100 protein-coding genes and 1 pseudogene (1 of these 101 running past the window's edge) are annotated in these 115,343 nt (G+C 54.8%); 47 read left to right on the top strand and 54 right to left on the bottom strand.

The annotated features are described in order from the left end of the window. Together M2418_RS24240 and M2418_RS24235 are read left to right on the top strand one after the other, a co-directional pair. Nucleotides 1-191: the end of a DUF1839 family protein gene (locus tag M2418_RS24240; protein ID WP_259149595.1), read on the top strand. Its footprint begins 796 nt before the window's first position; the window shows 191 of its 987 coding nt (coding positions 797-987); its start codon lies beyond the left edge, outside the window; it ends in the stop codon at nt 189-191. A 23-nt stretch (nt 192-214) separates the two neighbouring features. Further along, complete coding sequence (locus M2418_RS24235) at nt 215-2,659, top strand: glycosyl hydrolase 2 galactose-binding domain-containing protein (protein WP_259149593.1); 2,445 nt, start codon at nt 215-217, stop codon at nt 2,657-2,659. On the opposite strand, the gene M2418_RS24230 is transcribed toward M2418_RS24235, so the two are convergent. Continuing rightward, complete coding sequence (locus M2418_RS24230; protein WP_259149591.1) at nt 2,656-4,455, bottom strand: alpha/beta fold hydrolase; 1,800 nt, start codon at nt 4,453-4,455, stop codon at nt 2,656-2,658. The two genes, M2418_RS24235 and M2418_RS24230, sit on opposite strands and share 4 nt — an antisense overlap. A 345-nt stretch (nt 4,456-4,800) precedes the next feature. Between M2418_RS24230 and M2418_RS24225 the strand changes: the two genes are divergently transcribed. The 6 genes from M2418_RS24225 (at nt 4,801) to M2418_RS24200 (ending at nt 12,966) form a co-directional block, all read left to right on the top strand. After that, on the top strand, nt 4,801-7,527 hold the full coding sequence (locus M2418_RS24225) for an ABC transporter ATP-binding protein (protein WP_259149590.1): 2,727 nt from the start codon (nt 4,801-4,803) through the stop codon (nt 7,525-7,527). Nucleotides 7,528-7,573: 46 nt separating this feature from the next. Next, a complete protein-coding gene (locus M2418_RS24220; RefSeq protein ID WP_192490361.1) occupies nt 7,574-8,029 on the top strand; it encodes a cyclic nucleotide-binding domain-containing protein in 456 nt (151 codons plus the stop codon). Between the two features lie 237 nt (nt 8,030-8,266). Further along, nucleotides 8,267-9,130, top strand: coding sequence for an MBL fold metallo-hydrolase (locus M2418_RS24215; protein WP_405049477.1), 864 nt, complete (start codon nt 8,267-8,269; stop codon nt 9,128-9,130). 269 nt (nt 9,131-9,399) lie between these two features. Further along, nucleotides 9,400-11,115: an adenylate/guanylate cyclase domain-containing protein gene (locus M2418_RS24210; protein WP_259149588.1), complete on the top strand. Its 1,716-nt coding sequence runs from the start codon at nt 9,400-9,402 to the stop codon at nt 11,113-11,115. A gap of 14 nt (nt 11,116-11,129) precedes the next feature. Further along, entirely contained in the window at nt 11,130-12,245 is a 1,116-nt protein-coding gene (locus M2418_RS24205) for a glycosyltransferase family 4 protein (RefSeq protein WP_250984321.1), read from the top strand. After that, on the top strand, nt 12,223-12,966 hold the full coding sequence (locus tag M2418_RS24200) for a polysaccharide deacetylase family protein (RefSeq protein ID WP_259149586.1): 744 nt from the start codon (nt 12,223-12,225) through the stop codon (nt 12,964-12,966). Before M2418_RS24205 ends, M2418_RS24200 begins: the two co-directional genes overlap by 23 nt. On the opposite strand, the gene M2418_RS24195 is transcribed toward M2418_RS24200, so the two are convergent. Next, complete coding sequence (locus M2418_RS24195; protein WP_259149585.1) at nt 12,958-13,920, bottom strand: glycosyltransferase family 32 protein; 963 nt, start codon at nt 13,918-13,920, stop codon at nt 12,958-12,960. The two genes, M2418_RS24200 and M2418_RS24195, sit on opposite strands and share 9 nt — an antisense overlap. Nucleotides 13,921-14,082: 162 nt before the next feature. On the opposite strand from M2418_RS24195, the gene M2418_RS24190 reads away from it, so the two are divergent. From M2418_RS24190 to M2418_RS24160, 7 genes are read left to right on the top strand one after another with little or no spacing between them, the layout of a single operon-like run. Beyond that, nucleotides 14,083-15,972: an ABC transporter ATP-binding protein gene (locus M2418_RS24190; protein ID WP_259149584.1), complete on the top strand. Its 1,890-nt coding sequence runs from the start codon at nt 14,083-14,085 to the stop codon at nt 15,970-15,972. Next, entirely contained in the window at nt 15,969-17,870 is a 1,902-nt protein-coding gene (locus M2418_RS24185) for an ABC transporter substrate-binding protein (protein WP_250984317.1), read from the top strand. Before M2418_RS24190 ends, M2418_RS24185 begins: the two co-directional genes overlap by 4 nt. Before the next feature lies 1 nt (nt 17,871). Further along, entirely contained in the window at nt 17,872-18,870 is a 999-nt protein-coding gene (locus M2418_RS24180) for an ABC transporter permease (RefSeq protein ID WP_192490368.1), read from the top strand. Next, the gene (locus M2418_RS24175) at nt 18,867-20,042 is read left to right on the top strand and encodes an ABC transporter permease (protein ID WP_192490369.1); all 1,176 of its coding nucleotides are present in this window, start codon (nt 18,867-18,869) and stop codon (nt 20,040-20,042) included. The genes M2418_RS24180 and M2418_RS24175 overlap by 4 nt, the downstream gene beginning before the upstream one ends. A 60-nt stretch (nt 20,043-20,102) precedes the next feature. Beyond that, the gene (locus M2418_RS24170; protein ID WP_259149583.1) at nt 20,103-21,311 is read left to right on the top strand and encodes a glycosyltransferase family protein; all 1,209 of its coding nucleotides are present in this window, start codon (nt 20,103-20,105) and stop codon (nt 21,309-21,311) included. Between the two features lie 60 nt (nt 21,312-21,371). Continuing rightward, entirely contained in the window at nt 21,372-22,619 is a 1,248-nt protein-coding gene (locus M2418_RS24165) for a glycosyltransferase (protein WP_259149582.1), read from the top strand. Then, nucleotides 22,616-23,773: a glycosyltransferase family protein gene (locus M2418_RS24160; protein WP_259149580.1), complete on the top strand. Its 1,158-nt coding sequence runs from the start codon at nt 22,616-22,618 to the stop codon at nt 23,771-23,773. Before M2418_RS24165 ends, M2418_RS24160 begins: the two co-directional genes overlap by 4 nt. A 10-nt stretch (nt 23,774-23,783) precedes the next feature. Here the strand turns inward: M2418_RS24160 and M2418_RS24155 are convergent, their stop codons facing one another. Both M2418_RS24155 and M2418_RS24150 read right to left on the bottom strand, forming a co-directional pair. Further along, nucleotides 23,784-25,028: an FAD-dependent oxidoreductase gene (locus M2418_RS24155; RefSeq protein ID WP_259149579.1), complete on the bottom strand. Its 1,245-nt coding sequence runs from the start codon at nt 25,026-25,028 to the stop codon at nt 23,784-23,786. Nucleotides 25,029-25,052: 24 nt separating this feature from the next. Beyond that, the gene (locus M2418_RS24150; protein WP_250984311.1) at nt 25,053-25,760 is read right to left on the bottom strand and encodes a phosphatase PAP2 family protein; all 708 of its coding nucleotides are present in this window, start codon (nt 25,758-25,760) and stop codon (nt 25,053-25,055) included. Nucleotides 25,761-25,901: 141 nt separating this feature from the next. Between M2418_RS24150 and dxr the strand changes: the two genes are divergently transcribed. Next, nucleotides 25,902-27,095, top strand: coding sequence for a 1-deoxy-D-xylulose-5-phosphate reductoisomerase (gene dxr, locus M2418_RS24145; RefSeq protein WP_259149578.1), 1,194 nt, complete (start codon nt 25,902-25,904; stop codon nt 27,093-27,095). A 47-nt stretch (nt 27,096-27,142) separates the two neighbouring features. On the opposite strand, the gene hemA is transcribed toward dxr, so the two are convergent. Further along, nucleotides 27,143-28,360 carry a 5-aminolevulinate synthase gene (gene hemA, locus M2418_RS24140; protein ID WP_259149577.1) on the bottom strand — a complete coding sequence of 406 codons (1,218 nt, stop codon included), beginning with the start codon at nt 28,358-28,360 and terminating at the stop codon, nt 27,143-27,145. Nucleotides 28,361-28,728: 368 nt separating this feature from the next. On the opposite strand from hemA, the gene M2418_RS24135 reads away from it, so the two are divergent. The 6 genes from M2418_RS24135 (at nt 28,729) to M2418_RS24110 (ending at nt 39,876) form a co-directional block, all read left to right on the top strand. Then, complete coding sequence (locus M2418_RS24135; protein ID WP_192490377.1) at nt 28,729-28,977, top strand: YMGG-like glycine zipper-containing protein; 249 nt, start codon at nt 28,729-28,731, stop codon at nt 28,975-28,977. Nucleotides 28,978-29,150: 173 nt separating this feature from the next. After that, nucleotides 29,151-31,076: an autotransporter assembly complex family protein gene (locus M2418_RS24130; protein ID WP_250984309.1), complete on the top strand. Its 1,926-nt coding sequence runs from the start codon at nt 29,151-29,153 to the stop codon at nt 31,074-31,076. Nucleotides 31,077-31,115: 39 nt separating this feature from the next. After that, entirely contained in the window at nt 31,116-35,273 is a 4,158-nt protein-coding gene (locus M2418_RS24125; protein WP_259149574.1) for a translocation/assembly module TamB domain-containing protein, read from the top strand. A 242-nt stretch (nt 35,274-35,515) separates the two neighbouring features. Next, complete coding sequence (locus M2418_RS24120; RefSeq protein WP_259149573.1) at nt 35,516-37,303, top strand: PAS domain-containing methyl-accepting chemotaxis protein; 1,788 nt, start codon at nt 35,516-35,518, stop codon at nt 37,301-37,303. After that, nucleotides 37,303-37,779, top strand: coding sequence for a chemotaxis protein CheW (locus M2418_RS24115; RefSeq protein WP_192490381.1), 477 nt, complete (start codon nt 37,303-37,305; stop codon nt 37,777-37,779). Before M2418_RS24120 ends, M2418_RS24115 begins: the two co-directional genes overlap by 1 nt. Nucleotides 37,780-38,082: 303 nt before the next feature. Then, a complete protein-coding gene (locus tag M2418_RS24110) occupies nt 38,083-39,876 on the top strand; it encodes a PAS domain-containing methyl-accepting chemotaxis protein (protein ID WP_259149572.1) in 1,794 nt (597 codons plus the stop codon). Between the two features lie 57 nt (nt 39,877-39,933). Here the strand turns inward: M2418_RS24110 and M2418_RS24105 are convergent, their stop codons facing one another. The 11 genes from M2418_RS24105 to M2418_RS24055 all read right to left on the bottom strand — a co-directional run bounded on the left by M2418_RS24105 (nt 39,934) and on the right by M2418_RS24055 (nt 54,429). Then, entirely contained in the window at nt 39,934-41,589 is a 1,656-nt protein-coding gene (locus M2418_RS24105; RefSeq protein ID WP_259149571.1) for an OFA family MFS transporter, read from the bottom strand. A 352-nt stretch (nt 41,590-41,941) separates the two neighbouring features. Beyond that, nucleotides 41,942-43,963: a HAMP domain-containing sensor histidine kinase gene (locus M2418_RS24100; protein WP_259149569.1), complete on the bottom strand. Its 2,022-nt coding sequence runs from the start codon at nt 43,961-43,963 to the stop codon at nt 41,942-41,944. Further along, the gene (locus M2418_RS24095; RefSeq protein ID WP_405049476.1) at nt 43,956-45,341 is read right to left on the bottom strand and encodes a sigma-54-dependent transcriptional regulator; all 1,386 of its coding nucleotides are present in this window, start codon (nt 45,339-45,341) and stop codon (nt 43,956-43,958) included. Before M2418_RS24095 ends, M2418_RS24100 begins: the two co-directional genes overlap by 8 nt. A gap of 69 nt (nt 45,342-45,410) precedes the next feature. Continuing rightward, on the bottom strand, nt 45,411-46,235 hold the full coding sequence (gene fdhD, locus M2418_RS24090) for a formate dehydrogenase accessory sulfurtransferase FdhD (protein WP_259149567.1): 825 nt from the start codon (nt 46,233-46,235) through the stop codon (nt 45,411-45,413). Between the two features lie 254 nt (nt 46,236-46,489). Then, nucleotides 46,490-46,900 (bottom strand): F0F1 ATP synthase subunit epsilon, encoded by a 411-nt coding sequence (locus tag M2418_RS24085; RefSeq protein WP_250984301.1) that lies wholly within the window; start codon nt 46,898-46,900, stop codon nt 46,490-46,492. Nucleotides 46,901-46,975: 75 nt separating this feature from the next. After that, complete coding sequence (atpD, locus tag M2418_RS24080; RefSeq protein ID WP_192490388.1) at nt 46,976-48,433, bottom strand: F0F1 ATP synthase subunit beta; 1,458 nt, start codon at nt 48,431-48,433, stop codon at nt 46,976-46,978. A 24-nt stretch (nt 48,434-48,457) separates the two neighbouring features. Next, nucleotides 48,458-49,336, bottom strand: a complete 879-nt coding sequence (locus tag M2418_RS24075; protein ID WP_192490389.1) for a F0F1 ATP synthase subunit gamma — start codon at nt 49,334-49,336, stop codon at nt 48,458-48,460. A 28-nt stretch (nt 49,337-49,364) separates the two neighbouring features. Beyond that, nucleotides 49,365-50,894, bottom strand: a complete 1,530-nt coding sequence (atpA, locus tag M2418_RS24070) for a F0F1 ATP synthase subunit alpha (protein WP_192490390.1) — start codon at nt 50,892-50,894, stop codon at nt 49,365-49,367. Next, nucleotides 50,894-51,460 carry a F0F1 ATP synthase subunit delta gene (locus M2418_RS24065; protein WP_259149566.1) on the bottom strand — a complete coding sequence of 189 codons (567 nt, stop codon included), beginning with the start codon at nt 51,458-51,460 and terminating at the stop codon, nt 50,894-50,896. The genes atpA and M2418_RS24065 overlap by 1 nt, the downstream gene beginning before the upstream one ends. A 261-nt stretch (nt 51,461-51,721) precedes the next feature. Beyond that, complete coding sequence (locus M2418_RS24060; RefSeq protein ID WP_259149565.1) at nt 51,722-52,108, bottom strand: DUF4345 domain-containing protein; 387 nt, start codon at nt 52,106-52,108, stop codon at nt 51,722-51,724. A 92-nt stretch (nt 52,109-52,200) separates the two neighbouring features. Continuing rightward, nucleotides 52,201-54,429 carry a primosomal protein N' gene (locus M2418_RS24055; protein WP_259149564.1) on the bottom strand — a complete coding sequence of 743 codons (2,229 nt, stop codon included), beginning with the start codon at nt 54,427-54,429 and terminating at the stop codon, nt 52,201-52,203. Nucleotides 54,430-54,571: 142 nt separating this feature from the next. On the opposite strand from M2418_RS24055, the gene M2418_RS24050 reads away from it, so the two are divergent. Together M2418_RS24050 and M2418_RS24045 are read left to right on the top strand one after the other, a co-directional pair. After that, complete coding sequence (locus tag M2418_RS24050; protein WP_250984297.1) at nt 54,572-55,507, top strand: tyrosine recombinase XerC; 936 nt, start codon at nt 54,572-54,574, stop codon at nt 55,505-55,507. 95 nt (nt 55,508-55,602) lie between these two features. Next, nucleotides 55,603-56,700: a TraB/GumN family protein gene (locus M2418_RS24045; RefSeq protein WP_259149563.1), complete on the top strand. Its 1,098-nt coding sequence runs from the start codon at nt 55,603-55,605 to the stop codon at nt 56,698-56,700. An 18-nt stretch (nt 56,701-56,718) separates the two neighbouring features. Here M2418_RS24045 and M2418_RS24040 read toward each other — a convergent pair whose 3' ends face one another. The 15 genes from M2418_RS24040 to sdhC form a co-directional block, all read right to left on the bottom strand. Further along, the gene (locus M2418_RS24040) at nt 56,719-57,189 is read right to left on the bottom strand and encodes a DUF2867 domain-containing protein (RefSeq protein ID WP_259149562.1); all 471 of its coding nucleotides are present in this window, start codon (nt 57,187-57,189) and stop codon (nt 56,719-56,721) included. Nucleotides 57,190-57,292: 103 nt separating this feature from the next. Beyond that, nucleotides 57,293-58,699 carry a dihydrolipoyl dehydrogenase gene (gene lpdA / locus M2418_RS24035; protein WP_250984294.1) on the bottom strand — a complete coding sequence of 469 codons (1,407 nt, stop codon included), beginning with the start codon at nt 58,697-58,699 and terminating at the stop codon, nt 57,293-57,295. A 58-nt stretch (nt 58,700-58,757) separates the two neighbouring features. Then, complete coding sequence (locus tag M2418_RS24030; protein ID WP_259149560.1) at nt 58,758-59,402, bottom strand: LysE family translocator; 645 nt, start codon at nt 59,400-59,402, stop codon at nt 58,758-58,760. A 12-nt stretch (nt 59,403-59,414) separates the two neighbouring features. Further along, nucleotides 59,415-59,825 (bottom strand): MAPEG family protein, encoded by a 411-nt coding sequence (locus tag M2418_RS24025; RefSeq protein ID WP_259149559.1) that lies wholly within the window; start codon nt 59,823-59,825, stop codon nt 59,415-59,417. 18 nt (nt 59,826-59,843) lie between these two features. Then, nucleotides 59,844-61,073 (bottom strand): 2-oxoglutarate dehydrogenase complex dihydrolipoyllysine-residue succinyltransferase, encoded by a 1,230-nt coding sequence (gene odhB, locus M2418_RS24020; RefSeq protein ID WP_259149557.1) that lies wholly within the window; start codon nt 61,071-61,073, stop codon nt 59,844-59,846. A 54-nt stretch (nt 61,074-61,127) separates the two neighbouring features. Continuing rightward, nucleotides 61,128-64,124 carry a 2-oxoglutarate dehydrogenase E1 component gene (locus M2418_RS24015; protein ID WP_259149556.1) on the bottom strand — a complete coding sequence of 999 codons (2,997 nt, stop codon included), beginning with the start codon at nt 64,122-64,124 and terminating at the stop codon, nt 61,128-61,130. Nucleotides 64,125-64,295: 171 nt separating this feature from the next. Further along, nucleotides 64,296-65,198, bottom strand: coding sequence for a succinate--CoA ligase subunit alpha (gene sucD / locus M2418_RS24010; protein ID WP_192490402.1), 903 nt, complete (start codon nt 65,196-65,198; stop codon nt 64,296-64,298). Nucleotides 65,199-65,216: 18 nt separating this feature from the next. Further along, on the bottom strand, nt 65,217-66,410 hold the full coding sequence (sucC, locus tag M2418_RS24005; protein WP_250984289.1) for an ADP-forming succinate--CoA ligase subunit beta: 1,194 nt from the start codon (nt 66,408-66,410) through the stop codon (nt 65,217-65,219). Nucleotides 66,411-66,541: 131 nt separating this feature from the next. Continuing rightward, complete coding sequence (mdh, locus tag M2418_RS24000; protein WP_192490404.1) at nt 66,542-67,504, bottom strand: malate dehydrogenase; 963 nt, start codon at nt 67,502-67,504, stop codon at nt 66,542-66,544. A 174-nt stretch (nt 67,505-67,678) separates the two neighbouring features. Next, the gene (gene zapE / locus M2418_RS23995; RefSeq protein ID WP_250984288.1) at nt 67,679-68,842 is read right to left on the bottom strand and encodes a cell division protein ZapE; all 1,164 of its coding nucleotides are present in this window, start codon (nt 68,840-68,842) and stop codon (nt 67,679-67,681) included. 66 nt (nt 68,843-68,908) lie between these two features. Further along, nucleotides 68,909-69,442 carry a protease inhibitor Inh/omp19 family protein gene (locus tag M2418_RS23990; protein WP_192490406.1) on the bottom strand — a complete coding sequence of 178 codons (534 nt, stop codon included), beginning with the start codon at nt 69,440-69,442 and terminating at the stop codon, nt 68,909-68,911. A gap of 248 nt (nt 69,443-69,690) precedes the next feature. Continuing rightward, the gene (locus tag M2418_RS23985; protein WP_192490407.1) at nt 69,691-70,470 is read right to left on the bottom strand and encodes a succinate dehydrogenase iron-sulfur subunit; all 780 of its coding nucleotides are present in this window, start codon (nt 70,468-70,470) and stop codon (nt 69,691-69,693) included. Between the two features lie 15 nt (nt 70,471-70,485). Continuing rightward, nucleotides 70,486-72,330, bottom strand: coding sequence for a succinate dehydrogenase flavoprotein subunit (gene sdhA / locus M2418_RS23980; protein ID WP_192490408.1), 1,845 nt, complete (start codon nt 72,328-72,330; stop codon nt 70,486-70,488). 7 nt (nt 72,331-72,337) lie between these two features. Further along, on the bottom strand, nt 72,338-72,718 hold the full coding sequence (gene sdhD, locus M2418_RS23975; protein WP_250984286.1) for a succinate dehydrogenase, hydrophobic membrane anchor protein: 381 nt from the start codon (nt 72,716-72,718) through the stop codon (nt 72,338-72,340). A 12-nt stretch (nt 72,719-72,730) separates the two neighbouring features. After that, nucleotides 72,731-73,123 carry a succinate dehydrogenase, cytochrome b556 subunit gene (gene sdhC, locus M2418_RS23970; protein WP_192490410.1) on the bottom strand — a complete coding sequence of 131 codons (393 nt, stop codon included), beginning with the start codon at nt 73,121-73,123 and terminating at the stop codon, nt 72,731-72,733. 305 nt (nt 73,124-73,428) lie between these two features. Between sdhC and M2418_RS23965 the strand changes: the two genes are divergently transcribed. Beyond that, complete coding sequence (locus M2418_RS23965; RefSeq protein ID WP_250984284.1) at nt 73,429-73,803, top strand: hypothetical protein; 375 nt, start codon at nt 73,429-73,431, stop codon at nt 73,801-73,803. 15 nt (nt 73,804-73,818) lie between these two features. On the opposite strand, the gene M2418_RS23960 is transcribed toward M2418_RS23965, so the two are convergent. The 5 genes from M2418_RS23960 to tsaD are packed head-to-tail and all read right to left on the bottom strand — an operon-like array spanning nt 73,819 to nt 77,323. Continuing rightward, nucleotides 73,819-74,463: a methyltransferase gene (locus tag M2418_RS23960; protein WP_259149555.1), complete on the bottom strand. Its 645-nt coding sequence runs from the start codon at nt 74,461-74,463 to the stop codon at nt 73,819-73,821. Nucleotides 74,464-74,471: 8 nt separating this feature from the next. Continuing rightward, a complete protein-coding gene (locus M2418_RS23955; protein ID WP_192490413.1) occupies nt 74,472-74,915 on the bottom strand; it encodes an EVE domain-containing protein in 444 nt (147 codons plus the stop codon). Nucleotides 74,916-74,921: 6 nt separating this feature from the next. Continuing rightward, entirely contained in the window at nt 74,922-75,215 is a 294-nt protein-coding gene (locus tag M2418_RS23950) for a YciI-like protein (protein WP_259149553.1), read from the bottom strand. A 24-nt stretch (nt 75,216-75,239) separates the two neighbouring features. After that, the gene (locus M2418_RS23945) at nt 75,240-76,229 is read right to left on the bottom strand and encodes an NAD(P)H-dependent glycerol-3-phosphate dehydrogenase (protein WP_259149552.1); all 990 of its coding nucleotides are present in this window, start codon (nt 76,227-76,229) and stop codon (nt 75,240-75,242) included. Further along, on the bottom strand, nt 76,226-77,323 hold the full coding sequence (gene tsaD / locus M2418_RS23940) for a tRNA (adenosine(37)-N6)-threonylcarbamoyltransferase complex transferase subunit TsaD (protein WP_259149551.1): 1,098 nt from the start codon (nt 77,321-77,323) through the stop codon (nt 76,226-76,228). The genes M2418_RS23945 and tsaD overlap by 4 nt, the downstream gene beginning before the upstream one ends. Nucleotides 77,324-77,395: 72 nt before the next feature. On the opposite strand from tsaD, the gene hemC reads away from it, so the two are divergent. The 6 genes from hemC to M2418_RS23910 all read left to right on the top strand — a co-directional run bounded on the left by hemC (nt 77,396) and on the right by M2418_RS23910 (nt 83,404). Beyond that, complete coding sequence (gene hemC / locus M2418_RS23935; protein WP_259149550.1) at nt 77,396-78,325, top strand: hydroxymethylbilane synthase; 930 nt, start codon at nt 77,396-77,398, stop codon at nt 78,323-78,325. A 2-nt stretch (nt 78,326-78,327) separates the two neighbouring features. Then, nucleotides 78,328-79,062: a uroporphyrinogen-III synthase gene (locus M2418_RS23930; RefSeq protein ID WP_259149549.1), complete on the top strand. Its 735-nt coding sequence runs from the start codon at nt 78,328-78,330 to the stop codon at nt 79,060-79,062. 81 nt (nt 79,063-79,143) lie between these two features. After that, nucleotides 79,144-80,484, top strand: a complete 1,341-nt coding sequence (locus M2418_RS23925; RefSeq protein WP_259149548.1) for a COG4223 family protein — start codon at nt 79,144-79,146, stop codon at nt 80,482-80,484. A gap of 5 nt (nt 80,485-80,489) precedes the next feature. Continuing rightward, nucleotides 80,490-82,139: a heme biosynthesis protein HemY gene (locus M2418_RS23920; RefSeq protein ID WP_259149547.1), complete on the top strand. Its 1,650-nt coding sequence runs from the start codon at nt 80,490-80,492 to the stop codon at nt 82,137-82,139. Between the two features lie 40 nt (nt 82,140-82,179). Then, nucleotides 82,180-82,671 (top strand): TerB family tellurite resistance protein, encoded by a 492-nt coding sequence (locus tag M2418_RS23915; RefSeq protein WP_250984276.1) that lies wholly within the window; start codon nt 82,180-82,182, stop codon nt 82,669-82,671. Continuing rightward, a complete protein-coding gene (locus M2418_RS23910; protein WP_259149619.1) occupies nt 82,661-83,404 on the top strand; it encodes a glutamine amidotransferase in 744 nt (247 codons plus the stop codon). The genes M2418_RS23915 and M2418_RS23910 overlap by 11 nt, the downstream gene beginning before the upstream one ends. Before the next feature lie 43 nt (nt 83,405-83,447). Here M2418_RS23910 and M2418_RS23905 read toward each other — a convergent pair whose 3' ends face one another. Continuing rightward, nucleotides 83,448-84,686, bottom strand: coding sequence for an MFS transporter (locus M2418_RS23905; RefSeq protein ID WP_259149545.1), 1,239 nt, complete (start codon nt 84,684-84,686; stop codon nt 83,448-83,450). A gap of 185 nt (nt 84,687-84,871) precedes the next feature. Here M2418_RS23905 and M2418_RS23900 point away from each other — a divergent pair, with 185 nt between their 5' ends. Together M2418_RS23900 and M2418_RS23895 are read left to right on the top strand one after the other, a co-directional pair. After that, nucleotides 84,872-85,186, top strand: a complete 315-nt coding sequence (locus M2418_RS23900; RefSeq protein ID WP_259149544.1) for a YggT family protein — start codon at nt 84,872-84,874, stop codon at nt 85,184-85,186. 78 nt (nt 85,187-85,264) lie between these two features. Beyond that, entirely contained in the window at nt 85,265-85,585 is a 321-nt protein-coding gene (locus tag M2418_RS23895; RefSeq protein WP_259149543.1) for a DUF167 domain-containing protein, read from the top strand. On the opposite strand, the gene ppa is transcribed toward M2418_RS23895, so the two are convergent. The 4 genes from ppa to M2418_RS23875 form a co-directional block, all read right to left on the bottom strand. Continuing rightward, complete coding sequence (gene ppa, locus M2418_RS23890; RefSeq protein WP_192490425.1) at nt 85,576-86,109, bottom strand: inorganic diphosphatase; 534 nt, start codon at nt 86,107-86,109, stop codon at nt 85,576-85,578. The two genes, M2418_RS23895 and ppa, sit on opposite strands and share 10 nt — an antisense overlap. A gap of 166 nt (nt 86,110-86,275) precedes the next feature. Next, nucleotides 86,276-86,782 (bottom strand): GNAT family N-acetyltransferase, encoded by a 507-nt coding sequence (locus tag M2418_RS23885; protein ID WP_192490426.1) that lies wholly within the window; start codon nt 86,780-86,782, stop codon nt 86,276-86,278. Nucleotides 86,783-86,982: 200 nt separating this feature from the next. Beyond that, nucleotides 86,983-88,803, bottom strand: a complete 1,821-nt coding sequence (gene typA / locus M2418_RS23880; protein ID WP_192490427.1) for a translational GTPase TypA — start codon at nt 88,801-88,803, stop codon at nt 86,983-86,985. Between the two features lie 244 nt (nt 88,804-89,047). Beyond that, nucleotides 89,048-91,108, bottom strand: a complete 2,061-nt coding sequence (locus M2418_RS23875; protein ID WP_259149542.1) for a M3 family metallopeptidase — start codon at nt 91,106-91,108, stop codon at nt 89,048-89,050. A gap of 309 nt (nt 91,109-91,417) precedes the next feature. Between M2418_RS23875 and M2418_RS23870 the strand changes: the two genes are divergently transcribed. The 3 genes from M2418_RS23870 to M2418_RS23860 all read left to right on the top strand — a co-directional run bounded on the left by M2418_RS23870 (nt 91,418) and on the right by M2418_RS23860 (nt 93,642). Continuing rightward, nucleotides 91,418-91,849 carry a hypothetical protein gene (locus M2418_RS23870; RefSeq protein ID WP_259149541.1) on the top strand — a complete coding sequence of 144 codons (432 nt, stop codon included), beginning with the start codon at nt 91,418-91,420 and terminating at the stop codon, nt 91,847-91,849. Between the two features lie 101 nt (nt 91,850-91,950). Then, entirely contained in the window at nt 91,951-92,403 is a 453-nt protein-coding gene (locus M2418_RS23865; RefSeq protein ID WP_250984271.1) for a MarR family winged helix-turn-helix transcriptional regulator, read from the top strand. A 60-nt stretch (nt 92,404-92,463) separates the two neighbouring features. Further along, nucleotides 92,464-93,642 (top strand): multidrug effflux MFS transporter, encoded by a 1,179-nt coding sequence (locus tag M2418_RS23860; RefSeq protein WP_250984358.1) that lies wholly within the window; start codon nt 92,464-92,466, stop codon nt 93,640-93,642. Between the two features lie 51 nt (nt 93,643-93,693). On the opposite strand, the gene M2418_RS23855 is transcribed toward M2418_RS23860, so the two are convergent. After that, entirely contained in the window at nt 93,694-94,917 is a 1,224-nt protein-coding gene (locus M2418_RS23855; RefSeq protein WP_192490431.1) for an argininosuccinate synthase, read from the bottom strand. A 208-nt stretch (nt 94,918-95,125) separates the two neighbouring features. Between M2418_RS23855 and M2418_RS23850 the strand changes: the two genes are divergently transcribed. From M2418_RS23850 to M2418_RS23825, 6 genes are all read left to right on the top strand, one after another. Further along, nucleotides 95,126-95,986: an SDR family NAD(P)-dependent oxidoreductase gene (locus M2418_RS23850; RefSeq protein WP_192490432.1), complete on the top strand. Its 861-nt coding sequence runs from the start codon at nt 95,126-95,128 to the stop codon at nt 95,984-95,986. Between the two features lie 398 nt (nt 95,987-96,384). Beyond that, nucleotides 96,385-97,461: a LacI family DNA-binding transcriptional regulator gene (locus M2418_RS23845; protein WP_259149537.1), complete on the top strand. Its 1,077-nt coding sequence runs from the start codon at nt 96,385-96,387 to the stop codon at nt 97,459-97,461. A 71-nt stretch (nt 97,462-97,532) separates the two neighbouring features. After that, a complete protein-coding gene (locus tag M2418_RS23840) occupies nt 97,533-98,180 on the top strand; it encodes a LysE family translocator (protein ID WP_259149536.1) in 648 nt (215 codons plus the stop codon). Between the two features lie 122 nt (nt 98,181-98,302). Further along, nucleotides 98,303-98,842: a sigma-70 family RNA polymerase sigma factor gene (locus M2418_RS23835; protein ID WP_259149535.1), complete on the top strand. Its 540-nt coding sequence runs from the start codon at nt 98,303-98,305 to the stop codon at nt 98,840-98,842. Further along, nucleotides 98,839-99,561, top strand: a complete 723-nt coding sequence (locus tag M2418_RS23830) for an anti-sigma factor domain-containing protein (protein ID WP_259149534.1) — start codon at nt 98,839-98,841, stop codon at nt 99,559-99,561. The genes M2418_RS23835 and M2418_RS23830 overlap by 4 nt, the downstream gene beginning before the upstream one ends. Nucleotides 99,562-99,698: 137 nt before the next feature. Then, nucleotides 99,699-100,256: a fasciclin domain-containing protein gene (locus M2418_RS23825; RefSeq protein WP_259149533.1), complete on the top strand. Its 558-nt coding sequence runs from the start codon at nt 99,699-99,701 to the stop codon at nt 100,254-100,256. A gap of 139 nt (nt 100,257-100,395) precedes the next feature. Here the strand turns inward: M2418_RS23825 and M2418_RS23820 are convergent, their stop codons facing one another. The 7 genes from M2418_RS23820 to M2418_RS23790 form a co-directional block, all read right to left on the bottom strand. Beyond that, complete coding sequence (locus M2418_RS23820) at nt 100,396-101,190, bottom strand: ABC transporter ATP-binding protein (RefSeq protein WP_250984264.1); 795 nt, start codon at nt 101,188-101,190, stop codon at nt 100,396-100,398. Then, nucleotides 101,187-102,068 carry an ABC transporter permease gene (locus M2418_RS23815; protein WP_192490439.1) on the bottom strand — a complete coding sequence of 294 codons (882 nt, stop codon included), beginning with the start codon at nt 102,066-102,068 and terminating at the stop codon, nt 101,187-101,189. The genes M2418_RS23820 and M2418_RS23815 overlap by 4 nt, the downstream gene beginning before the upstream one ends. 224 nt (nt 102,069-102,292) lie before the next feature. Beyond that, complete coding sequence (locus M2418_RS23810) at nt 102,293-103,246, bottom strand: ABC transporter substrate-binding protein (RefSeq protein WP_250984263.1); 954 nt, start codon at nt 103,244-103,246, stop codon at nt 102,293-102,295. A gap of 172 nt (nt 103,247-103,418) precedes the next feature. Next, entirely contained in the window at nt 103,419-104,654 is a 1,236-nt protein-coding gene (rlmN, locus tag M2418_RS23805) for a 23S rRNA (adenine(2503)-C(2))-methyltransferase RlmN (protein WP_192490441.1), read from the bottom strand. Nucleotides 104,655-104,855: 201 nt separating this feature from the next. Further along, the gene (locus M2418_RS23800; RefSeq protein WP_192490442.1) at nt 104,856-105,359 is read right to left on the bottom strand and encodes an invasion associated locus B family protein; all 504 of its coding nucleotides are present in this window, start codon (nt 105,357-105,359) and stop codon (nt 104,856-104,858) included. Between the two features lie 377 nt (nt 105,360-105,736). Further along, nucleotides 105,737-106,114, bottom strand: coding sequence for a YkvA family protein (locus M2418_RS23795; RefSeq protein ID WP_259149526.1), 378 nt, complete (start codon nt 106,112-106,114; stop codon nt 105,737-105,739). A gap of 51 nt (nt 106,115-106,165) precedes the next feature. Further along, nucleotides 106,166-106,474, bottom strand: coding sequence for a 4a-hydroxytetrahydrobiopterin dehydratase (locus M2418_RS23790; protein WP_250984261.1), 309 nt, complete (start codon nt 106,472-106,474; stop codon nt 106,166-106,168). 46 nt (nt 106,475-106,520) lie between these two features. On the opposite strand from M2418_RS23790, the gene M2418_RS23785 reads away from it, so the two are divergent. Continuing rightward, entirely contained in the window at nt 106,521-107,003 is a 483-nt protein-coding gene (locus tag M2418_RS23785) for a low molecular weight protein-tyrosine-phosphatase (protein ID WP_259149522.1), read from the top strand. Here the strand turns inward: M2418_RS23785 and thpR are convergent. Next, entirely contained in the window at nt 106,934-107,530 is a 597-nt protein-coding gene (gene thpR, locus M2418_RS23780) for an RNA 2',3'-cyclic phosphodiesterase (RefSeq protein ID WP_250984259.1), read from the bottom strand. The two genes, M2418_RS23785 and thpR, sit on opposite strands and share 70 nt — an antisense overlap. Nucleotides 107,531-107,602: 72 nt before the next feature. Then, nucleotides 107,603-108,247, bottom strand: a complete 645-nt coding sequence (locus M2418_RS23775) for an arylesterase (RefSeq protein WP_259149617.1) — start codon at nt 108,245-108,247, stop codon at nt 107,603-107,605. 72 nt (nt 108,248-108,319) lie between these two features. Between M2418_RS23775 and M2418_RS23770 the strand changes: the two genes are divergently transcribed. The 4 genes from M2418_RS23770 to M2418_RS23755 all read left to right on the top strand — a co-directional run bounded on the left by M2418_RS23770 (nt 108,320) and on the right by M2418_RS23755 (nt 112,843). After that, nucleotides 108,320-109,033 carry an ABC transporter ATP-binding protein gene (locus M2418_RS23770; RefSeq protein ID WP_192490448.1) on the top strand — a complete coding sequence of 238 codons (714 nt, stop codon included), beginning with the start codon at nt 108,320-108,322 and terminating at the stop codon, nt 109,031-109,033. Beyond that, on the top strand, nt 109,030-111,579 hold the full coding sequence (locus M2418_RS23765; protein WP_259149521.1) for an ABC transporter permease: 2,550 nt from the start codon (nt 109,030-109,032) through the stop codon (nt 111,577-111,579). The genes M2418_RS23770 and M2418_RS23765 overlap by 4 nt, the downstream gene beginning before the upstream one ends. A gap of 296 nt (nt 111,580-111,875) precedes the next feature. Further along, nucleotides 111,876-112,658 (top strand): Bax inhibitor-1/YccA family protein, encoded by a 783-nt coding sequence (locus M2418_RS23760; RefSeq protein ID WP_250984256.1) that lies wholly within the window; start codon nt 111,876-111,878, stop codon nt 112,656-112,658. Nucleotides 112,659-112,675: 17 nt separating this feature from the next. After that, on the top strand, nt 112,676-112,843 hold the full coding sequence (locus M2418_RS23755; protein ID WP_259149520.1) for a hypothetical protein: 168 nt from the start codon (nt 112,676-112,678) through the stop codon (nt 112,841-112,843). Between the two features lie 24 nt (nt 112,844-112,867). Here the strand turns inward: M2418_RS23755 and M2418_RS23750 are convergent, their stop codons facing one another. The 3 genes and pseudogenes from M2418_RS23750 to M2418_RS23740 form a co-directional block, all read right to left on the bottom strand. Beyond that, nucleotides 112,868-113,260, bottom strand: a complete 393-nt coding sequence (locus M2418_RS23750) for a DUF2794 domain-containing protein (RefSeq protein WP_192490451.1) — start codon at nt 113,258-113,260, stop codon at nt 112,868-112,870. Between the two features lie 250 nt (nt 113,261-113,510). Beyond that, nucleotides 113,511-114,257 carry a thioredoxin family protein gene (locus M2418_RS23745; protein ID WP_250984255.1) on the bottom strand — a complete coding sequence of 249 codons (747 nt, stop codon included), beginning with the start codon at nt 114,255-114,257 and terminating at the stop codon, nt 113,511-113,513. Between the two features lie 237 nt (nt 114,258-114,494). Continuing rightward, nucleotides 114,495-115,343, bottom strand: a pseudogene (locus M2418_RS23740) (aconitate hydratase); the annotation flags it as partial.

Raw genomic sequence — 115,343 nt, 5'->3', positions numbered from 1 at the left:
TTGGCGAAGCACAACAACATGCGCTGCGCATCGCAGAAATCTCCAAGACTGTGCAATTCCAGCTTGCTCGCGCCATCACCCGCCGTAAATTTGATGCTCTCACCACCGTCCTTGATCCTGCAGTCGATGCCTGGGATTTGCTGATGCAGGATCTGACAAGATCCGTCGGTGCGGCAAGCGAGGCAGCGTGACACCCCCAATCCTGACTGAAAGCATGATTCATACCCTCCTTTCAGATGGATGGATGCTGACGACCACACCTGCCAACGCTTTCGAGAAACCATCGGACATTTCCGCAGAGAAACAGCAGATCACGGCATGTGTTCCCGGCACCGTTGCCGAAGCGCTGGAAAATGCCGGCATGTTCGACCGAAACAACCCGCATCCACTTGATACGCAGGATGCGTGGTACAGGCTTGCCCTGAAAACGGATGAGCCGGCTGATGTCATGCTGCACTTTGCCGGCCTTGCCACCGTGGCAGAGGTGTTTCTGAACGACACGCTGATCCTGTCATCCGAAAGCATGTTTGAAAGTCACGACGTTCCCGTCCATTTGAGCGGTAACGACAATTTGGCGATATGTTTTCGCGCCCTCGCGCCACATCTTGCCCGCAACGGACCACGGGCGCGTTGGCGTCCGCAAATGATGAACACACAAGGGTTACGGCTAATCAGAACCACGGCGCTCGGTTATATGCCCGGCTGGTGCCCAGAGATCCACGCCGTAGGTCCTTGGCGGCCAATCAGCTATTCGCGCCCCGCCAAGCAGGCAATCAAAGATCTGGTGCTCAGATCCGACCTTTCAGACAAAGGTGATGGCCTCCTCTCGATCGCCTTCAAACTGCAAAACCGCACCGATACGATTTCAGTTCATTGTGCCGATCATTCCATGGAGCTGCAGCAGAACGATAACGGGGGAATCGCTGGCCAGTTGACCATTCCCGGCGTTGCGCAATGGTGGCCACACACGCATGGCACACCGCAACTGCATGACGTTACCCTGAAGATCGGTGGCGAAACGTACCCGTTAGGTCAGACGGGGTTTCGGCGCATTGAGGTCGATCGTGGTTCTGACGGCAATGACTTTACCGTCAAGATAAATGGTGAGCGCATCTTCTGCCGTGGCGCCGTATGGACCAATGCCGATATTGTCCGGCTTCCCGGAGCGCGCGCTGATTACGACCTATGGCTTAAACTGGCCGCAGATGCCGGCATGAACATGATCCGCATCGGCGGAACCATGACCTATGAAACGCCTGAGTTCTTCAAACTCTGCGACGAATTGGGCCTCATGGTCTGGCAGGATCTGATGTTTGCGAATTTTGATTATCCGGCAAAGGATGAAACATTTTGCGAGCACGTCAAAACTGAAGTGTCGCAATTTCTTGCGGGAACGGCCTTGTCTCCCTCGCTGACCATCCTGTCCGGCGGCAGTGAAATGCACCAGCAAGGCGCCATGCTTGGCCTGCCGGAAACAATCTGGAATGGCCCACTAACACAGGAAATCCTGCCGGAACTGGCAACCCGCCAACGTCCTGATGTGCCATTTGTTGCCAATTCACCGAGCGGCGGTGCACTACCGTTTTACCCGAATGCTGGAATAGCCCATTATTACGGTGTCGGCGCGTACTGCCGTCCTTTGGACGATGCCCGGCGCGCCAATGTACGTTTTGCAGCCGAATGTCTGGCATTTGCCAATGTGCCGCAACAACAGACGCTCGATCGGCATCTATCGGTGCCAGCGGTGATTGACCCCATATGGAAAAAGCAGGTCCCCCGTGACCGCAGCGCATCCTGGGATTTCGACGATATCCGTGAGCACTACCTGACAGAGCTTTATGACGTCGTTCCAAGCCGATTGCGCAGTGAAAATCCCAGCCGTTATCTCGACTACTCCCGCGCCGTCACCGCTGAAGTGATGGAAGCGACATTTGCCGAGTGGCGCCGGTCCGCTTCATCCTGCAACGGTGCCCTGGTCTGGACATTGCAAGACCTGATGCCGGGTGCAGGCTGGGGCGTGATTGACGCAACCGGCGAACCAAAACCGGCATGGTATGGTCTGAAAAGGGCATTCCGCCCGATACAGTTGCTGCTGAGCGATGAAGGCACCAATGGCCTGGACGTACACGTCATCAACGAGACGTCTGCTGCGCAGGATTTCATTGTTGAACTGACCTGCCTGAGAGATGGCAGCCAGCCGGTCGTAAGCGCACGGCGAGAATTGCAACTCGCGGCCAGACGCACGGCAACCATCGCAGCGAGCGATCTGTTCGGGGCATTTTTTGATACGACCTATGCCTATCGCTTCGGTCCACCGTCTCATGATGTCACTGTAGCGCGGCTCAAAAATGCTGCTGATGAGGAGGTCATCTCAGAAGCGTTTCATTTCCCGCTTGGCCGGTCACGGGCGATGCACGATTCGGATATCGAGGTCCATCTGCTGAGAAACGACAAGGGAAACTGGTGTCTGAAACTGACAACCAATCGGCTTGCACAGTCCGTTCATGTTCAGGTTGATAATTTCCGCGCCTCGGACGACTGGTTCCATCTCGCACCGGGTGCCGCCAAGACGATTGAACTGGTCGCCAGAAGCGGTGACGAAATGCTGCCATCGGGTGAAATCACCACACTGTCCTCAAAACAGGTGCTGCGGTTTTAATCCGCCAGCGCCAGCTCCCTGACCTTGTCGAGATAAATCTTGCGCGCATGTTCCGGCGAAAGATTGTGATCTGCATTTGGCATGATTGCGAAGGACACATTGGGGTAGGCCTTCAGCCCCCGCCCACTCACGTCAAAATAATAATTGAAGTGATCAAGTCCGGCATCATTTTCGCTGTAGAGAAGCGCCACCTTGGTTTTCTGGGCCTTCAAAGTATCAAACGCCGCATAGACCGAACGACCAAACTCATTATGTGAGCGGAACAGTCGTGCTGTCCTGACGCCAATCTGTTTCCCGACCGCCTTGGCAATGTTAATGGCAGCACTCGGCAAATCCACTTCACCCTTCAGGATCCGGGTAAAGGTGCCCCGGTTCAACATGCGTTCGCGATATTCGCCAAATGACCGCGGTTTATGATCAAGGCTGTCCTCGACAGACCGCCCTTTCTCCCAGCGGAAACAATCCGCATTCACCACGATGGCACCCCTGATGCGCGCATCGGCCAGTGCACTGCTAAAGGCCACAAACGCACCACTGCACCGTCCTGCAGCAATCACGGGTCCCTTGCCGCGGCTTTGCATGAAATCGACCGCTTCGATCACGTCGATATTTTGCGCTTCTTCATAGAGAACCTGTTGCGGAACGCCCGGCAGCGGTGGACTGTCGGCAATATTCGCGCCGTCAAATCGCAAGGAGGTTATGCCCTCTTTCGCCAAATCGCGCGCCATGCGCGCAGTCAGCCGTCCCCAGCCGGAATGGCGGTCATAGGCTGAGTTGAGGAAGACGACATTGGCGCCTCGCGGCTGGCCAAGCGGTTCACACACCACACCAAACAGACGGCCCCTTTCACCGAATTGAACCGGCGTCTCGGTAAATCCGGCACCATCAAGCACCGCGTTCTGAGGTTGCCCTAAATGGTGAGGTCCATCAGCGCAAGGGTCTGACCGCTCCTTCACCCAAGAGACAATATTCTCGACGAGACCATCGGGAATGATGGATTGGGTTGGAGAGGACACCAGCGCATCATATCCGGCAAACGCAATGGCGTCGGCTTTGGCATCCAAAGCCTTGAAATGTTTGAGAAGGTCATCCTCGGCAATACGCTCGGGCCGCGTCACAAAAAGACAATCGGAGGACGGGATGGTTTCAAGCTTGAGCAGATTGATTTTTTTGATCGCATCCGCAACGCCAGCCGGCATTAGAAGACCAGCAATGGAACCGGGATCTTTCAACCGCTGATCTGCAGGCAAACCAAGCCCGTCATCGATCATTGAAGACCACATGGCTGTTTCACGCAGATAATTGCGACCGGAAACAACCGGCGCCATCATGACCAACGCATCGATTTTACCCGCTTTGGTCAAGGCTTCGCAGGCCATGATGCAACCAAGGCCCTGCGCGATCACCACCAGTTTCCGGCAGCCGGATGAAGCTCGAAGGGTTTGGGCAGCATCCACAACACTTTGGATCCAGACCTCAGCGCCCGCATCGCTGCCATCAGGATCAAGGGAATCACCCGTGCCCGGATAATCAAAACGCAGACTTGCGATGCCGACGTCCGACAGGCGCTCCGCCATGATACGCTGCAGTTTGCGCGTGCACAGTTCTTCCATTCCCCAAGGACTGAGGAAAAGCACAGCCGTATCCGTGAGATTGTTTTCATCGGGAAAATGAAAAATGCCTGCGCACTGCGAAAAAACCACCGGCCTCGCGGCATAGGAAACAAGCAGCCTGCTTTTCGCTTGAATATCAACATTCTGAGGAAGATCAGTCTTGATCTGCGAGGTGTCTACCATATCCAAACCGTACCGCTCTGATTTCCACATACCCTGCCGCAAATAGCTTAAATATTAGCACATTGCATAGTGTGTTTTTTCACAGCATAAAACCCTGACGCGAATCTGTGGGCAAACGCACGCGATTCATCACACCGGTCGCTTACATAAATTTGAACCGCGTCACGCTTGCAGTTAATCAGCATCGCAGTTAGTTCACCGAGAATAGTATCTTGCTCTGGCAATCTCACCGGTCAGAACCTATTTCCTCAACCAATAAAGCTCACATGTTTGCGAGGATGGCTTTGACGCCACCCAAGGCATAAATTATAGTCACCTTCACTCCGACAGGGCATTTAAGCATACATGGAAAAAAGCCTCGCCCGCTATATCTGGACCCACACCAGGCGGCAGCAACTCTGGATTTTGTTCATCGTCGCCCTGTCGATGATTCCATACTTCCTGTCTTTTGATCTGCCAAAGCAGATTGTCAACGGTCCGATTCAGGGCGGCGGGTTTGAAGGCGTAAACGCCACCCAGCTGTTCATGCATCTGGAAGTCGAGCTTCCATTCTGGGGTACCGTGACGCTTTTTCCCGGCGTCGAACTCAACCGAATGATGACCCTTATGGGGTTGAGTTTTACCTTCCTCGTCCTCGTCATCATCAACGGCCTGTTCAAATATTACATCAACACCTTCAAGGGCCGGCTTGGCGAGCGTCTGCTTCGCCGCATTCGTTTCGACTTGATCGACCGTATCCTGCGTTTTCCACCTTCTCACTTCAAGCGAGTGAAGGGGTCGGAAATATCCAGTATGGTGAAAGACGAAGTGGAGCCGCTGGGTGGTTTTACCGGCGACGCCTTCGTGCAGCCCGCCCTTCTTGGCGGGCAGGCATTTTCGGCGCTGTTCTTCATCCTTGTACAGAACCTCTGGCTCGGGCTGATTGCTGCTTTTATGGCCGCGATACAGGTCGGCATCATTCCAAAGATGCGTCGTCGCCTGATCGATTTGGGTCGTCAGCGCCAGTTGAGCGCCCGTCTTCTGGCCGGCCGCATCGGTGAAATCGTTGATGGTATTGGCACAATCCATGCCTACGACACATCGAATTATGAACGCGCCGACGCTGCCCATCGGCTTGGTGAGATTTTCAGGATTCGTTATGACCTCTACCAGTGGAAGTTTCTGGTCAAGTTCATCAACAACTTCCTAGCCCAGCTGACACCGTTCTTTTTCTACGCGATCGGTGGTTATCTGACCCTCAAGGGTAGCCTTGACGTCGGTCAGCTGGTTGCCGTCATCAACGCCTATAAGGAACTGCCGGGACCGCTCAAGGAGCTGATCGACTGGGATCAGGCACGCCAGGATGTGCAGGTCAAATACGAGCAGGTCATCGAACAATTCGATTCGTCGAACATGATCCCGCCGGAAATCCAGACCGTTTCACTCGCGGCGGCCGGCACGCTGACAGCTGCCATCACCATCGACAAGCTGGTGCTTGATGACGACAGCGGTGCGCGCATTCTCGAGCCCACCTCTCTTAGTATCGAGCGCGGCGAAAAAATCGCCATTGTCGGCGGGGCGGCGGCTGAAGCACTTGCCGAAGCAATTGGACGCACCATTCGTCCCGCCAGCGGCAAGATCTGTATCGCTTCGGACGACATACTCGAAATACCCGAATCAACGACTGGGCGGCGCATTTCCTATGTCTCTTCCGACACCTATTTCTTCCACGGCAGCCTGAAGGACAACCTGCTTTACGGTCTCAAACATGCGCCGCTGAAGTCGAAGTCCTATGTTGGCAAGGAAGCGGACACCCGCAAATGGGAAATTCTGGAAGCCAAGCTTGCCGGTAACACCGACATGGATCTGCGCGGAGACTGGATCGATTACGAATCCACACCTAGCGGCAGTGATAAGCCGGGCAGCCTGGCGCATGACATGTTCACGGTTCTCGAGAAAGTTCAGCTTTCGTCCGATATTCTCGAGTTTGCGCTTCGCTCATCCATCGACCCGCTGTCTGACCTGCATCTTGCTGCCCGGATTGTTGAAATGCGTCAGGCCTTGCGTGGCGAATTGCAGCGGGAAAATCTCAGCAACATCATCGTGCCGTTTGAGCTGGAAAGCTACAACACGGAAGCAACGGTTGGTGAAAACCTGCTGTTCGGCACTATGCGTGATACCACCCTGACAGGCCGCACGATTGTCGAGAGTGAGTATTTCCGCAACTTGATGATCGAAACCGGCCTGTCACGCACGCTGTTCGACATGGGCTACACGATTGCTGAAAACCTGATCGAAATCTTCGGCGATCTGCCGGCAGACCACCCGTTCTTCCAGCAGGTGACCTTCCTGACGGCGGAAGAAATTCCGGCTTATCAGCAGATACTGCAGCGTCTGCAAAACGTTGGGGAAGACAAATACAACGGCGCAACTGACGCTGAAAAACGCGCCATGCTGCGTTTGAGCTTTTTCTACATCGAACCACGCCATCGTTTCGGTTTGCTGACACCTGATCTGATGAAGCAGATCGTTGAGGTACGTCACCAGTTCCATGATGGCCTGCCGGACGACTTGCGCAGTCTCATTGAACTTTATGACCCGGATCGCTATCTAAGCTCTACAAGCCTGCTGGATAACATTCTATTTGGCAAGATAAGCCACCGCCATACAGATGCATCGCGACGCATTCGCAGCATCGTCGCGAATGTGCTGCATGATCAAGGTCTTTATGAACGTGTTCTGGCAGTTGGTTTGAACTTTAATGTCGGTGCGGGCGGAAAACGTCTGTCGCCACTGCAAAGACAGAAACTCAATCTGGCACGCGCGCTGATACGACGTTCCGATTATTATATCTTCAATCGCCCGCTGCCAGGTCTCGACCACCGCCTGCAAGAAGCAATCGTTGAGAGCGTCATGACCTTCCTGCACCGCGAAGATGACAAGCCAGCGATTATATGGGTTTTGTCGAATGTTTCACTAACGCGTATGTTTGACCGCGTGGTTGTCTTCAATCAAGGCGCTCTGGCGGCAGATGGAACATACGAGACTCTTAACGAAGAAAACGCTATATTCCAAAAGATGGTAGCGACTTAAGCGCATGACAGCCGAAAGCTGACAAAGAACCGGATAGGACAAGGCAATGCTTTTCAAAGATGAAATACAGATGCTGCGGCGTGTTCCGTTTTTTTCAGAAATGGAGCCATCCAAGCTGAAGCTTCTCGCTTTTTCATCCGACCGTGTGAGCTATATGGCTGGCGAAGATCTGTTTCGTCAGGGCGATATGGGTGATGCCGCTTACGTACTTCTGACCGGCAAGGTTGATGTTCTCGTGGATTCGCCGTCCGGCCAGATCAAGCTGACCGAAATGAGCGGCAATGCCATCGTCGGTGAAATTGCCATTCTGTGTGACGGTGTCAGAACAGCAACGGTTCGCGCATCAACCTCGGTTGAAGCTCTTCGCATCGGCAAGGAACAATTCTTCAAGCTGATGTCAGACTTCCCGGATGTAACCATCAAGGTCATGCGCGTTCTCGCAGAACGTCTTACCAGCACCACAACGGAGCTGGGCAAGGCAAGAGCACGGCTCGAACATTAAGTTTATTGCGTGACACGCACCCTATCCTGACCGGATATTTTCGTTCACATGCGCTTTGAGGCAGAAATTAACCGGAACAATTAAAAAGGAAGAATATTTTCTGTTGTAATAAAACTGAAATGCTGACTGAATTAAAGAGACAGCATTTCAACCGCAGGGCATCATCAGGATGGAGCTTGCGGCACGGCACCATGAAACACAGAGTATCATGGGAACCGTGGTGAGTAGAGGTGGATCATGGTAGCGAGTTCCGGCGAAACAAGTCGGGAAGAGAGTGCAGACTTATTCCGCGTGAAAATATGGGGTGCACGAGGCACCTTGCCCGTATCAGGCGAAAATTTCTCCAAATATGGCGGCAATACCATCTGCATCGAAGTTCGCTGCGGAGAGCACGTTCTCATTTTTGATGCCGGATCGGGCATCATGCCAGCCGGCATGTCGCTGAAGGCTGAGGGCGTCTCCGACATAAATTTGTTTTTCACCCACTGTCACTACGACCATATTGTCGGCTTCCCCTATTTCAAGCCGTTCTTCAATCAGGCCAATAAGGTTGCCATCTGGTCGGGCCATATGGCCGGCGTCAAGACCACGCGCCAGATGCTCAACGAATTCATGTCCCCACCGTGGTTTCCGGCACCGCTCGACATATGCTGCGCCAAGATCGACCCACAGGATTTCAAGGCTGGCGACACGCTTGATGTTCGACCGGGGCTGGTCATCAAGACCGGCATGCTCAACCATCCCGGTAACGCCATCGGCTATCGTATCGAATGGGCAGGCCGGACAATGGCCATCATCACCGACACCGAACACACGCCAGGCATCAATGATCCCAATGTTCTGGAACTGATCAAGGATGTTGATCTGTTCCTCTACGACTGTTCTTTCACAGATGATGAAATGCAACAGTTCAAGGGCTATGGGCACTCGTCCTGGCAGCAGGCCATTCGTCTGGCAAAACTTGCCAATGCTTCCCGTGTCGGTTTCATCCATCACTCTCCGTGGCGCAGTGACGAAGATCTCGACAAGATCGATGCGCAAGCTAGACTGGAATTTAATGGCGCATTTGCTGCCCTTGATGGCCAGACCATTGAACTCTAAGTATTTTTAATGCCAATCATGTGATGGTCCGTGATGCAGATTTGGCAGGTATGAAACGTGCCTGCTGTTTTTTCGCCACCATAACCTCACTATGCTGTTCACTGCGGTTCATATTCGAGGCGCACAGCAATGCTGTTTGCTATTCAACACCATCAGTCATACTGTCTTTAGGAAGTCGGCATCTTTGGGCAACAAACGGCAACCGAAACACCAGGAATATTCTGTTCCCGTCATGACCCAAAAGACCGTTTATCATCGGGCAACAGCAGATGAACTCCGATAATCTTCCTGCATCGCTACAACTGCAAAAACTGCGTCTGCTCAGCGGACTGATTATGTTCTCGTTTTTGAGCATGCATTTGCTCAATCACGCGCTTGGCCTGATCTCCATTGAAGCGGCCGAGCACGGAAAACGCTGGTTCTCTGCTGTCTGGATGAACCCAGTCAGTCTCAGCGTCTTTTATGGCGCAGTTCTGACCCATGTTCTGCTCGTGCTGCATGCGCTTTATAAACGCAGAACCCTGAACATGCCGATGCGTGAGGCCCTGCAGCTGATATTCGGGCTTCTCATTCCACTATTGATTATCGAGCATGCCGCAAGTCTCAGATTTTCAAGCATGCTCTATAGCATTCCCATTACCTATGAGAATGTCATCCGCCGTCTGTGGATCAATGCGCCTGTGGCGGGCGTACGGCAAAGCGTGGCTGTTGTTGTCATCTGGAGCCATGGCTGTATCGGCCTGTTTTTCTGGCTGCGATACCGCTCCTGGTATCCGCGTGTCGCGCCCTATTTCCTGACAATCGCCGTTCTGGTACCGGTTATGGCACTGCTCGGCTTCAGCAGTGCCGGACGTGAGCTTGAAAGCGCCCAGAGCTACAGGGCCTTGCCCAACCCCATCATTGCTGCTCCTAATGAATTGCACCGTCCAGACCCTCGGCAGGCAAGCATTGATGACAACATCAACAACATCGTCAAATCCATCCAGCTGACATTCGTCGGCATGGTCGGGACAGTGTTCCTGTTGCGTGGCGCACGCACTTTGCGGCAGAACTCGACATCGATCGATATTCATTACGAGCATGGCGCAACGGTTCGCGCTCCAAAGGACATGACACTGCTGGAGGCGAGCCGACTGAATGGCATTTCTCATTATTCGGTTTGCGGTGGACGGGGTCGCTGTTCCACCTGCCGAGTGAGAATTCTCGAAAGTGACGCCCCCCTCCCGCCACCCGGTGATATTGAGAGAGCCACTCTGCAACGTATCCATGCAGATCAGAATATTCGACTTGGCTGTCAGTTGCGACCACAGTCCAACCTTCGTGTTGCACTGCTTCTTTCACAAAACCACCAGCAGGTCGCCCCAGCCGAAAGTGAGCCAATCCGTCCAGGTCGCGAAGAGGAAATTGCTGTCCTGTTCTGTGATCTGCGGAACTTTACGACGTTGACGGAAGCCCGCCTTCCCTATGACATCGTGTTCCTGCTCAACCGCTATTTTGCGATTGTTGGCCAGGCCATCGAGCAATCCGGTGGCAGGCTGGACAAATTTATCGGCGATGGCGCAATGGCGCTGTTCGGCCTCGATGGTAATTCGGCAAACGCCTGCCGGGATGCCATGCGGGCAGCAGCAACGATCGTGCAGGACATAGAGCGTCTGAATGAGGAACTGGAGAAAGATTTCTCGGTACATCTTCGTATTGCCATTGGCGTCCATACCGGCCCATCCATCGTCGGCGTGATGGGATATGGCGAGGCGAAGTCGCTGACGGCGATCGGCGACACAGTCAATGTCGCGAGCCGTCTGGAAAGTGTGGCAAAAGAATTGAATGCCACAATCGTTGTCTCGGAACCGGCTATCGTCCAGTCAGGTGTGCCGATTGGCACTCTGCAAAAACACGATATCACAGTGCGCGGACGGTCGTCGCAAATGCGCGTTTATGTTATCTCGGAACAGGAAAGTGCTCGCTTTCTGCCAACTCCGGCGTAAATCCAGTCTCCGTCATGAAAATTGCTTTCTACGCTCCGCTCAAATCGCCCAATCATCCCGTCCCCTCCGGCGACCGGCTGATGGCGCAATTACTCATGCAAGCCATGTCGATGGCTGGCCATGATGTATCTGTGGTCTCGGAGCTGCGCAGCTTTCTGCGAAATGCCGACGACCCCGATTACGAGACTTTGCTGCAAAGTGCGAAGGAGGAAAGTGGCCAGATCAGGCAGAAATGGCAAACAAGTGGCAAACCGGACGTCTGGTTCTGCTACCATCCCTACTACAAGGCGCCGGACCTGCTTGGTCCTTTGCTGTGTGATGAATTTGGCATTGCCTACATCACATCGGAAGCGTCCTATTCAAACCGGCGCAATATCGGCCACTGGGCTGAAAACCAGCGCCGTCTGCTGGATGGTATAAAGCGTGCGACCGTCAATCTTTGCTTTACGAAACGCGATCATGACGGCCTGCTGACGGCCGCACCTGACGCCCGGTTGGCGATGCTGCCGCCATTTATCGATCCCGCCATTTTCCTTGCACAAAAACCGGCACCTCACCCTTTCCGGCTGGTAACGGTGGCGATGATGCGCGCTGGCGACAAGCTGGAAAGCTATGCTGCGCTGGCAAGCGCACTGGCACAACTACCGCCCAACCTGCCCTGGACACTGGATATCATTGGAGATGGTCCGGAGCGTAAAAACGTCGAGCTTTTGTTGGATGAGTTTGATCCGTCACGTCTTCATTGGCATGGCGAAAAAAAGCCAGAAGACATCGCGGTCATCTTGGCCAATGCCGCCATCTATGTTTGGCCGGGTCATGGCGAAGCCTATGGCCTGGCCTATCTGGAGGCGCAGGCGGCGGGGCTTCCTGTTGTCGCAGAACACACAGCCGGTGTCCCGGAGGTGGTCCAGAATGGCAAGACTGGCCTTTTGACGCCGGCAAATGATGTAAATGCCTATGCTGCGGCAATAGAACATCTGCTGCGTCATGATGACGACAGACAAACGCTGGCAAGTAATGCACGTTTATTCGCAACGATGGAACGTTCGCTTGATCGTGCAAGCCAGAACCTCAACACCATTCTCACGAACGATATTGGAACCACCGATGACAGCCATCTCCCTTCGTGAAACACTGGATGAATTCGCAAGTCAGGGAAAATCGGTTGATCTGTGGTTACGGGATGACGACGCGATTGAACCAACTGCCGCTCTGGAAAAACTGGTTCGTCTGACGCAGCAGTATGCTGTTCCCCTGACGCTGGCGGTGATTCCCGAACATACCGGCGAGAGACTGGCAACCTATCTGCGGGATTACCGACATATTGATGTGGCAGTGCATGGCTGGTCGCACCTCAATTACGCGGCAGAAACTGAGAAAAAACGCGAACTCGGTCTGCACAGGCCGAAACAAATCGTTCTCTCCGAACTGACCCATGGCTTTGAAAAGCTGCACGACCTCTATCCAGGCCAGTTCATTTCCATGTTGGTGCCACCGTGGAACCGGATCGATGACGGTATCGTCGATGGATTGCCGGATATCGGCTATCAGACACTGTCGGTGTTTGGACGAAACAAGCCGGCAAGTCTGCCGCTTCTGAACACCCATATCGATCTGATGGATTGGCACGGCACCGGCGGCGGACGACCACACGACGCGCTGTTTGAGGAAATCGCCACGCGGCTGCGATCAGAACCGCAAGGTGGCAGTATCACCGGAATTCTTACCCATCACCTTGTGCATGACGACGTTGCCTGGGCGTTTCTGGAAAAGCTGTTTGAGCTTACCGCCAACCATCCGGCCATCAGCTGGCGCGCTTCACGACAGCTGATGGCGACACTGTCACCATGATTTCCAGGCAATAAGCAGACCGGACGAGTTTTCATCAATTGCAGCGCGCACTGCCAGCACGTCATCAAGTGGCGCCTTGTCCGGTATTGAGCCAGCAACAAAATCGGCACCGGCGAGGCAGATCGATGCCGCGCGGGCAACAACGGTAAACAGCAACGGACCCGTTGCCCACCAGGCTGGTGCCCGTGGCATATCGTGTAACGCCGCCGGAATGGCTGTCAGCATACGGGTGAACACCGGATGCTGTGGCGGTGCGGCAATAAAAGAGTTGGCCAGAAGCACACTTCCTCGTCCCGTATCGCGTGGCACCTCTTCGGCAAAAGCGGTCAGGCCCTGCAGCGGCAACAGGTCATGAAAGCTGATATCATCGCGCGCCGGGTACCAGTCACAATCAAGATAAATACCACCAAAGCGTTCAAGGATGACATAACGAGCCACGTCAACCGCCCCGGGATAATCTCCGCGTCTCAGCATGTCGGAAAAGACCGGATTATCCGTAATACCTTCACGGTCAATGTCGGCTTCGCGCCACAACCTGAATTCGTAGCCATGATCTTCGGCGTGCTTACGCCACGCCTCGATGCTGACCGGAAGCTCTTTTGGCCCAATCCAGATCTGGTGAGTGATCTTCGGGACCGGCTTTCGGTTTGCCTCTGCAAGCGCGCGATGTCCGCTAACATCAAAGATACCGTAAGGGGCCAGGACCTCAGGTGGTGGAACGAGAGTGTATTGATAACCAATGCGTTTGAGTGTGTCTTTTTCCACTTTGGCCTGCCGCAGCAAGGCCGCATGCAGCCTGCGCGGCAAACCAAACACGGTTTTTGGACCCATCAGGCTGTTGTCTGATTCTTTTTGCAAGTCTCGCAGCAGGGACCGCGCCTCATCGTGGCGATTTTCCTTTTGAAATTTTCTGACATCGGCGAGCAGAGCGTCATAATAGGTCTTGTCCGCCATGTTTCCTTCGGTCCCGTTCAAATGCGGATGTAACGTCATTCCGCTTTTGCCCATACGCAAGCATAGACAGACCAATGGCCCTGCGATAACGTGACTGTAACATCCTGATTACCCATTCGTATTACAGGTAAACAAAAGGATCGAGACAGGGAACCCATTGGCATGAAAACAGGCGTCGATTTGCTGCGCGTTGAAAATGTGCGCGTCTCGTTTTCTTTGATGGGTGGAACCATAGATGCCGTTCGCGATGTCAGCCTGCGCATCCTGCCGGGTAAGGTCACCGCACTGGTCGGAGAATCCGGTTCCGGAAAATCCGTTCTCGGCCAGACCATCATGGGTTTGCACCCAAGAACAGCACATACCAGCGGCCGTATCCTGTTTAATGACACTGAGAAATCGGCAGGCCCGGTCGATCTGTTATCGCTTCCCCAAGATGGGCGAGAAATGCGCTCCATCCGCGGCAACCGTATCGGCCTGGTCTTTCAAGAGCCGATGACATCCTTCTCGCCCCTGCACACAATCAGCAATCAGATAGATGAGGCCTTGAGAATTCACACGACGCTCTCGCCAAAAGAGCGTTACGAAACATTGCTCGATACACTTGATCTGGTGGGTTTCTCTAACCCGGCCAAAGTCTGCAACATGTACCCGTTCGAGCTATCGGGTGGTATGCGGCAAAGAGCGATGATTGCGATGGCACTGATCTGCCGCCCGGCTTTGCTGATCGCCGATGAACCCACGACGGCTCTCGACGTGACGATCCAAGCACAAATCCTCAAATTGCTACGGGACCTTCAGGAACGTCTCAACATGAGCATGTTGCTCATCACCCATGATCTCGGCGTCGTTGCCAATATCGCCGACGAAGTCGCCGTCATCTATCAGGGTGAGATCATGGAGGCTGGCCCGGTCAACGAAATATTCCGCTCACCGTCCCATCCCTACCTCAAGGGACTGATGGCGGCCGTTCCGCATTTCGATATGAAGCCGGGCGAAAGGCTGAAAGCGCTGCGTGAAGTCACGGTCGACAAACACAGCCTGATCGGGCGCAGCACCACAAAGCAACACAAGAAGGACGGTGTTCTGCTTTCGGTTGATAACATCGAAAAGTCGTTCACCATTCGCAAAGCCGGCTGGTTTGAAAAAGCCGCTGCAACCAAGACCCTCGCCGTCGAAAATGTCAGTTTTGATATTCGTCGCGGAGAATGCCTCGGTCTGGTGGGGGAAAGCGGAAGTGGCAAAACCACCGTCAGCAAGATTTTGATGCGTGCCGTAAAGCCCGATGCCGGCAGCGTCACCTTCCATGATGATACCGGCGATATCGATGTGCTGAATGCCTCCGGCGATGACCTCAAGACATTGCGTACCAAAATCCAGATGGTGTTTCAGGATCCGGTGTCCTCGCTGTCACCACGCATGACTGTCGGCAATATCTTGAGTGAACCGCTGGAAATCCACAATCGCGGCAATGCCAGCACTCGGAAAGAAGCTGTGCGTGCGCTGCTGAAAGCCATCGGACTTGGTGACAGTGCCCTTAATCGTTACCCGCACAGTTTTTCCGGTGGCCAAAGACAGAGAATTGGCATCGCCCGTGCTCTGGCACTGGGGCCTGAACTGCTGATCTGCGACGAGCCTGTGTCAGCGCTTGACGTTTCCGTACAGGCGCAGATCCTCAATCTACTGAAGGATTTGCAGCGGGATCTGGGGCTGACATATCTGTTTATCTCCCACAATCTGGCCGTGGTCGACTACATGGCTGACCGCGTTGCCGTAATGTGCGACGGCCGCATCGTGGAAATCGCCCCGCGTGAAATCCTGATGCAGAACCCGGTTCACCCTTACACCAAGGCACTTTTGACAGCAGTCCCCTTCCCTGATCTGGATCGTCCGCTGGACTATGCCAAACTCGGAAAATCGGGCTTTACCAACCGTGCCAGCTGGGGCCGCCAGTTCCAGTCGGAAGGCAGCCACGGTCTCGCGCCCGCTGACCTGGGCAATGGACATGTCGTGCTTGCCAACCGCAATGTCGACGTAACGGAGTTGCGCTCATGATAACCCGGCGCACCACCTTGATGCTGCTTGCTTCGGCTCTTGTCCCGGCGACCGCCCGTGCCGCGCTGGTGGAACCGGAAAGCCTCAAGCAGAAAGTACAGGCCGGCGAACTGCCTGACATTGCCAATCGTCTGCCAAAAAATCCCCGCGTCCTCGACTTAAAATCACTTGGACGCATGCCCGGAAAACACGGCGGTTCGGTGCGAATGCTGATTGGTGGGCAACGCGATACCCGCCTGATGCCGATCAATGCCTATGCCCGTCTGGTTGGTTACGACGAAAAGTTCAGTTTCCAGCCTGATATTCTCGAAAGCTACGACATATCCGAAGGCCGCATTTTTACGCTGCATCTGCGCGAAGGCCATAAATGGTCCGATGGCAGTGACTTCACGACAGAGGATTTCCGCTATTTCTGGGAAGATGTGGCGCTGAACAAGGAAATCCATAAGGGCGGCCCGCCCATCGACCTAAAGGTGCATGACCAGCCACCAACCGTCGAAATTATCGACAAACTGACCGTTCGTTATACCTGGCAGGGGGTAAATCCGGACTTTCTTGCCAAGCTGGCGGCACCATCACCGGCCCGCCTGTATCTGCCTTCCGCCTACATGAAGCAGTTCCACAGCAAGTACCAGACACCTGAAAAACTTGCGGCCCTTATCAAGAAAAACAAGGTTGATGACTGGAGCGGCCTCCACATCAAGATGTCGCGCCAGAACCGGCCGGAAAACCCTGATCTGCCGACGCTGGATGCTTGGCGTCCGCTGACTGCACCGCCAGCCGAACAGTTCGTTTTTGAGCGCAATCCCTATTATCATCGCATCGATGAAAACGGCCTGCAGCTGCCCTACCTCGACCGTTTTGTCCTCAACGTTTCCTCGTCGGAAATCATCGCAGCCAAAACCGCATCCGGTGACAGTGACCTGCAGCTGCTCGGCCTGGACTTCTCCGACTACACATTCCTGAAGGATGCGGAAAACCGTTACCCTCTCAAGGTCAATCTGTGGAAGCGTACCCAAGGATCGCGAATTGCCCTGTTGCCAAACCTGACCTGCGGTGACAGCCAATGGCGCACACTGTTTCAGGATGTTCGGGTGCGGCGCGCATTGTCGATTGCCATCAATCGCCACGAAATCAATATGGCCTGTTTTTATGGTCTGGGCACGGAAAGCTCTGATACGGTGCTGCCGGAAAGCCCGCTTTACAAGCCGGAATTTGCGCAAGCCTGGGCGCAGTTTGATCCAGAGGCGGCAAATGCGCTGCTCGACGAAGCCGGTCTTCAGGCCAGAAATTCATCCGGCATACGCCTGCTGCCCGATGGTCGTCCTGCCCATATCGTTGTCGAATCCTCAGGTGAAAGCACGCTCGAAACCGACGTGATGGAACTGGTGACCGATCACTGGAAAGACGTCGGCATCTCACTTTCTGTTCGCGTTACACAGCGCGACGTATTCCGCAGCCGCGCAATGGGTGGCGAAGTGACGATGGCTGTGTGGATGGGCATGGACAATGGCATTCCGACAGCGGAAATGCTGCCATCAGGTCTTGCTCCCACCGACACAGATCAATTGCAATGGCCACTATGGGGCGTGCACTACCTGTCTGGCGGCCGCGAGGGCAAAGCGCCGGATCTACCCGAGGTCAACCAGTTGCTGCAACTTCTCAAGCAGTGGAGAACCAGCACTACGCTCGAAGACCGCACCGCAATCTGGCAGCAGATGTTGTCACTTTATTCGCAGCAGGTCTTTTCGATCGGCACCGTGAATGGCGCGCTGCAACCGCTGGTGCATTCATCGCGGTTAAACAACATTCCGTCGAAGGGATTGTTCGGTTACGACCCGACATCCTACCTTGGTGTCTATATGCCCGATACATTCTGGTACGGGGAAGGGGCATAATATGCTGCGCTATATTCTCGGCCGCATCCTATTCATGATCCCGACGCTGATCCTGATTTCCATGCTGGTTTTCACGATCATCGAGCTTCCACCCGGCGATTATTTCGAAAGTTATGTCGCAGAAGTCCGCGCCATGGGCGAGACCGCCGACATGGCGGAAATCGAAGACCTTCGCATCCGCTACGGTTTTGACCAGCCCGCCCCGATCCGCTATCTGCGCTGGGTATCGGGCATGCTGGTTGGTGATTTCGGTTATTCGTTCGAATACCAGTTGCCGGTCAGTGACGTGGTTGGTGACCGTCTTTGGTTGACGGTTCTCGTCTCATTCGTCACCATTATCGTCACATGGATTCTCGCATTCCCTATCGGCATCTACTCGGCAACCCACAAATACAGCTGGGGTGACTACGGCCTGACATTCCTCGGTCTGCTTGGCATTGCCATTCCCAACTTCATGCTCGCGTTGATTCTGATGTATTTCGCCAATATCTGGTTCGGCACATCGATCGGCCATTTGATGGACCGCGAATATCTCGGTCAGGCGATGAGCTGGGCCAAGTTCAAATCCATTCTTGAACATCTGTGGATCCCGGTTCTAATCATTGGCACCGCCGGAACGGCTGGCATGATCCGCAGACTGCGCGCCAACCTGTTGGATGAGTTGCAGAAACAATATGTCGTCACCGCCCGCGCCAAGGGCCTGCACCCGTTTCGCGTTCTCACCAAATATCCGCTGCGCATGGCCCTCAACTTCTTCATTTCCGACATCGGCTCCATCCTGCCATCGATCATATCAGGCGCGGAAATCACCGCCGTCGTGCTATCTCTGGAAACCACCGGACCGATGCTCATCAAAGCGCTGCAAAGTCAGGACATGTATCTGGCCGGGTCATTCCTGATGTTCCTGGCATTCCTGACGGTCATCGGTGTTCTGGTGTCGGATATTGCACTCGCCATCCTTGATCCGCGTATTCGCCTGGGCGGAGGGAGCCATAAATGAGCGCGCCTATTCCCGGTCCCGGTGAACCGTTGCAGCATTATGTATCAACCGCGCCATTCGATCCCTATCTGGTCGAACCGAACACCAGCGGCATGGCAGGAATTGCACGGGCCTCACAGCTAAAGCTGATGTGGTGGCAGTTCAAACAGCACAAGCTGGCGCTGTTTTCCGGCATCTTTCTGATACTGGCCTACTTCGCCATCATCATTGCGGAGTTTCTGGCACCCTATAATCTACACACCAGAAATGTTGAGCAGATTTATGCGCCACCCCAAAGCGTGCATCTGTTCCATGACGGCAAATTTATTGGTCCCTTCGTCTACGGACGGACCATGTCGCTGGAAATGGAAGATTTAAAACGCGTCTATACTGACAACCCCAACGACATTCAGCAGCTACGGTTCTTCTGCCGTGGCGACAGCTATCGGTTCTGGGGGCTTTTCGAGTCCAATACGCATCTGGTCTGCCCTGCCAAAGACGGCGAGTTCTTTTTCCTGGGAACAGATCGGCTGGGGCGTGACGTGCTGTCGCGCATCATCTACGGCGCACGCATCTCGCTCACAATCGGCCTGTTTGGCGTGACCATGAGCTTCATTCTCGGAATTGTGATTGGCGGTCTTGCCGGTTATCGCGGTGGCGTATTCGACCTGATCGTTCAGCGCATCATTGAGGTTCTGCAGTCCATTCCAAGCATTCCGCTGTGGTTGGCGCTTGCCGCAATCATGCCGGTCACCTGGAGCCCAATCCTTGTTTATCTCGGCATCACCGTCATTCTCGGCATGCTGGACTGGACGGGACTTGCACGAGCGGTGCGCTCCAAACTGCTGGCATTGCGCGAGGAAGACTATGTTCTTGCTGCGCAATTGATGGGTGCAAGCACCCGCCGCATTATTGGCCTGCACCTTATTCCGGGCTTCATGTCGCATCTTATCGCTTCGGCAACACTGACCATCCCCGGCATGATCCTGGGCGAAACTGCCCTCAGCTTCCTCGGCCTTGGTTTGCGCCCTCCGATCACAAGTTGGGGAATTCTGCTCACTGAGGCGCGCAGTGTCAGCGTTATTGCGTTATATCCTTGGCTATTGCTACCAACGCTACCGGTTGTCCTTGTGATACTGGCTTTCAATTTTCTGGGTGACGGTCTACGAGATGCTGCAGATCCTTTCAAATAAGCAAAAACCGGTAGTCCGGCACCTCGCCATCATCTGTCCAAACACCATGAGGCATTCTCAGTGACATCCCGTCTGAACGATGCACGCATCCTGATGTACAGTCATGATACGTTCGGCCTTGGCCATTTGCGCCGCTGCCGCACGATTGCCCATGCGCTGGTAGAAGACTACCGTGGCCTGAACGTGCTGATCATTTCCGGCGCCACGATAGCCGGGGCTTTCGATTATCGCGCCCGCGTCGATTTCGTCAAAATTCCCAGTATCATCAAGCTGCGCAATGGCGAATACACGTCGCTGGATCGTCATATCGACCTTCAGGACACGCTGAAAATGCGCCGGTCGATCATTCGCCACACCGCAGAAAGCTTCCAGCCGGATGTCTTCATCGTTGACAAGGAGCCGATGGGCCTGCGCGGCGAAGTTGAGGAAACACTTGAATATCTGAAATCGCAAGGCACGAAGCTGGTCATTGGCCTACGCGACGTCATGGATGCGCCACAGCTTCTTGATGCCGAATGGAAACGCAATGATGTGATGAACAAGATTGCGAAATTCTACGACAATGTCTGGGTCTACGGGCCGCCCGATTTCCACGATCCGCTCAATGGCCTCGATGTGCCGCAAGCTGTACGCGATCGCATGGAGTTCGTTGGCTTCCTGCAACGATCACAAACGCAAAGTGAAATCGACAACCCTCGCCCCAAGGATGACTACATCCTCGTTACCACCGGCGGTGGCGGTGACGGCAGCGAACTGATTGATGATGTTCTGAACGCCTATGACTATGACAAGACACTGACCCACAAAGCTCTTGTTGTTCTCGGTCCCTACATGCCGACCGAGCAACGCGACAGGCTGTTGAGCAAGGCTGCCCACATTCCGCATCTGGAAATCATCCAGTTCGACAACCGTATGGAAGATCTGGTTGCCGGCGCGAAGGCCGTTGTTTCCATGGGTGGCTATAACACCGTTTGCGAAATCTTTTCGTTCGACAAACCGGCTCTCATCGTGCCGCGCGTCGTGCCCCGCGAAGAACAGCTGATCCGCGCCAGCCGCGCCAAGGAGCTGGGCCTGTTGGACATGCTGTTGCCGGAAGAAGCAGAAAATCCTCAGCTGATGGCAGAGGCGCTGAAGGCCCTGCCACACCGACAGCCGCCCTCTGCAAACTCCCAGAACTTACAGCTCGATGGTTTGCAGAACATTTCGCGCAGAATAGCAGAATGGCTGCATGCCAGCGAAGACATCAACGCCGCCAAGGCGACAGGCTAAGCGCTTTTGAACACAACAAAGCAACCGATAGCCTTCCGAGAAAAAAGAGATTGTAAGAGCTTGAGCGACAAGAAAAAAATCGTCGTCCTTTTGAAGGGATATCCGCGGCTTTCTGAGACGTTCATTGCACAGGAATTGCTTGGGCTGGAGAAAGCCGGGCTGGAGCTGGAACTGGTCGCCATGCGCCGTCCTACCGACAAGAAACGCCATCCCGTCCATGATGAAATCAAGGCTCCGGTTTCTTACCTGCCGGAATATCTGCATGAAGAACCGATAAGGGTTTTGCGGGCGCTTTGGGCCTGCCGCAAACGCCCCGGATTTGGCAAAGCCTTTAAACGCTTTCTGTGCGATTTTCGCCATGACGTGAACCGCAACCGTATTCGCCGCTTTGGTCAGGCAGCCGTTCTTGCTGCCGAGTGGCCAAACAATGGCGGATGGCTGCATGTGCATTTCATTCATACGCCCGCCTCCGTCGCCGCCTATACTCACCTTCTGACGGATATTCCCTGGACGATCTCTGCCCATGCCAAGGATATCTGGACGTCCAACGACCGCGATCTCTCGGGCAAGCTCAACAGCGCGCGCTGGGCGGTTACCTGCACCGCCAGCGGTTATGAGCATTTGCGTAATCTGGCCCGGCAGAAGGACACAGTGCACTTAAGCTATCACGGGCTGGATCTGACACGTTTTCCGCATTTTGATGCCGACCGTCCAGCCAATGACGGCTCCGATGCTGCCCAGCCGATCACCATTTTGAGCGTAGGTCGCGCCGTCGAGAAAAAGGGCATCGATATTCTGCTGAAAGCCCTGGCCTCATTGCCCTCTTCTCTGCACTGGCAACTCGTTCACATCGGCGGAGGCGAGAAGCTGGAAAGCCTCAAGGCTTTGTCAAACTCGCTTGGCCTTGCTGACCGCGTGACCTGGAAAGGCGCGATGGATCAGAAGGAGGTTCTGGACCATTACCGCAAAGCCGATCTGTTCGCACTTGCCTGCCGCATCACGCAGGATGGTGACCGTGACGGCCTGCCAAACGTGTTGGTCGAGGCTGCTAGCCAGAAGCTCGCCTGTCTGTCTACCAACATTTCAGGCATCCCGGAGTTTTTCATTTCAGGCGAAAACGGCCTTTTGACCAATCCGGAAGATGTCGCCGCTTTCACCACAGCACTACATACCTTGATCACGGATCCCGCCCTGCGCGCACGACTTGGTGCTGCCGCCGAGCAGAAAGTGCGCACCGCATTCGATAACAATACCAGCATTACCCATCTCAAATCCCTGTTCGAACAAGAGTGGGAAAAAGGCGTATGACCAAAGAAACCGCCACGCCGGGACCACGCGTTTTATTTTACGTCCAGCATTTGCTCGGCATCGGTCACATTGCGCGGGCAAGTCGCGTCGCCAACGCCATGCAGAGAGACGGTTTTGATGTGACGCTGCTCACCGGCGGTCTGCCAGTACCCGGTTTTCCGGCTGACGGTTTGAAGCATGTGGCATTGCCGCCGATTGCCGTTGGCGATAGCGGTTTTTCCGGTCTGGTCGATATCAACGGTAAGGCGGTCGATGACAGCTTCAAGCAGCTGCGCACCACCCTGCTTTTAAACACCTTCGAAGAGGTGAAACCAGATATCGTCATTATCGAGGCCTTCCCGTTTGGTCGGCGGCAGGTGCGGTTTGAGCTTTTGCCCTTGCTGCAAGCCATCGAACAATCACGCCCGCGCCCACTGCTCATGACGTCGCTGCGCGATATCTTACAGGAACGCAACAAACCGGGCCGTGACGAAGAAACAATCGAACTCGTCAAAAAACACTTCGACACCATTCTTGTTCATGGCGACCCGAATTTCGTTAAGCTTGAGGAAACGTTCCCGCTCGCGCACGAGATTTCCGCACGCGTGGTTTACACTGGCCTCGTTGCCCCTGAACCGCCGCCAGAACCAACAGAGCAGTATGACGTGGTCGTTTCCGCAGGCGGTGGCGCCGTCGGTGCGCAGCTCATCAAAAGTGCATTGGAAGCGTCAAACATCGTTGACGATGTAAACAGCTGGTGCCTGATAACAGGCCCTAACATGCCGCAGGCAGACTTCGACGCGATTTCCGCTCAGGCCAGTGACAAGGTTTCCGTTTTCCGTTTCCGCAAAGATTTTCCAAGCCTGCTGTCAGCGGCAAAACTATCGGTCTCTCAGGCGGGCTATAATACGGTCTGCGATATTTTGCGGGCAAAATGCCGCTCGCTTCTTATTCCCTTCGCTGTCGGCGGTGAAACCGAACAGGGCGCCCGTGCCGAGCGGCTGGCGAAGTTACAGCTAGCCCATGTCCTGCAGGAAGACCAAATCTCCGGCCCGGCCATGGCAGATGCCATCAGACAGGCACTGGCGCTTCCATCACCTGATAGTCAGAACCTTGATCTCAACGGTGCGCAAGGCACCGCTGCAATTCTGCACAAGCTCTATCAATCGCGCTGACAGGTATAGCCTATTTCAGCTTTTCCCGCCGGAAACCAAGGCCGATCAAGCGGCCGGCCAAATGGGCAAGAAGCGGGAATTTGATGATCGCCTTTACAAAACCTGGCGGTCCCGATGGTTTGCCCGCGTTCGCTTTCGGTGCCTTTCGTCGGTTGCGCATCATCAATTGCAATTTTTGCGTAGCTTTGGTCGGGAAAGAGCGTCGTGCTTCAACAGCTGCAAGGTCATTATCTGAGACGGTACCTCTGGTACTCAGTGCAGGTGTCAGGATATTGGCGGCAGCAACCGCATCCTGAATGGCAAGGTTGACCCCGACACCGCCAATCGGCGACATGGCATGGGCGGCATCACCAATACAAAGCAGACCTTGTCGCCACCAGCGTTTCAGACGATCGATCCGCACGGTCAGTAGATGCACATCATCCCATGACGCAATTTCCCGCATCCTGTCCTTCGGCAGAGGACTGACAGACGCAACTGCATCCCAAAATGCTTCGATGCCCCTATGTTGCAGTTCGGCAAATGTACCCTTGCGCACCACAAAACCGCATTGCCAATAGTCACCGCGATCAATCAACACCAGACCTTGCTGGGGGCCAGCATGTCCCATCGTCTCGTTGGGATCACCCGGCTGTTTGGAAAGTCGCATCCACAAGAGTTCGGTTGGCACACCAAACCGTTCAACCTGAAGGCCGGCCTTGTCTCGCACGACGGAGTTTCGACCATCGGCGCCAATGACAAGCGCACTCTTGATGACAACATCGCCTTCCGGTGTTGAGACCTCCAGCCCGCAAACGCGACCGTCTTTTATCGACAGGCCAGTCACAGGCGCATTCATCAACAAACGGAAGTTTTCGTATTGCCCTGCTTTGCCTGCCAGAAAGTTCAGGAAATCCCACTGCGGCATGAAAGCAATGAAGCGGTTCTTGACCGGCAACCATGAGAAATCGGCAATGGTGATGGTGTCATCCCCGATCTGTGCATGCAGCTTTTCAGCTCGCGTATGCGGTAGCTGCAGAAATTCCTTGATGAAACCAAGCTGCTCGATCACCTCAAGCGTTGATGGATGGATGGTATCGCCACGAAAATCGCGCAGGAAATCGCCGTGTTTTTCAACCACAGTGACGTCAATACCAGCGCGCGCAAGCAGCAAACCCAGCATCATTCCCGCAGGTCCACCACCGGCAATCGCAACAGTGGTTTCCAAATGCCGCACGGCTGGAGGATTATCGGAAAGGCTCTGCTGAACGTTCATTCCACTCCCCAGACGTCTTGCAAGTCACTGCGCCCTATCGGCCGTTTTCGCAGCAAAAACGGATTTGGGCTGTGGCCAGCCCTTCTCATCAAACCGGAACAACCAGTTGTAACGCGCAAAGATAAAGGCAAAGGCCATGGCCGTCCACACACCAAGCAACAAACCGGCAGCGACATCACTCGGATAATGCGCCCCAACGATGACGCGTGAAATTCCGATGATGAGGGCAAGCAGGAGAAAGACCGGCCGCAGACGCGGGGTCAGCATGGCAAGCGCGCCACACAGCGCTCCGATAGCCGTCGAATGGCCGGATGGAAAACTCTCGTAAGACCATTGACCTGCAAAAGGTGTGAGGCTGAAGGCACCGAGTTCACTGAACAGTTCCGGCCTTGCCCGACCGATCAGAAACTTGAGCAGATGGACCAGAATTCCGGCAGAGGCAATCGTGAGGAAGAAATATAGAAACAGCCGGTAGCCCGTCCGTAATTTCCCGACATAGGTACTGTTGCGATAAACCTTTCCGGCAATGAAGGCGATAATGATCACCAAACCCGATGAATAAAGCATCCACCGAAATGTACCGAGATCGGTAATGGCACTGTTGAAGCCGACAACCCTGCCCGGCAAGCCCTGCGCTCTCTCTGACAGAGCGGCATCAAACGGCATGAAAACCAGAACCAGGACAATAGACGCCAGAAACACCCAACCACTGGAAACAATAAATCTGTTCATGCAACTCCTGTTGGTCTGACCTTACCGCTCTTCAGCATATGGCTTTCGCCGTTCAGGAAAACAATGGCGATGGTTTCTTCTTGTTCCGCCCTGTTTTCGCAGGTAGAGCCATCACAACGTAAAAGATACCGGATTGCAACGATGATACCCGGCACTACCACACCACGCAGCCTGACGATACTTGGCTCGACAGGCTCTATCGGCACCAGCACTCTCGATGTTCTGCGCCAACTCGGCGGCCGTGACGCATTCGACATACTAGCGTTGACCGGAGCGGATAATGTCGAGCTGCTGGCAGCGCAGGCCAAGGAATTTGGCGCAAAGCTGGCCGTCACCGCCAATGATGAAAAATATGAAGCGCTGAAGGTAGCGCTTGCCGGCACCGGCATTGCAGTTGCAGCTGGAAAAAATGGCCTGACGGAAGCAGCCGAGATGGATGCCGGTTGGGTTATGGCGGCCATTGCCGGAACACCCGGTCTTGCTCCAACGATCACAGCAGCAAAACGCGGCGCTGACATCGCACTCGCCAACAAGGAATGCCTTGTGTCGGCAGGTGATGTGTTCATTCGCACCATCAAGCAGGGCGGCGGCAAGCTCATCCCTGTCGATAGCGAACATAGTGCCATCTTCCAGTGCCTTGAAGGAAATCCACGCCAATCTCTGGAGCGCATTCTGCTGACTGCGTCCGGTGGACCATTCCGCACCTGGAGCAAGGAACAAATGGCTGGCGTGACGGTGGAAGCGGCCAAAGCCCATCCCAACTGGTCAATGGGCCTGAAGGTTTCGATTGGCAGCGCCACCATGTTCAACAAGGCGCTGGAAATGATTGAAGCGAAATTCCTGTTTGATGTTTTGCCTGAACAGATTGAGGTGATCATCCATCCGCAGTCGATCATACATTCTATGGTCAGCTACCACGATGGTTCGGTGATTGCGCAGCTTGGCTGCCCGGATATGCGTACCGCCATTTCTTATGCTCTGACCTACCCTGAGCGCGCACCGCTCAACGTTGATCGTTTGGACTTCGCCAAACTTGCGAAGCTTGATTTCGAAGCTCCCGATGAACAACGCTTCCCGGCATTGCGTTTGGCCCGCACCGCTCTGGAACGTGGCGGCGTGCAGGGCGCTGTGCTGAGTGCCGCTGATGAGACTGCTTTCCATGCCTTTGTTGAAGGCCGTATCGGTTTCCTGCACATGGCTGAAGCCGTCGAATTCGCGATGGACCGGATGGCTGATGGTCGCACAGCGGATAGCATGGACGACATTATTGCCGCTGACCAGCAAGCTCGTCTTCTGGCTGAAGATTATATCGCCCAAACAGAAAAAGCCGCCTGAGAGGCGGCCATTCCAAATGTTTCAGCGAGTTAAGGCTGAGCCTTATCTTACGCGACGGCCCGCGCCAGTGCGCAACGTGCCCACAGTTGATGCAACGAACCCACCAGATGCTCGATATCCGCATCGCTGTGCAGCGGTGTCGGTGTAATGCGCAGACGCTCTGTCTTGCGCGGCACCGTGGGATAGTTGATCGGCTGGACGTAGATGTCGTGGTTATCCAGCAGAATATCCGAAATCCATTTGCACTTGGCAGCATCGCCAACCATGACAGGCACGATATGGCTTGGGTTTGGCATGTGCGGAATGCCACTGGCATCCAGGAGTGTGCGCAGTTTGCGAACCCGGTCCTGATGACGGGCACGCTCAAACGGGCTGGACTTCAGGTGCTGGATGGACGCCACAGCACCCGCAGCCAATGATGGCGGAAGCGCAGTCGTGAAAATGAAGCCCGAAGCAAACGAACGGATGAAGTCGCAAAGTGCTGTGGAACCGGCAATGTAGCCGCCCATTACGCCGAATGCCTTGCCAAGCGTTCCTTCGATGATCGTCAGGCGATGCATCAGACCTTCGCGTTCGGCAATGCCGCCACCGCGCGGACCATACATGCCAACGGCATGCACTTCGTCCAGGTAGGTCATGGCGCCATATTTGTCGGCCAGATCACAGATTTCCTTGATCGGCGCAATGTCGCCATCCATCGAATAGACGGATTCAAAAGCGATCAGCTTTGGCGCCTTCGGATCAGCAGCCTTCAGCTTTGCCTCGAGGTCTTCGAGATCATTATGCTTCCAGATGACCTTTTCGCACTTGCCATACCGAATACCTTCAATCATCGACGCATGGTTCAGCGCGTCAGAGAAGATGATCAGACCAGGAATTTTCTGTCCGAGCGTTCCAAGGGTTGCCCAGTTGGAAATATAGCCAGACGTAAAGATCAGTGAAGCTTCTTTGCCGTGCAGGTCAGCAAGTTCCTGCTCAAGCAGGACGTGATAGTGACTGGTACCAGAAATATTCCGGGTGCCTCCCGCACCCGCGCCACAGTGATCGATCGCCGCTTTCATGGCCTCGATAACTTTCGGGTTCTGCCCCATTCCGAGGTAGTCGTTAGAACACCAGACTGTTACGTCGCGCTTTTCACCATTTGCATTGTAGCGAGTGGCCCGCGGGAACTGCCCCTGATGGCGTTCCAGATCCGCAAATACCCTGTACCGCCCCTCTGTGTGTAAGCTGTCCAGTTCGCCCTTGAAATATGCCTCGAAATCCATGCCTTGCTCCAGAATTCTTGAGGGAGTTTTGAGTTCTCCCCTTCGAACCGTCAACCCCGACAGACCAACTTTACATAGCCTGCGGCAATTCGCCTACTCTTTTGAACGATTCCAATATACTTCTTTTAGCGCTTTCGCGATGGCTTGAACTTGATTCACATCAAATTCAGAAAAAGATTGGAACGAAAACCGGCAGCGTGCGTTTGAAACCTGTCGGCAATTCCGGTTCATCAGCCAGCTAATCAGGCTTCCATAAATGACGGTGAATTGTTAAAGCAATCCGTAGCGGTCGGAGGACAAGCAGTCACCGCATAAAAAACTGGGACGCCTATCGGAGCTGAGGCTCATTGTAACGTTGGAGAGAGTAAATGAAGAAGGCCATCGTATTTGCACTGGTTGGCTTGGCGCTCGCAAGCTGCACACAAACTGAAAAAGGCGCATCAATCGGTGCCGTTTCCGGAGCTGTTCTCGGTGGCGCAATCACCGGTAACGTTCGCGGCGCAGCAGTTGGCGCTGCTATCGGCGGTGTTGGCGGCGCGCTCATTGGTAATGCCAATGAACCTGGCAAATGCTACTACCGTGACCGTTATGGTAACCGCTACGTAGACCGTTGCTAATCTCGATTGCAGATTTATGCAGAATGCAGGCCCCGGTTTTCCGGGGCTTTTGCATTTTAACATCGGAAAAGTTGATTCTGCGTATCAAAATCGGACTTTTATGCTTAGATTATTATATTAACGAACGGGAAACCGGTGAGAGCGATAATAAATGCTCAACCATAAAGTAGCAGATGCCGACAAAACGGACTGACCCGAGATTGAGTATTGCGTACCGGAAGGCAGGCACCGCACTGGCGGTTGCGGCAGCAGTGGTTTTATACCCTGCGTTTGTGCGGGAAGCGAACGCGTTCAAGCTGTTTGGCATTACGCTTTGGGGATCAGACGAACCGGAACTCGAGATCATCAATCCGGTTCGCTACAGCGCAAGCATGGATGTTCCGCTCGTTGATCCCAAGTTCTACGAAAATCTGGAAAACGCGTCGTTTCTGATTTCCGATCAGGACAAACCCGTATCGGGCGATCTTGGCCTCGTCATAAAGGCGCGCGACGACCGCGACCGTCTCGTCGCCTCTCTTTATGAAAATGCCCGCTATTCCGGTGTCGTCAAAGTCAGTATCGCTGGCACAGACATTGAAAATCTTCCCCCCAATCCGGTCTTTGACCATTCAAAGCCGGTTCCTGTGCATATCCAGATCACACCAGGCCCAGAGTTTACTCTTGGCAACATAATTCTGGAAGGTGACGCCGCAGGGCGCAACCTGGAAGAGTTTGGTCTGGTGCGCGGCGGCAAGGCCGGCTCGCTCAATATTATCCGTGGTGGCGAAAAGCTGATTGAGCAGCTGAAATCCGAAGGCCGCCCGCTGGCCAAGCTGACCAAAAGACAGGCGGTCGCCGACCACGCTACCAACACCGTCGATGTGACGATGGCGGCAGAAGCGGGGCCAGTCGCACCGGTTGGCATGATCGGCATCAAGGGTCAGCAAAGCGTTGATCCGGACTTTATTCGTTATTACTCCAGACTGAATGCCGGACAGCCCTATTCGCCGGAAAGCCTGCGCAAGGCATCCGAGCGGCTGCGCCAGCTTGGTGTCTTCTCCAGCGTCACAGTTCGCGAATCCGAGCAACTCGCGGCCAACGGCTCCTTGCCACTGACCATCGAAGTGTCCGAAGGAAAACACCGCTATTTCGGCCTCGGTGCGCAATTCTCGACAACCGAAGGTGCCGGCCTGCAAGGCTATTGGGGCCACCGCAACCTGTTTGGCAAGGCGGAAACCCTTCGCATCGAAGGTTCTGTTTCGCGACTGGGTGAGGCATCCAGCGTCGAAGGCATGGATTATTCCGCTGGCATTACCTTCACGAAGCCAGGCGTCTTCCATCCCTCGGCAACATTCAAAGCAAGCCTTATTGCCAAGACCGAGCATCCTGACACCTATGAAGCCAAGACCATTACAGGTGCTGCAGGCTTCAGTTATGAGGTCAATGATACCGATACTGCAGCGGCAGGACTTGAGGTCAGCTGGACGGATACCGATGATGCCTATGGCAACAACAAGTATCTGACGACATCCATACCGCTGGAATATGTGCGCGACACCCGTGACAACAAGCTTGATCCGACAACCGGCTTCCGTGCAGCCATTGCCGCCAAGCCCAGCTATGAAGCGATGAACGGCACATTCTTCTCGACCTTTGAAGGCTCAGCCACCGCCTATAAGGGACTTGGACAAGAAGATCGCGTTGTGCTTGCCGGTAAACTTGGCGCGGGCGTTTTGGTGGGTGCAAGTGACCTTCAGGATGTACCTGCAACTCGACGTTTTTATGCCGGTGGCGGCGGCTCGGTGCGTGGTTACAGCTATCAGGAAATTTCACCCTATAACGCCAATGGCGATGCAACAGGTGGTCGCTCTTACGTTCTTGGCTCCGTAGAAGCCCGTATCAAGATCACCGAAACAATCGGTCTTGTACCATTTATCGACGCGGCAGCGGTTTCTACCCGCATGACACCGGATTTTTCAGATATAAGAGCAGGCGCAGGCATCGGCTTACGCTATGCAACTCCTTTCGGTCCATTGCGTTTGGATGTTGCAATGCCTCTCGACAAATATGATGGCGGCAACAGTTACGGCATTTACGCCGGTATCGGTCAATCGTTCTGATCGTGCTGCAGTTCGTCTGAAACAAGGCAAAACACCACCATGAAGAAACTGCTTCAACCTTTAAAATGGGTTTTATACATCGCCGCAGGGTTGGTGCTGTTTCTTGTTTTGTTTGTCTCGTTCATAGGCTTTACCGCATCGGGCTCAAAATTTGCGGCCCGCCAGATTTCATCCCTTGCATCCACAGCCGATCAAAAGGTTGAGATTTCTGCGCCACAGGGTCTCCTTACCGGAAATCTGCGCCTTGACAGCGTCGTGCTGTCCGACCGCGAAGGGGTCTATGCCCGTATCAATGGCATTGCTGTCGACTGGTCTCCAACCGCGCTGCTCACTGGCACCTTCCGCGCAGATCTGGTCTCAGCCAGCACAATCGAATTTGACCGCACTCCCTTGCCATCTGAACAACCGGCAAAACAGGAAAGCGGTAGTTTCTCGCTGCCGATTGCAGTCGATATCAAAAACCTGACTTTCGATGACATCAAGCTTGGTGAAGCCTTGGCTGGACGCCCGTTTGAATTGGTAGCGTCAGGCAATGCCAAGGCATCGTCCAAAGATATGGCCGCCAACATCGCCGTTCACCGCAAGGATGTGCCACAGGCAGGCATCACGGCCGATTTCACCTATGTGCCCGAGCAGAATGTTCTGCAACTCAAGGCTAATTTAAGCGAACCACAGGGCGGCATGCTGGCAAACCTTCTGGCATTGCCCGGCGCCCCCGCTGTTTCGCTTGACATTGATGGTCAAGGCCCACTGTCCGATTGGAGCGGCCAATTGGTCGGCGCCGTCGATGGCAATCGCATCCTGAGCCTGACCGGCCAGCATAAACTTGCCGATACCGGCGTGCGCCGTATTGCGCTGACCGGCGGTGGTCAGCCGGACATGCTATTGCCCCCGCTGTACCGCCAGCTTTTTAATGGCGAAACGCAGATCGACTTCAATGTCGCACTCGATCCGAACGGCCGTATCGACATCGAAACCGGAAATCTGACAACCGGCGCGCTGCTGCTGGCCGCCTCCGGCACCGTTGATCCGCAAGGCATGAACGACTTGAGCGCCAACCTGATTGGCACCAATGGCCCTGTTGATTTCCGTTTGCCGATGGATGGTGGTCAGGCACGGCTTCTGATCGATGGCGCCGATATTTCGTTGCGCGGCAACGCGCAGGCTGCAGCCTTGAATGTCGCCGCCGCACTGCGATCTGTGGAAATTCCGCAGGGACGTCTGGATGGCATCAAGCTATCTGCGGCAAGCAAGGACCTAAATCTCGCAGCCTTTACCGGAACGGTCGACACGACGGTTTCCGTTGATGGTTCCGCGCTGGTCAGCCCTGACCTCGACCGTTTGGTTAAAGCGCCCGCCACGTTGAAGGCACCGTTGCGCCTGTCTCCAACCGCTATCGGTTTTGAAGCAGCGACACTGGAAAGCGCCAGCATCGGTGGCACCACCAGCGGCACCTATACGCTGGACAGCAAAACCGTTTCCGCAAATCTGCGCCTGTTCGCAGTGCCGCAGATCCTTCCTGAGGCACTGGCACAAAAGATCGAAAAAACCATTGCGGTCGAGGGATATGTCAACGCTGTCATCGGCGGCAAAACAAGCCTCGAAAACCTTGTCGTTCGCTCGGATCTGGTCGAAGCGAATGGTAATCTGCTGCTCGACAACGGCATAGTGCAGGCCAAGATCGGCGGACGTTTCCTTGCTCTCGAAAAACTGCTGGCCAACGCACAGGGTGCGGCCGGTTTTGCCGTGGAAGCGACAGGCCCGCTTGCTACACCGGATTTCAAGGCCAGCCTGAACTCGGCCCGTGCCACGATGGCCGGGCGTTCGCTCGAAGCATTTGCACTGACCGCCAGCGGTAAGGCCGACCCCGCGGCACCGCAGGCAGACATTGCGGCGAGCGGCACGCTGGATGGCCAGCCAATCGAAGCTAAGGCCGCTCTGGTTCAGGACCAGAATGGAACGGCTCTGCCGTCATTGCGCGTCGACATCGGACCCAACAGCCTGACAGGTGATCTGCGTTTTACGCCGACCTTCCAGCCCAACGGTACTCTAGCGTTCGACTTTCCTGACGTCTCGTTGCTCGCCGCATTGGCAGCCCAGCAGGCCGCAGGTGATTTGAAAGGTACTGCTGTCTTCAACAGCAATGCGACAACGACGGCAATCACTCTGAAGGCCAACAGCAAATCGCTGAGCCAAGGTACGAATGGAATTTCAAACCTCGCAGCCGATATCGCTGTCAGCGACCTGAAGGCCTTGGCGGCACAGGGAACGTTGACTGCACAGGCGATAAATGCCGGCGCAAACACCATCAGCGGACTGAAGCTGGATATTACCCATGCCGGGTCCGCAACAGGCTTCAACCTCAATGCCCGATACGACAATGCGCCACTTCTGGCATCCGGCAGCGTCGATACCGGCAAACAACCGCTGACTGTCGCTATCAGGGACTTTTCCGCCGCTCCGCGTGGTATCCCGGTCAAGCTGGCACAACCGACCAATATCACTGTCGACAATGGTACGGCGCGCATCAACGGCCTCACCATTCAGACAGGCAATGGCCGCATTGAAGTAAATGGCTCGGCAGGCTCAAACCTTGATATCAACGCTGTTATCCGTTCTTTGCCGGCCAGCCTTGCCAATGCCTTCGCCAGTGGTCTTGACGCATCCGGCGATATCTCCGGCACGGTCACCGCCAAAGGTGCCGCGGCAAATCCATCTGTCGGTTATGACCTGAGCTGGAACAACGCCGTTGTAAGCCAGACACGTGCGGCGGGCCTTGCACCACTCAGCATCAAGGCCGATGGTACATTTGCCGACAATCTGCTGAACATCACAACCGGACTAACCGGTCAGGGCGGACTGTCATTGTCCGGCGGCGGCTCAGTTGGTATCTCCGGCAACCAGCCATTGTCATTGGCCTTCAAGGGTAATCTGCCCTTTGCAACGGTTGCGGCACAAACAGCCGAACAGGGTTTGTCGGTGACAGGCAGTGCCAACATTAATCTCAATATATCCGGCACCGCTGCAGCCCCATCGATAACCGGCACGGTTTCAACGGATGGCACTCAGTTGACCGATGTGCGGAGAAACCTGACGATCAACAATCTTGGTGCCACGATCACCTTTGATCGGGACCGCGCCGTCATCTCGCGCTTGTCCGGCAGGCTTGCGGCTGGTGGCACGCTTTCGGCATCCGGCTCGGTCGGTATCACGCCAGCGTCCAATTTCCCGGCCGATCTGTCGATCGTGCTAGACCGCGCCGCCTATAATGACGGGACACTGGTTACCACTATTGTCAGCGGCACATTGACCCTGAAAGGCCCATTGCTCGCCAACCCCGTGCTTGCGGGAACACTGACGCTGGACAAGAGCGCCATTACCATTCCTGAACGCTTGCCAGCCTCGCTCACCGCTATCGATATCAAACATCGCAATGCGCCACCTGCGGTAAAAAAACAGGTCAGCAACATGCAGGCGGATGAGTCCAATGGCAGCAGCTCCACCATTGGTCTCGACCTCAACATCAATGCGCCCAACGGCATTTTCGTGCGCGGTCGCGGCGTCGATGCCGAACTGACCGGCAATCTGGTGGTACGCGGCACCGCTGCCGATCCCGTGGTATCCGGTGGCTTTACCATGAAGCGTGGCAGGCTCGAAGTCCTGACCAAAAGACTGGACTTCACCACAGGCAACATCACTTTCGGCGGCGGCTTGGTACCGGTTTTGGATATGGCAGCCGATTCCGCCTCCGGTTCAACAACGATAACCGTCTCTGTTTCCGGTCTTGCCAATGATCCGGCGATTACCTTCTCCTCATCTCCTGCTCTGCCTCAAGATGAAGTGCTGGCACAGCTTATTTTTGGACAGTCCATGTCGAAACTGTCTGCCCTTCAGATCGCCCGTCTGGCCGATGCTGCAAGCCAGCTAGCCGGTGGACGTTCTACCTCGCTGTTCAACAGTTTGCGCAGCAATCTTGGCGTCGATGATCTTGATATCTCCACCGACGAAAAGGGTGACGCGAAAGTATCTGCCGGGAAATACATCAATGACCGCACCTATCTTGAACTGGAACAGAGTGGCAGTTCAGGCGCAAAGGCTGTGATCAATCTGGATGTTGGCAGAGGCGTCAAACTACGGGGTGAAGCAGGCGCAGATGGCGGTGGCGCAGCAGGTATATTCTACGAAAAAGAATATTGATCTCTTATGTACTGCTTATGTATAAGTTTATAGTTTCATAATATTGCAAATATAAATATATCAAAAATACCCTATTGTTATTATTTATAATTTTTTAATGATGATTTTGTATAAAAAATCGTCAGTTGATTTCGCATATTCAGGAAACACCCCAAACATAACATTGAGTCCTGACGTTTCAATCAATGGAAACGCTTCCGGACTTTCAATTGTACAACGCCTCGCGGAGACGGGAGCCACCCATGAGCTTGTCATTTTTTCCGGGATCACATGCAAAAGCTGTTTTGACTGCCCTTGGCGGCACTCAAGCGATGATTGAGTTTGATCCATCCGGGAAGATACTGTCTGCAAATGACAATTTCTGCCGCGCACTTGGTTATTCAGCAGCCGAAATCATCGGCAAACATCACAGTATATTCTGTGACCCCAAATATAGTGGCAGTCAGGATTACAGGAAGTTCTGGCAGGATTTGGCGAACGGCAAGGCGGATGCAAGACAATACAAGCGCATCGGCAAGGGCGGCACCGAAGTCTGGATACAGGCCTCCTACAACCCTGTGATCATTGGCGGCAAGGTCCAGAGCGTTATCAAGATTGCCACTGTAATTACCGAAGCAAAGCTCAAATCAGCCGAGGATGCGGGTAAGATAAATGCCATCTCACGCGCTCAGGCTATTATCGAATTTACCACCACCGGCCAGATCATTACGGCCAACAGCAACTTTCTGAACTGTCTAGGTTATAGGCTTGAAGAGATAAAGGGCAAACATCATAGCATGTTCTGCGAAGCTGCATTCCGCGACAGTGCCGACTATGCGACCTTCTGGAAAAAATTGGCAGCTGGAGAATTTATTGCCCAGGAATTCAAGCGCATAGGTAAAGGCGGAAAACCCGTCTGGATTCAGGCATCCTACAATCCAATTCTTGATGAGGAAGGCAATGTCTTCAAGATCGTGAAGTTTGCCACCGACGTGACGGAACGCGTCCGCGCCGTCAATGAAATCGCTGATGGTTTGACCGGCCTCGCCAATGGCGATTTGACGACGCAGCTCAACACACCTTTCATCCCTGCCCTCGACAAACTGCGCACAGACTTTAACGGATCGATCGCCAGACTGCGCGACGCCATGAAAGTTGTCTCAGACAATGCGACGGGCATTGCTGGTGCTTCACATGAAGTCAGCATTGCCTCAAGCTCTCTAGCCGAACGGACGGAGAAACAGGCAGCCGCTGTCGAGCAAACCGCAGCCGCACTGGAAGAAATGACCCAAACGGTTACTGACAACAGCCGCAGAGCGGAAGAGGCAGGGCAACTGGTAGCGAAGGCCAAGAGCGGCGCCGAGCTTTCCGGGACTGTCGTCAACAACGCCATTGCGGCCATGGACGAGATTGAGCAATCGTCCAAGGGCATAAGCAACATTATCGGCGTCATCGATGAGATCGCCTTCCAAACCAATTTGCTTGCGCTGAACGCTGGCGTGGAAGCAGCTCGCGCCGGTGAGGCTGGCAAGGGCTTTGCCGTGGTCGCACAAGAAGTGCGTGAACTGGCGCAACGTTCCGCCAATGCCGCCAAGGAAATCAAGGCGCTGATTACCAAATCAACCGAGCAGGTTGCCAATGGTGTTTCGCTTGTTGATGAGACAGGCAAATCACTGGAATTGATCGTCCGTCAGGTGGCCGAAATCAATCAGAATGTCGCAGCCATGATTGAAACGACCCGCGAGCAGGCGACTGGATTGAAAGAAATCAATTCTGCGGTCAATTCCATAGATGCCAATACGCAGCAGAACGCGGCCGTGGTGGAAGAAACCAGCGCCGCCAGCCACGGTTTGGCAAAAGAAGCAGAATCTTTACGTAATTTGCTAAGACAATTTAGATTTACGCAAGACTCTCACGTTAAAAGGAATGATGTGAAAGGGGATGTGCAGCCCTTGGCATCAAGAGCACGCGGTACGGTTGCCACACCAGCAGCCAGAACACATGGTTCTCTTGCTTTGGCGCAAGTACAGCAAGATTGGGAAGAATTCTGATGGCGACGATTAATTCTACAAACTTCGGCAGCGACACTTTGGAAATTATTGCATTCCGCCTGCACGATCAGGAATTCTGCGTGAAGACGACCACAATCCGCGAAATTCGCGGCTGGGCGCCATGCACCCCGATCCCGCACGCCCCAGCTGACGTGATTGGCGTGATGAACCTGCGCGGATCTGTTATTCCGATCATTGACCTCGCCTACAAACTCGGCATGAAAAGCACCGTTGCCAATGAGCGTAGCGCCATCGTGGTTGCCGAAGTTCACAACATGGTCATCGGCATGCTGGTTGACCGCGTATCCGACATTCTGACAATTCCTGCCAATCAGGTTCAGCCTGTGCCGGAGGTATCCGCTTCTTTCGACAAGTCCTTCTCCGAAGGCATCATCGCCAACGAACATGGCATGATCTGCTTCCTGAACCTAGCAAAGATGTTCAAGGGCAACGAGATCGAAGATCTGGCAGCATAAGAAACATGCATCACGCTACGCCACACATCGCGAGCGAGATCATCTTTCCAAACGTCCTATGATTTTAAACCGCTACGATCCATTCGTGGCGGTTTTTGTTTGGGTCAAACAGCTAAAATCCCCCTGTTTCTTTCTGTATTAAAAAGAGCTTCAAGCAACAATGCATCAATTACATTTTAATATTCTAATGTTCTAATCACTATATTGGAGATTGATGATTTTTCTCCCTGTCAGCGAATGAATCGCGATAACGCTGCCAAGCGAAAGTAAACGCTCTCACTTTCGCTGTTTCCGGAGGGTACAATGTTCGGCCTGCATAAAGTCAGTGATGCCAGAAATATCGTTGATGCCATATCCAAATCGCAGGCCGTGATTGAATTCACCCCAAACGGCGTAATCCTCAATGCCAATGAAAACTTTTGCAAAGCCCTCGGTTACGACCTGAGCGAGATTGTTGGCAAACATCACCGCATGTTCTGTGAGCCAGATTACAGCGCATCTGCCGAATACACCCAGTTCTGGCAAAACCTGGCGGCGGGAAAACACGACACCAAAGAATACAAGCGCATCCGCAAGGACGGACGCGAGATCTGGATACAGGCTTCTTACAATCCGGTTTTCCGCTCCGGCAAAGTTTACAAGGTCATCAAGTTGGCGACCGACATCACCGCCGTCAAACAAAAAGCGGTCGAAGATGCCAGCAAGCTGAATGCCCTCTCCAAATCACAGGCGGTGATCGAGTTCACCTCAACTGGTGAAATTCTCACCGCCAATGAAAACTTCTGCAAAACACTGGGTTACGACCTCTCGGAAATCGTGGGAAAACACCATCGCCTGTTTTGCGAGCCGAACTATGCTGCGACATCCGATTATGCCCAATTCTGGCAGCGCCTTTCACAGGGCGAATTTATTGCCGATGAATTTGTTCGCTTTGGCAAAGGTGGCAAGGAAGTCTGGATACAGGCAGCCTACAACCCAATTTTCAACGACAAGGGCACCGTCGTCAAAGTCGTCAAATTTGCGACAGACGTCACCCCACGCATGAGCGCAATTACTGCACTTGGCGACGGCCTCAGAGCCCTGGCCGATGGAGAACTGTCGCAAAATCTCGATACTGCCTTTGTGCCCAGCATGGAAAGAGTTCGGCACGACTTTAATGAAGTCATCGCCAAACTGCGCAACACCATGCAGACGGTGGCCCACAACGCGACAACAATTGCCGCAGGTTCTTCTGAAATCCGCACGGCTGCGGACCAGTTGGCGCAAAGAACGGAGCAGCAGGCTGCCTCACTCGAACAGACCGCCGCAGCACTCGAAGAAATCACCACAACAGTCAAGGATTCCAGTCTGCGGGCCGACGATGCCGGAAGGCTGGTGACTTCCACCAAAAACAATGCCGAACGCTCCGGTGCGATTGTCGACAAGGCAATTGGCGCCATGGATGAGATATCTCGCTCCTCCAAGGAGATCACCAACATCATCGGCGTGATTGACGACATTGCGTTTCAGACGAACCTGCTGGCGTTGAATGCCGGTGTTGAGGCGGCACGTGCTGGCGAGGCAGGCAAAGGATTTGCCGTCGTCGCGCAGGAAGTACGCGAACTGGCACAACGGTCTGCCAGTGCTGCCAAGGAAATCAAGAACCTGATCAATACCTCAGGCGACCATGTCGCCAATGGTGTCGAACTTGTTGGTCAGACAGGCGGCGTGCTGCGAGAAATCGCCAATCAGGTCGACCAGATCCACGTCAATGTCTCGGCGATTGTCGAAGCGGCCCGCGAGCAGGCCAACGGCCTTGCGGAAATCAACCAGGCCGTCAACATGATGGACCAGGCAACGCAGAAGAATGCGGCAATGGTTGAGGAAACGACTGCCGCCAGCCACGGTCTGGCGCGCGAATCGGAAATATTGCGGGAGCTGTTGACCCAGTTCCGTATCGGCAATGCTCAGGCACAGGCCTATGAAGCACCGACCCCACATGCCGTTGTCAGCAGACACCAGCAGGTCGCATCACCGGTACATAAGATGGTTGCCAGTCTGCGGCACGCCACATCAGCCATGCCTGCAGAGCGCGCCGATCAATGGACAGAATTCTGACGCTGTAGCGCGTACATCCAGAAACAAAAAAGGCGGCCCGAAAGCCGCCTTTTCTTTTTACACGAAGAGCACAAAAGTCTTCTGCAGGGTAATCCAGATACCCCAGACAATCGGAATACCGACAACAGCCCAGGCAATCAGCGCCTTGGCGTCGAGACCACCCTTGCCAATACCGAAAGAACCGGAAGGACCAGTGTCCACGGCCTTGGTCTTGGCCTGTAAGGCTGCAACTTCTTCGTCAGACATGTACCACTTGGCATCCAGCGGCTTCACCAGCAGGTTGGCGATGAGGCCAACAGCCAGCATGCCCGCCAGAATATACATGGTGAAATCGTAGACCTGCGCGCGTGGAATGCCCGCTGCGATCTGTGCTTCACGGATGTAGTTCACGACAACAGGGCCGATGATGCCGGCTGTTGCCCATGCCGTCAGCAGACGACCATGGATAGCACCAACGAACTGCGTACCGAAGATATCGGCCAGATAGGCTGGAACAGTCGCAAAACCACCGCCATACATCGACACGATGATGCAGAACATGCCCACGAACAGCGCCTTGTTGCCGAGACCGGCAGCCCAAGGGGCAGATGCGTAGAGTACGATACCGAGTGCGAAGAAGGTGAAGTAGGTTGCCTTGCGGCCGATACGGTCAGACATGGAGGCCCATACAAAACGGCCACCAATGTTGAATACCGAAAGCAAACCGGTGAAACCGGCAGCAATCGCTGCAATCGACGCCAGTTGTTCAGTGTTCAGATCAGCAAACTTGACATCGGGAAGACCAATCAGCGAACCGGCGAAAATTTCCTGCAGCATCGGTGAAGCCATGCCGAGTACGCCGATACCAGCCGAAACGTTAAGGCACAGTACCAGCCAGATCATCCAGAACTGCTTTGTCTTGTGCGCGTTCTTCAGGTGAACGTGGCGGGTCGTGATCATTGAGCTCTTGGCAGCAGGCGCTGTCCAGCCTTCAGGCTTCCAGCCGGCAGGCGGAATGCGGTATCCAAATGCACCAGCCATCATGAACACGAAGTAGATCGCAGCCATGACCAGGAAGGTTTCCCAAACACCGATCGATGCATCGGTACGGAAATGGCGCATCAGCGCATCCGCAAGCGGCGCACCGATCATTGCACCACCGCCGAAGCCCATGATCGCCATGCCGGTCGCCATACCACGACGGTCAGGGAACCACTTGATCAGGGTCGAAACCGGAGAGATGTAACCGAGGCCAAGGCCAATACCACCGATGACACCGGCGCCGAACCACATCAGCCACAGCTGGTGGGTCATGATACCAATGGCAGCAATGGTCATGCCACCACACCAGCACACAGCCGATACGAAACCGGCCTTGCGTGGGCCAGCACGCTCAAGCCAACCGCCCCAGATCGCAGCCGAGCAGCCCAGCAGAACGAAGAACAGCGTGTAGATCCAGCCAAGGTCACTAACGCGCCAGTCGCAGCTGGTGGTGAAAAGGGCAGTCGCAAGGCCCATGTCAGAGCAGACGACGGACTGGTTGATGCCGATTGCCTTGGTCAAAGGCAGCCAGAACACGGAAAAGCCGTAGGCCATACCGATGCAGAGATGAATGGCCAGCGCAGCAGGCGGCACCATCCAGCGGTTAAAGCCAGGCTTGGCGATAATGCGCTCACGGTCAAGGAAGCCGGTACCGGCTGCATTGCCAGTGAACGTCTCGTTCGTAGCAGTCATGTGTTTCCTCCATTCGACCCGGCTGGACGCCGCGCGAATACGGTTGTTGTCATTTATTCGGCTGTTCCGACCGGCGGTGAGCACACACCGGCATAGACATTTGATCAGGCTTGCGTTTCATAAACACCGCCCCTGACGCGGCTTGAGCGGCCTTTCCTAAAACCCGCCATTTCGCTTGATCCGAATTGCGTTTTGGCAGCAGCAAAGATCGTGCCAAAAATAAAACTAAATAATTACAATGTATTAGACTAAAATTCCGCCACATTTCGGACAAAATGTCCGTGACAATGCGACAAAATGTCCAAGCGGTGCGACAAAATCTCGCCCGGACAGCAGGTCTGATTTGGGAGATTTATTGCGCTTCAGGTAGCCAGACCGTGAAGGTCGTTTCTGTTCCAGGCGTGCTTTCAGCGGTAATGATACCGCCTTGACGGATCACCAGCATCTGGCTGACCGATAGACCAAGCCCTGTACCTTCCTGCCGTTTGGTGGTGAAAAACGGTTCAAAAATTCGAGCGAGAACATCCTGATCCATGCCGATACCGGTGTCGGACACTGTCAGCACAACACCAGCTCGCTCGTCACGCTCTGCATCATGGCAGCCAAGACCTAACGTGCCGCCATGCGGCATTGCGTGAGCGGCATTGACGATCAGATTGACCAGCACCTGCTGCAACTCGGTGCGGTTCATCAACACCAACCGGCTGACATTGTCATCACGCACGACATTGATACCGCTGCGGTTCAGCACGTGCTGAACCAGTGGCATGGTATCGGTCATGATATGGGCCGGGTCATGCCGTTCAACATAACCGGCGAATTCTTCTGGTCGCGCAAATTGCAGCAGCTTGGTGACAATACGGCTTATGCGCTCGACCTGCTCATCAATCAGTCGAAACTCGGTTTTGGCCAGATCGGCGTTTTCACCGATCAGATAACGCGCCACCTCGAGATTGCCCTGAATGACGGCAATCGGATTGTTGATCTCATGGGCAACGCCGGCAGTGATCTCTCCTACCGTGGCCAGCTTTTCAGAAATCACCAGCTGTTTCGTGGTGGCTTCCAGCTGATGGTTGGCAAGCTGCAATTCCCGCGTCCGTTCGTCAACACGCACATTCAGCTCTTCATTCCAGGCGCGCAGTTCACCTTCACGCTCCTGCAGGCGCTGCAGCAAATCATCCAGATGAACAGCCACCTGCCCGATTTCATCATGCGTGGCAGGCAGCCCGGTTCGCGCACCAAGATCACCCTCATCCACACGGGCGATGGTCTCGGTCATTCTCTCCAGTGGTTTGAAGATGCTGCGCGCCCACCGCAAGAACACCGGAATGCTCATCAAGGTTATCGCAAGAAACGCAATAATCACCGCGGCGACCGTTTCATATTTGGCGCGGGCGAATGGCGCTTCCAGAAATCCGACGTAGAGCATGCCCGCACGATTGCCGTAACTGTCGACCAGCGGTTCATAGGCGGAGACATACCAGTCGTTTACGACAAAGGCGCTGTCGAGCCACACGCGCCCTTCACCCAGCACCGCAGTCCGCACGGCGTTGGATACCTGCGTTCCCAATGCCCGCTTCCCTTCGAAAAGACGGACATTGGTGCTGATGCGGACATCATCCAGAAACAGCGTTGCCGTACCCTGACTGCCCTCCGGCAGACTGACTTCCTTGTAGACCAGATCATTGATCGTATCGATGAAATCGAGATTCTGGTTGAGAAGTTTGCCACCGACAAGAGCCAGACGCCGGCCAGGCGAAACATCAATCGGACTGGCGGCGTGAATGGCAAGACCGCGTGTTTCCCAAAGCTGTTCCGATTGCCCGGAATTTGGCGTCTTTACAAGCTCCAGGCGGGCGCGTTGCGCCAGCGCAGCGGAAATCTCTCCCAACTCGTCATTGGAAAAAATGTCGAATGCGTAAGCGGCTTTTCCCTGCAGCGCCTTGGCCCGCACGGGCCAATTGACCCGCACACGCGACACTTCCGTTCCGGCACTGGCGGTAACCCGCCCCTCAGGGTCAATGATAAACAGGAAGTCGAGCCCCAGCTTTTCGCGGCTTTCTTCCAGATAACCACCCAATTGTGTCGCTGTATCATCCTGCAAGACATCCTGAAGCCGCGCAGAAGTCGCAATGGATTCAATACGTTCGCCGGTGTTTTCGAGAATGGTCGACAGATATTGATGCGCGATGGTCAGATCGCCATGCACTTTGGAGATCAGAAGTGAATCGAACTTGGCGCCCCAGCGCACCATCGTCACGCCCAGCAGCAGCGGCAAAATCACCAGGGTTGGTAACAGGGCAATCGCCAGCAGTTTAACGCGGACGGAGCGAACCGGGCTGACGACCTTTGGCTGATGGTGCAGATCAGCCATGCCAGGAGGTCAGCTTGCGATCAATGGTCTTGCGGGAAATGCCAAGCCGTCTTGCAGCTTCATCGCGGTTGCCAGCAACCTCGTCGAGCACACTCAATATGTGCCGGCGCTCAACCTCTTCCAGCGTGGCATTGCTGGCAGGCGCAGAAATACCGCCACGTAGGTCCGCAGGAAAGCGGCCCAGAATGAGGGTACGTTCGATCAGGTTACGCAGCTCACGAACATTACCGGGCCAGTTATAGGCGAGCAAAGCCGCCTTGATCGCATCATCGACCTGCACGGGTGGCATGCCGAGTTGCCGCGACAGCTTGTTCATGAACAGATCGGTCAGTTCAAGAACATCCTTTTCACGTTCACGCAACGGCGCGAGATGCACCTGCATGACGTTGATGCGGTAATAAAGGTCAGCGCGGAAACGGCCTTTTTCAACGTCCTTGGCAAGATCGGCATTGGTGGCAAACACAAAGCGAATATCGATCGGCACTTCGCGCTCGGAACCAACCGGCCGAACCTTGCGATCTTCAATGACGCGCAGCAGCTTGCTTTGTAGCGCCACCGGCATTTCACCGATTTCATCAAGGAACAGCGTGCCACCCTGCGCATGCAGGAAAAGACCCTCGCGCCGGGAATCCGCGCCCGTGAAAGCGCCCTTCAAATGGCCAAACAATTCTGTTTCCAGCATGTCAGCGGGAATAGCCGCACAATTGAGCGGCACGAAGGGTTTACCAGCCCGGTCGGACAGTTCGTGAAGGGAACGCGCCAGCACTTCCTTGCCGGTCCCGGACTCACCTGTCAGCAACACCGACGTTGGCAAGGGTGCAACGCGACTGATCATTTCACGTGTCTGCTGAATGGTCGCAGAGCTACCGAAAATCCGATCACGCAGATAGATGTGATCGGACGCGGCCCTCAGCTCATATTTGAGCGCAAAGTTCTCCCGCTGCAACTGGATGCGGTCCAGCGCGCGAGTTATGGCATTGAGGATCTGGTTTGACCGAAACGGTTTCAGCACAAAATCCGCCGCACCGGCGCGGATCGCCTGTATCGCCGTATCCAGATCGGCATATGCCGTCATCAGGATCGTTTCGGCATAAAGGCCGATGGAGCGCTGTTCTGCCAGCCATTCAAGACCGGTTTTCTTCGGCATGATATTGTCGAGAATGACAATGTCGAAATGACGCTCATCCAGCTTGCGGCTGGCCTCAACCGTATCTGATGCTTCGTCGATAAATTTGCAGCGGCTTTCCAGCGTGCGCACAAGGAAATTGCGCATGCCTGGCTCATCGTCCACCACAAGAATAGATGCCTTGGCGAGCCACGGTCCGAAATCGGATTCTTGAGCCGCGGCCTGCGGCTTTGAAACCACTTCGTGTTGCACATCACTCTCCTGCGACATCCGCTATCAGCTTAAAAATGACGAATAGCAGAGCGGCGCCTAAAAGCAAAATCAGGACCCGATATCCGCACCCGCTGCGATCTCAACAATTCTGTGAGCATGGGTGAAAATTTCGAAGTCCTCACCCCTCACCAATGCCACCAGTGTCACACCGGCCTTTTCCGCCGTCTCGATGGCAAGTGCAGTGGGCGCCGAGATCGCCAGGAGGATGGGACTGCCAAGAATAGCAGTCTTCTGCACCATCTCGACGGAAACACGGCTTGTAACCGCAATCATACCGTCGCGGCTACGGCGGCCAGCACGAAGGACAGCGCCAACCAACTTGTCGAGGCCATTATGGCGCCCGACATCTTCGCGGACAGCCAGCAATCCCTCACCTGGCAGGTAGAAGCCGGCGCCGTGCACGGCGCGCGTTTCCTGATTAAGTGACTGCCCGTCCGACAACAGCGTGATCGCAGACACAATGTCATCAAACGTCGCTTTGAGCGGGGCCGTTGAAACGTCGGGAACCGGACGAAGTGCTTGCTCGATCGATTCAATTCCACAGAGGCCGCATCCGACTGGCCCTGCCATATGACGACGGCGCGCACGCAGTGCATCAGCCTGATTATCTCCAAGCATCACCTGCACATCGTAACCCTTATCGGCCGCAAGGATTTCAACGTCAACGATCTCAGAGACATCACGGATGATGCCCTCGGTCAGACTGAAACCAATGGCAAAGTCTTCCAAGTCGGCCGGTGTGCCCATCATGACGGCATGGGTAGAACCGCCATAGGAAAAGGCGATTGGCACCTCCTCGGGAACAGCACGTGTGGCTTGCGTCACAACACCTGCGTGCCGTGATATGCGTATGACTTTCCGCGAGGTTTCCATCAAATAACAGCCCTATTCGCCTGCATGCGACAAAAGCCGGAACAATTGGCAGCATCACGCGCACTTGCCATTGGCTTTCATCAAAATTGGAGCCTAGTTCTACCCAAGAGCTAGGGCGCATCAAAGCGCAAATTCGCAACGGCGATGATAGTAGCAGCTGAACATGGGTAGTCTAAAAACAAAAAAGCGACCGAAACGGCCGCTTTTTTCTCATTTTTTGTGGGCAGTCATTCTTTCGAACCCGCCCGGTGCTTTCAAGCAGCGACGAGAACCTCATGCAGGTTCGTCAGTTCGTAGAGGTGCTTTTCAAGCTTGGTCAGGTGCTCGTGGTGATGGCTACCACCTTCGATTTCTGCCTTCGCTGCATCAATACGCTTCTGCAATGTATCAGGGCTGATTTCATCAGCCGAAACAGCAGATTCAGCAAGCAATGTGCAACCTGTTGGCAGAATGTCGGCAAAACCACCGAACACCACGTACTTGTGTGTCTCACCAGAGGCAAATTTCACCGAAACGAGACCAGGCTTGATCGTCGTCATTACCGGCGCATGGTTTGCCAACACCGTCATTTCGCCCAGAGTGGCTGGAATGACGACTTCAGTAACCGTTTCGGAAACGAGCAGGCGCTCCGGAGAAACAAGTTCGAATTTGAAAGTGTCGGCCATGGCTATTCACTTCTTGTTTTGTTGCGCGACAGACAAAGGCGCGTGGAAAAGCCACGCGCCCTTCTTAAAGCATTATCAGGCAGCTTCAGCAGCCAGCTTCTTTGCCTTTTCGATAGCTTCTTCCATCGAACCGACCATGTAGAATGCTGCTTCTGGCAGGTGATCGTAGTCACCATTTACCAGGCCCTTGAAGCCCTTGATGGTGTCTTCGAGAGCAACCAGCTTGCCCGGCGAACCGGTGAAGACTTCCGCCACGAAGAACGGCTGCGACAGGAAGCGTTCGATCTTACGAGCGCGGGCAACAGCCAGACGGTCTTCTTCAGACAGTTCATCCATGCCAAGGATGGCGATGATGTCCTGAAGAGCCTTGTAGCGCTGCAGTGTCGACTGAACCTTACGAGCCACTTCGTAGTGCTCTTCGCCAACGATCATTGGGTCAAGCATACGCGATGTAGAGTCGAGCGGGTCAACAGCCGGGTAAATACCCTTTTCAGCGATCGAACGCGACAGAACGGTCGTTGCGTCCAAGTGGGCGAACGAGGTTGCTGGTGCCGGGTCGGTCAAGTCGTCGGCAGGTACGTAAATAGCCTGAACCGAAGTGATCGAACCCTTCGTCGTTGTCGTGATGCGTTCCTGCATCTGGCCCATGTCGGTCGCAAGCGTCGGCTGGTAACCCACAGCAGAAGGGATACGGCCGAGCAGAGCGGACACTTCGGAACCAGCCTGCGTAAAGCGGAAGATGTTGTCCACGAAGAACAGAACGTCCTGGCCCTTGTCACGGAAGTCTTCAGCGATCGTCAGACCGGTCAGAGCAACACGTGCACGTGCACCTGGTGGTTCGTTCATCTGGCCGTAAACGAGAGCAGCCTTGGAGCCTTCGCCACCGCCGTGCTTGTTAACGCCCGACTCGATCATTTCGTGGTAAAGGTCGTTACCTTCGCGAGTACGTTCACCCACACCGGCAAATACCGAGTAACCACCGTGCGCCTTGGCCACGTTGTTGATCAGTTCCATGATGAGAACGGTCTTGCCAACGCCAGCGCCGCCGAACAGGCCGATCTTACCGCCCTTTGCGTAAGGTGCGAGAAGGTCAACAACCTTGATGCCGGTAACCAGGATCTGGCCTTCAGTCGACTGGTCGACGTAGGACGGAGCTTCCTGGTGGATAGCGCGCTTGCCGGAAGTGACCAGCGGACCAGCTTCGTCAACAGGCTCGCCGATAACGTTCATGATACGACCAAGCGTCTCAGGACCAACCGGAACGGTGATCGGAGAACCGGTGTCACGAACGGCCTGACCGCGAACCAGACCTTCGGTCGAGTCCATGGCGATCGTGCGAACGACGTTTTCGCCGAGGTGCTGTGCAACTTCGAGAACCAGACGGTTGCCCATGTTGTCAGCTTCAAGCGCGTTGAGGATCGCAGGCAGGTCGCCTTCGAACGCCACGTCGACAACAGCGCCGATAACCTGCGTAACTTTGCCAGTCGCGGTTGTGCTCGCTGCGGTTTTCTTGGGGGTAGCTGCCTTAGCCATTATCCTTACCCTCTTTCCTTAACCTCAGAGCGCTTCAGCGCCCGAAATGATTTCAATCAGTTCCTTGGTGATCTGAGCCTGACGCTGACGGTTGTAAGACAATGTCAGCTTGTGGATCATTTCACCGGCGTTGCGCGTTGCGTTATCCATCGCGCTCATTTTGGCACCCATTTCGCCAGCAACGTTCTCGAGCAATGCCCGGAAAACCTGAACCGAAATGTTGCGCGGAATAAGGTCTTCCAGAATGGAAGCCGCATCCGGCTCGTATTCATAAATTGCAGTCGTTGCCGTCTGCTCGACTTCAGCGGCCGGCGCAGCAGCAGGAATAAGCTGCAAGCCTGTCGGCACCTGGCTGATAACCGATTTGAACTCGGAGTAGATCAGCGTGCAGACATCGAATTCACCGGCGTTGAAACGCGCAATGATCTTCTTGGCAATCTGGTCGGCATTTTCGAAAGCGATCTTCTTCACTTCGCGCAGTTCAACGCGCTCAATGATGTTCGATGCGAATTCGCGACGCAGGCTGTCGTAGCCCTTTTTACCAACGGTCATGATTTTGACCGTCTTGCCTTCGGCGATCAGCTTACGCGCACGATCACGAGCAAAACGGGAAATCTGTGAGTTGAAACCACCGCAAAGACCACGCTCGGCTGTGCAGACGACGAGCAGATGCACGTCGTCCTTGCCGGTACCGGTCATCAGTGCAGGAGCTACGTCTGCCTCAACCGCCTGAGCGATATTGGACAGAACGGCGCTCATGCGCTGTGAATATGGCCGGGCAGCCTCAGCAGCCTCCTGCGCACGACGAAGCTTCGCCGCGGCGACCATTTTCATCGCCTTGGTAATCTTCTGTGTCGCCTTGACCGAGGCAATGCGGTTTTTCAGATCCTTTAGTGAAGGCATCCGTTATCCGTCCCAGTGTGAACCCTAATCAGGCGAAAGACTTTGCGAAGCTATCCAGAGCAGCCTTGAGCTTGCTCTTGGTGTCATCGCTAACAGCCTTTTCCGTGCGAATGGTGTCGAGAATGCCCTTGCCTTCCGAACGGAGGTAGGACAGCAGACCCTGCTCGAACTTGCCAACTTGGTTCACAGCAACCTTATCGAGGTAACCGTTCACGCCAGCAAAGATCACGGCAACCTGTTCTTCAGTCTTGAGCGGCGAGAACTGTGGCTGCTTCAGGAGTTCCGTCAGACGTGCGCCACGGTTCAGCAAACGCTGTGTGGAGGCATCGAGGTCCGAACCGAACTGAGCAAATGCGGCCATTTCGCGGTACTGAGCGAGCTCACCCTTGATCGAACCAGCAACCTGCTTCATGGCCTTGATCTGAGCAGCAGAACCAACGCGCGAAACCGACAGACCGACGTTAACAGCCGGGCGGATACCCTGATAGAACAGGTCGGTTTCAAGGAAGATCTGGCCGTCGGTGATCGAGATCACGTTGGTCGGAATAAACGCGGAAACGTCGTTACCCTGGGTTTCGATAACCGGCAGAGCGGTCAACGAACCAGCGCCCATTTCGTCGGAGAGCTTTGCAGCCCGCTCGAGAAGACGGGAGTGAAGGTAGAAAACGTCGCCAGGATAAGCTTCGCGACCCGGAGGACGACGCAGAAGAAGCGACATCTGACGGTAGGCAACAGCCTGCTTGGAAAGGTCGTCGTAACCGATCAGCGCATGCTGACCGTTGTCACGGAAGTATTCGCCCATTGCGCAACCAGCGAACGGAGCCAGATACTGCATAGGAGCAGGATCGGAAGCCGTAGCGGCAACGATGATCGAATACTGCAGTGCGCCACGCTCTTCCAGAACCTTAACGAACTGGGCAACGGTCGAACGCTTCTGACCGATAGCAACGTATACGCAGTAAAGCTTGTCACCGTCAGGACCATTGTCGTGAATGGCCTTCTGGTTGAGGATCGTGTCGAGAATAATCGCGGTCTTGCCGGTCTGGCGGTCGCCGATCACGAGTTCGCGCTGGCCACGACCAACTGGGATCAGGGCATCGATAGCCTTGAGACCTGTGGACATCGGCTCATGAACCGACTTGCGTGGAATAATGCCAGGAGCCTTTACGTCAACGCGAGCGCGCTTCGTGGCATTGATCGGGCCTTTGCCGTCAATCGGGTTACCGAGAGCATCGACCACGCGGCCAAGCAGCTCAGGACCGACAGGAACGTCAACGATGGCGCCGGTCCGCTTAACGGTGTCGCCTTCCTTAATGTCACGGTCAGAACCGAAAATAACCACACCGACATTGTCGGATTCGAGGTTCAGCGCCATACCACGGATGCCGCCTGGGAACTCGACCATCTCACCAGCCTGAACATTGTCAAGGCCGTAAACGCGAGCGATACCGTCACCAACGGACAGAACCTGGCCGACTTCCGAGACCTCAGCCTCGTTGCCGAAATTTTTGATTTGATCTTTCAGAATTGCGGAAATTTCCGCGGCGCGGATATCCATCAGCCAACCTCTTTCAGTGCAAGCTTAAGGGTGGAAAGTTTGGTGCGAAGAGACGTGTCGATCTGACGGGAGCCAACCTTGACGATAAGGCCACCGAGGATTGACGGATCAACGGTTACTGCAACCGTTACATCCTTACCAGTAACGCTCTTCAGCGCCGCCTTCAGTTCAGTTTCCTGCGCTGCATCGAGCGCATGTGCCGAAGTAACTTCGGCAGTAATTTCGCCACGGTGTGCGGCAGCGATTTCGCGATAAGCGCGTACCATGCCAGGAACGGCAAACAGACGGCGATTCTTGGCGACAACTTTGAGGAAGTTCGCAGCAAGCGTCTTCAGGCCGGCCCTTTCGCAGATAGCTGCGATGGCCTTGCCCTGATCTTCAGACGAAAATACCGGGCTTTCTACCAGACGCTTCAAATCGTCACTCTCGTCGAGAAGCGACTGGAATGCATCGAGATCGGCCCCAACCGCCTCTACAACACCCGCCTCAAGAGCAAGCTCGAAAAGCGACGACGCATACCTTTCCGCTACACCGGATGTTCCATGGGAGGTGTCTGCCACTGGCACTTTTTCCCTGCTTATCATCCAAGAAAGACAAGTCGCGTCAGCAACTTTGCCAAATTCTTGAAATCGTTTCAATTTCCCCGAAAAAGGCTAAAGTGATCCCCCTCACCTTTTCGAATTTCGCGGTCCGTCTAGCATAGGATGCCGGGACTCGCAACACGGGTAATAACGGAATAAGGCTTTAGGGCAACAGGAAAGCAGAAAAAAATACGAAATCCCCATTCCTTTGCCAAAAGCGCCACACCTTGGGCGTTTCAGCCAGCCTCACACTATTCCAAAAACATAGAGTAACGGCAAGGCAGCAAGTACAAAATTTACAACCATAAGTAGGCAATTTCGCCATGTCGTGCCACCGTCAGACAGGATGGAAAGCACTGCCCCGAACACTGAAAGACCGAATGCGGCACCAAACGCGAGATAGACCATAGGCTGCGCGAGCAGCAAAGCAGCAGCGCCAAGTCCCAGGTAAAAGCCAGCCAGCGAGGAGCGGATCAGCACAAACCCGTCATTGCGCTCACGGCTGGATTGCAATGCAAAGAGGCGCAAGGTCACACCAGGCGCAAACAACATCAATAACCCGATCAGGGCTGAGACCGATGCAGCCAAAAACGCCAATTGTTCTCCAAACTCGGTTGGAAAGTAAAATTCCATGATTGCCAGCCCCTCGCTTCAAATCAGTTTCACTTGCCGACTTACAATATTGACCTAAAAATCGGAATCGTTATTTCAGCGCTACTTCAGCCTCACAGAAAACTCTGCGGGTCGATGTCCACTTGGACATGGATAGAGCCACGTTCCTTTGGACCATTGGCCAGCATAGCGCGCATAAACCCCTGCATGTCCGAATTGCGTTTTCCGTGAACCAGCAGCCGGAAACGATACCGTCCGCGAATAAGTGCAAGCGGTGCCTCCGCCGGCCCCAGCAAGGCAATGCCAGCAGCCTGCGGCGCTGCAACTCTCAGAGCACGAGCATGGGTTTCTGCATCAGCGCGGGTTTCCGCCGACACGATAATCGAGGCTAAGCGCCCGAACGGCGGCAACATCGCTTTTTCACGTTCAATGATTTCACGATCATAAAACGCCCCGGCATCACCGGAGACAATGGCCTGCATGACCGGGTGCTGCGGTTGATAGGTTTGCAGAAGACCATGACTTTTCAGACCGGTACGACCGGCGCGACCCGTCACCTGTGACAGAAGTTGGAAGGTTCGCTCCGCCGCACGCGGATCGCCATTCGCCAGTCCCAGATCGGCATCAACAATGCCAACCAGCGTCATCAGCGGGAAGTTATGGCCCTTCGCCACCAGCTGCGTGCCAATGACGATATCGACCTCGCCATTGGCAATCGCTTCCAGTTCCAACCGCAAACGTTTTACGCCACCGGGCATATCCGATGACAGAAGGATGGTTCGCGCATCGGGAAAGTGTTTCTCGACCTCTTCGGCGATACGTTCCACACCAGGACCACAGGCAGCCAAATGGTCAAATGTGCCGCATTCCGGGCAATGGTCCGGTGTCTTTTCGGCGTAACCGCACTGGTGGCACTGTATCTGCTCCCGGAAACGGTGCTCCACCAACCAACTGGCACATTGCGGGCACTGAAAGCGATGGCCGCATACGCGGCAGAGCGTCAATGGAGCATAACCACGTCGGTTGAGGAACAGCAGCGCCTGCTCACCGCGTTCAATGGTCTTGCCAATGCCGCGCAGCAAAACCGACGACAGAAAGCCGCCCCGTTCCGGCGGGTGGCGTCGCATATCGACAAGGTGCAGATCGGGCATCGCCGCATCGCCAAAACGCGTGTGCAGATGAATGAGATTATAACGCCCGGAATTGCCGTTGACCTGGCTTTCCACCGATGGCGTCGCAGAGACCAGTACGACGGGAAAATCAGCTATTCGCGCCCGCACCACCGCCATGTCGCGTGCATTATAAAACACGCGATCTTCCTGTTTGTAAGCTGGGTCATGTTCTTCATCGACAATTATCAGACCAAGATTGTCGAAGGGTAGAAACAGAGCGGAACGCGCACCTGCCACCACCCGCACCTCGCCGGTCGAGGTCTGCCGCCATACCTTTTCGCGGGTTTTCGGGGCAAGCTCGGAGTGCCATTCGGCCGGTTTTGCGCCAAACCGGTTCTGAAATCGCTCTAGAAATGCAGCGGTCAGCGCAATTTCAGGCAACAGGATCAACACCTGTTTGCCCTGCCGCAGCGTTTCGGCAACCGCCTCGAAATAGACTTCTGTCTTGCCGGAGCCGGTGACGCCATCGATCAGCGAGACAGAAAATCCGCCCTTGCGCTGATCCTCAAGAATTTCAGACGCTGCCTGCTTTTGCGGACCTTCAATACGCGCCTCGACATAATCAGGGTCAGGTTCGGCAACCACGGGCGGCGCGGGAAGAAACACGGTTTCGAACACGCCCTGTTTTGCCAAACCGTCAATAACGCTGGTGGAAACTCCGGCAGCATGCGCAAGACCGCTCTTCGTCCAGGTATGGCCCTCACCTGCCAGCTCGATCACCCGCTGGCGTGCCGGCGTCATGCGTTCGGGCCGGCCTTCACCCAGACGCAGGCCTTCAATCATCGGCTCGGGGTCAAATGCGGCGGGTGCGCGCAATGCCATACGTGCCACCAGTCCCGGTGGAGACAGCGTATAGGAGGCAACCCAATCGATGAAGCGCCGCATTTCAGCTTTAAGTGGCGGGCAGTCAAAAGCCTTGGTGATCGGGCGCAGTTTCTTCGGATCAACCGTCTTGCCGTCATCCTGCTCCCTGTCCCAAACCACTCCAATGACCTGTCGAGGCCCAAGCGGAACCTGCACCACAGTACCCGGTTCCACCACCATATCGTCAGGGACGGCGTAACTGTAAGGACCCGGCGCAGGCAGCGGCACAAGAACAGGCACGCTATTGCGCGCCACAGGTGCAGGATCGAATATTGCGCCAAACAGGTCAGTCGAATCTTTTGCCATTGTGCGGCGACCATGCCTTTTCATGAACAAAAAGGAAACTGCAAACAGCGATGCGCGATGCCTTCAATATCGTCAATTTTAACCAAATGCTGATCCGCAGGCTCTATCCTTGTCATCAATTGAACCACCGGAGCGTAATGAGTTGTCCGAGATTCTGACCTTTGCCGATCAGGCTCTTCTTGATGAGCGGCAGACATGGCTTGCCACGTTGCAGGGTGAGCGCCGTCTTTCCGGAAACACCGTTGAGGCCTATGAGCGCGACACAAGACAGTTCCTGATGTTCCTCACCGGTCATCTCGCCGCACCGGCAGGCATCAAGGATATTGCCGACCTACGCCCTGCCGACTTACGCAGTTTTCTGGCATCCCGCCGTCGTGATGGTGCAGGCGCCCGTTCGCTTGGCCGCCATCTGGCGGGCTTACGATCCTTTCTGCGCTATCTGGAACGCAAAGGTCTGGTGAAGACAGCAGGGGCAAATGCCATTCGCACGCCCAAACAGCCAAAGTCTCTGCCAAAGCCGCTTACCGACAGGCAGGCACTGAACCTGACACAGACCGATACCCAGATGCAGGAAGAACCGTGGATCGCCGCGCGCGATGCAGCGGTACTGTCTCTTCTTTATGGCTGTGGTCTGCGTATCTCCGAGGCACTAAGCCTGCGCGCAGTGGATATTCCAAGCGCCACAAGCGCACTTCGCATCACTGGTAAAGGCGGAAAAACGCGTCTGGTGCCATTGTTGCCGATCGTCGCCGAAGCAATCGCAACATATCGCAAACTTTGCCCGTACCATCTTACGAATGACGAACCCATGTTTGTCGGCGCACGCGGCGGCAAACTGCACGCAGCCATCATCCAGCGCGGCATGCAGAAATTGCGCAGCGCGTTTGGTTTGCCGGATACGGCGACACCGCATGCTTTACGACATTCCTTCGCCACCCACCTGCTGGCTGGCGGCGGCGATCTGCGCACCATCCAGGAATTGCTTGGCCATGCCAGCCTGTCAACCACCCAAATCTATACCGGGGTGGATACGGCACGCCTGTTGGAAATCTACGATAACGCCCATCCGCGGGCGTGAAAGGAACGGTTGTGCTGTCCAAGTATTAACCACTTTCGTTAATACAATCGCGACGTCGCCGTCATAAAAAATCTTTAGCGAAATTACGGGATTGCATGACCATGGCTGGCGGATTGAACACTGAACGTCTTCTTGGTTGGAGATTGCCAAGTCCGGGCAACACCATGCTTGGCCTGTGCGCGCTGTTTAACATCACCCTTCTCGCCATCCTGCTTTTGACATTGCTCGGTATCAAACCGGCACATGCACAGGAGGATCTGAGCTGTGTCGGTCAGGATCTCGTCGAGATCATGCAGCGTGATGAACCCCAGAAATACCAGAACTTGCAGGCAGAGGCGGATAAGGTCCTGAATGGAAAAGGTACATTCTGGCGCATCGAAAAGGACGGTCTTGCACCGTCCTATTTGCTGGGCACCATGCATGTGACCGACCCGCGTGTTCTCAAAATGCCAAAGGGCGCCCAGGAAGCATTTGCCAGCGCAAAGACGGTGGTGGTTGAGTCAGACGAAATCCTTGATGAACAGAAAGCCGCCGTCGCAATTTTCGCCAGACCCGATCTGTCGATGTTCATCGATGGAAAATCCATTACCGACATGCTGTCGACGCAAGACAAACAGCGCCTGGAAGATGGCTTGAAACAGCGCGGCATTCCGCTGGTCTCGGTTCTGAAGATGAAGCCATGGATTCTGGCAAGCTTTGTGGCTCTGCCAGCCTGTGAGTTCAAACGCAAGGCGCAGGGAGCATCTTTCCTCGACAAGAAGATCGCCGAAGACGGTGTAGCTTCTGGAAAATCCATCAAGGGACTGGAAACCCTTGTCGAACAGATACAGGCCATGGCTGATCTTCCAATGGATTTCCACATGAAGGCATTGGTTGAAACCTTGAGCCTTGGTGATCGCATGCAGGACATCATGTGGACGATGACCGATCTATACCTTCAGGAAAATGTCGGCGCGATCATGCCAATGGTAACGGCCGTCACACCGGAAAACTCCGACACGGACGAAGACGGTTATGCCAGCTTCGAAAAGAGAATTATCACCGACCGTAACCATGTCATGGCCGGAAGAGCAGCGCCGCTGCTTGCGCAAGGCTCAGTCTTCATGGCAGTCGGTGCACTCCATTTGCCGGATGAAGAAGGGGTCATCGAACTGCTGCGCAAACAGGGTTATACGCTGACCCGCGTCAACTGATCATCAGCCGTCTGATCATCAGCGGCCAATGGTAACCTTGTGAATGCCACGGCTTACCTTTTTCAGGGTGGCTGGGACGATGCGCCGGTGGACGGGCGCAACAAACATCATATAGACCCAACCAAGCCAGTTTTTGCGGTTCACAAGCGTCGTGACACTGATTGTCGGATTGCTGTCGTGTGCTTCGACATCAATCACGATGCGAAAATCGAGATGATGATCATCAAACCCCATCACCGTTCTGTCTGCGGTGGAGGCGATAATCGGAAATCCCCCAGCGCTTTCGCCCGCTGAAAGCTGCACGGTCTTCAGACCGAACCAGCGTACAACGCTATTGCGCAGTCGCATGAGAAACGAAACCCAGGCCGGTGGATTTTCCAGAATAAGGCGCGCTGCCGTAAGCGATGTCAGCCCATTTTCTTGAAGGGTACCTTCGAAACGATCCGCCCAGTTAAACGAAAACGGCAACGGCTCCGACAAAAATTTCATGTTCGACCTCGACATTCACTGAGGCCAAGCATTTACCGATACGCACAAAAACAAAAGGCGGCGAATTGTCGCCGCCTTTCATAAACTGCGAAATCAGCAATGATTACATGTGGATTGGCTTGAAGAACGTGGCGAGTGCCGCTTCCTTCACAGCTTCCGACATGGTCGGGTGAGCGTGGCAGGTACGGCCGAGGTCTTCAGAGGAACCGCCGAATTCCATGATAACCGCAATCTCGTGGATCATTTCGCCAGCACCGAAGCCAACGATGTGACCGCCGAGAACGCGATCGGTTTCTTTGTCCGCCAGGATCTTCACAAAGCCGTCGGTAACCTGCATGGCGCGAGCGCGACCATTGGCCGTGAATGGGAACTTGCCAACCTTGTAAGCAACGCCGGCGGCCTTGAGTTCTTCTTCTGTCTTGCCAACCGATGCGATTTCAGGCTGCGTGTAAACAACGCCTGGAATGACGTCGTAATTGACGTGGCCATGCTGGCCAGCCAGGATTTCGGCAAGAGCAACGCCTTCGTCTTCAGCCTTGTGCGCCAGCATCGGGCCCTTCACAACGTCGCCGATTGCATAAATCCCAGCAACGTTGGTCTTGTAGTGAGCATCGATTTCAACGCGGCCACGGCTGTCCAGAACAACGCCAGCTTCGGCAAGGCCGAGACCGTCAGTGTAAGGCTTGCGGCCGGTGGAGATCAGCACAACATTGGCATCAAGAGTTTCGGCTTCGCCACCCTTTACAGGCTCGAAGACAACCTTTGCGCCGTCAGCCGTTTTTTCAACGGCAGTAACCTTTGCGCCGAGCTTGAAGTCCAAGCCCTGCTTGGCCAGCAGACGCTGAGACTGCTTGGACACTTCGCCGTCCATGCCGCCGAGAATGTTGTCGAGATATTCAACAACGGTCACCTTGGCACCGAGACGCGACCAAACGGAACCGAGCTCGAGACCGATAACACCGCCGCCGACCACGATCAGCTTTTCAGGAACCTTGGTGAGCGCAATGGCGCCGGTCGAGGAAACGATGGTCTGCTCATCGATTTCAACATTGACGCCAGGAATGCCGGCAACGTCAGAACCGGTAGCAATAACGATGTTCTTGGCTTCGATTTCCTGAACTTCGCCCTTGTCGTTGGTCACGGAAACCTTGCCCGCAGCCACAACCTTGCCGGTGCCTTGGAAAGCATCGATCTTGTTCTTCTTGAACAGGAAGGAAACGCCATCGACGTTGGCTTTCACCACACCGTCCTTGTGCGCCATCATCTTTTCGATGTTGAGCTTTGGTGCGGCAACTTCAACGCCCAGCGAATCCAGACCGTGTGCAACATGTGCGAAGGTTTCGGATGCATGCAGCAGCGCCTTGGAAGGAATGCAGCCGACGTTCAGGCAGGTGCCGCCGTAGGTCGAGCGCTTTTCAATAACGGCAACCTTCAGGCCAAGCTGGGCCGCCTTGACCGCGCAAACATAACCACCAGGTCCGGTGCCGATAACAACTACATCATAAGCCATGTTCTAATTCCTGATTGATGATGGAAACGGCTAAACCGTGACCATTCGGTTTTGGCCTTCAGGCCGCTTTTTCAGTGGCAAGTTTAATTCCAAGCGCAATGAAAACCACACCGCTGGTGCGATCGATCCATTGGCTTGCACGCGAGAATGCCGCACGCATGCGTGGCGTTGTCATGAACAGGCTGACCCCGATGAACCACAGGATCAGGAAGCTAGCCATGACCAGCCCGTAAGAGAATTTGATGGCAATCGGTGTATGTGCGCTGACAACCGTCGAAAAAATCGACAGGAAGAAAAACACCGCTTTGGGATTGAGTGCATTGGCTGCAAAACCCAACGTAAAAGCCTTGAGCGCCGATTGCTGCTGACGGGGTGCAGTCGTCACATCGCCTGTGGCTGCCGTTACATCGGTCTTGCCAGCGCGCAACGCCTTGATACCGATGTAGAGCAGGTAGGCAACACCTAGCCATTTGACGAGATTGAAAAGGTAAATCGACTGGGAAATGACGAGGCCTAGACCAAGGATCGTGTAGCTGACATGGACCATCAACGCCGCGCCAATACCAAAACTGGTGATGATTGCCTGACCGCGGCCGTGCACGATGGCCTGGCGCATCACCATCGCCAGATCGGCGCCCGGAGATACGATGGCAAAGGCAAAGATCGCCATCAGCGAGAGCAATTCAATCAGGTAAGCGTGCATGACGGATATTCCTCAGATCAACGACAGCAGCATGATGAGCAGTCCGCCAGCCGAAACGAGCCATACCAGCGAACGAATATAGGGAATTCCCAGCAAATAAAGCGGAATATAGGCGATACGCGCCACAAACCATATCCACCCGCCTATCAAACCCCAACCTGAAGCGTCACCCACAAGAGCAACACCGAGGATCAGCCCCACAAAGGCCGGATAGGTTTCCTTGTAGTTTGCCAAGGCGCGTTCAGCCCGACCGGCCAGCGCGCCTTTCGGCTTTTTGCCCTCGTCACGCGGACCTGCATTCCATGCAGATCCGAGTTCCTTGGTCGCAAGTATCCCCTGCAACCCGATATGCAAGAAGAGAAGAATGACACTGAGAGCCAACAGCACCATGTAAGGCGCGTTTTCGCTTGCCAGCGTTTGCATTCTTCTCTTCCTTTTTTCTTAGAGATCGAGAACCAGACGCTCTGGATCTTCCAGGCTTTCCTTGACGCGAACGAGGAAGGTCACGGCTTCCTTGCCGTCAACGATACGGTGATCGTAAGACAGCGCGAGATACATCATCGGGCGGATGACAACCTGACCGCCAATAGCAACCGGACGCTCCTGGATCTTGTGCATGCCAAGAATACCGGACTGCGGAGCATTGAGGATCGGCGAAGACATCAGCGAACCGTAAACACCACCATTGGTGATGGTGAATGTGCCGCCCTGCATGTCAGCCATGCTGAGCGAACCGTCACGGGCTGCCTTTGCAAGACGACCGAGTTCCTTTTCAACGCCAGCAATAGAACGCTGGTCAGCGTCACGGATAACCGGAACAACCAGACCCTTGTCGGTGCCGACAGCCATGCCAACGTGACAATAGTTCTTGTAGATGATGTCGGTGCCATCGATCTCGGCGTTAACTGCAGGCAGTTCCTTCAACGCGTGAGTAACGGCCTTGGTGAAGAAGCCCATGAAGCCAAGCTTCACGCCGTGCTTCTTTTCAAACACGTCCTTGTAGCGGTTACGCAGATCCATAACGGCCGACATGTCCACCTCGTTATAGGTGGTCAGCATGGCTGCGGTGTTCTGTGCATCCTTCAGGCGCTTTGCAATCGTCTGACGCAGGCGGGTCATCTTTACGCGCTCTTCACGTACACCGTCTTCAGCCGAAGACACTGGACGTGGTGCAGAGACCGGAGCAGCGGCAACAGGAGCCGAAGCGCCCTTGGCAACAGCAGCCAGAACATCGCCCTTGAGAACTTGGCCACGCTTGCCAGAACCGTCGATATCTGCAGTCGAGATGTTGTTATCGGCAGCAACCTTTGCAGCAGCCGGAGCAGCAGGCATGGAGCCGGTTGCAGGTGCAGCAGCGGCAGCAGGTGCAGGCGCCGAAACAGCAGCTGGTGCGGAAGCAGCAGCCGCAGGAGCGGTCGTTGCCGCGCCAGCAGCACCTTCAGCGATCTGGCCGAGCAATGCGTCGAGGCCAACCGTTTCGCCGTTCTGCGCAACGATTTCCGTCAGAACGCCAGAGGTCGGCGAAGGCACTTCAACAGTTACCTTGTCGGTTTCGAGTTCAACCAGAGGCTCGTCAGCCTTGACGAAGTCGCCAACTTTCTTGAACCAGGTCCCGACAGTCGCTTCGCTGACGGACTCTCCCAGAGTTGGTACGCGGATTTCAGTGGCCATAATCTTGTTCCGTTTATAGGTGTCTGTTTTGGATGGATGATGGAGGGAGAGTTTTCACTCTCCCAGCGCGTCTTCTAGGAATGCAGCAAGCTGTGCGAGATGCTTGGACATCAGACCCGTTGCAGGCGAAGCTGCAGCCGGACGGCCCGTGTAGCGTACCTTCTGGTACTTGGCGTCGATATGTGCAAGCACCCATTCCAGGTACGGGTCGATGAACGACCATGCACCCATGTTCTTCGGCTCTTCCTGGCACCAGACCATCTCGGCGTTACGGAAGCGCGACAACTCATTGATGAGCGCCTTGGCCGGGAACGGATAAAGCTGTTCGACACGCAGCAGGTAGATATCGTCGATACCACGCTTTTCGCGCTCTTCGAGCAGATCGTAATAGACCTTACCCGTGCAAAGCACGACGCGGCGGATCTTGGAATCCTTCTGCAGCTTGATCGGACCATCCTTGATCACTTCTGCATCGTCCCACAGCAGACGGTGGAACGAGGATTCGCCAGCCAGTTCAGCAAGCGAAGACGTTGCACGCTTGTGGCGCAGCAGGGACTTTGGCGTCATCAGAACGAGCGGCTTGCGGAAGTCGCGACGAACCTGACGGCGCAGGATGTGATAGTAGTTTGCCGGTGTTGTGACGTTGGCAACCTGCATGTTGTCTTCGGCGCAAAGCTGGAGGAAACGTTCCAGACGAGCGGAAGAATGTTCCGGACCCTGACCTTCGTAACCATGCGGCAGAAGGCAGACGAGACCGGACATGCGAAGCCACTTGCGTTCACCCGACGAGATGAACTGGTCGAACACCACCTGCGCACCGTTTGCGAAGTCGCCGAACTGTGCTTCCCACAGCGTCAGTGCATTCGGACGGGCCAGCGAGTAGCCATATTCGAAACCAAGCACAGCTTCTTCCGACAGCATCGAGTTGATGACTTCGTAACGAGCCTGTGTCGGAGCCAGGTTGGCAAGCGGAATGTAACGCTCTTCCGTGTCCTGATCGTAGAGAACAGAGTGGCGCTGCGAGAAGGTGCCGCGCTCGCAATCCTGGCCGGACAGACGGATCTTGTGGCCTTCGACGGCAAGCGTACCGAATGCAAAGGCTTCGGCCATTGCCCAGTCGATGCCTTCACCGGTTTCAACCATCTGTGCGCGGTTGTCCATGAAGCGCTGGATCGTGCGGTGCGCATTGAAGCCTTCAGGAATGGTCGACAGTTTCTTGCCGATTTCCTTGAGGGTCTTCATTGCAACGCCGGTCTTGCCGCGACGCTGTTCATCGGCATTGTCGGCAATACGCAGACCAGACCACTGACCGTCCAGCCAGTCAGCCTTGTTAGGCTTGTAGGACTGACCTGCCTCGAATTCCTGCTCAAGGTGGGCGCGCCAATCAGCTTTCAGCTTTTCGAACTCGCCTTCATTGATCAGGCCTTCCGAGATCAGACGGTCAGCGTAGATACGTGCGACAGTCTTGTGGCTGCGGATAACCTTGTACATCTTTGGCTGCGTGAACGCAGGCTCATCGCCCTCGTTATGGCCAAAGCGACGGTAGCAGAACATGTCCACGACAACAGGCTTGTGGAACTTCATGCGGTATTCGGTTGCAACCTTGGCTGCATAGACAACAGCTTCCGGATCATCGCCGTTAACGTGGAAGATCGGTGCCTCGATCATCTTGGCAACGTCAGACGGATATGGCGAAGAACGCGAAAAGCCCGGGTTCGTCGTAAAGCCGATCTGGTTGTTGATGATGACGTGCATGGTACCGGCAACGCGGTGACCGCGAAGACCGGACAGGCCGAGAATTTCAGCAACAACACCCTGACCAGCAAAAGCGGCATCACCGTGCAGCAAAAGCGGCAGAACCTTTGCGCGCTCAGAGAGCGGAATGACGTCGCCTTCCCAAACCTTGGCCAACTGGTCCTGCTTGGCGCGGGCCTTGCCCATGACAACAGGGTTGACGATTTCAAGGTGCGAAGGGTTGGCTGTCAGCGACAGGTGAACCTTGTTGCCATCGAATTCGCGGTCGGAAGATGCACCGAGGTGATACTTCACGTCGCCGGAGCCTTCAACTTCGTCAGGCTTGAACGAACCGCCCTTGAACTCGTGGAACACGGCGCGGTGCGGCTTGCCCATAACGTTGGTCAAAACGTTCAGACGACCACGGTGAGCCATGCCGACGATGACTTCTTCCAGTCCTTCTTGGCCGCCACGCTTGATGATCTGCTCGAGAGCAGGGATCAGCGATTCACCGCCATCGAGACCAAAACGCTTGGTGCCCTTGAAACGAACGTCGAGGAACTGCTCGTAGCCTTCGGCTTCAACCAGCTTCGACAGAATGGCCTTCTTGCCCTCAGGTGTGAAATCGACGCCCTTGTCCGGACCTTCGATACGTTCCTGGATCCAGGCCTTTTCTTCCGGGCTGGACATATGCATGAACTCGACACCGAGCGTCGAGCAATAGGTGCGCTCGAGAATTTCGAGCATTTCGCGCACGGACGCATATTCAAGGCCCAGCACGTTATCGATGAAAATCTTGCGGTCGTAGTCGCTTTCTTCAAAGCCATAGGACTTCGGCGACAACTCGTTGTAGTCCTCAACCGCGCTGGCAATGCCGAGCGGATCGAGCTTGGCGTGCAGGTGGCCACGCATGCGGTACGCACGGATCATCATGATGGCGCGTACGCTGTCGCGCGTCGCCTGAAGAACCTCTGCTTCGCTGACCGGCTTGCCGGTCTCTACGACCTTGGCTTCTGCCTTGGCCTGCACCCTCTTTTCGATGGCCTTTTCGACCGTCGCCCAATTGCCGTCCAGCGCGGAGACGAGATCGCCACCAGCCGCGATCGGCCAGTTGGCACGCTTCCAGGAAGCGCCCTTAGCGGCTTTTTTTACATCTTCGGGATTGTCGGACAGGCCCTTGAAGAAGCTCTGCCATTCCGGCGATACGGAAGAAGGATCTTCTTCATACCGTGCATAGAGCTGCTCGATGTAAGCTGCGTTCGCACCGTCGAGAAACGACGTGATCTGAAACTGCTCGTTGGCTTCTTGCCTTGCCATTTGTCCTGCGGGGGAAGTACCCCGCCTCCTCGATTTGTTGATGGCCGCTGATGGCCTGCCGCTTTGGTCATATATGCCGCCGTAGCGGCCTTCATCCCGCGCTCTGTAAGCGCATCCGGACAGCCGGCTCTTCACGATCCGCCTGCCCGGTTTTAGTCTCAGTATGTGGTCTTAGCCCTTGAGGACTTCAACCAGCGTCTTGCCGAGGCGTGCCGGGGAAGGCGAAACCTTGATACCAGCTGCTTCCATGGCAGCGATCTTGGATTCTGCATCACCCTTGCCGCCGGAAACCACAGCACCGGCGTGGCCCATGGTGCGGCCCTTCGGAGCAGTACGGCCAGCGATGAAGCCAGCCATTGGCTTCTTGCGACCCTTCTTGGCTTCGTCGATCAGGAACTGTGCTGCATCTTCTTCAGCCGAACCGCCGATTTCACCGATCATGATGATCGAGGTGGTGGCTTCGTCAGCGAGGAACATTTCCAGCACGTCGATGAACTCGGTGCCCTTGACCGGGTCGCCACCGATACCAACAGCCGTCGTCTGGCCGAGGCCTTCGTTGGATGTCTGGAACACGGCTTCATAGGTCAGCGTGCCGGAGCGCGAAACGATACCAACCGAACCCTTGCGGAAGATCGAGCCCGGCATGATGCCGATCTTGCACTCTTCCGGTGTCATGATGCCTGGGCAGTTAGGGCCAAGCAGACGCGACGTGGAGCGGTCGAGGCGAGCCTTGACGCGAACCATGTCCATGACCGGGATACCTTCGGTGATGCAGGTGATGAAAGGAATTTCAGCATCGATGGCTTCAATGATCGCATCTGCAGCGCCTGCTGGCGGAACGTAGATAACGGATGCATCAGCACCGGTCTTGTCCTTGGCTTCAGCAACAGAAGCAAAGATCGGCAGGCTTTCGCCCTTCGAACCGGTCCAGGTTTCGCCGCCCTTCTTAGGGTGGATACCACCAACCATCTGCGTGCCGTAGTAGGCAAGGGCCTGCTCGGTGTGGAAGGTACCGGTCTTGCCGGTCAGACCCTGAACGAGGATCTTTGTGTCTTTATTTACGAGAATAGACATTATTTCCGGTCCTTCAAATTAGCCGTTGATCGCCGCAACGATCTTCTTGGCTGCATCGTCGAGGTCGTCAGCAGCCGTAATTGCAAGACCCGATTCGTTCAGGAGCTTTTTGCCCAGCTCAACGTTGGTGCCTTCAAGACGCACAACGAGCGGAACCTGCAGACCGACTTCCTTCACTGCGGCAATAACGCCCTCAGCGATGACGTCACACTTCATGATGCCGCCGAAGATGTTGACCAGAATGCCTTCAACCTTCGGGTCAGCAGTGATGATCTTGAACGCAGCCGCAACCTTTTCCTTGCCAGCGCCACCGCCGACGTCGCAGAAGTTTGCAGGCTCTTTGCCGTACAGCTTGATGATGTCCATCGTTGCCATGGCAAGACCAGCGCCGTTGACCATGCAGCCGATGTTACCATCGAGAGCAACATAAGCGAGGTCCCACTTGGAGGCTTCGATTTCCTTGGCGTCTTCCTCGGTTTCGTCGCGCAGCAGCTTGACGTCGTCGTGACGGAAGAGCGCATTGCCATCGAAAGACATCTTGGCGTCGAGAACGCGCAGGTGGCCATCTTGCATGACGATCAGCGGGTTCACTTCGAGAAGAGCCATGTCCTTCTCGTTGAATGCCTTGTAGAGCGCAGGGAACAGTGCCTTGGCATCTTCAGCAGCAGCGTCTGTCAGTTCCAGAGCCTTGGAGATCGCAGCAACGTCGGCGTCGGTCACGCCGACTTCCGGATTGATCGCAATCGTGTGAATCTTCTCAGGCGTGTCGTGAGCAACAGCTTCGATGTCCATGCCGCCTTCGGTGGAAACCACGAAAGCAACCTGACCAACCGAGCGGTCAACCAGCAGCGAGCAGTACAGTTCGCGAGCGATGTCTGCGCCGTCTTCGATGTAGAGGCGGTTAACCTGCTTGCCAGCATCGCCCGTCTGCGCTGTTACCAGCGTGTTGCCGAGCATATCCTTGGCATGGGAGACGACTTCTTCAATGGACTTCGCAAGACGAACGCCACCCTTTGCATCTGGACCAAGCTCCTTGAACTTGCCCTTGCCACGGCCACCAGCATGAATCTGGCTCTTGACCACGTAAAGCGGGCCAGGAAGCTGCTTTGCAGCGGCTTCAGCTTCTTCAACCTTGAGGATTGCAACCCCTTCGGCGACCGGTGCACCATAGCCCTTCAAAAGAGCCTTGGCCTGATACTCATGAATATTCATGGATTAATCCCTGTTTGTAGCCGTCTGGAGCGCCCCAGGTCCTGATGAACTCAGGGACACTCTCAACTGTTGAGTCTCCGCATCGCGGCGCACAAAGGCCTGAACTGCCCTTGCACCGATGCGTCGGGCAATTACTTCAGCGACGGAGCAATGTTGATGCAGGCTTCGCAAAGACCAGCAACCGCGCCGACGGACTTCTGGAAGGCAGCTTCCTCGTCCTTGTTGAGTTCGATTTCGATGATGCGTTCGATACCGCCAGCACCGATGATGGTCGGAACGCCAACATACATGTCGTTGACGCCGTACTGACCGGAGAGGTGAGCAGCAGCAGGCAGAACGCGCTTCTTGTCCTTGAGGTAGGACTCAGCCATTTCGATTGCCGAAGCAGCAGGTGCATAATAGGCAGAACCGGTCTTCAGCAGGCCTACGATTTCAGCACCGCCGTCACGGGTGCGCTGAATGATCTGCTCGAGACGTTCGGCAGTCAGCCAGCCCATCTTCACGAGGTCGGTCAGCGGAATCCCACCAACTGTCGAATAGCGAGCAAGCGGCACCATGGTGTCGCCGTGACCACCCAATACGAATGCAGTGACGTCCTGAACGGAAACGTTGAACTCTTCCGAGAGGAACAGACGGAAACGTGCGCTGTCGAGAACGCCAGCCATGCCAACTACCTTGTTCTTCGGCAGACCGGAGAACTTCTGCAGCGCCCAGACCATCGCGTCGAGTGGGTTGGTGATGCAGATTACGAAAGCGTTTGGTGCATATTTCTTGATGCCGGCACCGACCTGCTCCATGACCTTGAGGTTGATGCCGAGAAGATCATCGCGGCTCATGCCCGGCTTGCGAGCAACACCAGCGGTGACGATGCAGACATCTGCGCCTTCGATAGCTGCATAGTCGCTTGCACCGGTAAGCTTGGCATTAAAACCTTCAACCGGGCCGGACTGTGCAATATCAAGACCTTTGCCCTGCGGAATGCCATCAGCAATATCGAACAGGACGATGTCGCCCAGTTCTTTCAGACTGGCGAGATGCGCCAGCGTACCACCGATCATGCCAGAACCAATAAGTGCAATCTTCTTGCGAGCCATCGAATGCTTCCTCTCGAGCTTCAACTCAATCGCTGCCATAGGGGCAGCTAAATTGTCGCACTCGACTTAGCGTCATTAGCTCAAATTGGCAATAGATTCTTTCAACGTGAGGTTTTTCAATCGTTTAGATATTAAATAACTTACGTAAACGTAAGAAAATACGTCACAGAATTGTCAAATTACGGCGCGTTTCTCGTTGTGTTGCGCGAGATATTCCGCACTTCTCATCTCGAAAAGCCGAGATGCGGTTCGATCAAACTCGAAACCTTCGGTGCCCTTGCGCTTGCCCAGGAGGTCTTCAGGCATCGCTGCAGCCGATGCAAACAGCCGCACTTTGTGGTCGTACAATGCGTCAATAAGGATAATAAAACGTTTCGTTTCGTTGCGCTTATCCGCGTCCAGAAACGGTATATGATCAACGAAAACCGTGTCGAAACGATCGGCAATTGCCAGAAAATCGCTGGCGCCCAACGGCTTTTCGCAGAGGTCCGAGAAAGTAAATCGCGCGACACGTCCCTGCGCGTGAGGAACGTGGATGGAGCGGCCCTTCATTGGAATTTCCGTCGGCGCTATAATGTGGCCAGCGGTAACGTGATGCCAAGCCATATCCATTGCCTGATCCGCAGCACCATCGAGCGGCGAGATATAAACCGGCAAGCTGTTCAACTTTTCCATACGGTAATCGGTAGGGCTATCCAACGTCACCACGTCGACATACTTTTTGAGAAGGTCGACGAATGGCAGGAATAGCCCGCGGTTAAGACCGTCCCTGTAGAGATTATCTGGCACGACGTTGGAGGTGGTGACCAGTGTACAACCATTGGCAAACAGCTCGGTAAACAACCGCGCCAAGATCATCGCATCGGCAATATCGGTGACCGTAAATTCGTCGAAGCACAGCAGCTTTGCTTCTGCCAGCAATGCGGCAGCGACCGGCGGAATAGGGTCTGCCTGTTTGGTCTCGCCATTCTTCAGCTTTTGCCGATGTGCATGGACCCGGTTATGAACGTCGGCCATAAACTCATGAAAATGGCAACGGCGCTTGGATTCAACCGGCGCCATCTCATAGAACATGTCCATCAGCATGGTTTTGCCACGACCGACACTGCCATAGACATAAAGCCCTTTAACCGCATTGTTCTGCTTTGCCTTGCGGGCAAACATCCAGCCAAGGGCGCTGGATTTTTTGGCAGGTTTCAGGGTCTTCAGGTCGTGCAGGATACGGTCAAGCTGCGTGGCCACCTCGATCTGCGCCGGATCGGCTTTCAACTCGCCTGATGCGGTCAGGCTTTTCAGCCGTTCGACAACGCTTAGATTATAGTCGGGAAGTGGCTGCATCGAACGGCGCCCTGAAATATGGGCGCCGCGCACCCGAAATGGGGTGATGTAATGTGAAAAGCCGCCTTAGCGGCTGAGGCTGATCGGCTGACCACTGTTGGTGGTGCCGTCATAACGGGTATCGCCGCTCTTGTAGACGCGACCAAGCGTGTTACCGGCACGATCCTTGAACAGAACCATCTTGCCGGACACTTCCCATGAACCCATGGCGGTCAACTCGCCTGCGCAACCACGTGTGCCGCCGCGCGAACCGCTACCGAGATTGGTTAAGGTCAGGAACATGTCGCAATTTGCGCCGCCATTGGCCACACGCCAGTTACCAACCATGGTTTCCTTGCGGATATCCATAGCCGTCGCGGGCGCCGCAGCAGCCATGTCAACACCGCCCTGGGCGGGTGCTGTGGCTGGTGCGGTTGGAAACTGTGAACTGCCACCGGGTGGAGGCAATGCTCCGGACTGTACCGAAGGCACCGGTTGGGCCTGTAGCGGAGGCGTATAGCCAGAATTGCCGCTGTTATTGTTGTAGTCGTAAGACGTACGTTGGCAACCCGCCAGAGTCATTACGACTGCAATGCCCGTTGCCACATATCTCAATTGCATATCAAGCTCCCGTTCGCTGCTCGCCGTAACACATGAACTGCCGTTGCATATCGGAATTAGCGTATTTCAGTTTGGTTAATCAAGTCAGCACAGGCTTAAATAACCGTTACCAGGGTTTCAAGCCTTGTCCGAGACGAGCAAATCCCGTCACGACATAAACAAAAGCCGTGACCGGAATGCGGCCACGGCTTCCAAAATCTCCCGCCTGACATAGAAACGCGCTTGGTTTCGCAGACGGGTTTTACAAATCAGACGCGGCGCTCGACCATCATCTTCTTGATTTCCGCAATAGCCTTGGCCGGGTTCAGACCCTTCGGGCATGCCTGCGCACAGTTCATGATGGTGTGGCAACGGTAAAGGCGGAACGGATCTTCGAGGTTATCGAGACGTTCGCCGGTTGCCTCATCACGGCTGTCGATGAGCCAGCGGTAAGCCTGCAGCAGAACCGCTGGACCGAGGTAACGGTCGCCATTCCACCAGTAGCTGGGACAGGACGTCGAGCAGCATGCGCACAGAATGCACTCATAAAGACCATCCAGCTTCTGGCGATCTTCATGGCTCTGCTTCCATTCCTTGGCCGGAGCCGGAGACACAGTCTTCAACCATGGCTCGATCGAACGGTGCTGGGCGTAGAAGTTGCTGAGGTCAGGAATCAGATCCTTCACCACAGGCATATGCGGCAGCGGGTACACCTTAACGGTACCCTTGATCTCGTCCATGCCCTTGGTGCAGGCCAGCGTATTCGTGCCGTCAATGTTCATCGCGCACGAGCCGCAGATGCCTTCACGACAGGAACGGCGCAGCGTCAGCGTCGGGTCGATATTGTTCTTGATGTACAAAAGTGCATCAAGAACCATCGGGCCACAGTCATCGATATCGATATAATAGGTATCGATACGCGGGTTCTGGCCGTCATCAGGGTTCCAGCGATAAACGCGATATTCGCGAACGTTCTGGGCGCCTTGAGGCTTCGGCCAGACCTTGCCTTCGTTGATCTGGGAATTCTTGGGGAGAGAAAGTTCAACCATGTCCAGTTCCTCAAATCAGTAGACGCGGGCCTTCGGCGCGATCTTCTTGGGATCAATGCCGTCGGCGATCAGGTCGGTATGGACCGGACGATAGTCGAGTTTAACGTCACCCTGCTCGTTGACCCACGCCAGCGTGTGCTTGCGCCAGTTAACGTCATCGCGACCGGCAAACGGACCATCAACGAAGTCTTCGCGTGCATGGCTGCCGCGGCTTTCCTTGCGGGCTTCCGCACCGTAAACCGTGGTGATGGCGTTGGCCATCAGGTTGTGCAGCTCGAGCGTTTCGACGAGATCGGAGTTCCAGACCATCGAACGGTCGGTAACCTTGACGTCCGGCAATTCCTTCCAGATGGCGGAAAGACGCTTGCAACCGCTTTCCAGCGATTCCTGCGTACGGAACACGGCAGCGTCGTCCTGCATGGCGCGCTGCATCTTGTCACGAAGAACAGCCGTCGGCGTGCCGCCATTGGCGTAACGCAGGCTGTCAAAACGATCCATGATCTTGTCGCAGGCCGCAACGTTGAGCGCCGGGATCGGTTCTTCGCGGTTGATAACCTCGGCAGCGCGGATAGCCGCAGCGCGACCAAATACCACAAGGTCGATCAGCGAGTTGGAGCCAAGACGGTTTGCACCGTGCACGGATGCACACCCGGCTTCACCAACCGCCATCAGGCCCGGGATAACCCGCTCCGGATTGTTGCTGTCAGCGTTCAGCACTTCGCCCCAATAGTTGGTCGGAATGCCGCCCATGTTGTAGTGAACGGTCGGCAGAACCGGGATCGGTTCGCGCGTCACGTCAACACCTGCGAAAATCTTGGCGCTTTCGGAAATACCCGGCAGACGCTCATGCAAAATGTCCGGATCAAGGTGGTCCAGATGCAGGAAGATGTGGTCCTTGTTCTTGCCAACGCCACGGCCTTCACGGATTTCCATGGTCATGCAGCGCGAGACAACGTCACGCGAGGCAAGGTCCTTGGCGGAAGGTGCGTAACGCTCCATGAAGCGTTCGCCTTCGGAGTTGACGAGATAACCGCCCTCACCGCGCGCACCTTCAGTAATCAGGCAGCCTGCGCCGTAAATGCCGGTCGGGTGGAACTGAACAAATTCCATGTCCTGCAGCGGCAGGCCAGCGCGTGCGATCATGCCGCCACCATCACCCGTGCAGGTGTGTGCGGACGTGGCAGAGAAGTAGGCGCGGCCGTAACCGCCAGTCGCCAACACTACCATCTTGGCAGAGAACCGATGGATCGTGCCGTCATCAAGGTTCCAGGCGACAACGCCGGTGCAACGGCTGCCGTCGTCAGACATGATCAGATCAAGTGCGAAGTATTCGATGAAGAATTCGGCGTTGTTGCGCAGCGACTGGCCATAGAGCGTGTGCAGAATGGCGTGACCGGTACGGTCGGCAGCAGCGCAGGTACGCTGTACCGGCGGGCCTTCACCGTAGTTCTGCATGTGACCGCCGAACGGGCGCTGATAGATTTTGCCTTCAGCGTTACGCGAAAACGGCACGCCGTAATGCTCAAGCTCATAAACCGCCTTTGGCGCTTCCATGGCGAGATACTGCATGGCGTCAACGTCGCCCAACCAGTCGGAGCCCTTCACGGTGTCGTAAAGGTGCCATTGCCAACAGTCGGGTGTCATGTTGGTCAGCGAAGCGGCAATACCGCCCTGCGCCGCAACCGTGTGCGAGCGGGTCGGGAAAACCTTGGTGATGCAAGCCGTGCGGAAACCCTGTTCGGCCATGCCGAGCGTCGCGCGAAGACCGGCGCCGCCTGCACCCACGACGATCACGTCATAGGAGTGGTCGACATAGGTATAGGCCTTGCCATTCTGTGAAGGTGAGCTTGGAGATGCCATGACCGGTTTATCCTGCGAATGCGATTTTCAGAATGGCGAACAGACAGAGACCGCCAACAGCGACTGCAAAGAAGGTGTTGAGCATCACAAGCACCAGCTTGGATACTTCGCCGTGCACGTAGTCCTCGATGATGACCTGCATGCCAAGCTTCATGTGAATGAGGCCGGAGACGATCACGAGGCCCATCACCACCGCAACGAGCGGGTGTGAAAGCGCAGCCTTCACTTCCTCGTAAGGCGCGCCGCCATACATGACGAGGAAGACGACGAAAAAGATGAGAAGCGGCACGTTGGCAACGGCCGTCAGGCGCTGGCGCCAGAAGTGCTCGGTGCCTTCCTTTGCGGAGCCGAGGCCACGAACTTTGCCGAGAGGTGTACGCATATCCATATATGTATCTCCTTAGCGCACGATGAGGGCGATGACCCAGATCAGCGCGGTCAGACAGATCGAAGCCGCGAACATTGCCTTGGCCAGCTTGGTGTTGAAGTGCTTTTCAAAACCGTTCCCAAGATCCCACATGAAGTGACGCAGACCGCCCAGCATGTGGTGAACAAGTGCCCATGTGTAGCCGATCAGAATGATCTTGCCGATGATCGTGCCCATGGCCCATTGAACCCAGGCATAGGCATCAACACCTGACGCCGTTGCGATAAGCCACCAGGCAACCAGCAACGTGCCGAAATACAGCGCTCCGCCCGTGATACGATGCACGATCGATGCAAACATCGTCGGAATCATGGAGTAAATTTGAAGATGCGGCGACAGAGGCCGATTATTAGTACCGTTCGCCATCAGAACCTCGCGGCGTTTTTCTTTGCGCTCCGAATTTTCGGGCGTCCTACAACAACGCACATGACGAAAGAATGTGCATTGCACCAACCGCGACCTTTAATCGCACGATGGCATCACGACAAGCACAATTCCTGGCTGATTCGAATTTAATCGATTGTGTTTTGAGATTCCTGCGAAATTTTTGCTCTGCAAAATAAAAAGTACAGCATTTCCAAGATCAGAACGGCAAAAATTTTGACTTTTACGTAAGTCAAAAATGCGATATTTAATAGTTTGTTAAGGCGAAAAACCGGAGAAAAAAGCTCATGTTCGACAAACGAATCGCATTGCGACTGACCACCCTGTCAAGCATGATTGCCTTGGCTCTGCCTGTTATGGCGGCAGAAAATTACAATAGTTACCGGCATCATAATCCCGACCGCGACACACGCCAAGAGGTCGTTGGTGGCAACGGATTGCCATCTTATATACCACGAGTTGGCACCTATGCGGGCTCGATTTCCGGCGTGCGTTTCAAAGGAAATGGCATCTATTTCTACAAGCAGGGCCGCCCAGCCTTTTCTCAGGCAAACAGCACCTCGCAAACACTCGCACCCAAGGCGAAGATCATTCACGTCAACGCCAGAACGGCAGGCGCCGAATGCTCCTACGAGGCCGGCGTTTGCGTGATCCGTCCATAACGGACAAAAAAAGGTTCAGATAAACCGCCAGACAGTGGTTTTTTTCACGTCACTGTCTTCGAGTGCGCGCGTCACCGGCACCTGATAGGTTGCCAGCAGCTCAAGCCTTTCCTTGGGCAGATAGGCGCGACCGGGATCACCGACCATCACAGTGATACCCTTTTCACAGAGCGCTACAAACCACGGCACCAGCATCTCGGCAAAGGCGCGGTCGTAAAATACATCACCTGCCAGAAGAACATCGGTACGGAGATCGGTACCGACGAGGTTGTCGCCGATAAAGCCGATTTCAGCAACGTTCTCTGCGGCGTTGAGCGCGATAGCAGTCTGCGCCCAGGGATCGATGTCGGCAGCCATGACACTGGCAGCCCCAGCCTTTGAGGCGGCGATGGCAACCAACCCGGAGCCACTGGCAAAATCCAGTACCTTCTTTCCTGCAACGGTCGTCGGATGATCAAGAACATAGCGTGCAAGACCCTGCCCACCGGCCCAGGCAAATGCCCAGAACGGTGGCGGCAGGCCGATCTCATCCAGTTCTTCTTCGGTTTTCAGCCATAGATCATGCGCCTCACTGGCCAGATGTAAACGCACCTCCGGCACATGCGGCGGCGTCATGACATCCGTGTTGGCACGGACGAACTGGCTGGGATCGGTCTTCACTTCAGTTATCAGTCCGGCGAGCGCGGTGGCTTATCGAGGTTACCCATCCGGCAAACCTCGAGGTATTCCTCTTCGGTCACCGGCTGCACCGAAAGCCGCATAGAGGTGACCAGTGACATTTTCTCCAGCTTCGGATTGGCCTTGACATCCTTCAGGGTAACGGACTTTGGCATGTCGCAAACGGCGCGAATATCCACGCAATCCCATTTGGGATCACCTTCTGCCGTCGAATCCGGATGAGACAGCGCGCAAACCTCGGCAATACCAACCACTTCCAGACCCTCGTTGGAATGGTAGAAGAAGCCCTTGTCGCCAATCTTCATGGCGCGCATGTTGTTGCGTGCCTGATAATTGCGGACACCGCCCCATTCTTCACCAACGTCGCCCTTGGCCTTTTGCTGTGTCCAGGACCATGTGTCCGGTTCGGACTTGAAGAGCCAGTAATTTGCCATGGCCAATTACGCTCCCGGATTGTTGAAGACCCAATTGTAGGGCTTCACTTCGACGCTTTCGAACAGGCCGGCCTTTGCATAAGGATCAGCATCGGCAAGTGCCTTGGCAGCATCGATGTCAGCAGTTTCAACGATCACCAGGCTGCCATTTGGCTTGCCTTCCGCATCGAGAAACGGTCCGGCTATCTTCAAAGTGCCTTCCGCATTCAGTTTGTTGAGGTGCTCAAGATGCACAGGACGGGTTTCCATGCGCAGATTCAGGTGACCGGGCTTGTCTTTGCAGATAAAGGCAAACAGCATTTTCATCTCCTTAAGGGCCATCACTCATTCAGTGGTGATAGGCCGTGTCATCAATTGTTGCATGGCGGTGCGCACATCAAGGCTGCCTTCTATAATGGCAGCCACGGCATCCGTCACAGGCATATCTATCGCAAGTCCCTCAGCCAGCCGGGCAGCAACCGAGGCAGCGAATGCGCCTTCGACCAGACCACCGCCGAATGCGCCAGCATCCAGCCCCTGCCCAAGTGCAATACCAAAACGCAGATTGCGCGATTGGTGGCTCGTGGCCGTCAATACCAGATCGCCAAGTCCCGAAAGACCACGCACGGTATCTGCCTTGCCACCCATGGCCACCACAAGCCGCGACATTTCCGCAAGACCGCGTGAAATCAGCGCAGCTCTGGCGGAATCGCCAAGCCCAGCGCCTTCGACAATACCGCACGCAATCGCCAGCACGTTTTTCAACGCGCCGCCAAGCTGCACACCGGCACGGTCTGTCGAGGCATAGAGCCTAAATGTGCGGCCGGAAATGGTTTGTGCCAGTCTCTCGGCATCGCCAGCCTCAGCTGCCGCGATCGCCATGGCTGTCGGCAATCCCTTGGCGATATCTGCGGCAAAACCGGGCCCAGACAGCACAGCAATCGGGTGACGCGGCAGTTCATGTTCCAGAACATCGGTAAGCAACCGTCCCGACGAGCGATCGATGCCCTTGGCGCAGGTTACGATGATTGCATCATTAGCCAGATAAGGACCGTAGTGGCGCGCTGCATCGGCTTGCGCCTGCGATGGCATGGCAAACAGCACGATACCGGCATCGGTAAGCACATTGGCGTCAGCTGAAAACTGCAGTGCATCCGGCAGGCTGATACCAGGCAGCGCCGCTTCGTGCACGCCATCGGTTTTCAAATCTGCCATCAGGGACGGATCGCGCCCTAGCAGGGTGACGTCGTGGCGGTTTTCCAGCGCCATGACCACGGCAAGCGCTGTGCCGAAAGCACCGGCACCAATAACGACGACCTTTTCGCGCTCGATCATGCCTTTGCTCCGCGCTTGCCAAAACCAATCAATGTTTGCGCCGAAGCATCCAGTGGCCAGCGCGAACGTGGTTGCGTATCCAGACCATCCGATGGCATGTCTTGCGCCATACGCTCAAGTCCTGCCCATGCAATCATCACGGCATTATCGGTGCAAAGATTAAGCGGCGGAGCGACAAAGCGGAATTTGTGCTTGTCACACAGCTCCTGCAACGTCCGCCGGATCTCCTGATTGGCCGCCACGCCACCGGCAACCACCAGCGCAGGCACTCCATCGACATCAGGGAATTCTTCGCGGAACCGCTGCAAGCCACGGCCGATGCGGTCCTTCAACGTGCGCGAAACCGCCTTCTGGAATGATGCGCAGATATCGGAAATATCCTGGTCTGACAGCGGCACGATAGCAGTCGCCGCCTGACGAACTGCAGTTTTCAAACCTGAAAAAGAAAAATCAAGCCGTGTCTCCCCCACCATCGGCCGCGGCAAGGCAAAGCGATCAGGATTACCGCTCGCAGCCACCCGCTCAACGGCTGGTCCCCCGGGGTAGGGAAGTCCAAGCAGCTTGGCAGTTTTATCGAACGCCTCACCCAGCGCATCGTCGATCGTCGTTCCCCAACGCTCATATTGACCGACGCCGCGCACCAGAATGAGCTGCGTGTGGCCGCCGGACACCAGAAGCATCAGGTAGGGGAACGACAGCCCGTCCGTCAGCCGCGCCGTTAGCGCATGACCTTCCAGATGGTTGACTGCATAAAGCGGCTTATCGGCAGCACGCGCAATGGCTTTGCCAGTCATCAAACCAACGATCAGACCACCAATCAGGCCGGGGCCGGAGGTTGCGGCCACCGCATCGATATCAGCAAGTGTAACGCCAGCACTGTTCAATGCTTCCTCAACCAGCGTATCGAGTGCCTCGACATGGGCGCGGGCTGCGATTTCGGGGACGACACCGCCATAAGCGCTGTGCTCATCGAGCTGCGACAAAACGACGTCGGACACGATCTCGCCACGACCGTCAGGATGCCGGATTACAACGGCAGCAGCGGTTTCGTCACAACTTGTCTCTATGCCGAGGATACGTAGAAAGGAGGCCATTAACCTGTTCGTTCATTGCGATGCTTGGGAAACTTAGGTACGAACACCTCCGGTAACAATGGATAGAAGCGGATGCAAACAAAACCTTTCCGAATCGGCACACGCGGCAGCCCTCTGGCACTCGCGCAGGCTTATGAAACACGTGACCGGTTGATGAAAGCGCACAACCTGCCGCAGGAAATGTTTGAGGTGGTTGTGCTGTCCACCATGGGTGATCGCATTACCGACCGTGCGCTATCGGAAATCGGTGGCAAAGGCCTGTTCACGGAAGAACTGGAAGCGCAGCTTTCTTCTGGCGATCTCGACTTCGCGGTACATTCTTCAAAGGACATGCCGACCATATTGCCCGAAGGCCTGTTCCTTTCCGCTTTCCTTCCGCGTGAAGATATCCGCGATGCCTTTATCGGCCGTACGGCAAAAACGCTGATGGAATTGCCGCATGCAGCGGTTGTTGGCTCGTCGTCTTTGCGCCGTCAGGCGCTTATTCGTCGTCTGCGTCCAGATATCAGCACCATCATTTTCCGTGGTCTGGTCGATACCCGCCTGCGCAAGCTGGAAGAAGGACAGGCCGATGCCACCCTTCTCGCCTATGCCGGCCTGAAACGTCTTGGAAAGCAGGATGTGCCAACCGCACTGCTTGACCCGAAAGAATTTCCGCCTGCTCCAGCGCAGGGCGCAATCTGCGTCGAAAGCCGCATAAATGACGCCCGGGCCAATGACATGCTGGCCGCAATCAATGATCAGCCGACCTATGATGCCGTGACGTGCGAACGGGCATTTCTGGGCGCGCTCGACGGTTCCTGTCGCACCCCAATTGCCGGTTATGCCCTTTGTGACGGGGAAGACCTGCATTTCCGTGGCCTCATTCTGACGCCGGACGGACAGACCGAACATGGCATAGAAGTAAGCGGCAAACGTGCTGATGCTGCTGATCTCGGCCGAAGGGCCGGTGAAAAGGTTCGTGCCGCAGCTGGCGCAGGTTTCTTCGAGAGCTGGGATTAAGCATGCGCATTGTCGTCACACGCCCGGAAAACACCGGAAAAAAGACGGCAGCACTTTTGCATGACATGGGACATGACGCGGTGCTTCTGCCACTGGTGGAAGCCCGCCACGATATCGAAGCCGCCAGACTTGCGGTGGCGAGCCCATGGGCTTCACTGACCTTTACCAGTGCTCAGGCTCTTGCCGTGTTGGCGGATGCCAAAATTGATTTACGGCCTTTTGCAAAAAAGCCGGTTTTTGCCGTAGGTCAGGCAACGGCGACTGCCGCCAGACATGCAGGTTTTGAGAATATCCATACTGCGGATGGTTATGGTGAAAGCCTTGCCCGACTGATTGGCGAGCAAATCAATGGGTCCGACGGCACCATCGCGCCCCTGCTTTACCTGGCTGGATCCCCCCGATCATCAGCGCTTGAAACCGCGCTGGATGGTTTGGGAATTACCTATACGACGACGGAATGTTATCGCATGGTGCCGATTGATTGGTCGAATGACGATCTCGACGCCTTGCTGGTGGCAAAACCGGTTGACGCCGTGCTGTTGTTCTCGACTGAAACCGCACGGCTTTTTTTTAAAAATATTATTTCTGACCGCTACGAGAACGAGCTTCGGCACAGCCATTTCTTCTGTCTGAGTGAGAATGTGGCAGCCGCAGTTCCCAAGGCTTTTTCCAGCAATGTTCATGTCAGTTCCCTGCCGTCGCAGGCGGGCCTGCTTGACCTTCTAAAGTCGCATTAGGAACCTAATTCGTGCCTTTGCTCTTTCCTTTGCGGTCATCACTGACTAGTTTTGAATTGTTGAAGGCACAAAGAGGTAGACATGGTCTCGGGAAAACCGCCACGCCACTCCAGGACAAAAGCCGAACCGGTCACGATCGACCTTGATGCAAAGGACGTGAAAACGCTTGCGCCCGGCGCAACAGAGCCGGACAAACAAGAGCCGGTCGTCGCGGCTGATCAGCCTTCACAGGACATTCCTGCCTCATCGCCAATTGAACCGCAGCCGAATGTGGATATTGGCGACGAGCCGAAAGACGAACAGAAAAATGAAAAGCCCTCATTTGAGGAGCAACTTTCAGAGGCCTCTGACAAACCGGATGCCCCGCAAACTCTGGAACGTGAAACTCAAGAAAATGACGTGAAGGAAGCGGCGCAGCAAGAAGAACCAGTCTTCTCGCCACCACCGCCTCCACAGCCCGCCTCGACAGAGGCCCGGCAGGGATCATCAGGCTTCATCGCCGCTGGCATTTTTGGTGGCCTGATCGCACTGCTTGCCGCTGGCAGCATGCAATATGCGGGCTACCTTCCACCCTTCTCGTCAGCAGCCAATCAGGATGCGGAAAATGCACTGTCGGCAGAAATAGCCAGCCTCAAAACGCAACTTTCCGCTCTCCAGCAACAAGCACAATCAGCGCCAGCGGCAGACACCTCGGCCCTTGAGGCACGCCTTGCCGCACTTGAAAATGCCGTACCTGCAGCGAGTGGCGAAAGTGCCGATGTCTCTGGCCTTGCCGATAAAATCGCAAGCCTTGAAGGAACGGTATCCAGCCTTCAATCCGAACGCTCTGCACAGGAAACGGCCACTGCTGATCTGACGCGCCGGTTGAACGATGCTGAAGCCAAACTCAATGAACCGCGGGACGACATCGAAGTCGCCCGTGCCATTGCATCCGCAGGCCTGAAGGCAGCCGTCGATCGTGGCGGGCCATTCCTGACAGAACTGGACACCCTTGCCGGTGTTGCAACCGACGATCCGTCCGTGGCGGCCTTGAAACCTTTTGCCACCACCGGCGTCCCATCGCGTGCCGAATTGCTGCGAACATTCCCAGACGTTGCAAACTCTATGCTGGCCACGTTGAACCAGCCCGACCCCAACCAGTCGATCGTCGAGCGCTTGACCGAAAGCGCCTATTCGCTGGTCAAGGTAAGGCCGGTCGGCAACATTGAAGGTGAGACGCCTGAAGCCGTCATAGCGCGCATGGAAGACAAGATGCGCAATGGCGACCTGCAAGGTGCCGCCCTGGAATGGAATGCTCTCCCCGATGCGGCAAAAACCGTATCAACCGCCTACAAACAATCGCTTGATGCACGGATAGAGGTTGAAAAACTGGTCGGCGACAGCCTGTCGCGCGCCATCAACAGCTCCGGGCAGAAGGGATAAGCGGCATGGCAAAAATTCTGACCTTTATCGTCCTTGTTCTGGCCATCGGTTTTGGTTTTTCATGGCTTGCTGACAGGCCGGGCGTGCTTTCGGTCGTCTGGCAAGGACAGCTCATTGAAATGAGCCTGATGGTCGCGGCCTCCATGATCGCGGTGCTGGTTGCCGCTGTCATGCTGTTGTGGTGGCTGTTTGCCGCCATCTGGACCTCACCTTATGCAGCCCGCCGTTATTTCCGCGCCCGCAAGCGTGACCGTGGTTATCAGGCGCTTTCAACCGGCTTGATTGCCGCTGGTGCCGGTAATGCGCTGATGGCACGCAAGATGACGGCCCGTGCTCAAGGACTGATCAGCGCCGATCAGGAACCGTTGATCCATTTGCTCGAAGCACAGGCAGCCCTCATTGAAGGCAAATATGACGAAGCCCGCCGCAAGTTCGAGGCGATGGCACAGGATCCCGAAACACGCGAACTGGGTCTGCGAGGCCTCTATATCGAGGCACGACGTCAGGGCGCGCACGAAGCCGCCATGCAATATGCCGAAGATGCCGCTGAAAAAGCCCCCTACCTTCCATGGGCAGCTCAGGCTGCATTGGAATTCCGCAGCCGCACCGGCCAGTGGGATGATGCCATTCGCCTGCTCGATCAGCAAAAGGCTGCTCATGTTATGGATCGCGGCGAGGCAGAGCGCCTGAAAGCCGTGCTGTTGACCGCCAAAGCCAATGATAAGCTGGAAGGCGACCCGAAGGGCGCGCGTGATGATGCGCTGCAGGCACTCAAGCTTGCCAAGAGCCTTGTCCCGGCCGCTCTCATTGCCGCCAAGGCCTATATTCGCGAAGATAATCTGCGCAAGGCAGCCTCGGTGCTGGAAAGTGTGTGGAAAATCGCCCCGCACCCTGAAGTCGCGGCCGTTTACGTGCGTGCACGCAGCGGCGATACGGCAATCGATCGTCTAAAGCGGGCAGAGAAGCTGGAAGCCCTGCGACCCAACAACGTTGAATCGCTGTTTACCGTGGCGCATGCTGCACTGGATGCCAAGGAATTTGCCAAGGCCCGCAGCAAAGCTGAAGCAGCCGCCAGAATTGAACCGCGTGAAAGCATTTTCCTGCTGATGGCGGATATTGAAGATTCTGAAAACGGTGATCAGGGCCGAGTGCGTCACTGGATGGCGCAGGCGCTGCGTGCGCCCCGTGATCCTTCATGGGTGGCTGATGGCATTGCCTCTGAAAAATGGTTGCCAATCTCACCGGTCACCGGTCGACTGGATGCCTTTGAGTGGAAGGCGCCGTTTGGACAAATCGAAGGCCCGTTGGAAAATGCCGATGTCAAAGAGGCATTCGCCTCACTGCCACCGGTTGCCAAGCCAGCGACGCCAGAAGCACCTGAGCCTACGCCTGCAGCAGTAAAGCCGATCGACATTCCGCCTGTCGTGACAGTTGTCGAGAAAGCAGAAAAGCCGGTAAAGCCGATCTCAACACCAGCACCAGCTCAAGCATCGACGCCTGCCCCCAAGTCCAAAGAAACCATTGCTGCACCGCCGTTGGCAGAAACGGCAAAGGAAGAGGAACCAGTTCCGTTCTTTGGCGGTTTGCCGGATGACCCGGGCGTTAAAAAGGCCGGCTCTGAACAGGAACCCAAAACTCGGCTCAAGCTGTTTTGATCTGCAAGTCTCATGAAGCGCCAATTTGAACAGGATAGGCATGCTTAATCGTATTCAATCCTTTTTTCAGGAACTTACGGGTGGTCATTCCGGAAAAGACTTTGCACCGGATGATCTGCGTGTCGCTGTTGCGGCGCTATGTTTCCAGGTGATGGAAGCCGATGGCACCATCTCCAAAAGCGAACGCCAGAAATTGCGGGAAATACTTTCGCAATATTATTCGTTGAGTGGCAGCACGCTGGAAGCTCTTCTCGAGGCCGGACGCGAGGCAGGCACCGAAGCGGTCGATTATTACCGTTTTACCACCGATATTCGCCGTCACCTTGATGAAGCCCAGCGCGTCGCGTTGATCGGTATCCTCTGGGATATCGTTTACGCAGATGGAGATCGCAGCGAAATGGAAGACCACGTGATCTGGCGTATCGCCGATCTGCTCGGTGTTTCGGTCCGCGACCGGGTTTTGCAACGGCAACAGGCTGCAACGCGCACCACAAATGTCAGGGAAAATGAAAACGACGAAAATGCTGTTTGACCCCTCCCGTCAACAGAGCCGGAAACCTGCAATACTGGTCGTTCTGCATCAGGAGCGGTCAACACCCGGCAGAGTTGGCCAGATGCTGGAGGAAAAAGGATATTCGCTGGATGTCCGCCGACCAGCGCTGGGTGATGCCCTGCCCGACACTCTGGTGAACCACGCTGGTGCAGTTATTTTCGGTGGCCCGATGAGCGCCAACGATCCGCATGATTACGTCAAGACGGAAATCGACTGGCTGAAAGTGCCACTCAAAGAGGACAAGCCGTTTCTCGGCATCTGTCTTGGTGCGCAAATGTTGTCGAAACATCTTGGCGGCAAGGTTCATGCCGCCAATGATGGTCAGGTCGAAATCGGCTGGTACCCACTGCACAGTACCGAAAAGGGCCGGTTGCTGATGCCACACTGGCCAAAGATGGTCTACCATTTCCATCGTGAAGGGTTCGAACTGCCACGGAGTGCTGATCTTCTGGCAACCGGTGATGCCTATCCCAACCAGGCTTTTCGTTACGGGAAGAACGCCTGGGGGCTGCAGTTCCACGCGGAATTGACCCGCGCCATGATGCAGCGCTGGGTCGTACATGGTGCTGAACGTTTCACGATGCCGAATGCTCAGGTCGGCAGCAAGCACCTCGAGGGACGGATGATGTTCGACACGCCGCTTCGGGCCTGGTTGTCGAATTTTCTGGAAATGGTTTTTGAAGGAAAACCACAGCGCCAGAAAGCGCTGTAAGTCTTGCCGAACACCTCCCCCGAATTTGACGATGGAAGAACGTCTAGAGATGTTTCGGCATATCCAGACTGTCGACTCTGCGCAGCTTCGGGAAGCTCAACGCCCAGACGACCGCCACAGCCAGTGTTCCAAAACCGCCAATCACCACGGCCGGGACAGCGCCGATCACGTGCGCCATGGTACCAGCGCGAAACTCGCCCAGTTCATTGGATGCGCCGACAAACACCATGTTGACGGCATTGACGCGACCACGCACCTCGTCCGGCGTCCAGAGCGCAATCAGCGTTTCACGCACATAAACCGACACCATGTCAGCAGCACCCATCGCCATCAGCGCACCAATGGAAACCCATGCGGTCTGGGACAGGCCAAATACAATAGTCGCCACACCAAACAGCGCCACGCCGACAAACATCAGCATGCCGGCATGATGACGAATGGGGTTAAAGGCCAGAAAAGCCGCAACCACGATTGCACCAATGCCGGGTGCTGCACGCAGAAGACCAAGGCCCCAAGGACCAAGTGTCAGCACTTCCTTGGCAAAAATCGGCATCAGCGCCACCGCACCGCCGAGCAGCACGGCAAACAGATCAAGCGAGATCGCGCCGAGAACGATTTTTTCCTGCGAGATGAAGCGAAAGCCTGCGAGCATGCTTTCCAGAGATACGGCACGGGCCGGGCTGCGTTGTTCCGGCTTCTTGATGGAGAAGGCCAATACAGCGGAAAGGGCAAACAACGCGAGCGCCACTGAGTAGGCAATCCATGCGCCGGCGCCATAAAGCAGGCCACCGGCAACCGGGCCCATGATCGAGGCCATCTGCCAGGACGATGAGTTCCAGGCAATCGCATTGGGCAGGTCTTCTGCCGGGACAAGGTTGGGGGCAAGCGATTGCACGGCAGGGCCCATAAACGCCCGCTCAATGCCAAAGATGACGAGGATAAGAAACACCAGCCACGGCACGAAATTGTGCGTCAGTGTCAATCCCAGCAGCATAGCAGCGCATAGACAGGCAACCAGCAGGCAGCTTGCCATGATCATGCGACGATTATGCCTGTCGGCCACGGTGCCCGTAACCAGAATAAGCAGAAGCGATGGCAGAAACTGAAACAGGCCGATCAAGCCAAGGTAGAAACTGTTACCCGTTACCTCATACATCTGCCAACCGACGGATACGCTGACGATCTGTACGGCAAAAGCTGAAAAGAAACGCGCCGTGAAGAAACGGCGGTAAGAGGGATGCCGGAAAGCGCCGAAGCGATTTTCAGCGGAAGGCAGAGACATTGGTTTGACTTTCGGCTGGTGGCCAATCGATATGAGGCAGGACCACGGCAATAGATGGATGAGGCGCGTGATTATGTCGCGCTTCCATAAAGCTATTAAGCATGAATCACCAGCCCTGTTGCGGCGGGTCTTGCCGGTTCAAGCTGCAATGTCTAAATGTCTGTCTGCAACTCATGGAGATATTGATGCCAGGCATTATAGACGCGCTGCTTAGTGTTATCGTTCTAGCACTGAATCTGTATTGGTGGATATTGATCGCAAGCGCCATTTTTTCCTGGCTCTATGCGTTCAACGTCATCAATTCAAGAAACCAGTTCGTCAGCTCGATTGGCGCCTTTTTATACAACGTTACAGAGCCAGTCCTGCGTCCCATCCGGCGTGTTCTGCCAAATCTCGGCGGTATCGACATTTCACCGATCATCGTTCTGCTTGGCATCGTTTTCCTGCAGATGATCATACAAAATCCGATCCGACCGTTCCTGTTGTCGCTGTTCCAATAAGGCATCACAGACTGCCCATAGGACTGCCGGTGTAAACTTATAGACCGGCAGATGTCTTCACCGACAGGATGCGCTGGTATGACCGACAGACCGTGGACCGCGTTCAACGACCATCTGTGTCTGTCTGTGCGCCTGACACCAAATGGTGGGCGCGACGTGCTGGAGAGGCTGGAAACAAGTGCTGATGATGATGTGGTGCTGAAAGCACGTGTCAGCGCCGTACCGGAGAATGGCAAGGCCAACAAAGCCCTTATTGCTTTGCTCGCAAAATCTCTGCGCGTACCCAAGAGCACAATTTCATTTATATCGGGCGAAACAGCCCGTAAAAAAATCCTCCGGATCGATGCTGACCCGGAGGACTTGATAATCAAGCTTGAAAAGCTGCTGGATCAGCCCTGAGCCTTGTAGCGCTCGATGGCTTCAACGATCAGCTTCTTAGCAACGTCTACGTTCTGCCAGCCGCCAATCTTAACCCACTTACCCGGCTCAAGATCCTTGTAGTGCTCAAAGAAGTGTTCGATCTGCTTGAGCGTGATTTCCGGCAGGTCTGTGTAGTTTTCGATCTTGTCGTAGCGGCGCGTCAGCTTTGGAGCCGGAACCGCAATGATCTTCTCGTCCTGACCGCCATCATCTTCCATGACCATGACGCCAATAGGACGAACGTTGATAACGCAACCCGGTACCAGCGGACGGGTGTTGCAGATCAGAACGTCGATAGGATCGCCATCATCAGACAGGGTATGCGGCACGAAACCGTAGTTTCCCGGATAGGTCATCGGGGTATAAAGGAAGCGGTCCACGATCAGAGCGCCAGCTTCTTTGTCCATCTCGTATTTGATTGGGTGGCCGCCAACCGGCACTTCTACGATGACGTTCACGTCATCAGGCGGGTTCTTACCAATAGAAATTGCATCAATACGCATTCGTGATCCCTCAATCCAGGTGTGGTGGCCAAGTGTAATGGTGGATCGTTCGATACTGGGAAACAACCTGCAATGCAACACAGGCTTTGGTACGAAGCCGAATTTCAAGAAAAACGGTAATAGCGACCGCGGGTTTCAAGCAATACGTGTCCTGCCGTATTGCCTTTTACTTCCAGGCGTAACCAACTTTTTTAAGTTGCTTGCCAGCAAAGTCTTCCATGCCTTCTGCAACATCGCGGCCGCCATGCGATCGGAAGAACCGGTTTGCCAGTTCGCTGTCTTCAAGGCACCAGACGACGATGCCATCACAGCCAAGCGATTTCAGCAGCCGGCGAGCTTCGGTAAACAGTACCGAGCCAAGGCCGATACCCTGATATTCAGGACGCAGATACAACTCATAGACTTCGCCATCATGTGGCAGGCCACGGGCGCGGCTAAGGCCGAGCGTCGCATAACCGGCAATAACACCAGCCACTTCGACCACCAGCATGGTCGCGGAGCCGCGTGTCGCCTTGCGCCACCAGCTTTCGCCACGGCGTTCCAGCATCTGCGTCAGGGGCTTGTGTGGAATGAGACCCGAATAGGTCTGTTCCCACGACATACGGTGTGCCTGGGAAATGGCACCCGCGTCCTGCGGTTCTGCTCGGCGAATCTCTATCGATAACGTTTTCATAACGCGCTTCTGGCCCCGGCGAGGCAAACTTGCCAGCCGTAAAGGTTAACGACCTGAAGCTTACCCACAACCTTATCATGTGGACGACGCACCAACGTTAACGCTTTTTTAACCGAAGCAGCAAGCGCCTTTCATGGAAAGCCACAAATAAAAAACCCGGCACATGGCCGGGTTTTCTAAAATCAAAATCTTCAAGTCAATCAAACAGCAAGCTTGGACTTTTCGAAACGCTTGCGGTCGTTCGCGTCAAGGAACATCTTGCGCAGGCGGATCGACTTTGGCGTGACTTCCATCAGCTCATCGTCCTGAATCCACGACAATGCGCGGTCAAGGGTCATGCGGATTGGCGGTGTCAGCTTCACAGCTTCATCCTTGCCGGCAGCGCGGATGTTGGTGAGCTGCTTGCCCTTCAGAACGTTCACTTCGAGATCGTTGTCACGGGTATGAATACCAATGATCATACCGGCGTAAACCTTTTCACCTGGCTCGATGATCATCGGACCCCGGTCTTCAAGGTTAAACATCGCGTAAGCAACCGCTTCACCCGAACCGTTGGACAGGAGAACACCGTTGACGCGACCGGCAATAGCACCCTTGAATGGCTGGTAGTCATGGAACAAACGGTTCATGATGGCCGTACCGCGCGTATCCGTCAGCAGTTCGGACTGGTAGCCGATCAGACCGCGGGTCGGAGCAAGGAACTTCAAACGAACGCGGTTACCACCGGAAGGACGCAGTTCGGTCATTTCAGCCTTACGTTCAGACATTTTCTGAACGACGACACCGGAATGTTCTTCATCAACGTCGATAACGACTTCTTCGATCGGCTCGATGGTCTGGCCGTTCTCGTCCTTCTGCATCACAACGCGAGGACGCGAAACTGCAAGTTCGAAACCTTCGCGACGCATGGTTTCGATCAGAACTGCAAGCTGCAATTCGCCACGACCGGAAACGAAGAATGAATCCTTGCCTTCAGCTTCTTCGATCTTGAGAGCGACGTTGCCTTCAGCTTCCTTGAACAGACGGTCGCGGATAACGCGAGACGTTACCTTGTCGCCTTCTGTGCCGGCAAGCGGGCTGTCGTTAACGATGAAGGACATCGTAACGGTTGGCGGATCGATCGGCTGAGCCTTCATCGCTTCCGTGACCGAAGGATCACAGAATGTATCAGCAACGGTACCCTTGGAGAGACCGGCAATAGCAACGATGTCGCCTGCATGCGCTTCGTCAATAGCTGTGCGCTCAATACCGCGGAACGCGAGAATCTTGGAAATACGACCGGTTTCGATGGTCTTTCCATCCTGACCCAAGACCTTGACGGCCTGGTTAGGCTTGATCGAACCAGATGCGATACGACCAGTGATGATACGGCCGAGGAAGGGGTTGGCTTCCAGAATGGTACCGATCAGGCGGAAAGGACCTTCTTCAATTGTTGGCTCAGGAACGTGCTTCAGAACCAGATCCAAAAGTGGTGCAAGACCCTCATCCTTAGGACCTTCCGGGTTGACGTTCATCCAGCCATCGCGGCCCGAACCGTACAGGATCGGGAAGTCGAGCTGTTCATCAGTCGCATCGAGGTTTGCGAACAGGTCGAAAACTTCGTTGATAACTTCTTCATGACGGCCGTCTGGACGGTCGATCTTGTTGATCGCGACGATTGGGCGAAGACCAACCTTGAGCGCCTTGGAAACAACGAACTTGGTCTGCGGCATTGGGCCTTCAGACGAGTCGACCAGAACGATCGCGCCATCCACCATCGAAAGGATACGCTCAACTTCGCCACCGAAGTCGGCGTGGCCGGGGGTGTCGACGATGTTGATGCGAACACCCTTCCACTCAACCGAAGTTGCCTTGGCGAGAATGGTGATGCCGCGCTCTTTTTCGAGGTCGTTGGAGTCCATAACGCGCTCAGCAACGCGCTGGTTGTCACGGAACGAGCCGGACTGCTTCAGAAGTTCGTCAACGAGGGTTGTTTTCCCATGGTCAACGTGCGCGATGATCGCGATGTTGCGAATTGCCATTGTTCAAAATCTCTGAGGTTGGGCGCTCAATTCGGGAGGGTGCGCCAGTTCATTTGGCGCGCTCATAACCTTTTTTTTGGTTTTGCGAAAGGGGGGCCATGTCATATGACCCTTGCGTATACGCAATAACATAAAAATATGACAGCCAAAGCGCGCAACCCAAAGCGGTTGGCGTTTTCTGAAACGCTTTCGATTTCCGCATAGTTTTCAACAAAAAGGCGGGGAATGACCCCGCCTCATATTGTTAGATTAAACCACGCTTTTTCAGCATCGCATCCGGGCTTGGCATTTTTCCGCGAAATGCCAGATAGGCCGCCTCAGGGTCAACGGAACCGCCAGACGAGTAGACATTCTCCTTCAACTTGCGGGCAAGCTCCGCGTTGAACGGGTTGCCACTTTCCTCAAATGCCGCAAACGCATCGGCATCCAGAACTTCGGACCACATGTAGGAGTAATAACCGGCAGAATATCCGTCACCGGAGAAGACGTGCTGGAAGTGCGGGGTGGCGTGACGCATGACCAAAGACTGCGGCATGGAAAGCGAAGACAGCACTTCAGCCTGCACCGCCATGGGATCATTCACCTTGCTGCGGTTGTGGAACGCCATGTCGACCAACGCCGACGAAGTATATTCCACCGTGTTGAAACCGGCATTGAAGGTTTGCGCTGCCAGAACCTTGTCGAGCAACGCTTTCGGCATTGGCTGACCGGTTTCGAAATGCAGCGCATAGGTGCTGAGAATTTCCGGCACTGTCAGCCAGTGTTCGTAAAGCTGCGACGGCAGTTCCACGAAGTCACGTGACACACCGGTTCCCGAAACGGAAGGATAGGTCACGTCGGACAACATGCCGTGCAGCGCATGGCCGAATTCATGAAACAGGGTACGGGCGTCGTCCAGCGACAGCAGCGCCGGCTTGCCTTCCGCTGGCTTGGCGAAATTGCAAACATTGTAGATGATCGGCAGTTCGCCCTGAACACCGTTTTTCAGGGTCAGTTTGTGCTGCGATTGGAACGAGCTCATCCACGCACCGGAACGCTTGGACGGACGCGCGAAATAATCACCAAGGAACATTGCTTTCAGCGCACCCTTGTCGTCACGAATTTCGAAAACCCGCACATCCGGATGGTAACCTGTCACGCCTTTCATCTCGGAGGCACGAACGCCAAATAGTCGTGTTGCCACGTCGAAGCAGGCATCAATGATCTTTTCGAGCTGAAGATATGGCTTCAGTTCGGCTTCAGAAAAATTGAACTTCTGTGCACGCAGCTTTTCGGCGTAGTGACGCCAATCCCATGGGGAAACCTCGTGATTACGGCCTTCTTCGCGGATGAGGTCGGCAAGCTCGGCTTCTTCCTCACGGGCCCGAGCAACAGCCTTTTCCCATACCGTGGTCAACAGGCCATTTACCGCCTGTGGCGTTTTCGCCATGGTGTCGTCCAGCTTGTATGCAGCAAAGCTTTCGTAACCGAGCAGACCGGCCTTTTCCTCACGCAGCGAAAGCGTCTGTTTGACAATGTCGATATTGTCGGTTTCTCCGCCATTCGCACCGCGCGCCACCCAGGCCTTGAAGGCCTGCTCACGCAGATCACGACGTTCGGAGAATGTCAGGAACGGTTCGATAATCGAACGCGACAGGGTTACCGCATAGGCCGCGCCCAGACCTTTTTCCTTGGCAGCTGAGGCCATTGCGTCACGCAAAAATGCAGGAATGCCGGCAAGCTCCTCGTCACTGGACAACGCCAGCGACCAGTTTTTTTCATCGGCCAGAACGTTTTGGCCAAACTTGGCACCAAGACCAGCCAGTTGCTCGTTAATTGCAGCAAGCCGTTCTTGACGGTCCTTGGCTAGCTTGGCGCCGGAGCGGACAAAACCCTTCCAATGTCGTTCCAGAACCCGCTTTTCCTCAGTCGTCAGGCCAAGCGTCTCACGCTTTTCCCAGAGAGCATCGATGCGAGCAAAAAGCTGCGCATTCATACCAATCTTCGAATAATGACGCGACATTTTCGGCGCGATTTCACGCTCCAGCGCCTGAATGGTCTCGTTGGTGTTGGAGCCCGCCTTGTTCCAGAAGATCGACGAAACACGTGAAAGTTCGTCGCCGGCAATTTCCAGCGCAACGATGGTGTTTACAAAGGTTGCGGCCTCGGCATTGCCTGCAATCGCTTCGATTTCCGCTTCGTGATTTGCCAATGCGACATCAAAGGCTGGCGCAAAATCACTGTCTTTCACCGCGTCGAACTGCGGCAATCCGTTCGGTCCGGTCCACTGAAAAAGCGCCTGATTTGCTGCGGAATGCGATGTCATATGCCTTCACCTCTGAACTGTTACCTTAAACCGCATATAGTACAGGCATTGGTCAAAATCCAATCAGCTTCGCAGGTTTAAAATGAGGTTTTTGCGCCCACCATCAAGGCGGAAATGTTACCCGATTTGGCATCAGAAAGGGGGATAAGGGTAGAGAAGAAGTCAGGGATTGCAGGCGTTTTGAAACCTCACGACAATATCCGGTGCATAAAGCCGACACGCTGCCCTTTGAGGCGTGCAGAATATTGACCGACACCCTGAACGTGTGATGTATTTTTCCAATAATATCCCATGATGGAGATATAAATTATGGAGATTTATTCTTTACGGACATCCGCGAATTTCATTTTTAACAATAGCGCCAAGAAAAATCCGACGCCAGAAATTGAAATTCCTCGTATCGAAGAACAATCAAACAGCGAAACCTTTGCGGCCCCGCAAGAGCAAAATGAGCGTGTTAATTTCTCCAGCATAAGCCCGCGCGAATTACGCGACATGGCAACTGAATATTATCAGGCCGGGCAAATACAGCAGACGATATATAGCGAGCTATCGTCTGAACTTCCCACCCATGCCTTGAATGCAATGGGCGAAGTGGTCGATCTTACCCACATCACCGACGATACCTATTTCGATTTTGGCTCTTATTTCCGGGACCAACTGACCATTGCCCAATCCATCGGTGATCCCGCCAAGGCGGAAGTTCTTGAAGATGTCGTGTCGTTTATCGACAGCGTTTGAAGCCAAAGCGCGTTGATTTGCGGCTTTGGCGACTAGGTGCCTCGCAAGTTGATTTGATTTCCACGGTAAAACTAGTAAGTCTGCCTTATGGAAGGCGGCTCATGACACAGCATCAGGAAACACAATCGATTGCATTTCTGGTCATTTCCGGTGCGCGCCTGTTCAACAGCGCATTTGAAAAACGTGTCTCTATAGCCGGTCTGGAATTGACGCCAGGTGAAGCTCGAACCTTGCTGACAATCGCTGCTATCAATGGCAGCAGGCAAACTGAAATTGCCGCCCGTATCGGCGTGGAGCCAATGACCCTCTGCGCCTATCTTGACCGGCTGGAGGGCTTGAGCCTTGTCGAGCGCCAACAGGATCAGAAGGATCGCCGCTCCAAGCGCGTGTTTCTCGCTCCGGCCTCGACCGTTATGCTCAAGGAAATTCGCATTGAGATCGATGCCCTGATCACGCAGGCGACCAAAGGCATGACCAAGACAGAGGTTGATACCATGCATCGGTCACTCACCCTCCTGAACAGCAATCTGCAAAACCTGCAGGATCAGCCTTAAGCGGCGATAATCGGAATATCAGAACGAATGTCGCCTCCTCTACCCGCTCCTACTCCGATCATGACTACACGGCGCACCGCCATTCTTGGTGCCCTGCTAATGGCGATCGGGCCAATTTCCATGGCGATCTACACGCCGGCCATGCCGGAACTGGTCAATGCATTCGGCACAACGGAAGCGGCAATCAAGATCAGCCTTGCCCTGTATTTTGCAGGTTTCGCGCTGGCGCAGCTTGTATCCGGCCCGGCATCGGATGCTTTTGGTCGTAAGGCAGCCAGCCTTGTTTTTCTGTCGATCTATCTGGCAGGCGGGCTGATTGCAGTGTCTGCTCCATCGGTCGAGTTTCTACTGGCCGCCCGACTTATCCAGGGTATCGGCGTATCCGTTGGCATGACGGTGGCGCGCGCCATTGTCCGCGACCAGTTTATTGGATCTGAAGCATCCAGTATCCTCAACCTGATCGGCATCATGCTGGCAATCGGCCCTGCTATTGGCCCGACAATGGGCGGACTGTCGCTTGCCGCCTTTGGTTGGCATTCTGTTTTTTGGCTGATGGTTGGTTTTGGCGTCATATCGGTGGTCGCAGTCGTATTTTTCCTGCGTGAGACAACCGTGCCGGACAGAAAGCTGATCAGGCCGAGTAACCTCGTCCGAGCCTACGCCGAATTGCTCAGAAACAAACGTTTCCTCTTTGCAGCCATGATCATGGCCGGTTCGGTTGGCGCCCTTTATGCCCAAGCCACGATGCTGTCCTTTATCCTCATCAATGAGGTCGGCCTGACGCCAACGGGATTTGGGCTGAGCATGCTGATGCAATCAGGCGCTTATTTCTCCGGTTCTGTCGCGCTGCGGTTTCTGGTCAAAATCTTAGGTGACCGCCACTCCGCAATTCTCGGACTATGCTGTTCGGGCATCGGCGGAACATTGATGATCCTGTCAGTTTTCCTTCTGGAGCCATCGTTCATTACCATCATGGGGCCGGTGGCTGTTGCCACCTTCGGCATCGCATTGATCACGCCTTATATCGTGACGGCTGCGATGGCGCCCTTTCCGCATATTGCGGGCTCGGCATCGGCAATGATGGGTTTTATCCAGATGAGTTCCGGCTTTATCGCCGGTGTTGTGGCCTCGCTTATTGGCTCGCCACTACTCGCCTTCGGCACTGTTATTCCTTTTATGGAATTTATGGCCATCGCTGGCTACATCGGTTTTGCCAGCTTCACCCGCAAAACGGCGTGAAAAAACCGCGGCGTCGCCACCGCGGTTCTTTAAAATCACAGGCTCTGTCGATTACTTGCCCTGATTACGCTTTGCGAGGGTGCGCAGACGAAGTGCGTTGAGCTTGATGAAGCCAGCTGCATCCTTCTGGTCGTAGGCACCCTGGTCGTCTTCAAACGTCACCAGCTTGTCGGAGTAGAGCGACTTGTCGCTTTCGCGGCCAGTCACCATCACATTGCCCTTGTAGAGTTTCAACGTGACTTCGCCCTCAACATGCTCTTGGCTCTTGTCGATCAGTGCCTGCAGCATTTCGCGCTCTGGCGAGAACCAGAAGCCGTAATAGATCAACTCGGCGTAACGTGGCATCAGCTCATCCTTGAGATGGGCTGCACCACGGTCAAGCGTGATGGATTCGATGGCGCGGTGAGCAGCCAACAGGATTGTACCGCCAGGTGTTTCGTAAACGCCACGCGACTTCATGCCAACAAAACGGTTCTCAACGAGGTCGAGACGACCGATACCATTGTCACGACCGTAGTTATTCAGCGCAGCAAGCAAGGTTGCCGGCGACATTTCAACGCCGTTGATCGAGCAAGCATCGCCCTTACGGAAACCAATCTTGATGGTTGTTGCCTGATCCGGTGCAGCTTCAGGAGAGATCGTGCGCATGTGCACATATTCCGGAGCCTCGACCGCCGGGTCTTCCAGAACCTTGCCCTCGGAAGAGGAGTGCAGCAGGTTGGCGTCGACGGAGAATGGCGCCTCGCCCTTCTTGTCCTTGGCAACCGGGATCTGGTTTTCTTCGGCGAACTTCAGCAGATCAGTACGGCTCTTGAAGGCCCAGTCGCGCCATGGAGCAATGATCTTGATATCAGGGTTCAGCGCATAGGCCGAAAGTTCGAAGCGAACCTGGTCGTTGCCCTTGCCGGTTGCGCCGTGGGCAATCGCGTCTGCGCCGGTCTTCTTCGCGATATCGATGAGGTGCTTGGAAATCAGCGGACGCGCAATGGACGTGCCCAACAGATAGACGCCTTCATAAACAGCGTTGGCGCGGAACATTGGGAATACGAAATCACGCACGAATTCTTCGCGAACGTCCTCAACGAAGATTTCCTTGATGCCCAGCATCTCGGCCTTCTTGCGTGCTGGTTCCAGCTCTTCGCCCTGACCAAGGTCAGCTGTGAAGGTTACGACTTCCGCACCGAGTTCGGTCTGGAGCCATTTCAGGATGATCGAGGTATCGAGACCGCCAGAATAGGCGAGAACGACTTTCTTAACGTCTTTCGGAAGTGCCATGAGTGATGTCCATCTGCGTACCGGCGAGCGATGAGTTCGCCATTTCCTTGGGAATGCGGCACTTTTAGCGAGTTTATTGGCGCACGCAAGGAAAACCGGTGAAAGGCAGTGTCAGAGCAAGTGAAATTCCACCGGGAACAAAATCCGTCCTCGTGAATTAAGCCATCCGGGCATCTTCGCTCTGAAGGGAAGATTTGAGGAGAGACCGATGAGCAATCCGCATCCAGCATTCGCGCAAGGCAATGTCGCGGTCATCACAGGGGCCGCTTCGGGGATAGGGCTGGCGGCAGCAAAAAAATTCGCAAGTCTCGGCATGAGTGTCGTGCTGGCGGATCTGGAGGGCGACAACTTGGCCAATGCTTATGCCGATGTATTGGCAGAGGCCGAGGAAGGCGAAGCGCAGGTCGTGTCGATTGCGTCTGATGTTTCAAAACCCGATGACCTCGGCGCACTGGAACGCGCCGTTATCCAGCGTTTCGGCCGGGTACATGTGTTGATGAACAATGCTGGCATTCAGCCGGGCAGCTCGATCTTTGGCCCGCAGACCAATTGGGAAAATGTGTTTGGCGTCAACCTGCTCGGCGTCATCAATGGCAGCCGCGTGTTTGGACCAGGCATGATTGGCCATGGCGAGCCGGGCCTGATCATCAATACCGGCTCCAAACAAGGCATCACCACCCCTCCGGGCGATCCGGCCTATAATGTTTCAAAAGCCGGTGTCAAAGCCTTTACCGAGGCACTGCAGCATGAACTGCGCAACGTTGCCGATTGCGCGATTACCGCCCATATGCTGATCCCCGGTTTTGTCTTTACCAACCTCACGGCCAATGGTCGCACGGAAAAACCTGAGGGGGCATGGACACCGGAACAAACCATTGAGTTCATGCTGGAAAGCATTGGTCACGGTGATTTCTATATACTGTGCCCGGACGGCGAAGTGGACAGAAAGACAGACGAAAAGCGTATTCTCTGGGCCGCAGGCGATATCGTTGAAAACAGGCCACCTCTGTCACGTTGGCATGGAGATTACACCGGCGCTTTTGATTCCTTTCTCAAGGCGCAGCAGTAAATAGCTGGCGTCGCGATATCCGCGTTCACCGATACCGTTCATCGATCGGCAAACAGAAAGACCAGGCTTTCGATAGCATGGTCTTTTTTTTCCTCTGCCGTTCCGGTCCAAAATTGTTGCTCGCGTTGTGACCGCCATGATCACCGCATTGGTTGTGCGCTGGTTTTAGATCACACGCATTAATTTTCTCGTCGCAATAAGACAGGCTGCCCCACCTTTCGCGGAACATATCCTCGTACAAGGGATGCATTTCGCCACCTCAAAATTGAATCGATTCAATAACAATATGGAAATCAAATTGAACCGATTCAATAGTACGCAAAAATTCGCTCTGTCAAACGTTTCTTGAACCGATACAAAAAGCTGCTACTTTTTATGAAGACAAAAAAGGAGTGGTTTTGACAAAAGGCCCGATAAGACTGGCAGATATCGCCAAGGCGGCAGGGGTTTCCCAAGGTACGGCATCGAATGTTTTCAGCCGGCCGGAAATCGTCCGTGAAGAAGTCCGCGAACGTGTGCTCGGTATCGCGCGGGATCTTGGCTATAAAGGACCTGACGTGAAGGGCCGACTGCTGCGTGCCGGCAAGTTCAACGCCATCGGCGTCGCATCATTGGAGCGGCTCTCCTATTTCTTTGATGACCCATGGGCACGCGCCATGATGAAGGCTGTCAGTGACGTTTGCGATGAAACCGGCACTGGCATTGCACTGGTTTCTGCCCGCAATCAGCAAAAACTGGCCTGGAATATCAACAGCGCTCTGGTTGATGGTTTTATTCTTCTCTGCGTCAAAGAAGGTGGCAGGCTGGTCGATCTCAGCCGACAACGACAGGTACCGTGCGTCGCGCTGGCGCTGGAAAACGCCGAAGACGGCTTTCCGATCATCGAAATTGATAATCGCAAGGGTGCAGAAACCGCTGCCCGACACCTGGCAGAACTTGGCCACAAGAACTTTGCCGTCCTGGCGATCACCCACCGCTCGGCAGTTCCGGGAACGGTGAAACCAGAGGCGGTAACCTCTGCAATGTCATCCAGCGCGAGACTGCGCATCGAAGGTTATTTCGATGCCCTGCGGGACTTCGACATCAATCCGCAGGACGTGGCGATCCACGCCACGCTCAACGACAAGAAGAGCGTCGTTAACGCATTGGAAGCGCTGTTTTCGGCACCTGAACCACCAACAGCACTGCTTGCCATGTCGGATCGTATCGCGCTTTACGCCATACAGTGGCTAACTGAACGTGGCATATCTGTTCCCAATGATGTCTCGATCATCGGTTTTGACGGTGTTCCAGAGTCCGCCTTGAGCACACCAGCCCTGACAACAATGCAGCAGTCATTTGAAGACATCGCAGCCAAGGCAGTAAGTGCCATCCTGAATGACGAGGAACTGGCAAGCAGTCAAATTTTGGATGTGAAGCTGGTTTTGCGGAACAGCACGGCACCACCACGATCATTTTCCGCAAGCCTAATATAAGCAACGATTGGCAGAATTATAAAATACCGCTACAGCTTGGCCAAAGGACACATTAACCGGGTGCCATTCTCATGGATTTCGTGCCAAGCCTGCCAACCCTCATTGCATTCACCATCGCTATTCTGCTTTTGGCTGTCACGCCCGGTCCTGACATGACGCTGTGGATCAGCCGCTCCCTACGTGAAGGACGTGCAGCTGGCTTCATGACACTGGTCGGCACCAATCTCGGCATCACTGTGCACACCATGCTGGTGGCATTTGGTGTTGCTGCCCTCATCGTCGCTTCACCGACCGCCTTTTTGATCTTGAAGACTGGTGGCGCTGCCTACCTCGTCTGGCTGGCCATTCAAGCTGTCCGCAAGGGGTCCGACTTCGTGATGGCAAAACCGGCGGAAGAAAAGACACAAGGATCGTGGGTTTCCGCACTGGTGAATGGGCTGTGGGTCAATCTTCTGAACCCGAAGGTCATCATCTTCTTCATGACCTTTTTGCCGCAGTTCGTCAGCGCATCGGATCCGCACGTCACCGGCAAGCTGATCTTCCTAGGCATTTGGTCGATTATCGTCGCGCTGCCAATCGGTATCGGCATTGTCATTGCCGCAGATGCCCTGTCTTCATGGCTGCAGCGCAACCGCAAGGTTCTGCGCGGGCTGGATTATACGATCGCGGGGGTCTTCTCGCTATTTGCAGTGAAGATTTTCCTCACCCAGACCAAATAAAAGCAAACCGCGCAGGCCTTCGGCAAGAGAGTTTGTTGCGACTTGCCACGAGCTATACGTTCAAAAGTCGACTCTTAGAGAACGCAAGAACGTTTTGTTCTTTGTGACATCGGGATGGAGAAATGCCAAACGAAGACCTTGCCCGCTTGATAAGCAATATTGCGCTATCCGATCGCAAGGCCTTTGTTGTGCTTTACAACCAGACAAGCTCGAAACTTTTCTCCATTTGCCTGCGTATATTAAAAAATCGGACAGATGCCGACGAGGCGCTGCAGGAAGTTTACGTCAAGGTTTGGCAGCGTTCTCATTTGTTTTCGGCCATATCCGGTACTCCGGAAAGCTGGCTGGCAACAATTGCGCGCAATCAGTCAATCGATATGATTCGTATGCGTAAACCGATAGCCAGCGAGTTGGATGAGGTGTTTGATCTGAGTGATCAGGCCCCAAACCCGGAGCAGGCGACATTGCAAAGGGATACAGGTCGCACAATAGATTTGTGTCTCGATGAGCTGGAAGAAACCCGTGCGGAGGCCGTAAAACGCGCTTATCTGGACGGAATGACCTATCAGGAACTTGCAGATCGGTACGCTGTACCATTGAATACAATGCGGACATGGTTGAGACGCAGTCTCATCAAACTCAAAGAGTGCATGGAGAGATGACAGGTCCGAAGCAAACTAAAGGGAGCAATCCCCGAGATGACATCATCGCCGCAGAGTATGTTCTGGGCGTTTTGTCGTTTGCTGACCGGAAAACCGTTGAACAACGTCTTCTCAACGACACGACCTTTGCCGACCTTGTTAAAAACTGGGAAGAGCAATTTTCTAGCCTCAATAATGCCTATGAACCAATAGCACCAGATGCGGCGACGCTTGCCAGGGTCGAAGACCGCTTATTTGGCGTCTCTCAACACCAAATCGAGTCCCCGTTCCGAATTTGGAGTTCACTCGGTTTCTGGCGAAGTATGACAGCGCTGACTTCCGCTGCTGCGGCCTTCGCCATGGTCATGATGGTTATGTCACCATCATCCCAGCCATCGACACGTATGTCATACATGGCCGAACTATCATCTCCCGACACACCAATGGCCGTCATGGTGGTTTATGACGCGGAGACGGGGAAAATGGTTCTGACGCCAATGGCGGCGGGGGATAAGGAGCAAAAATCTCTCGAACTTTGGCTGGTAAATGCTGACGGAAGCCCTCGGTCGCTTGGCGTGATTGACCCGCATACCGATGCGGAAATGATCGTGCCGGTCGACATGCGTGATGCGCTACATGATGGAATGACCCTGGCTGTCAGTCTCGAGCCATACGGCGGGTCCCCAACTGGCAAACCAACAGGCCCTGTTCTCGCAAGTGGAACAACGCGCCAATTGTAGGTTTGCTTTTCCTTCATTTAAAAAAAATGTCACCGTCCTGAAACTTCGTGTGAACATCACCCGTATCTCTTCATGTCCCGGATATGCCGCTTGCAACAACGCTGGTGGCGATTGGCGGAACCAGAGGAGAATACGCCATGATAAAATCCACCCTACGCATGGTTGCGCTTGCCGCAGCAGTTTCAACGGTTGCATTCGCAGCCCAGGCCAAAAACCCGATGGTTGGCGGCGCCGCGATGTATGAGAACAAAAACATCGTCGAAAACGCCATGAACTCCAAAGACCACACCACGCTGGTTGCCGCTGTCAAAGCTGCTGGCCTGGTCGAAACGCTGCAGGGCAAGGGGCCATTCACAGTTTTTGCCCCAACCAATGAAGCTTTCGCCGCCTTGCCAAAAGGCACCGTGGATACCCTGCTGAAGCCTGAAAACAAAGCTCAGCTTACCAAGATCCTCACCTGCCATGTCGTTGCTGCAGATGCCATGTCGACCGCGATTGAAAAGATGATCAAGGACGATGGCGGCACCCATGACGTCAAAACCGTTGGCGGCTGCATCCTGAAAGCCAAAGAAAGCATGGGCAATATCACACTAACCGATGAAGCCGGCAATGAAGCCCACGTCACCATTGCCGACGTCAAACAATCGAACGGCGTCATTCACGTCATCGACAAGGTCTTGCTGCCGAAAATGTAATTGGTATCGGCGCAAGAACCGGAGCGCTTTCACTTGGGTTTCGGATGAATAAAAAAATCTCGACTGAGATTTCGAGGCGCCTTATATCGGCGCCTCTCTTTTTGCCCGCTGGGCAACAATGGTCTAACGGCAGAAAAGATCAGCCGATCAGCAACTCGTCATCATCAAGCGCCTGACCGCGTATCTTGCGGAACATCTCGATAAGGTCTTCGACCTGCAGGCCCTTGCGGCTTTCACCGGACACATCGAGAACGATCTCACCACCATGCAGCATGATCGTGCGGTCACCATAATCCAGCGCCTGTCGCATGGAGTGCGTCACCATCAATGTGGTCAACTTGCGCTCCTCAACCACCTTACGGGTCAATTCCATGACGAATTCCGCCATGCCGGGATCAAGTGCCGCCGTGTGTTCGTCGAGCAGCAACACATCGGAATCGGCAAGCGTTGCCATGACCAGCGATACAGCCTGACGCTGACCGCCCGACAACAGATCCATGCGGTCTTTCAAGCGGTTCTCAAGCCCGAGATTAAGCGAGGCGATGCGTTCGCGGAAGAAGTCACGACGACCACCACCCAAGGCAGGCAGAAGACCGCGGAACTTGCCGCGTGATGCCGCAAGCGCCAGGTTTTCTTCGATGCTGAGCGCACCGCAGCTGCCAGCCAGTGGATCCTGAAACACGCGGGCGACCTTGCCAGCACGGTTAGCCGTTGGTTTGCGTGTTACATCACTGCCGCCAATGGTGACCTTGCCAGCAGTCGGCAGAACATCACCCGCCAGAACGCCGAGCAGTGTCGACTTGCCGGCGCCGTTGGAGCCGATAACGGTAACAAAAGACCCATCTTCAATTTTAAGATCGACCTTCGACAGCGCCTGCTTTTGCAGCGGCGTGCCTCGACCGAAGATAACCTGAATACCATCGAGCGCGATCATGATGATGCTCCTCCGCGACGCAGTCTTGGAAGGATGAGAGCAATCGCCACCAGAACCGCCGTAACGAAGTTAAGGTCGGATGCCTTCAATCCCAGACTGTCACTGGACAGCGCCAACTGGATGGCAAGGCGATAGGCAATCGAACCGAACACGCAGCCGATCAGAGCAATCAGAATACCGCGAGCCCCAAACAGCGTTTCACCGATGATAACGGCAGCAAGACCAACAACGATGGTACCGACACCGGAGGTCACATCGGCAAAACCGTTCGTTTGTGCAAACAATGCCCCACCAAGCGCCACAAGTGCGTTGGAAATTGCCATACCGAGATAAATCTGGTTGCCGGTCTTCACACCCTGCGCACGCGCCATACGGGCGTTGGCACCGGTCGCGCGCATGGCAAGGCCCGCATCGCTCTCAAGGAAACGCCAAACCACGATCACAGCGATTAGCACCAAGGCTCCAACGAACAACGGACGCACCAGATATTCAGACAGACCAAGACCATAAAATGGTTCGATCATCGTTTCCTGATTGAGCAGCGCCACATTCGGTTTGCCCATGACACGCAGGTTGACAGAAAACAGTGCTATCATCGTCAGAATTGACGCGAGTAGATTGAGGATCTTGAAGCGGACATTCAGCGTCGCGGTCACAACACCGGCAACGGCACCGGCCGCCATCGCACAGGCGGAAGCGAGCCAAGGGTTCAGACCCGCGATGATCAGAACCGCAGCAACGGCTGCACCAAGCGGAAAAGAACCGTCTACGGTCAGATCCGGGAAATCCAACACACGGAATGCGAGGTAAACGCCAATAGCAACAAAGGCGAAAACCAGCCCCATTTCTACAGCACCCCAGAAGGCGATTTGACTCACAAGAAAAATCCTTGGTTTATCGCCCAATGCTCACACTGGGCGCATTTACTGCAGTTCCTAAACTGCCATGAAAGCTGCTCGCTGACCCCGTCGTCGCAATCCTGCCTGGAGGATTGGATCACATCTACCTTTGACGATGCCCGGGACATGCCCGGGCATGACGAAGATCGTGCGGCAGTTTTCTCAAGACATAACGAGGCTGCCCGAAGGCAGCCCTGCCCTGCTTATTCGATAACCTTGGTGGCGCGCTTCACAACGCTTTCCGGGAACGTCACACCAACCTTTTCCGCAACGGTCTTGTTGATAACGAGATCGGTACCAACAGCAACAGTTGCAGCGATATCACCGGGCTTTTCACCTTTGAGGATACGCACAACAACAGCACCGGTTTGTTTGCCAACGTCGAAATAGTTGAAGCCGAGTGCCGCAACTGCACCACGTGCAACGGAATCTGTATCAGCAGCAAACAGTGGAATTTTTGCTTCAGCGGCAACACCAGCAGCAGCTTCGAAGGCCGATACAATTGTGTTGTCGGTAGGAACGTAGATCACGTCAGCCTTGCCAACCAGCGCGCGGGCAGCGCCCTGCACTTCAGCAGACTTGGTTGCGACGGATTCAACGACCTTTAAACCAGCCTTTTCAGCTTCAGCCTTAAGCAGCTCCAGCGTGGAAACCGAGTTGGCTTCTGCGGAGTTGTAGATGTAGCCGACAGTCTTGGCCTCAGGAGAGATTTCTTTGATCAGCGCCAGATGTTCGTTGACCGGAAGCGCATCGGAAAGGCCTGTGACGTTACGACCTGGCTTTTCCATTTCCTTGATTAGCTGCGCGCCAACCGGATCGGAAACGGCAGTGAAAACAACTGGAATATCGCGGGTGGCGGCAACAACAGCCTGTGCGGATGGTGTGGAGATCGGAACGATGACGTTTGGCGCGTCGCCTACGAACTGGCGGGCGATCTGTGCGGCAGTTGCCGGGTTACCCTGCGCGGACTCATAGACAAATTTGAGGTTTTCGCCCTCCTTGTAACCAGCCTCGGCCAGAGCTTCCTTGACGCCATCACGGGCTGCATCGAGAGCAGGATGCTCAACAATTGCAGTAACGGCGACGGTAACGGTTTCAGCCTTGGCAGGCAGGACGAGTGCGGTTGCTGCCGCAAGTGCCAGAATGAGTGAACGCATGGATGATCCTCCGAGTTTTTTGTTTCGGATATCTTCTTAGGAAAGCGGTGATTTGAAATCAATCAAAGAACGGCCAGAAAAGGCTTATTCCTATGGCTATATTGACTTCACGACGGCCACACTGAGGGTCAGGCACGCCGCCTGAAGAAATAAGAGACAGCGTACTAGACGATCAATCATCTGCACCGTGGTTGGCAATCATCATGGCTTCAAACGCCAGACGCTCGGTCTTGCGCATGCGCTCAGACTCCGATTTCAACTGGCCACAGGCTGCGAGAATATCACGACCGCGTGGTGTACGGATTGGCGATGCATAACCTGCCTGATTGATGAAATCGGCAAATTTCTCGATCTGCGCCCAATCCGAACACTGGTAGTTGGTGCCCGGCCACGGGTTGAACGGAATGAGGTTGATCTTGGCTGGAACGCCCTTGAGAAGTTGCACCAACATCTTGGCATCTTCCAAACTGTCGTTGACGTCCTTCAGCATCACATATTCGAAAGTGATGCGGCGCGCATTGGAAAGGCCGGGATATTTGCGACAGGCCTCGATCAATTCTTTCAGCGGATACTTCTTGTTGATCGGCACCAGCATGTCGCGCAGTTCGTCGCGTACCGCATGAAGCGAGATCGCCAACATCACGCCAATTTCATCACCAGTGCGGAAAATCTCCGGCACAACGCCTGAAGTCGACAACGTAACACGACGCTTGGAAAGCGACAGGCCGTCTCCATCGGTCGCGATCAGCAGTGCGGTCTTCACATGTTCGAAATTATACAGGGGCTCGCCCATGCCCATCATTACGATGTTGGACACCTTGCGACCTTCGCTTGGCACATAGGCGCCAACCGGCGTCGAGCCATCTGGGAAGTCACCAAGCCGGTCACGCGCCAATAACAATTGCGAGAGAATTTCTTCCGCCGTCAGGTTACGAACCAGACGCTGCGTCCCGGTGTGACAGAACGAACAAGTCAGCGAGCAGCCAACCTGGCTGGAAATGCACAGCGTGCCACGTCCCTCTTCGGGAATATAAACGGTTTCGATCTCGACCGGACGGCCTGCACCGCGTGGCGGAAAACGCATCAGCCACTTGCGCGTGCCATCATTGGAAATCTGCTCTTCAACGATTTCTGGGCGGGCGATGGTGAATTTGGCCTTCAGCGTCTCACGCAGATCCTTGGCAACATTGGTCATGTTGTCAAAATCAGAGACACCGCGCACATAAAGCCAGTTCCACAACTGGCTGACGCGCATCTTGACCTGCTTTTGCGGCACGCCGGCATCGACCAGCGCTTCGGCCATGTCTTCACGGGTAAGCCCGATCAGGCTGGGCTTGCCAGACATCAGATCGTTATTGGCAACAATCGGCTTCTTAATAGCCAGGCCAGCGGTTTCCATTACGGACATCGCAATATCCCATCATCGAATACAGCATCGAAAGCGGCCGCTTCAAAAGGCCGGAACATCGTCTGCATGTCATGAAAATCAGCGGCAGGCAGCAAAAATGCGCCCGCTTGCGGTTTGTTGCCGCGCCTTTAGCATTATTCCAGCCTCAACGCAAATGGCCGGTCAATGACCGGCCATTCAAAAACATACACTGCAAAAGGCTTACTTGCAGGTTTCGATCTGCTTAAGGGCAGCAGAAATACCCGATAGTGAGTAGGAGTAGGACGTTGCAGTTCCGCGGCCAGATGTAGCCTTCACGGTCATGCTCTTGCCACCCTTCATCGCGGCAACCAGTGCTGGCTCTTCGGCTGCATTTTCAACCCAAGCAGCCTTGTCCTTTGTGAACATGACGAAGTTCTTGTTGTCGATCGTTACATTGACCTTGGAACCTTCGCGCAACGCATAACCAACCATGGCCTGCGGTTCATAGGAGATGTTCTGGCCCGGACGCTGCGATACGATGAAGAAGATATCACCGTGGTCTACATTTGCTGGCTCTTTTGTTGTCGGAATGGACAACACATAACACACGGTACTGTTACCGGATTTGTACGAATAAGCACCCCATGCGTTAAACTGCTGGATGCGCGTGGGCGACTGTGCATAGGCCAAGCTCGCGCCTGTCATCAGGATTGCCACTGCGGTTGCTACACTTCTTACAAACATTGATTTCCTGCCGGGTTTACTGTCACCAAATGCCCGGAACGGCTCTGCCGGGCGCATGAAGTTATTCTCATTTTTAGTTTGGCTTAACATGGGTTACCAAACCGTCAACAAGAACGATAAAATAACGAAAATGTATCGCCCTGTTACAATTCCGCGACGTTGAGGCACCTGCGTCTTCGCAGTGATGCAACACGTTTTTACGCGCCGTATTAACGCATGTCTCTGTCCCAAAACCGGTTCCCACTTTTGGGAGACATGCGTGAGCCATAAGGGGAAATTTGGTGTCGGATGCTGTCTCTGCCTACAGCATTGACACAAAGTTTAAGGCGAGAATTTGTTCTTTTCCCGCGCAGCAAGGCAGCGAGCAAGTTAAGTTCTCATTCTTCTTCCTGACGCTCCAGCATGGCATCGGCAGCATCATAATGTTCCATTTTGATATTGGCGCGGATCATCGCCAGCGCCGCTGTCAAAACAGCAATATCGTCAGTAAATCCAATCACCGCAAACATGTCCGGTATCACGTCGATCGGCATGATGAAATATCCGAGCGCTGCAAGGAGAATACCCTTGGCACGCATCGGCGTCGTCGGGTCCATCGCACAGTAATAAGCGGCCGCGGCATCACGGGCAAAAGGCACGCGTTTCATGGCACGACGCATCTTCGGCCAGAACTTCGACCGAACCTCTTTCTCGCGTTTCTCCTGGGTATCAGGATCGCCCGGCAACAAGATTTCACCGATCTTGATATCGTCCATTGTCTCAGCAACCTCCGTCTACCAGCCAATATGGTGGTTTTTCAGCGCTGTTCAATTGCCTCGTCCCGCTGCTGCCTTATTGATGCAGGCAGCAAGCTGGAAATCCCTTTCGCTGACACCCTGTGAATCATGGGTCGTCAACACCACCTCTACCCGGGAATAGACATTGCGCAATTCGGGGTGATGGTTGAGCTTTTCAGCCGACAGGGCGATCTGCGCCATAAAGCCAAATGCTTCCGAGAAGTTCGCGAACTTGAATGTTCTTGTTATTGCCAGACCATCTGGACGCATCACCCAGCCACCGCCCAGTTTTTTTAGTTCCTGCTCAATTGCAGCCGTCTCCAGCCTGTCGTAGTTCATTGCGTAGACCTCCCAAATTGAAGTTGCTCAGTTTATGGATCACAGCATGAAACCAGTCTCGATACTGTTCGTCTGCATGGGCAATATATGCCGTTCGCCACTGGCTGAAGGCATTTTCACACACATAACTGAAACAGCGCAACAGCAAGAGCGGTTCCATGTGGATTCCGCCGGCACCGGTGGCTGGCACGCTGGAAACGCGCCCGATCCACGTTCTGTAGCGATTGCGGCCCAGCACGGCATTGATATTTGCGGCCAGCGTGCACGGCAGATAAAAAGGGATGACTTTGAGCACTTCGATCTCATCCTGTGTATGGATGACGACAATCTCAGCCACGTTCTGCAATCCTGTCCGCAAAGCTTGCGGCACAGGGTGCATCTGTTCAGCCAATATGTTGTTGGCACCAATGATAACGTGCCGGACCCCTATTATGGCGGCGAAGACGGTTTTCTGAGCGTCTACAACATGCTCTTTGCCGGCTGCAGGTCCCTGCTGGAGAAGATCGACGCAGACGGTGATGTTTCGTAGAGCGGGAAGGCTTCCTCAACGATGTAAGGACCGCCGCCGACCGATTCCTTTGACGACATCAGCACGAAGCGCCCCACCGTGAAGTCAGCCGTTCTGAAATCGCCCCGCCCCGACAGATAATGCACCACATCGTCCAGCCGGGAATTGCGCAACCGTGCCAACGTCACATGTGGCATGAACTTGCGTGGATCAGGCGGAAGACCAATCCGCTGGCAGATGCGTTCAATTTCCCCCTGAAGCGCACTCATCTCGGGCGAGGGTGAAACACCGGCCCATAGTGAATGTGGCTTCTTTGAACCAAAGGAGCCTATACCGCTCAGATTGAGCTGAAATTCCGGCCGATTTATCCGGTCGAGACGATCAACCACCTCATCGGCAGTACGTCCGTCTATATCGCCGATAAAGCGCAGGGTTATGTGATAATTCTCCACATCAATCCACCGGGCACCCGGCAGACCACCACGCAACAAAGAAAGGCTTAACGCCGCGTTGCGTGGAATTTCGAGAGCGGTAAATAGTCTCGGCATGGCGAGCTCCCCGAATCTCTTGCAGATATCAGCAGCGAATCATGCAATGCCTTCGCACGCAAGCGCTTATTTTTATTGCCCACCAATTGTCTTGATGAACCCTTCCACCACAGGCAGGGCGTTTTTGACCATCACGTCCACACCCTCCGTATTGGGATGCATGCCGTCCTCCAGTTTCAGGGATGCATCCAGCACCACGCCTTCAAGGAAAAACGGATACAGGATCAGCTCGTATTTATCGGCCAGACGCTTGTAGATCGGGTTGAACCGCGCGGCATAGTCGTCACCCATGTTGGGTGGCGCCATGATACCGACCAGCAGAACCGGAATGTTGCGTTTCTTGAAACCTGAGATGATGGCGTCAAGGTTTTTTTCGGTCTCGTCCGGCGAGATACCCCGCAATGCGTCATTGGCACCAAGTTCGACAATCACGCCGTCAGTTCCATCTGGAACCGACCATTCGGCACGCGCCAGACCGCCAGCGCTGGTATCGCCGGAAACACCGGCATTGGTTACGGTGACGTTGACACCCTTGGCCTTCAAAGCCTCTTCCAGTTTAGCAGTAAAGCTATCGGTCGGTGGCAGTTGATAACCGGCCATCAGGCTGTCACCCAGCCCGACCAATTGCAAGGTCCGGTCCTGCGCATTCGCGCCAGAGGCGAAAATCGAGACCGCACAAATGACGATGAAGTGAAACGCGGCGGCTTTAAATCCCATCATACCTCTCCTAAGTTGTTTCAGAACATCGCGAAAAATCGCCTTATCTCCTGTTATATAGGAACCTATTCTGTGACGAAAACCATTATAGAGCTGAACAAGGCTGACCTGACACTTGGAAACGCCGCTGCTTCCGTTCACGTCCTGAAAAAAATTGACCTTAAAATTGGTGAAGGTGAGGCGGTCGGCATCGTTGGTCCATCCGGCTCCGGCAAATCGACATTGCTGATGGTGCTGGCAGGTCTCGAAAGGCTCGATAGCGGCGAAATTCACATTGCTGACAAGGCGCTGCACAATCTGAACGAGGACGCGCTCGCCGATTTTCGCGGTAAGAATATCGGTATCGTCTTCCAGTCATTTCACCTGATCGCCAACATGACGGCGCTTGAAAATGTGGCTGTGCCGCTGGAACTCGCCAATGTGAAAAACGCGTTTGATATTGCTCGAAAGGAATTGCAGGCAGTTGGTCTGGGTGAGCGTCTCTCCCATTATCCCGGCCAGCTTTCCGGCGGTGAACAGCAGCGTGTGGCAATTGCCCGTGCACTTGCACCGTCACCAGCAGTGCTGATTGCCGATGAGCCGACAGGTAATCTGGACACCGAAACCGGGCGACAAATTGCCGACCTGCTGTTTTCCAAACAGGCTGAGCGTCGCATGACGATGATCCTTGTGACCCATGATCCCGCTCTGGCAGCCCGCTGCTCACGCCAGATCAGGGTACGGTCCGGCGAGATTGTCGAAGATTCGGCCAGCACAACCGAGATCAAGGAGGCAGCATCCGCATGATGCCGTCTTCCTTTCAGATCCGCACCGCATTTCGTTTGGCCAGACGCGAAATTCGCGGCGGCTTTCGCGGTTTTTATATTTTTCTCGCCTGTATAGCGCTCGGAACAGCCACCATTGCCGCCGTCAATTCGGTGTCGCAGGCCGTCACCAGCTCTATCGCGTCCGAAGGCCAAGCTATTCTCGCAGGCGATGTGCGTTTCGAACTGCGCAACCGCGAAGCAACCCCTGAAGAACGCAGTTATCTTGAAGGGCTGGGTGACATTGCCGTGTCGACCGGTCTTCGGTCCATGGCACGCGCGCCTTCAGGCTCCGAGCAGACACTGGCGGAAGTAAAGGCCGTTGATGGCGCCTACCCGCTCTATGGTGCCTTTGAAGCTGAACCGAACCGTCCGCTGGATGAGCTGCTCGCCAAGGATCAGGACAGCTACGGAGCGTTGGCCGCACCGCTTTTGTTTGAACGACTGGGCGTGAAACCCGGCGATGAGATATTGCTCGGTTCCGCCCGGTTGAAGCTCACTGGCTCAATCGTCAACGAACCCGATGCGCTTTCGGATGGCTTCGGTTTTGCGCCACGTCTTTTGGTCAGTCGTGATGCACTGGTAGCGTCCGGGCTGATCCAGACAGGTAGCCTCGTTGAACATGCCTACAAAATCAGGCTCACGGATCCGCTCAAACGCGCATCGATCACCGCTGACACCAACAAGGCCTATCCCGATGCTGGCTGGTCGATCCGCACCAGTGACCGCGCCGCACCGTCCCTGACTGAAAATGTCAATCGTTTCTCGCAGTTCCTGACACTTGTCGGACTGACCGCTCTTATCGTTGGCGGTGTTGGAGTTGCAAATGCGGTGCGGGCATTTCTGGATGCCAAACGCACCACCATTGCATCATTCAAATGCCTGGGTGCACCGGCCATCATCGTGACAATGACCTATCTGTTCCAGATATTGTTCATCGCGCTGATTGGCATCCTGATCGGACTTGTGGTCGGCGCTATCGTACCGCTGATTGCCATGCAATTCCTGGCAGGTGTGTTGCCGGTGCCGAAAGAAATCACCCTTTATCCATCGGCCCTTCTGATCGCGACGGTTTTTGGTCTGATCACAACGCTGGCCTTTACTATCCTGCCGCTTGGCCAGGCGAAAGAGGTTCCCGCCACTGCACTGTTCCGTGAACAGGGTTTCGATGAAGGCCGCTGGCCGTCATGGCCCTATCTGCTGGCGACCGGACTTTTGCTGGCTTTGTTGGCAGGGCTTGCCATATTGACCGCCGAAGACCGTTTCATCGCATCGGTCTTTCTCGCCGCTGTCGCTTTTGCCTTTGTTGTGTTGCGCGTGGTTGCCAGCCTGGTACGGCTGATTGCCCGCAAAAGCCCGCACGTCAACTCGACTGCGATGCGACTTGCGATCGGCAACATCCATCGCCCAGGCGCATTGACACCTTCGGTGGTTCTGTCACTTGGCCTTGGTCTGACTTTGCTGGTTACCCTGTCGCTGATTGATGGCAATCTGCGTCGCGAACTGACGTCTACCCTGCCGGAACGTGCACCGAATTTCTTCTTCGTGGATATTCAGGGCAGCGAACTGGAAGGTTTCCGCAACGTCGTCAAACAGAATGCACCCAATGGCACCATTACCGAAGTGCCAATGTTGCGCGGTCGCATTCTTGCGCTGAACGGCCAGGACGTGACCAAGATTGACGTTCCACCATCCGGTCGCTGGGTGCTGCGTGGAGATCGTGGCATAACCTACGCTGGCGACATGCCCGAAAATACCAAGCTCACAGAGGGCAGCTGGTGGGCCGCCGATTATACTGGCGAACCGCTGGTTTCCTTTGCGGCAGAAGAGGCCGGTGAACTCGGCCTGAAGATTGGCGACAGTGTCACCGTCAACGTGCTCGGCCGCAGCATTACCGCGAAGATTGCCAACCTGCGCAATGTCGAGTGGGAATCGCTGTCGATCAATTTCGTGATGGTCTTTTCACCCAACACCTTCCGTGGTGCTCCGCATGCCTGGCTGGCAACTCTTGCCGATCCGGAAGCAACCCCTGCCGATGAAGGCCAGATCCTGCGTGCTGTCACCAATGCCTACCCGACCATTACAAGCGTCCGGGTAAAGGACGCACTGGAAGTTGTCGACAGGCTGGTCGGCCAACTGGCCACCGCCATCCGTGCGGCTGCCGCCGTAGCCTTGATCGCATCTGTTTTGGTACTGGCAGGCGCGCTGGCGGCCGGAAACCGTGCTCGCACGCATGACGCAGTCATTCTGAAAACCCTTGGCGCAACACGCATCACGCTCATCAAAGCGTTTTCCTATGAGTATATGATCCTCGGCCTGGCAACAGCGGTCTTTGCGCTGGCAGCTGGCGGTGTGTCCGCATGGTTCGTGATTGCCCGCATCATGAAACTGCCATCGGCATTTCTCACCGATGTGGCGGTGGGAACCGTTGTTGTGGCGCTGGTCATGACAGTGGGTATCGGGCTGCTCGGCACTTGGCGCATCCTTGGTCAAAAGGCAGCGCCGGTCCTGCGGCAAATTGGAGAATAAGTGGCAAAACGACCCATGCGCGTGATGGAGCAGCAAGCGCTTAATGCGCTACAGCAAAGGCCATTACCGCATCGGTTGCGCTCACCCGTTCTGGGACCATAACTTTAACGATTAATTCTTGGTAATCTTCGATAAATTGATCGCGATTTTCCCGTATTTGGTGTTTTTGGATACAAAAGGTCTTGTATCAAACACATTCTCCCATCATATTTTGGACAGGCTTGCTGAAGCTCCGCAGCGGCGCCTGGGATTTATCCCGACACCGTGAATAATTCCGGAGCTTGAAAGAGGAACAAATGGCTGATTTCAACAATTACCAAAACCGAATGGCGCAGACCCGCGGCCAGACGGATGCGATGATCGATGAAGGTCTGCGTAGCTACATGGTCAAGGTTTATAACCTTATGGCTGTGGGCCTCGCGATCACCGGTATCGCTGCTTACTTCACATTCTCAATGGCAACGACAACAGATCCATCAGCTGCTGTTGCACAGCTTGGCAACGGGACAATGTTGACGGCTCTTGGCGCGGCCCTTTACGGTTCGCCACTGCGTTGGGTTGTGATGCTTGCTCCGCTCGGCATGGTGTTCTTCCTCAGCTTCCGCGTTCATAAAATGAGCGTCGCCGCTGCGCAGACCACCTTCTGGGTTTATGCTGCAATGATGGGTCTGTCCCTGTCGTCGATCTTCGTGGTCTACACTGGCCAGAGCATTGTTCAGACGTTCTTCGTCACCGCCGCTTCGTTCGGCGCACTTTCGCTGTACGGTTACACCACGAAAAAGAACCTGTCCGGTATGGGCTCGTTCCTCATCATGGGTCTGTTCGGTCTGATCATCGCGTCGATCGTCAACATCTTCCTGCAGTCTTCTGCTATGGGCTTTGCCATCTCGGCCATCGGTGTTCTGATCTTTGCTGGTTTGACCGCCTATGACACCCAGAAGATCAAGGAAATGTATTTCGATGGTGACGACGTTGCCGTTGCTGGTCGCAAGGCCATCATGGGTGCGCTGACACTCTATCTCGACTTCATCAACCTCTTCACCTTCCTGTTGCAGTTCCTCGGTAACCGCAACGACTAAGAGGGGTGGAAACCCACATGAAGAAGGCGGCTTTCGAGCCGCCTTTTTTGTTGCCTCAGATTTACAGCACGCAGGAACAGCGAGTGCCGACGCTCAGCGTAGCAGCGCTCTCGCAACGACAATCCAGCAAAAATGGTGGATCAGGAATCCGGATAGCAAAAGCGACGGACAAAGCCGGCCGCTAAGGCATAATCGAGGTTGGCAATCGGTTATTCGACCAGCTTCAGGGTCTTGTCGAAAACCTTCAACACCTGCCGCAACTCATGGCCACGCTTCAAGATCGTGCCATTGACGTTGATGACGCTGTAAGCGCCCTGTTTCGCCGCAAGCTTTGGGTTCTTTTCAATCCGGTAAAGCGGCATCTCACCTGATCGTTTGAAAACTGAAAACACCGCTCGGTCTTTCAAGTGGTCGATGGCATAATCACGCCATTCGCCCTCGCCCACCATGCGGCCATAAATCCACAAAATGGCGTCGAGTTCCCGGCGGTGAAAGGTCACCGGCAAGGGATCCTTGTTTCTTTGATATTCACGAAGATCAACGACGGTCGAACCGTCTCGCGTCGAATTACCGCCCTGCGACAAATCCGGCTGATCGGTCATGCGCGCCTCGCTGCAAATCATAACAGGTTGGTGACAGTGTTGCCCCAGCCTGAGAAAATTGCAAGTAAAACGACGCAAAAGCGCGTGTTACGACGTGAAACAGTGAAATTAGAATCGCCGCATTTCGGTCAAATCACTGCCTAAATTGGGTGTCAGTGTGAAGCCTGTCAATTGATGTCTAGGCACCAAATGACCCGGTTCGGTGCATTGACCCTTTACCCCCAGCCCCCAATGCCCGGACCGGATAAGACTATTTGGCCTCATTCATCAGAATGCTCGCGCCGATAATCGCTGAGGGATCACCCGTTTCATTGGCAGTTTGCAGCAGCACGGCACAGCCGCCCTTCTTGGCTTTTCCAAGAACGCTGGCAGGCAGATTGACCTTCATTGCCTCGCCGTTCCACATCCCCACTGTCTGCACGTCATAAACACTGTGCCAGTAGGAAATCTTGCGGCCCTTGTTTTCTCCGCGCGTCACATCAACCATTTGCTGCTGGTTGAAATAGGCTACGACGATATCCGCTTTGCCTTGGCCGGCACCAATATTGATCTCGATCTCGTCGTTGACCAAGCTGGACTGAACAGGGACAACCAGTCCCTTGCCGCTCGAGGCAAATTCCTCAAGTTTGCTGTAAATCGCCTTGCTATCGGCACCCTTTGCATGGTCGCGACCGTTCAGAACGGCTTGTGGCGTATAAACGCCGTTACGGCCAAGCGCGCGGGCATAACCATACTGACGTTCGGTATTTTCCTTGGAGCTAAGGGAATCATTCCAGCCGAGATAGTTCCAGTAATCGACGTGGAATGACAGGCCGATGACGTCACCCTTCTCGATCATCTTCTGCAACGCCGCATCAGCTGGCGGACAGGAAGCGCAACCCTGCGAGGTAAACAGTTCTACCACACCCTTCGGCTGGTCTGGCGATGTTTGTGCAAGAACAGGACTGGCGGTTGCGACACTGATAAGAAGAAGGGGGAAACCATATTTCAGAAGCATTGCGATTTTGGGCCTTTCATCCGCACGAACGTCCGGATGTTCATCTGCTATAAAACCTATCGGGCGTTGCTGGAAAATAAGCGCGAAACACGTTCAAAGGGAAGTCACGAAGGGGTGAGGGTCGATCACATTTCATGCTTGTCAAAATTTGTAAGTGAGCGAACCACATTTGACAATTGTCCCCAACGCACAAAACGCCGGGATTTCTCCCGGCGTTTCTTGTTGCCCTGAGTATTATCAGGCAGCCAGATCGCGAAGAACGGTCTGGAGAATACCGCCATTGTCCATGTAAGTGACTTCATCCAGCGTATCGATGCGGCAAAGCAGAGGAATTTCCTTCACCGTGCCGTCGCCGTAAGTGATCTTGGCGATCTTCGTTTCACGTGGCTTGATCTCGCCTTCGAGACCATCGATCTCGACGATTTCATCACCCTTGAGGCCAAGGCTTGCCCATGTGGTGCCTTCCTGGAAGGTGAATGGAACAACGCCCATGCCAACCAGATTGGAGCGGTGAATACGCTCGAACGACTGCGCAATCACAGCCTTCACACCAAGAAGGTTGGTACCCTTAGCGGCCCAGTCACGGGATGAACCGTTGCCGTATTCGACGCCTGCAAAGATAACCAGCGGAACGCCTTCATCCTTGTACATCATGGCCGCATCGTAAATCGACATCTCTTCCTTGGACGGATAGTGAATGGTGTAACCACCTTCCTTGCCGTTCGGTCCGAGCATGTGGTTGCGAATGCGGATGTTGGCAAACGTGCCGCGCATCATCACTTCATGGTTGCCACGACGCGTACCATACTGGTTGAAGTCGGCAACACCGACGCCATTTTCAGTCAGATAAGCGCCGGCTGGCGAAGCAGCCTTGATCGAACCGGCCGGAGAAATATGGTCGGTGGTGATCTTGTCGCCGAATAAGCCGAGAACGCGAGCACCCTTGATGTTTTTGACGCCCGTGCCCTTTTTCCCCATGCCAACGAAATATGGCGGGTTCTGAACATAGGTGGACTTGTCGTCCCAGGCATAGGTTTGACCTTCAGGAACCTGAACCGACTGCCAGTTTTCGTCACCCTTGAACAC

Source organism: Rhizobium sp. BIGb0125 (genome assembly GCF_024810055.1).
Lineage (GTDB): Bacteria > Pseudomonadota > Alphaproteobacteria > Rhizobiales > Rhizobiaceae > Agrobacterium.
This window is presented reverse-complemented; position numbering and strand designations above follow the sequence as displayed.

Excerpts from the sequence above, each read along its gene's own strand:
- M2418_RS24235 (WP_259149593.1), top strand. The coding sequence starts at position 215 with ATGATTCATACCCTCCTTTCAGATGGATGGATGCTGACGACCACACCT.
- M2418_RS24230 (WP_259149591.1), bottom strand. The coding sequence starts at position 4,455 with ATGGTAGACACCTCGCAGATCAAGACTGATCTTCCTCAGAATGTTGAT.
- M2418_RS24225 (WP_259149590.1), top strand. The coding sequence starts at position 4,801 with ATGGAAAAAAGCCTCGCCCGCTATATCTGGACCCACACCAGGCGGCAG.
- M2418_RS24220 (WP_192490361.1), top strand. The coding sequence starts at position 7,574 with ATGCTTTTCAAAGATGAAATACAGATGCTGCGGCGTGTTCCGTTTTTT.
- M2418_RS24215 (WP_405049477.1), top strand. The coding sequence starts at position 8,267 with ATGGTAGCGAGTTCCGGCGAAACAAGTCGGGAAGAGAGTGCAGACTTA.
- M2418_RS24210 (WP_259149588.1), top strand. The coding sequence starts at position 9,400 with ATGAACTCCGATAATCTTCCTGCATCGCTACAACTGCAAAAACTGCGT.
- M2418_RS24205 (WP_250984321.1), top strand. The coding sequence starts at position 11,130 with ATGAAAATTGCTTTCTACGCTCCGCTCAAATCGCCCAATCATCCCGTC.
- M2418_RS24200 (WP_259149586.1), top strand. The coding sequence starts at position 12,223 with ATGACAGCCATCTCCCTTCGTGAAACACTGGATGAATTCGCAAGTCAG.
- M2418_RS24195 (WP_259149585.1), bottom strand. The coding sequence starts at position 13,920 with ATGGCGGACAAGACCTATTATGACGCTCTGCTCGCCGATGTCAGAAAA.
- M2418_RS24190 (WP_259149584.1), top strand. The coding sequence starts at position 14,083 with ATGAAAACAGGCGTCGATTTGCTGCGCGTTGAAAATGTGCGCGTCTCG.
- M2418_RS24185 (WP_250984317.1), top strand. The coding sequence starts at position 15,969 with ATGATAACCCGGCGCACCACCTTGATGCTGCTTGCTTCGGCTCTTGTC.
- M2418_RS24180 (WP_192490368.1), top strand. The coding sequence starts at position 17,872 with ATGCTGCGCTATATTCTCGGCCGCATCCTATTCATGATCCCGACGCTG.
- M2418_RS24175 (WP_192490369.1), top strand. The coding sequence starts at position 18,867 with ATGAGCGCGCCTATTCCCGGTCCCGGTGAACCGTTGCAGCATTATGTA.
- M2418_RS24160 (WP_259149580.1), top strand. The coding sequence starts at position 22,616 with ATGACCAAAGAAACCGCCACGCCGGGACCACGCGTTTTATTTTACGTC.
- M2418_RS24155 (WP_259149579.1), bottom strand. The coding sequence starts at position 25,028 with ATGAACGTTCAGCAGAGCCTTTCCGATAATCCTCCAGCCGTGCGGCAT.
- M2418_RS24150 (WP_250984311.1), bottom strand. The coding sequence starts at position 25,760 with ATGAACAGATTTATTGTTTCCAGTGGTTGGGTGTTTCTGGCGTCTATT.
- dxr (WP_259149578.1), top strand. The coding sequence starts at position 25,902 with ATGATACCCGGCACTACCACACCACGCAGCCTGACGATACTTGGCTCG.
- hemA (WP_259149577.1), bottom strand. The coding sequence starts at position 28,360 with ATGGATTTCGAGGCATATTTCAAGGGCGAACTGGACAGCTTACACACA.
- M2418_RS24135 (WP_192490377.1), top strand. The coding sequence starts at position 28,729 with ATGAAGAAGGCCATCGTATTTGCACTGGTTGGCTTGGCGCTCGCAAGC.
- M2418_RS24130 (WP_250984309.1), top strand. The coding sequence starts at position 29,151 with ATGCCGACAAAACGGACTGACCCGAGATTGAGTATTGCGTACCGGAAG.
- M2418_RS24125 (WP_259149574.1), top strand. The coding sequence starts at position 31,116 with ATGAAGAAACTGCTTCAACCTTTAAAATGGGTTTTATACATCGCCGCA.
- M2418_RS24120 (WP_259149573.1), top strand. The coding sequence starts at position 35,516 with ATGAGCTTGTCATTTTTTCCGGGATCACATGCAAAAGCTGTTTTGACT.
- M2418_RS24115 (WP_192490381.1), top strand. The coding sequence starts at position 37,303 with ATGGCGACGATTAATTCTACAAACTTCGGCAGCGACACTTTGGAAATT.
- M2418_RS24110 (WP_259149572.1), top strand. The coding sequence starts at position 38,083 with ATGTTCGGCCTGCATAAAGTCAGTGATGCCAGAAATATCGTTGATGCC.
- M2418_RS24105 (WP_259149571.1), bottom strand. The coding sequence starts at position 41,589 with ATGACTGCTACGAACGAGACGTTCACTGGCAATGCAGCCGGTACCGGC.
- M2418_RS24100 (WP_259149569.1), bottom strand. The coding sequence starts at position 43,963 with ATGGCTGATCTGCACCATCAGCCAAAGGTCGTCAGCCCGGTTCGCTCC.
- fdhD (WP_259149567.1), bottom strand. The coding sequence starts at position 46,235 with ATGGAAACCTCGCGGAAAGTCATACGCATATCACGGCACGCAGGTGTT.
- M2418_RS24085 (WP_250984301.1), bottom strand. The coding sequence starts at position 46,900 with ATGGCCGACACTTTCAAATTCGAACTTGTTTCTCCGGAGCGCCTGCTC.
- atpD (WP_192490388.1), bottom strand. The coding sequence starts at position 48,433 with ATGGCTAAGGCAGCTACCCCCAAGAAAACCGCAGCGAGCACAACCGCG.
- M2418_RS24075 (WP_192490389.1), bottom strand. The coding sequence starts at position 49,336 with ATGCCTTCACTAAAGGATCTGAAAAACCGCATTGCCTCGGTCAAGGCG.
- atpA (WP_192490390.1), bottom strand. The coding sequence starts at position 50,894 with ATGGATATCCGCGCCGCGGAAATTTCCGCAATTCTGAAAGATCAAATC.
- M2418_RS24060 (WP_259149565.1), bottom strand. The coding sequence starts at position 52,108 with ATGGAATTTTACTTTCCAACCGAGTTTGGAGAACAATTGGCGTTTTTG.
- M2418_RS24055 (WP_259149564.1), bottom strand. The coding sequence starts at position 54,429 with ATGGCAAAAGATTCGACTGACCTGTTTGGCGCAATATTCGATCCTGCA.
- M2418_RS24045 (WP_259149563.1), top strand. The coding sequence starts at position 55,603 with ATGACCATGGCTGGCGGATTGAACACTGAACGTCTTCTTGGTTGGAGA.
- M2418_RS24040 (WP_259149562.1), bottom strand. The coding sequence starts at position 57,189 with ATGAAATTTTTGTCGGAGCCGTTGCCGTTTTCGTTTAACTGGGCGGAT.
- lpdA (WP_250984294.1), bottom strand. The coding sequence starts at position 58,699 with ATGGCTTATGATGTAGTTGTTATCGGCACCGGACCTGGTGGTTATGTT.
- M2418_RS24030 (WP_259149560.1), bottom strand. The coding sequence starts at position 59,402 with ATGCACGCTTACCTGATTGAATTGCTCTCGCTGATGGCGATCTTTGCC.
- M2418_RS24025 (WP_259149559.1), bottom strand. The coding sequence starts at position 59,825 with ATGCAAACGCTGGCAAGCGAAAACGCGCCTTACATGGTGCTGTTGGCT.
- odhB (WP_259149557.1), bottom strand. The coding sequence starts at position 61,073 with ATGGCCACTGAAATCCGCGTACCAACTCTGGGAGAGTCCGTCAGCGAA.
- M2418_RS24015 (WP_259149556.1), bottom strand. The coding sequence starts at position 64,124 with ATGGCAAGGCAAGAAGCCAACGAGCAGTTTCAGATCACGTCGTTTCTC.
- sucD (WP_192490402.1), bottom strand. The coding sequence starts at position 65,198 with ATGTCTATTCTCGTAAATAAAGACACAAAGATCCTCGTTCAGGGTCTG.
- sucC (WP_250984289.1), bottom strand. The coding sequence starts at position 66,410 with ATGAATATTCATGAGTATCAGGCCAAGGCTCTTTTGAAGGGCTATGGT.
- mdh (WP_192490404.1), bottom strand. The coding sequence starts at position 67,504 with ATGGCTCGCAAGAAGATTGCACTTATTGGTTCTGGCATGATCGGTGGT.
- zapE (WP_250984288.1), bottom strand. The coding sequence starts at position 68,842 with ATGCAGCCACTTCCCGACTATAATCTAAGCGTTGTCGAACGGCTGAAA.
- M2418_RS23990 (WP_192490406.1), bottom strand. The coding sequence starts at position 69,442 with ATGCAATTGAGATATGTGGCAACGGGCATTGCAGTCGTAATGACTCTG.
- M2418_RS23985 (WP_192490407.1), bottom strand. The coding sequence starts at position 70,470 with ATGGTTGAACTTTCTCTCCCCAAGAATTCCCAGATCAACGAAGGCAAG.
- sdhA (WP_192490408.1), bottom strand. The coding sequence starts at position 72,330 with ATGGCATCTCCAAGCTCACCTTCACAGAATGGCAAGGCCTATACCTAT.
- sdhD (WP_250984286.1), bottom strand. The coding sequence starts at position 72,718 with ATGGATATGCGTACACCTCTCGGCAAAGTTCGTGGCCTCGGCTCCGCA.
- sdhC (WP_192490410.1), bottom strand. The coding sequence starts at position 73,123 with ATGGCGAACGGTACTAATAATCGGCCTCTGTCGCCGCATCTTCAAATT.
- M2418_RS23965 (WP_250984284.1), top strand. The coding sequence starts at position 73,429 with ATGTTCGACAAACGAATCGCATTGCGACTGACCACCCTGTCAAGCATG.
- M2418_RS23955 (WP_192490413.1), bottom strand. The coding sequence starts at position 74,915 with ATGGCAAATTACTGGCTCTTCAAGTCCGAACCGGACACATGGTCCTGG.
- M2418_RS23950 (WP_259149553.1), bottom strand. The coding sequence starts at position 75,215 with ATGCTGTTTGCCTTTATCTGCAAAGACAAGCCCGGTCACCTGAATCTG.
- M2418_RS23945 (WP_259149552.1), bottom strand. The coding sequence starts at position 76,229 with ATGATCGAGCGCGAAAAGGTCGTCGTTATTGGTGCCGGTGCTTTCGGC.
- tsaD (WP_259149551.1), bottom strand. The coding sequence starts at position 77,323 with ATGGCCTCCTTTCTACGTATCCTCGGCATAGAGACAAGTTGTGACGAA.
- hemC (WP_259149550.1), top strand. The coding sequence starts at position 77,396 with ATGCAAACAAAACCTTTCCGAATCGGCACACGCGGCAGCCCTCTGGCA.
- M2418_RS23930 (WP_259149549.1), top strand. The coding sequence starts at position 78,328 with ATGCGCATTGTCGTCACACGCCCGGAAAACACCGGAAAAAAGACGGCA.
- M2418_RS23925 (WP_259149548.1), top strand. The coding sequence starts at position 79,144 with ATGGTCTCGGGAAAACCGCCACGCCACTCCAGGACAAAAGCCGAACCG.
- M2418_RS23920 (WP_259149547.1), top strand. The coding sequence starts at position 80,490 with ATGGCAAAAATTCTGACCTTTATCGTCCTTGTTCTGGCCATCGGTTTT.
- M2418_RS23915 (WP_250984276.1), top strand. The coding sequence starts at position 82,180 with ATGCTTAATCGTATTCAATCCTTTTTTCAGGAACTTACGGGTGGTCAT.
- M2418_RS23910 (WP_259149619.1), top strand. The coding sequence starts at position 82,661 with ATGCTGTTTGACCCCTCCCGTCAACAGAGCCGGAAACCTGCAATACTG.
- M2418_RS23905 (WP_259149545.1), bottom strand. The coding sequence starts at position 84,686 with ATGTCTCTGCCTTCCGCTGAAAATCGCTTCGGCGCTTTCCGGCATCCC.
- M2418_RS23900 (WP_259149544.1), top strand. The coding sequence starts at position 84,872 with ATGCCAGGCATTATAGACGCGCTGCTTAGTGTTATCGTTCTAGCACTG.
- M2418_RS23895 (WP_259149543.1), top strand. The coding sequence starts at position 85,265 with ATGACCGACAGACCGTGGACCGCGTTCAACGACCATCTGTGTCTGTCT.
- ppa (WP_192490425.1), bottom strand. The coding sequence starts at position 86,109 with ATGCGTATTGATGCAATTTCTATTGGTAAGAACCCGCCTGATGACGTG.
- M2418_RS23885 (WP_192490426.1), bottom strand. The coding sequence starts at position 86,782 with ATGAAAACGTTATCGATAGAGATTCGCCGAGCAGAACCGCAGGACGCG.
- typA (WP_192490427.1), bottom strand. The coding sequence starts at position 88,803 with ATGGCAATTCGCAACATCGCGATCATCGCGCACGTTGACCATGGGAAA.
- M2418_RS23875 (WP_259149542.1), bottom strand. The coding sequence starts at position 91,108 with ATGACATCGCATTCCGCAGCAAATCAGGCGCTTTTTCAGTGGACCGGA.
- M2418_RS23870 (WP_259149541.1), top strand. The coding sequence starts at position 91,418 with ATGGAGATTTATTCTTTACGGACATCCGCGAATTTCATTTTTAACAAT.
- M2418_RS23865 (WP_250984271.1), top strand. The coding sequence starts at position 91,951 with ATGACACAGCATCAGGAAACACAATCGATTGCATTTCTGGTCATTTCC.
- M2418_RS23860 (WP_250984358.1), top strand. The coding sequence starts at position 92,464 with ATGACTACACGGCGCACCGCCATTCTTGGTGCCCTGCTAATGGCGATC.
- M2418_RS23855 (WP_192490431.1), bottom strand. The coding sequence starts at position 94,917 with ATGGCACTTCCGAAAGACGTTAAGAAAGTCGTTCTCGCCTATTCTGGC.
- M2418_RS23850 (WP_192490432.1), top strand. The coding sequence starts at position 95,126 with ATGAGCAATCCGCATCCAGCATTCGCGCAAGGCAATGTCGCGGTCATC.
- M2418_RS23840 (WP_259149536.1), top strand. The coding sequence starts at position 97,533 with ATGGATTTCGTGCCAAGCCTGCCAACCCTCATTGCATTCACCATCGCT.
- M2418_RS23835 (WP_259149535.1), top strand. The coding sequence starts at position 98,303 with ATGCCAAACGAAGACCTTGCCCGCTTGATAAGCAATATTGCGCTATCC.
- M2418_RS23830 (WP_259149534.1), top strand. The coding sequence starts at position 98,839 with ATGACAGGTCCGAAGCAAACTAAAGGGAGCAATCCCCGAGATGACATC.
- M2418_RS23825 (WP_259149533.1), top strand. The coding sequence starts at position 99,699 with ATGATAAAATCCACCCTACGCATGGTTGCGCTTGCCGCAGCAGTTTCA.
- M2418_RS23820 (WP_250984264.1), bottom strand. The coding sequence starts at position 101,190 with ATGATCGCGCTCGATGGTATTCAGGTTATCTTCGGTCGAGGCACGCCG.
- M2418_RS23810 (WP_250984263.1), bottom strand. The coding sequence starts at position 103,246 with ATGCGTTCACTCATTCTGGCACTTGCGGCAGCAACCGCACTCGTCCTG.
- rlmN (WP_192490441.1), bottom strand. The coding sequence starts at position 104,654 with ATGTCCGTAATGGAAACCGCTGGCCTGGCTATTAAGAAGCCGATTGTT.
- M2418_RS23800 (WP_192490442.1), bottom strand. The coding sequence starts at position 105,359 with ATGTTTGTAAGAAGTGTAGCAACCGCAGTGGCAATCCTGATGACAGGC.
- M2418_RS23795 (WP_259149526.1), bottom strand. The coding sequence starts at position 106,114 with ATGGACGATATCAAGATCGGTGAAATCTTGTTGCCGGGCGATCCTGAT.
- M2418_RS23790 (WP_250984261.1), bottom strand. The coding sequence starts at position 106,474 with ATGAACTACGACAGGCTGGAGACGGCTGCAATTGAGCAGGAACTAAAA.
- M2418_RS23785 (WP_259149522.1), top strand. The coding sequence starts at position 106,521 with ATGAAACCAGTCTCGATACTGTTCGTCTGCATGGGCAATATATGCCGT.
- thpR (WP_250984259.1), bottom strand. The coding sequence starts at position 107,530 with ATGCCGAGACTATTTACCGCTCTCGAAATTCCACGCAACGCGGCGTTA.
- M2418_RS23775 (WP_259149617.1), bottom strand. The coding sequence starts at position 108,247 with ATGGGATTTAAAGCCGCCGCGTTTCACTTCATCGTCATTTGTGCGGTC.
- M2418_RS23765 (WP_259149521.1), top strand. The coding sequence starts at position 109,030 with ATGATGCCGTCTTCCTTTCAGATCCGCACCGCATTTCGTTTGGCCAGA.
- M2418_RS23760 (WP_250984256.1), top strand. The coding sequence starts at position 111,876 with ATGGCTGATTTCAACAATTACCAAAACCGAATGGCGCAGACCCGCGGC.
- M2418_RS23755 (WP_259149520.1), top strand. The coding sequence starts at position 112,676 with ATGAAGAAGGCGGCTTTCGAGCCGCCTTTTTTGTTGCCTCAGATTTAC.
- M2418_RS23750 (WP_192490451.1), bottom strand. The coding sequence starts at position 113,260 with ATGACCGATCAGCCGGATTTGTCGCAGGGCGGTAATTCGACGCGAGAC.
- M2418_RS23745 (WP_250984255.1), bottom strand. The coding sequence starts at position 114,257 with ATGCTTCTGAAATATGGTTTCCCCCTTCTTCTTATCAGTGTCGCAACC.